General features: G+C 70.9%; 76 protein-coding genes, 1 tRNA gene and 3 rRNA genes (2 of these 80 running past the window's edge). 61 read left to right on the top strand and 19 right to left on the bottom strand.

What is annotated here, in order from left to right:
- A protein-coding gene (locus OHS82_RS13375) for an NAD(P)/FAD-dependent oxidoreductase (protein WP_057580559.1) crosses the window boundary here: on the top strand, window positions 1–882 show its 3' portion. Its footprint begins 537 nt before the window's first position; 882 of the gene's 1419 nt are visible here — the last part of the coding sequence; the start codon falls outside the window, past its left edge; the stop codon is at window positions 880–882.
- Between the two features lie 208 nt (window positions 883–1090).
- Window positions 1091–1543, top strand: a complete 453-nt coding sequence (locus OHS82_RS13370) for a hypothetical protein (RefSeq protein ID WP_057580560.1) — start codon at window positions 1091–1093, stop codon at window positions 1541–1543.
- A 215-nt stretch (window positions 1544–1758) separates the two neighbouring features.
- Here the strand turns inward: OHS82_RS13370 and OHS82_RS13365 are convergent, their stop codons facing one another.
- On the bottom strand, window positions 1759–3435 hold the full coding sequence (locus OHS82_RS13365) for a PucR family transcriptional regulator (RefSeq protein WP_057580561.1): 1677 nt from the start codon (window positions 3433–3435) through the stop codon (window positions 1759–1761).
- A gap of 154 nt (window positions 3436–3589) precedes the next feature.
- Complete coding sequence (locus OHS82_RS13360) at window positions 3590–5971, bottom strand: hypothetical protein (RefSeq protein ID WP_057580562.1); 2382 nt, start codon at window positions 5969–5971, stop codon at window positions 3590–3592.
- A 237-nt stretch (window positions 5972–6208) separates the two neighbouring features.
- Between OHS82_RS13360 and gabT the strand changes: the two genes are divergently transcribed.
- From gabT to OHS82_RS13340, 3 genes are all read left to right on the top strand, one after another.
- Window positions 6209–7543, top strand: a complete 1335-nt coding sequence (gene gabT / locus OHS82_RS13355) for a 4-aminobutyrate--2-oxoglutarate transaminase (protein ID WP_057580563.1) — start codon at window positions 6209–6211, stop codon at window positions 7541–7543.
- 450 nt (window positions 7544–7993) lie between these two features.
- The gene (locus OHS82_RS13345) at window positions 7994–8800 is read left to right on the top strand and encodes a phosphatase PAP2 family protein (protein WP_079041373.1); all 807 of its coding nucleotides are present in this window, start codon (window positions 7994–7996) and stop codon (window positions 8798–8800) included.
- 40 nt (window positions 8801–8840) lie between these two features.
- On the top strand, window positions 8841–10286 hold the full coding sequence (locus tag OHS82_RS13340; RefSeq protein ID WP_057580564.1) for an aldehyde dehydrogenase family protein: 1446 nt from the start codon (window positions 8841–8843) through the stop codon (window positions 10284–10286).
- 166 nt (window positions 10287–10452) lie between these two features.
- Here OHS82_RS13340 and OHS82_RS13335 read toward each other — a convergent pair whose 3' ends face one another.
- Window positions 10453–13323, bottom strand: coding sequence for a glycoside hydrolase family 3 C-terminal domain-containing protein (locus tag OHS82_RS13335; RefSeq protein ID WP_328433916.1), 2871 nt, complete (start codon window positions 13321–13323; stop codon window positions 10453–10455).
- Window positions 13324–13651: 328 nt separating this feature from the next.
- Between OHS82_RS13335 and OHS82_RS13330 the strand changes: the two genes are divergently transcribed.
- From OHS82_RS13330 to OHS82_RS13300, 7 genes are all read left to right on the top strand, one after another.
- Complete coding sequence (locus OHS82_RS13330) at window positions 13652–15346, top strand: extracellular solute-binding protein (RefSeq protein ID WP_328433915.1); 1695 nt, start codon at window positions 13652–13654, stop codon at window positions 15344–15346.
- Window positions 15347–15372: 26 nt separating this feature from the next.
- Entirely contained in the window at window positions 15373–16407 is a 1035-nt protein-coding gene (locus tag OHS82_RS13325; RefSeq protein ID WP_328433914.1) for an ABC transporter permease, read from the top strand.
- Window positions 16404–17339, top strand: a complete 936-nt coding sequence (locus tag OHS82_RS13320; protein WP_328433913.1) for a carbohydrate ABC transporter permease — start codon at window positions 16404–16406, stop codon at window positions 17337–17339. The genes OHS82_RS13325 and OHS82_RS13320 overlap by 4 nt, the downstream gene beginning before the upstream one ends.
- A 298-nt stretch (window positions 17340–17637) precedes the next feature.
- Window positions 17638–19833 carry a 1,4-beta-glucanase gene (locus tag OHS82_RS13315; RefSeq protein ID WP_328433912.1) on the top strand — a complete coding sequence of 732 codons (2196 nt, stop codon included), beginning with the start codon at window positions 17638–17640 and terminating at the stop codon, window positions 19831–19833.
- Entirely contained in the window at window positions 19833–21800 is a 1968-nt protein-coding gene (locus OHS82_RS13310) for a beta-galactosidase (protein ID WP_057580569.1), read from the top strand. Before OHS82_RS13315 ends, OHS82_RS13310 begins: the two co-directional genes overlap by 1 nt.
- Window positions 21797–24043 (top strand): glycosyl hydrolase family 95 catalytic domain-containing protein, encoded by a 2247-nt coding sequence (locus OHS82_RS13305; protein WP_328433911.1) that lies wholly within the window; start codon window positions 21797–21799, stop codon window positions 24041–24043. The genes OHS82_RS13310 and OHS82_RS13305 overlap by 4 nt, the downstream gene beginning before the upstream one ends.
- A 46-nt stretch (window positions 24044–24089) precedes the next feature.
- Window positions 24090–24809 carry a glycoside hydrolase family 12 protein gene (locus OHS82_RS13300; protein WP_057580571.1) on the top strand — a complete coding sequence of 240 codons (720 nt, stop codon included), beginning with the start codon at window positions 24090–24092 and terminating at the stop codon, window positions 24807–24809.
- A 54-nt stretch (window positions 24810–24863) separates the two neighbouring features.
- On the opposite strand, the gene OHS82_RS13295 is transcribed toward OHS82_RS13300, so the two are convergent.
- The 3 genes from OHS82_RS13295 to OHS82_RS13285 all read right to left on the bottom strand — a co-directional run bounded on the left by OHS82_RS13295 (window position 24864) and on the right by OHS82_RS13285 (window position 29355).
- Window positions 24864–26051: a sulfotransferase family protein gene (locus OHS82_RS13295; protein WP_057580572.1), complete on the bottom strand. Its 1188-nt coding sequence runs from the start codon at window positions 26049–26051 to the stop codon at window positions 24864–24866.
- Between the two features lie 108 nt (window positions 26052–26159).
- Entirely contained in the window at window positions 26160–28202 is a 2043-nt protein-coding gene (locus tag OHS82_RS13290; RefSeq protein ID WP_057580573.1) for a glycoside hydrolase family 31 protein, read from the bottom strand.
- A 139-nt stretch (window positions 28203–28341) separates the two neighbouring features.
- Window positions 28342–29355 carry a LacI family DNA-binding transcriptional regulator gene (locus tag OHS82_RS13285; protein WP_057580574.1) on the bottom strand — a complete coding sequence of 338 codons (1014 nt, stop codon included), beginning with the start codon at window positions 29353–29355 and terminating at the stop codon, window positions 28342–28344.
- 433 nt (window positions 29356–29788) lie between these two features.
- Between OHS82_RS13285 and OHS82_RS13280 the strand changes: the two genes are divergently transcribed.
- The 8 genes from OHS82_RS13280 to OHS82_RS13245 all read left to right on the top strand — a co-directional run bounded on the left by OHS82_RS13280 (window position 29789) and on the right by OHS82_RS13245 (window position 39754).
- A complete protein-coding gene (locus OHS82_RS13280) occupies window positions 29789–31729 on the top strand; it encodes an acyl-CoA dehydrogenase family protein (RefSeq protein ID WP_057580584.1) in 1941 nt (646 codons plus the stop codon).
- An 83-nt stretch (window positions 31730–31812) separates the two neighbouring features.
- Entirely contained in the window at window positions 31813–33066 is a 1254-nt protein-coding gene (gene dxr, locus OHS82_RS13275) for a 1-deoxy-D-xylulose-5-phosphate reductoisomerase (RefSeq protein WP_328433910.1), read from the top strand.
- On the top strand, window positions 33063–34367 hold the full coding sequence (locus OHS82_RS13270) for a M50 family metallopeptidase (protein WP_057580576.1): 1305 nt from the start codon (window positions 33063–33065) through the stop codon (window positions 34365–34367). The genes dxr and OHS82_RS13270 overlap by 4 nt, the downstream gene beginning before the upstream one ends.
- 182 nt (window positions 34368–34549) lie before the next feature.
- Entirely contained in the window at window positions 34550–35707 is a 1158-nt protein-coding gene (gene ispG, locus OHS82_RS13265) for a flavodoxin-dependent (E)-4-hydroxy-3-methylbut-2-enyl-diphosphate synthase (RefSeq protein ID WP_328433909.1), read from the top strand.
- 259 nt (window positions 35708–35966) lie between these two features.
- Window positions 35967–36815, top strand: coding sequence for a GNAT family N-acetyltransferase (locus OHS82_RS13260; protein WP_057579526.1), 849 nt, complete (start codon window positions 35967–35969; stop codon window positions 36813–36815).
- 21 nt (window positions 36816–36836) lie between these two features.
- Window positions 36837–37370, top strand: a complete 534-nt coding sequence (locus OHS82_RS13255) for a GNAT family N-acetyltransferase (RefSeq protein ID WP_266725966.1) — start codon at window positions 36837–36839, stop codon at window positions 37368–37370.
- Window positions 37371–37480: 110 nt separating this feature from the next.
- On the top strand, window positions 37481–39184 hold the full coding sequence (locus tag OHS82_RS13250; protein WP_266725967.1) for a proline--tRNA ligase: 1704 nt from the start codon (window positions 37481–37483) through the stop codon (window positions 39182–39184).
- Between the two features lie 144 nt (window positions 39185–39328).
- Window positions 39329–39754 carry a hypothetical protein gene (locus OHS82_RS13245; RefSeq protein WP_328433908.1) on the top strand — a complete coding sequence of 142 codons (426 nt, stop codon included), beginning with the start codon at window positions 39329–39331 and terminating at the stop codon, window positions 39752–39754.
- Between the two features lie 76 nt (window positions 39755–39830).
- Here the strand turns inward: OHS82_RS13245 and OHS82_RS13240 are convergent, their stop codons facing one another.
- From OHS82_RS13240 to OHS82_RS13230, 3 genes are all read right to left on the bottom strand, one after another.
- Window positions 39831–40730, bottom strand: a complete 900-nt coding sequence (locus OHS82_RS13240) for an aminoglycoside phosphotransferase family protein (protein WP_057579519.1) — start codon at window positions 40728–40730, stop codon at window positions 39831–39833.
- Window positions 40731–40850: 120 nt separating this feature from the next.
- Complete coding sequence (locus OHS82_RS13235; protein ID WP_057579517.1) at window positions 40851–41351, bottom strand: ferritin-like domain-containing protein; 501 nt, start codon at window positions 41349–41351, stop codon at window positions 40851–40853.
- Window positions 41348–41959 (bottom strand): hypothetical protein, encoded by a 612-nt coding sequence (locus OHS82_RS13230; RefSeq protein WP_057579514.1) that lies wholly within the window; start codon window positions 41957–41959, stop codon window positions 41348–41350. The genes OHS82_RS13235 and OHS82_RS13230 overlap by 4 nt, the downstream gene beginning before the upstream one ends.
- 241 nt (window positions 41960–42200) lie before the next feature.
- On the opposite strand from OHS82_RS13230, the gene rimP reads away from it, so the two are divergent.
- The 9 genes from rimP to OHS82_RS13185 all read left to right on the top strand — a co-directional run bounded on the left by rimP (window position 42201) and on the right by OHS82_RS13185 (window position 54814).
- On the top strand, window positions 42201–42725 hold the full coding sequence (rimP, locus tag OHS82_RS13225; RefSeq protein ID WP_057579511.1) for a ribosome maturation factor RimP: 525 nt from the start codon (window positions 42201–42203) through the stop codon (window positions 42723–42725).
- A gap of 2 nt (window positions 42726–42727) precedes the next feature.
- A complete protein-coding gene (nusA, locus tag OHS82_RS13220) occupies window positions 42728–43714 on the top strand; it encodes a transcription termination factor NusA (protein WP_057579509.1) in 987 nt (328 codons plus the stop codon).
- A gap of 102 nt (window positions 43715–43816) precedes the next feature.
- Window positions 43817–44113 carry a YlxR family protein gene (locus tag OHS82_RS13215; RefSeq protein WP_079041309.1) on the top strand — a complete coding sequence of 99 codons (297 nt, stop codon included), beginning with the start codon at window positions 43817–43819 and terminating at the stop codon, window positions 44111–44113.
- A gap of 147 nt (window positions 44114–44260) precedes the next feature.
- Window positions 44261–47386 carry a translation initiation factor IF-2 gene (gene infB, locus OHS82_RS13210; protein ID WP_328433907.1) on the top strand — a complete coding sequence of 1042 codons (3126 nt, stop codon included), beginning with the start codon at window positions 44261–44263 and terminating at the stop codon, window positions 47384–47386.
- A 182-nt stretch (window positions 47387–47568) separates the two neighbouring features.
- Window positions 47569–47862 carry a DUF503 domain-containing protein gene (locus OHS82_RS13205; RefSeq protein WP_057579505.1) on the top strand — a complete coding sequence of 98 codons (294 nt, stop codon included), beginning with the start codon at window positions 47569–47571 and terminating at the stop codon, window positions 47860–47862.
- A 52-nt stretch (window positions 47863–47914) separates the two neighbouring features.
- Complete coding sequence (rbfA, locus tag OHS82_RS13200) at window positions 47915–48364, top strand: 30S ribosome-binding factor RbfA (RefSeq protein ID WP_057579503.1); 450 nt, start codon at window positions 47915–47917, stop codon at window positions 48362–48364.
- Entirely contained in the window at window positions 48364–49269 is a 906-nt protein-coding gene (gene truB / locus OHS82_RS13195; protein WP_057579501.1) for a tRNA pseudouridine(55) synthase TruB, read from the top strand. The genes rbfA and truB overlap by 1 nt, the downstream gene beginning before the upstream one ends.
- A 246-nt stretch (window positions 49270–49515) precedes the next feature.
- Complete coding sequence (locus OHS82_RS13190; protein WP_328433906.1) at window positions 49516–53691, top strand: serine protease; 4176 nt, start codon at window positions 49516–49518, stop codon at window positions 53689–53691.
- 166 nt (window positions 53692–53857) lie between these two features.
- The gene (locus OHS82_RS13185; protein ID WP_328433905.1) at window positions 53858–54814 is read left to right on the top strand and encodes a bifunctional riboflavin kinase/FAD synthetase; all 957 of its coding nucleotides are present in this window, start codon (window positions 53858–53860) and stop codon (window positions 54812–54814) included.
- Window positions 54815–54944: 130 nt separating this feature from the next.
- Here the strand turns inward: OHS82_RS13185 and OHS82_RS13180 are convergent, their stop codons facing one another.
- The 3 genes from OHS82_RS13180 to eccE form a co-directional block, all read right to left on the bottom strand.
- Window positions 54945–58670, bottom strand: a complete 3726-nt coding sequence (locus OHS82_RS13180; protein ID WP_443061780.1) for an SCO5717 family growth-regulating ATPase — start codon at window positions 58668–58670, stop codon at window positions 54945–54947.
- Window positions 58671–58957: 287 nt separating this feature from the next.
- Window positions 58958–59764 carry a hypothetical protein gene (locus tag OHS82_RS13175; RefSeq protein ID WP_328433903.1) on the bottom strand — a complete coding sequence of 269 codons (807 nt, stop codon included), beginning with the start codon at window positions 59762–59764 and terminating at the stop codon, window positions 58958–58960.
- Window positions 59761–61083, bottom strand: coding sequence for a type VII secretion protein EccE (eccE, locus tag OHS82_RS13170; RefSeq protein WP_079041308.1), 1323 nt, complete (start codon window positions 61081–61083; stop codon window positions 59761–59763). The genes OHS82_RS13175 and eccE overlap by 4 nt, the downstream gene beginning before the upstream one ends.
- Window positions 61084–61290: 207 nt before the next feature.
- Here eccE and eccB point away from each other — a divergent pair, with 207 nt between their 5' ends.
- From eccB to OHS82_RS13140, 6 genes are all read left to right on the top strand, one after another.
- Entirely contained in the window at window positions 61291–62817 is a 1527-nt protein-coding gene (gene eccB, locus OHS82_RS13165; protein WP_057579495.1) for a type VII secretion protein EccB, read from the top strand.
- 19 nt (window positions 62818–62836) lie between these two features.
- On the top strand, window positions 62837–64120 hold the full coding sequence (gene mycP / locus OHS82_RS13160; protein ID WP_057579493.1) for a type VII secretion-associated serine protease mycosin: 1284 nt from the start codon (window positions 62837–62839) through the stop codon (window positions 64118–64120).
- 236 nt (window positions 64121–64356) lie between these two features.
- Window positions 64357–64926, top strand: coding sequence for a hypothetical protein (locus OHS82_RS13155; RefSeq protein WP_328433902.1), 570 nt, complete (start codon window positions 64357–64359; stop codon window positions 64924–64926).
- Window positions 64926–65228 (top strand): DUF6317 family protein, encoded by a 303-nt coding sequence (locus OHS82_RS13150; RefSeq protein ID WP_328433901.1) that lies wholly within the window; start codon window positions 64926–64928, stop codon window positions 65226–65228. Before OHS82_RS13155 ends, OHS82_RS13150 begins: the two co-directional genes overlap by 1 nt.
- Window positions 65228–66517 (top strand): WXG100 family type VII secretion target, encoded by a 1290-nt coding sequence (locus tag OHS82_RS13145; RefSeq protein WP_057579489.1) that lies wholly within the window; start codon window positions 65228–65230, stop codon window positions 66515–66517. The genes OHS82_RS13150 and OHS82_RS13145 overlap by 1 nt, the downstream gene beginning before the upstream one ends.
- Entirely contained in the window at window positions 66495–67022 is a 528-nt protein-coding gene (locus OHS82_RS13140) for a hypothetical protein (RefSeq protein ID WP_057579487.1), read from the top strand. Before OHS82_RS13145 ends, OHS82_RS13140 begins: the two co-directional genes overlap by 23 nt.
- A 35-nt stretch (window positions 67023–67057) precedes the next feature.
- Here the strand turns inward: OHS82_RS13140 and OHS82_RS13135 are convergent, their stop codons facing one another.
- The gene (locus OHS82_RS13135; protein WP_057579485.1) at window positions 67058–68278 is read right to left on the bottom strand and encodes an RNA-guided endonuclease InsQ/TnpB family protein; all 1221 of its coding nucleotides are present in this window, start codon (window positions 68276–68278) and stop codon (window positions 67058–67060) included.
- A gap of 444 nt (window positions 68279–68722) precedes the next feature.
- Here OHS82_RS13135 and OHS82_RS13130 point away from each other — a divergent pair, with 444 nt between their 5' ends.
- From OHS82_RS13130 to OHS82_RS13110, 5 genes are all read left to right on the top strand, one after another.
- Window positions 68723–69154: a hypothetical protein gene (locus OHS82_RS13130; RefSeq protein WP_242433182.1), complete on the top strand. Its 432-nt coding sequence runs from the start codon at window positions 68723–68725 to the stop codon at window positions 69152–69154.
- Window positions 69154–70884, top strand: a complete 1731-nt coding sequence (locus tag OHS82_RS13125; RefSeq protein ID WP_328433900.1) for a hypothetical protein — start codon at window positions 69154–69156, stop codon at window positions 70882–70884. The genes OHS82_RS13130 and OHS82_RS13125 overlap by 1 nt, the downstream gene beginning before the upstream one ends.
- Window positions 70885–71086: 202 nt before the next feature.
- Entirely contained in the window at window positions 71087–72205 is a 1119-nt protein-coding gene (locus OHS82_RS13120) for a S8 family serine peptidase (protein WP_328433899.1), read from the top strand.
- An 87-nt stretch (window positions 72206–72292) separates the two neighbouring features.
- Window positions 72293–72631 (top strand): WXG100 family type VII secretion target, encoded by a 339-nt coding sequence (locus OHS82_RS13115; protein ID WP_057579479.1) that lies wholly within the window; start codon window positions 72293–72295, stop codon window positions 72629–72631.
- Between the two features lie 86 nt (window positions 72632–72717).
- Entirely contained in the window at window positions 72718–73020 is a 303-nt protein-coding gene (locus OHS82_RS13110) for a WXG100 family type VII secretion target (RefSeq protein WP_057579477.1), read from the top strand.
- Window positions 73021–73113: 93 nt separating this feature from the next.
- Here OHS82_RS13110 and OHS82_RS13105 read toward each other — a convergent pair whose 3' ends face one another.
- Window positions 73114–73392: a GntR family transcriptional regulator gene (locus tag OHS82_RS13105; RefSeq protein ID WP_057579475.1), complete on the bottom strand. Its 279-nt coding sequence runs from the start codon at window positions 73390–73392 to the stop codon at window positions 73114–73116.
- Between the two features lie 1324 nt (window positions 73393–74716).
- Here OHS82_RS13105 and OHS82_RS13100 point away from each other — a divergent pair.
- The 5 genes from OHS82_RS13100 (at window position 74717) to OHS82_RS13080 (ending at window position 80020) form a co-directional block, all read left to right on the top strand.
- Window positions 74717–75403 carry a LysE family translocator gene (locus OHS82_RS13100; RefSeq protein WP_328433898.1) on the top strand — a complete coding sequence of 229 codons (687 nt, stop codon included), beginning with the start codon at window positions 74717–74719 and terminating at the stop codon, window positions 75401–75403.
- A 258-nt stretch (window positions 75404–75661) separates the two neighbouring features.
- Window positions 75662–76264 carry a hypothetical protein gene (locus tag OHS82_RS13095; RefSeq protein WP_057579469.1) on the top strand — a complete coding sequence of 201 codons (603 nt, stop codon included), beginning with the start codon at window positions 75662–75664 and terminating at the stop codon, window positions 76262–76264.
- Window positions 76265–76499: 235 nt separating this feature from the next.
- Window positions 76500–76931: a hypothetical protein gene (locus OHS82_RS13090; RefSeq protein ID WP_057579538.1), complete on the top strand. Its 432-nt coding sequence runs from the start codon at window positions 76500–76502 to the stop codon at window positions 76929–76931.
- 22 nt (window positions 76932–76953) lie between these two features.
- Entirely contained in the window at window positions 76954–79317 is a 2364-nt protein-coding gene (locus OHS82_RS13085; RefSeq protein WP_328433897.1) for a hypothetical protein, read from the top strand.
- Window positions 79318–79342: 25 nt separating this feature from the next.
- Window positions 79343–80020 carry a hypothetical protein gene (locus OHS82_RS13080; RefSeq protein WP_079041304.1) on the top strand — a complete coding sequence of 226 codons (678 nt, stop codon included), beginning with the start codon at window positions 79343–79345 and terminating at the stop codon, window positions 80018–80020.
- A 180-nt stretch (window positions 80021–80200) separates the two neighbouring features.
- On the opposite strand, the gene eccCa is transcribed toward OHS82_RS13080, so the two are convergent.
- Window positions 80201–84187, bottom strand: a complete 3987-nt coding sequence (gene eccCa, locus OHS82_RS13075; RefSeq protein ID WP_328433896.1) for a type VII secretion protein EccCa — start codon at window positions 84185–84187, stop codon at window positions 80201–80203.
- Between the two features lie 220 nt (window positions 84188–84407).
- Here eccCa and eccD point away from each other — a divergent pair, with 220 nt between their 5' ends.
- A complete protein-coding gene (eccD, locus tag OHS82_RS13070) occupies window positions 84408–85919 on the top strand; it encodes a type VII secretion integral membrane protein EccD (protein ID WP_199863810.1) in 1512 nt (503 codons plus the stop codon).
- Between the two features lie 124 nt (window positions 85920–86043).
- Here eccD and OHS82_RS13065 read toward each other — a convergent pair whose 3' ends face one another.
- Complete coding sequence (locus tag OHS82_RS13065; protein WP_057579466.1) at window positions 86044–86352, bottom strand: DUF397 domain-containing protein; 309 nt, start codon at window positions 86350–86352, stop codon at window positions 86044–86046.
- 370 nt (window positions 86353–86722) lie between these two features.
- Between OHS82_RS13065 and rpsO the strand changes: the two genes are divergently transcribed.
- The 5 genes from rpsO to OHS82_RS13040 all read left to right on the top strand — a co-directional run bounded on the left by rpsO (window position 86723) and on the right by OHS82_RS13040 (window position 92282).
- Entirely contained in the window at window positions 86723–87010 is a 288-nt protein-coding gene (rpsO, locus tag OHS82_RS13060; protein WP_057579463.1) for a 30S ribosomal protein S15, read from the top strand.
- A gap of 409 nt (window positions 87011–87419) precedes the next feature.
- Window positions 87420–89639, top strand: coding sequence for a polyribonucleotide nucleotidyltransferase (locus OHS82_RS13055; protein WP_057579461.1), 2220 nt, complete (start codon window positions 87420–87422; stop codon window positions 89637–89639).
- A complete protein-coding gene (locus OHS82_RS13050) occupies window positions 89636–91015 on the top strand; it encodes a M16 family metallopeptidase (RefSeq protein ID WP_057579459.1) in 1380 nt (459 codons plus the stop codon). Before OHS82_RS13055 ends, OHS82_RS13050 begins: the two co-directional genes overlap by 4 nt.
- Window positions 91016–91061: 46 nt before the next feature.
- Complete coding sequence (gene dapB / locus OHS82_RS13045) at window positions 91062–91814, top strand: 4-hydroxy-tetrahydrodipicolinate reductase (protein WP_057579458.1); 753 nt, start codon at window positions 91062–91064, stop codon at window positions 91812–91814.
- 12 nt (window positions 91815–91826) lie between these two features.
- On the top strand, window positions 91827–92282 hold the full coding sequence (locus OHS82_RS13040; protein WP_057579457.1) for a hypothetical protein: 456 nt from the start codon (window positions 91827–91829) through the stop codon (window positions 92280–92282).
- A gap of 87 nt (window positions 92283–92369) precedes the next feature.
- On the opposite strand, the gene OHS82_RS13035 is transcribed toward OHS82_RS13040, so the two are convergent.
- Window positions 92370–92921, bottom strand: coding sequence for a hypothetical protein (locus OHS82_RS13035; RefSeq protein ID WP_057579456.1), 552 nt, complete (start codon window positions 92919–92921; stop codon window positions 92370–92372).
- Window positions 92922–93026: 105 nt separating this feature from the next.
- Window positions 93027–93263 carry a hypothetical protein gene (locus OHS82_RS13030; RefSeq protein WP_057579455.1) on the bottom strand — a complete coding sequence of 79 codons (237 nt, stop codon included), beginning with the start codon at window positions 93261–93263 and terminating at the stop codon, window positions 93027–93029.
- 185 nt (window positions 93264–93448) lie between these two features.
- Between OHS82_RS13030 and thyX the strand changes: the two genes are divergently transcribed.
- From thyX to OHS82_RS12995, 7 genes are all read left to right on the top strand, one after another.
- Entirely contained in the window at window positions 93449–94189 is a 741-nt protein-coding gene (thyX, locus tag OHS82_RS13025; RefSeq protein ID WP_057579454.1) for an FAD-dependent thymidylate synthase, read from the top strand.
- A gap of 205 nt (window positions 94190–94394) precedes the next feature.
- Window positions 94395–95294 (top strand): 4-hydroxy-tetrahydrodipicolinate synthase, encoded by a 900-nt coding sequence (gene dapA / locus OHS82_RS13020; protein WP_057579453.1) that lies wholly within the window; start codon window positions 94395–94397, stop codon window positions 95292–95294.
- Between the two features lie 128 nt (window positions 95295–95422).
- On the top strand, window positions 95423–97108 hold the full coding sequence (locus OHS82_RS13015) for a ribonuclease J (protein ID WP_107105235.1): 1686 nt from the start codon (window positions 95423–95425) through the stop codon (window positions 97106–97108).
- Between the two features lie 512 nt (window positions 97109–97620).
- Window positions 97621–99146, top strand: a 16S ribosomal RNA gene (locus tag OHS82_RS13010).
- 314 nt (window positions 99147–99460) lie between these two features.
- Window positions 99461–102584, top strand: a 23S ribosomal RNA gene (locus tag OHS82_RS13005).
- Between the two features lie 91 nt (window positions 102585–102675).
- Window positions 102676–102792: ribosomal RNA gene (rrf, locus tag OHS82_RS13000) — 5S ribosomal RNA — on the top strand.
- Together the 16S, 23S and 5S rRNA genes with 1 tRNA gene alongside form the textbook arrangement of a ribosomal RNA operon.
- Before the next feature lie 250 nt (window positions 102793–103042).
- Window positions 103043–103118 (top strand) — tRNA-Thr (locus tag OHS82_RS12995).
- A gap of 53 nt (window positions 103119–103171) precedes the next feature.
- Here OHS82_RS12995 and OHS82_RS12990 read toward each other — a convergent pair.
- Complete coding sequence (locus OHS82_RS12990; protein ID WP_057575281.1) at window positions 103172–105913, bottom strand: SpoIIE family protein phosphatase; 2742 nt, start codon at window positions 105911–105913, stop codon at window positions 103172–103174.
- A 376-nt stretch (window positions 105914–106289) separates the two neighbouring features.
- Here OHS82_RS12990 and OHS82_RS12985 point away from each other — a divergent pair, with 376 nt between their 5' ends.
- The 3 genes from OHS82_RS12985 to OHS82_RS12975 all read left to right on the top strand — a co-directional run.
- Window positions 106290–111752 carry a HAMP domain-containing protein gene (locus tag OHS82_RS12985; RefSeq protein ID WP_079041003.1) on the top strand — a complete coding sequence of 1821 codons (5463 nt, stop codon included), beginning with the start codon at window positions 106290–106292 and terminating at the stop codon, window positions 111750–111752.
- 280 nt (window positions 111753–112032) lie between these two features.
- A complete protein-coding gene (locus tag OHS82_RS12980) occupies window positions 112033–112716 on the top strand; it encodes a response regulator (RefSeq protein ID WP_057575285.1) in 684 nt (227 codons plus the stop codon).
- A gap of 164 nt (window positions 112717–112880) precedes the next feature.
- A protein-coding gene (locus OHS82_RS12975; protein ID WP_199863690.1) for a DNA translocase FtsK crosses the window boundary here: on the top strand, window positions 112881–115343 show its 5' portion. Its footprint extends 297 nt past the window's final position; 2463 of the gene's 2760 nt are visible here — the first part of the coding sequence; the start codon lies at window positions 112881–112883; its stop codon lies beyond the right edge, outside the window.

Below are 115343 nucleotides of genomic sequence, written 5' to 3'. Positions count from 1 at the left end.
GTCGCCTCGCCCACCTTCCGGGCGGGCCTGCACGACCGCCGGGGCGTGGCCATGCTCCACCCCGCCAAGCTCGTCTGGGGACTGAAGCGGGCGTGCGTCCGTCTCGGGGTGCGGGTGTACGAGCACACGCCCGCGCTGGACCTGAAGCCGTACGGCGCGGGGACGGCCGTCCGCACGCCCTACGGGCAGGTTCGCGCCCGGCAGGTGGCCCTCGGTACGAACATCTTCCCGAACCTGGTCAAGCGGGTGCGGGCGTACACCGTCCCGGTCTACGACTACGCGCTGATGACCGAACCGCTCACCTCGGCACAGCTCGACTCGATCGGCTGGAAGAACCGGCAGGGCCTCGGCGACAGCGCCAACCAGTTCCACTACTTCCGGCTGTCCGCCGACAACCGGATCCTGTGGGGCGGGTACGACGCCGTCTACCCCTACGGGGGCCGGGTGCGCGCGGAGTACGACGACCGTCCGGAGACCTACGCCAAGCTCGCCGGCCACTTCTTCACCTGCTTCCCGCAGCTGGAGGGCGTCCGCTTCACGCACGCGTGGGGCGGGGCGATCGACACCTGCTCGCGCTTCTCGGCGTTCTTCGGCACCGCGCACCAGGGGAAGGTCGCCTACGCCGCCGGGTACACCGGTCTGGGCGTCGGGGCGACCCGCTTCGGCGCCGAGGTGATGCTCGACCTGCTGGCGGGGGAGAACACCGAGCGGACACGGCTGGAGATGGTCCGCAGGAAGCCGCTGCCCTTCCCGCCCGAGCCCTTCGCCTGGACCGGCATCGCCCTCACCAAGTGGTCCCTGGCCCGCGCCGACGCGCACGGCGGCCGGCGCAACCTGTGGCTGAAGGCCATGGACAGGCTGGGGCTCGGCTTCGACAGCTGAGCCCGGCGGACCGCGCCCCCGCGGACCGTGACCCGCGGAGTGCGACCTCGCGGAGCCCGGTCCGTGGAGCGGTGTCCCGGGAGCCCGGTCCGCGGAGTGTGAGCCGGTTCACCCTTACGGGTGGTCCGAACCCGCGTAATGCTCGCCGCCGACCTCCCTCTCCCTCGTGGACGCGACCGCGTCCCACGAGCGAAAGGGAGGTCCTCACATGGCTGGGGCGAAGACGGCGGTCGACTGGCTGGCATCCGTCGCACCGGATCCCGAGGCATGCCGCCGGGAGTGGGAGCGCAACCCGCTCGGCGTGGCGCTGCTGCCCGCGGGCCGGGCCTGGGACGTGCTCATCCTGCCGGGCACGCTCGGCTATCCCACTCTCGACGTGCTCACCCGGATCCTCGACCGGCCGGGCCCGGTGCTCGTCGACTTCGGCGACGACCGCATGGGGTTCTTCGTGGCGCCGGGGACGGCGGCCCGCTGGCTCGGCACCGGCATCCGCACCGCGGGGGCCGGCACCTGGATCGTCGTGCCCTATCCGGGCCGCTCGACCAGGGAAGTCCGCTGGCTGGTGACGCCGGACGGCTCCGGCACGCTGACCGACGCGGCGCTCCTCGAACTGGCGATGCACGAGGCGGCGGCGGGGCTGGCCGTCGGAGAGGACGGCTGACCGACCGGAGAACCCCCCGCCGCCGTCCCGCCCGTGCCGACGAGCCTCCACGTCCCCCGACCCGGAGGCGCGTCGACCGTTCTCGGGCCGGCCGCCCGTGCGGCCGGCACGGCACCGGTACGGCCGCGTGCTCATGTGCCCCCTGGCCCGGTCGAGGGCGGGGCGGCCGTGCCGCGCGCCGCGGGGCCGGGCGCGACGTCGTCGCGGTGGCGCGCTCAGTCCGCCGACGTCGCCTTGAGGGCCAGCCACAGCTCCATGCGGACGTCCGGGTCGTCCAGGGAGCGGCCGAGGATCTCCTCCACCCGGCGCATGCGGTAGCGCAAGGTGTGGCGGTGGACGCCCAGGTCGGCCGCGGCCGCGTCCCACTGCCCGTGCCGGGAGAGCCAGGCCCGCAGGGAGGCCACCAGATCGCCGCGGCCGGTCGCGTCGTGCTCGTGCAGGGCGCGCAGCAGGCTGTCCGCGAACGCCTTCACCGCGTCGTCCGCCAGCAGCGGCAGCACCGAACCCGCCGCCATCCGCTCGTGCTCCACGAACATCCGGCCCCGGCGCCGCGCCACGGACAGGGCCTGCTCCGACTGCTTGTAGGCGGCCGCCGCCGCGATCGGCCCGGCCGGCGCGGACAGGCCCACCACGAGCTCGTCCCCCGGGTCGGCCTCGGCCCCGCCGCCCCCGTTCGCCCGGGAGGCCTCCAGCGCCGTCGCGTACCGGGCGCACGCCGACACGGCCGCGCCGCCGTCCGTGACCAGCGCCACCAGCCGCTCGCCCTCGGGCACCACCAGCACCGCCTCGCCGGCCCGGGCGGCCGCCGACTCGAGAGCCTCGACGAGACCGTCGAACGGGTCGCCGGCCGTGTCGGACGGAGCCGGCGACCGGGCCGCCTGCCCCTGCCCCTCCGGGTGCGCCCGCGCGGTCGAGGCCGGCACCGACTCGGCGACGATCACCCGGAAGGGGACGTCGAGCAGATCGCCGTACAGGTGCCCGGCGACGGCCCGCGCATGGTCCGGTTCGCCCGCCAGCAGCATCCGCAGCACCGCCGCGCCGATCCGCTGCTGCGCCGCGTACAGCGAGCGCGAGCGTTCCGTGGTGAGGGTGAGCAGGGCGATGGCCGAGTGGACGGCGTACCGCTCGGCGGTGCCCGGAGCCGCGGCGGTGCCGACGGCGAGCGCCGCGCGAGGACGCCGTCCGGCGCCGAGCGAGTGCAGTTCGACCCGGTCGTCGAGGCGGTCCCCGGACGCGGCGTGCTCCGGCCCGCCGCCGCCCCCGACCACCGCCGAGGCCGGGGCCGGCCGTTCCCGCAGCCGCTCCACGTCCGCCGTGAGCCGGGCGGCCCGCCGGGCGGCCCACTCGGGTGCGGCCGCCACCACGGCGCCCGACGCGTCGTACAGCGCCGCCCACCCGTCGACCTGGGCGGCGAGTGCGCGGAGCAGTCCCTCGGCGCCGTCCGTGAGGGCCTGCTTCGTCAGCTCGCGCTGAGCCGCGAACCCCGCGGTCACCGCCCGGTACTGGTCGGCCGCGATCGCCGCCGACACCGCCTTGCTGATCGCGAGGAAGGGCGTGCGGCGCGGCACCTCCAGCAGGGGCAGGTTCTCCTCCTCCGCCGCGTCCACGAGCGCCTGCGGGATCTCGTCGTAGTTGACGCCGACGGCGAAGCCGAGCCCGACCACGCCGGCCTTCGACAGCCGCCGCACATAGCGCCCCATCGCCTCCGGGTCCTCCGCGTCCAGCTTGAGCGCGGTGATCAGCAGCAGCTCCCCGCCCTCCATGTACGGCACGGGGTCCGCGAGCTCGCTGACGTGCGCCCAGCGCACCGGCACGTCCAGACGGTCTCCGCCGGCCCGCACGGTGAGCTTCAGCGCGGAGTGGTGGACGAGCGACGCGAGGGTGGGAGGCATGGGGCCTTCAGGTCGGGGGAGGGTGCGGAGCCGTCTGGGTGTGGAGCTGTCAGGGTGCGGAACACGTCTGCTCCACCGACGCGTGATCCTTTGGCCGCTTCGTATGAACAGCCTGTCTCGATTCTGCCTCACCGTACGGTCCCGGGCCGCCGCTTCAGCCCCGCAGGTCCACCAGCAGCGGCGGCGCGTGCTCGCCGCCCGTGCTCGTCAGGGACAGCACCGCGTGGCCGGGCGGGATCTCGTGCGCCAGCTGGGACGCCGACCACCGCTCCCGCTCCACCTGCCGCACGGTCACCGCGTCGGTGGTCACCGCCCTGCCGGTCACCAGCTTGCGCAGCGCGTGGATGGCACGGGTCATCGGCTGGTCGGCGAAGACGGTGTGCTTGGCGACCTCCGTGGTCTCCACCCACTCGGTGCCCCAGGTCTGCGCGAACCGGTTGCCGTCCCAGGTGGTGATGCCCGAGAACGCCATCCGGCAGCCGACCGCGCCGTACAGCGGCCCGTGCAGCGACTCGGGGACGTCGCCGACGCTGCGCAGGGCGAGCACCACGCCCGCGTTCTGCGAGCGCAGCCGTTGCAGTCGGCGCACCGACCCCTCGGTGACGGTGCCCGTGGCGTCGTCGAGGACGAGGCACGCGAAGTGGTCGCGCCGCTCCCGCACGACCGTCTGGAACTGGGCGAGGACCAGCCGGGTGATCAGCCGGCCCGCCTCCTCGTGTCCCCGGTCGGGCAGGTCGACACGGACCCGCAGCGGATGGTGGGCGACGGCGCGCAGCGAGAACGCCCGGTGCGCGTCGCTCCCGCCGCCGAAGAACTCCGCGAACACCGGACGGTTCAGCAGCGCCAGCCGGTCGGCGAGGGCACGGCCCGCGTCGCCCGGCGTGCCGGTCTGGCGGACGCGGGCCTCCAGCTCGCGGCGCATCACCTCGTCGCCGGCCACCGCCTCGCGCAGCGCGGACACCGCCTGCGGCTCGCCCTCCAGCAGCGCGAGCAGTTCGGGGAGGGTGGGGAAGCACCCGTGTGCGGCCCGGTAGGGGCCGAGCACCTGGGCCAGGGCCGTCGCCGCGCTCTGGCCGCTCACCGCGTCGAGGTCGCCGGACAGCGCCTCGGCGAGGATCGCGGCCGCCTCGTCCGGGTCCTCGGAGCCCGCGTACGGGTCCAGGTCGTGCACGGACGACGGATCGCCGATCCGGACGATCACGTCGAACGCCGCGTCCGGGCCGAGCGGTCCGCTCCCCGGCGACGACACGGCGACCACGGCGCACGTCCCGGTGAGCGCCTGCAGGGCCAGCGCCTCGGTCAGCGGTTCGAGCAGGGTCCGCGTCTTGCCCGACCCGGACGGGCCGACGGCGAGCAGCGAGGTGCCCAGCACGTCGGGGCCGAGCGCGGCGCCCGCCTCCCGGTAGACGACGGGCGTGCGCTCGCCGCCCGCCCAGCGGCCGATGCGCACCTGCCCGGCGAGCAGGTCGTGGCGTGCGGCGCGCCGGGGCAGGTCGCGGGCGCCGGAGGGGTGGGTCCAGGCGGCCCCGCCCTGGCGCAGCACGGTCTCCCGGAAGTCCCCGAATCCGGCGGTCCACGCCCGTCGCACACGCACGCAGTCCACGTCGTTCATCCGGCCCGCGGCGACCTCGCCGGTCAGCAGGTCGGCCGCCTCGTACTGCCCGGCGTCGCGCAGCTCGGGCCACTGGGAGCGGGGCCGCTCGGCCGCGGGGGCGGTCTGGCCCGGCCCCGCACGACGGGCGGCGAGCAGCCCCTTCGCGTACGGCCACCAGTCGCCGAGCCGGGCGAACGGCCACGCGACCAGCAGGGTGATGGCGGCGTACAGCGCGTTCGTGAACAGGGGGGAGGCGAACAGCTCGTAACCGCCGGAGATCAGCACGATGAGCGAGAACAGCGGGTCGACGACCGGCAGTGCGTCCCAGCCGACGCCGAAGGCGCCGGGGAAGACGAAGCTCAGCGCGGCGAGCGCGCCGAGCAGGGCGATCAGGGCCCGCGCGGGCTGGGGCCGGCCGCCGACGAAGTGCCGTACCGCGTGCGGCCAGCTGCCCAGCCGTCCCATGGCGTAGAGGAGGACGGCGAAGAAGACGCCGTCGTAGACGACACGCGCCTCGGCGCCGTCCATGTTCTTCGGGGAGGCGATCGTGCCGCCCCACCACCAGTCGTCCGGGGTGAACAGCCGCAGCAGGGTGAACTGGTAGGGCATGGCGCCCCGCCGCCACAGCGACCACAGGACCAGCGCGATCACCAGCGGCACGAGCATGCCGACGACGGTCACCGGCGCGAGCCGTTCCGCCGTGCGCGCCGCCCTCGGCGGCCGGTAGCCGTGCCGCCAGACGCCCGGCCGGGTCGTGGGGCGCGCCTCGTCGAGCCAGTCGGCCACGGCGGACGCGGCCCGCGGGGAGTGCTCGAAGGCGGGCGGGACGCCCGGCGCCCGCTCCGGCCGCGGCGGCACGGCGGACGGCCGCGGCGGCCCCGCCGGGCGCGGTACAGGATTCGCCTGCGCACGCCGTGCGTCCTGCGTCCCGTCGCTGTCCATCGCCCCTGCCCCCTGACCAGCCGTTCCGTCTGCCCTCAGCGAGTCAATCTAACGCGCCGGCAAGGGGAGTTCACCGCTTACGCGGCCGGGCCTCGGACGATCGCCGCCCGTGCGCACTGTCCAGGACGGACAAGCCGCCTCGCCGACACCGCCCACATGGAGCATGCCGACCCCCCACTCCCCGTCCTAGCCTGCGAGAAGAGAACGAAAGCGTCCGCAGAACCCCAGGAGCCCCTCATGACCGCCCTTCCGCAGGAGCGCCGCGTCGTCACCGCCATCCCCGGCCCCAAGTCGCAGGAACTCCAGGCCCGCCGGACCGCCGCGGTCGCGGCCGGCGTGGGCTCGGTGCTGCCCGTGTTCACCGCGCGTGCGGGCGGCGGGATCATCGAGGACGTCGACGGCAACCGCCTGATCGACTTCGGCTCCGGCATCGCGGTCACCTCCGTCGGCGCGTCCGCCGAGGCCGTGGTGCGCCGGGCCGCCGCTCAGCTGGCCGACTTCACCCACACCTGTTTCATGGTCACGCCCTACGAGGGCTACGTGGAGGTCGCCGAGGCGCTGGCCGAGCTGACCCCGGGAGACCACGCCAAGAAGTCGGCACTGTTCAACTCCGGCGCCGAGGCCGTCGAGAACGCCGTGAAGATCGCGCGGGCGTACACCAAGCGCCAGGCCGTCGTCGTCTTCGACCACGGGTACCACGGCCGTACCAACCTCACGATGGCGCTGACCGCGAAGAACATGCCGTACAAGCACGGCTTCGGCCCGTTCGCGCCCGAGGTCTACCGGGTGCCGGTCGCCTACGGCTACCGCTGGCCGACCGGCGCCGAGAACGCCGGCCCCGAGGCCGCCGCGCAGGCCATCGACCAGATCAGCAAGCAGGTCGGCGCCGACAACGTCGCCGCGATCATCATCGAGCCGGTGCTCGGCGAGGGCGGCTTCATCGAGCCCGCCAAGGGCTTCCTGCCGGCCATCAGCAAGTTCGCGTCCGACAACGGCATCGTCTTCGTCGCCGACGAGATCCAGTCCGGCTTCTGCCGCACCGGCCAGTGGTTCGCCTGCGAGGACGAGGGGATCGTCCCCGACCTGATCACCACCGCCAAGGGCATCGCCGGCGGTCTGCCGCTGGCCGCCGTCACCGGCCGCGCCGAGATCATGGACGCGGCGCACGCGGGCGGCCTGGGCGGCACCTACGGCGGCAACCCGGTCGCCTGCGCGGGCGCGCTCGGCTCCATCGAGACGATGAAGGAGCTGGACCTCAACGCCCGGGCCAAGAACATCGAGGCGATCATGAAGGGCCGCCTCGCCTCCATGGCCGAGAAGTTCGACGTCATCGGCGACGTCCGCGGACGCGGTGCGATGATCGCCATCGAGCTGGTCAAGGACCGCACGACGAAGGAGCCGAACGCCGAGGCGACCGCCGCGCTCGCCAAGGCCTGCCACCAGGAGGGCCTGCTGGTGCTCACCTGCGGCACCTATGGCAACGTGCTGCGCTTCCTGCCCCCGCTGGTCATCGGAGAGGACCTGCTCAACGAGGGTCTCGACATCATCGAGCAGGCGTTCGCGCGCATCTGAAGCGGTCGCCGCACAGCTGATCCCCTTCGGCCGCACAGCGTGTGAAGAAGGTGTGCGAGGAGGATGGCGGGACGGCAGACGGCCTGTCGCAGCGTCCGGCCCTGCCGTAGGTTCTACCCGGATGAGAGATACACCCCGCCCCCGGGAGACCGTGGGCGGAATCCAGGCCGGGGCCTCCCCAGCTTCGACCTGGTCGTGCCCTCGCGCACACAACCGGAGCCTCCGGCTTCGAATCTCCACCGATCGGACGGTCGCCCGCCCCAAACCCCCCGGGGCGGCCGGCGGCTCCGGTCCGGACGGCCACCCCGGAACAATCCCCCCTGTTCCGGGGCGGCCGACCTCCTTCTTCAGGCGCCGACCACGCGGAGAAGACCCCGGACGCGCTCCGGGGTCTTTTTTCGGTCCTTCTCCGTCGTACGGCCGCTCCGACAAGCTGACAAGCTGTGGACCATGTCGTCCCGTCCGAGCCGCCCGACACTCGGCCCCCCTCCCGGCCCCGACTGCGGTCCCCCGCTCGGCCCCCGTCCCGGCCCTCCGTCCGGCGCCCTTCTCGGCCTGCTCGTCGGCCTGCCCGCCGTTCTCTTCGCGGTGATCACCTGGCAGGTCGCCGTCGCCGGACCGCTGCTGCGCGTGGACGAGCGACTCAGCCGTGCCCTGGTCCACCCCGACCGGGTCTCCGAGCTGCTGGCCGACCTCGGCGAGGTGCAGATCGCGGTGCCCGTGCTGGTGCTGGCCGCCGGGTACGCGGCCTGGCGGGGGAGAGCGGCGGGCGGGGCGCGGTGGTGGGCGCCGCCGGGCGCGGCGCTCGGCCTGATGCTGCTCGTGCCGCTGATCGTCGTGCCCCTCAAGGAGTGGACCGACCGGCCCGGAACGCCCGCCGTGCCGCCCGCCACCGGGTACTACCCCTCCGGGCACACGGCGACGGCGGCCGTCGCCTACGGCTCCGCGGTGCTGGTCCTGCTGCCGTGGCTGCGGACCGCGCTCGCCCGCCGGGCGGCCGCGTCCACGAGCGCGCTCCTCGTCCTCGCCGTCTCCTGCGGGCTGGTCCGGCGCGGCTACCACTGGCCGCTCGACGTGGTGGCCAGCTGGTGCCTGTGCACCGTGCTGCTCGGGGCGCTGTGGCTCCTCCTGGAACGGGAACGCGGCCGACCACGCCAAACCGTCGCACCCGAGCCGCCCACCCGTACGACTCGGACAAGCGCCCCCTCGGCCGCGCGCCCCTACCGTGGACCACGAAAGCCACAGGACACCCCCTAAGCGGAAGGGCCGGGACTCGACCATGCCCCAGGAAACGATCGTGGGGGCCACCCACGCCTTCTGGCTCGCCGGACGCCAGGTCACCGGCGAGGACAGCTTCGACGTCACCTCCCCGTGGGACGGCCGGCTCGTCGGCCGGGTCGGCGTGCCGACGGACGTGCAGGTCGAGGAGGCCGTCGCCGCCGCCTACGCCGTGCGGGACGAGTTCGCCGCCACTCCGGCGCATGTGCGCGCCGCCGCTCTCGACCACGTCAGCAAGCGGCTCGTCGAGCGCACCGAGGAGATCGCGCAGCTGATCTCCGCCGAGAACGGCAAGCCCGTCAAGTGGGCGCGCGGCGAGGTCGGCCGGGCCGTCTCCGTGTTCCGTTTCGCGGCCGAGGAGGCCCGGCGGTTCAACGGCGGCGAGGCCCAGCGGCTCGACACCGACGCCGGCGGTCAGGGGCGCCTCGCGCTCACCCGGCGCTTCCCGAAGGGCGTGGTGCTCGGCATCGCGCCGTTCAACTTCCCGCTGAACCTGTGCGCGCACAAGATCGCCCCGGCGATCGCGGCCGGCGCGCCCATCATCCTGAAGCCCGCCCCGGCGACCCCGCTGTCCGCCCTGGTCATCGGCGAGCTGCTCGCCGAGACCGAGCTGCCCGCCGGCTCCTGGTCGATCCTGCCGGTCTCCAACGACCGCATGCCGGCCCTCGTCCAGGACGAGCGGCTGCCCGTGATCTCCTTCACCGGCTCCGAGAAGGTCGGCTACGCGATCATGGACTCGGTGCCGCGCAAGCACTGCACCCTGGAGCTGGGCGGCAACGGCGCCGCCGTCGTCCTCGGCGACTTCGCGAGCGACGCCGACCTCGACTGGGCCGCCACCCGCATCGCGACCTTCTCCAACTATCAGGGCGGTCAGTCCTGCATCTCCGTGCAGCGGGTCATCGCGGACGCCTCCGTGTACGACCGGCTGCTGCCGCGCATCGTCGCCGCCGTCGAGGCGCAGGTCACCGGCGATCCGTCGGACGCCGCGACCGACGTCGGCCCGCTGGTCAGCGAGGACGCCGCCCGACGGGTCGAGACATGGGTGGACGAGGCGGTCGCGGCCGGGGCCAAGCTCCTGACCGGCGGTGAGCGCGACGGCGCCACCTACGCGCCGACCGTGCTGGTCGATGTGCCGGCCGACACCAAGGTCGCCTGCGAGGAGATCTTCGGACCGGTGCTCACCGTGCAGCGCACCGACGGTGAGGCCGAGGCCTTCGCGGCCGTCAACTCCTCCAAGTACGGCCTCCAGGCGGGCGTGTTCACCCACGACGTCCAGGCGGCCTTCCGGGCCCACCGCGCGCTCGAGGTCGGCGGCGTCGTCATCGGCGACGTGCCCTCCTACCGCGCGGACCAGATGCCGTACGGCGGAGCCAAGCAGTCCGGCGTGGGCCGCGAGGGCGTGCGGTTCGCGATGGAGGACTACACCTACGAGCGGGTCCTGGTGCTGACCGGGCTCGCGCTCTGAGCCGGCAGGTCCCGACCGGTCGGCCCCCCGACCGGTCGGCCTCTAGCTAATGGGAACCATTTTCAGATAATCTTCGGGTCGGCGCTCACACGCCGTCCCCGAAGGGGCCCGGCGCCGATGCCTTCCGGCGCCGGGCCCCTTCTTCGTGCCGGCCTCTTCCGGACCCTCAACCGGAGAAGCCGACGTGCGCGAGCCGCAACGGGCCGCGCAGTCCGAGGCGCAGGTCGTGGACGCCGTCCGCGACGAAGGGCGCGTCCAGGGTGACGTAGGCGTACGGGCCCGGCGTGGGCGTCCCGAGGGACACCGTGGCCAGCACCGGACCGCCGTCCAGCGAGAACTCCACCGTGCCCCGACCGGACGCCGTCACCGTCACGGCCGTCACCCCCGGTGTGTCCGGGCGCGTGCCGAAGTCGCAGGCGCGGTAGAGCAGTTCGCCCCTCCCGCCGCCGACCGGCGTCACCGCGTCGCCCGACTCCTTGGTGCGGTCGACGATCTCGGTCCCGCCCTGCTCGTCGAAGTCGGCCGCCGCGAGTCCGTCCGCGCGCACCGCGCGTGGCGCCGACGGCTCGCCGTCGAGGACGGCGGTCGCCCGCAGGCGGACGTCCTCGCTGGAGGCGCCGACCAGGAGTTCGTACGGGCCCGGCTCCAGGCGCCGTCCGCCCCGCGCCACGTCCCAGAACGCGAAGGCGGACAGCGGCACGTCGAAGGCGACGTCCGCGCACGCGCCGGGGGCCAGGGTGATCCGGCGGCAGTCGAGCAGCTCACGGCGCGGGCGGACGACCGACGGGTCCACGGCGCGGGTGTACAGCTGGACGACCTCGTCGGCCGTCGTGTCGCCGGTGTTGGTCACCGTGCAGGCGACGTGCGCCCTCCCGTCCGTCACCCGCACCGTGAGACCGGCGTAGGCGAACGAGGAGTACGACAGGCCGTGCCCGAACGGGAACAGCGCGGCGCCCTCGAAGTAGAGGTAGGTCTGCCGGGCGCCGATCACGTCGTAGTCCAGCAGGTCGGGCAGGTCCGCGTCGTCGGCGTACCAGGTCTGCGGCAGGCGACCGGCGGGGGAGACGTCGCCGGCCAGGACACGCGCCAGAGCGGAGCCCGCGGCCTGACCGCCGTGCGCCGTCCACAGCGCCGCGGACAGCGGGCCCGGCTCGAACGCGTACGGGTACGCCGACACCAGCACCAGCACCGTGCGCGCCCCCGCCGCCCGGCCGGCCGCCAGCAACCGCTCCTGGTGGGCCGGCAGGCGCAGCGTGGTGCGGTCCTCGGTCTCCCGGCCGTTGATGTGCGGATCGTTGCCGGCCACCACCACGACCACGTCGGCCCCGGCAGTGACCCGGGTCACTGCGCTCTCGCCGGATTCGACGACGATGAGCTCGAAGACCTCGGGGCTCCCCCCGGTCTCCGCGTCCGGCCCGGCAACCCGCACACCGTCGGCGGCGACACGCACGTGACGACCCGTGCCCAGGTGCAGCAGGAGGTGACCGTTCCCGTGGGGTTCGAGGCGGAACGTCTCCTGCACGACCCAGCCGCCCGGCTGGTCGGCGGAGGCGCGCAGCAGGCCGTCCTCGGCGACCGAGAGGTAGCGGCCGTCGGGAGCGCGCAGGGTCAGGACGTCCTCGCCCCAGTCCACCAGCGCCAGCTCCGTGCCGTCGGCATCCACGGTCAGCGGCGGCAGGTCGGTGCGGCCGGCCAGCAGCGCCGGGTCGAGAGCGCCCTCGGCGCCGCGTGCCTCGTCGCAGGCCTCGGGCGCGGCGGGGACCTTCAGGAACCTTCCGGCCGAGGTCTTCAGCAGGACCCGGTCCACCCCCTCGGCGAACTCGACCCGCTCGGCGCCGAACCGCTCGTACAGCCCTTCCAGCGGGGTCGAGCGGTGGATCGGCGTGCCGCTGTACCAGTCGACCTTGCACTCGTCGGCGAGCAGTCCGACCACCGCGATCCGGGTCTCGGCGGCCAGCGGCAGCACACCGTCGTTGCGCAGCAGCACGACCGCCTGCTCGGCGGCCTCGGCGGCGAGCGCGCGGTGCGCCGGGGTGTCGAACTCGCCGGTCCTCGCGTGCGGGTCGTCGTGCGGGTCGAACTCGCCGAGCCGGAAGCGGACCGAGAGCTGCCGGCGGACCGCCGCGTCCACGTCGGCCTCGGTCAGCAGGCCCTGCTCCAGGGCGCCCCGGACCCGGGCGACGATCTTCGAGCCGTCGGTGCCGTGGTCGGTGAAGCTGTCCACGCCGGCGAGCAGCGAGGCCGCCGTCGCCTCCTCGTGGGTGTCGAAGTAGTGCTCGGAGTCGACCAGGTTGGAGGGCGCGCCCGCGTCCGAGCAGACCAGCAGGTCCTCGTCGGTCCAGGTCCGCAAGTGCTCGCGCAGCGAGGGCGAGACGTGGTTGGGGCGGCCGTTGACCAGGTTGTACGCGGGCATCACGCCCGCCACCGCGCCCGCCTCGACGGTGTCGCGGAAGGCGCGCAGATCGTATTCGTGCAGCACCCGGGGGCGGACCGAGGACGAGGTGACGGCCCGGTCCGTCTCGTTGTTGTGCGCCAGCCAGTGCTTGAGGACGGGGGCCGTGCGCCAGTACGTCGGATGGTCGCCGCGCAGGCCGTGGGTATAGGCGGTGGCGATGGCGGAGGTCAGCTTCGGATCCTCCGAGTAGCCTTCCTCGTTGCGGCCCCACAGCGGGTGGCGCAGCAGGTTGACGGTGGGGGCCCAGACGTTCAGGCCGACGCGCTCGTCGAGGGTGCGCATCGCCCGGACCTCCTTGGACACCGCCTCGCCCACCCGGCGCACCAGGTCGGTGTTCCAGGTCGCGCCCAGTCCCACGGCCTGCGGGAACACCGTCGCCGGGCCCATCCATGCGACGCCGTGCAGCGCCTCCTGGCCGGTGCGGAACGCATCGACGCCGAGCCGCTCGACGGCGGGGGCGAACTGGTGCAGGAAGGAGACCTTCTCGTCCAGGGACAGCCGGGACAGCAGGTCGTCGATGCGCTTCGCGAACGGCAGCTGCGGATCGCGGAAAGGTGGCGTGTGCGGCGTAAGTGCGGTCACGTGGGGTTCCCTTTGCGGTGGAGCGAGCCAGCTCTTTCGAAGCGCTTCGATGCTGATTCGACACACAGGTGGGTGTCAAGGGGACCTCGCGCTTATTTCAAGCGGTGCATGCGAACAGGTCACCCGCTGTGCCTCGGAGGAAACTTGGGGACGACCCTTGTGCACCCCCGGGTGTTCACTTAACCTCGCAGCAACATCGAAGCGCTTCGACTGGAAAGCTCCAGCGCATGGGGCCACAGGGACCGCTTCCGCTCAGCCAGTTCCACTCGAGACACCGCAGCCGACGGCCACCGCCGGGTGTCCTGGTGCGCCACGAAGGGTTGACGCAATGACGCCGAACGCCGCTTCCGCCTCCTCCGGGCCGAGCCGGAGAAGCTTCCTCGCCTCCACGGCGGTCGCCACCGCAGCGGTGGCCGGCGGGATGCCGCTGCTCGCCGCCTGCGGCGGGTCGGACGGCGACTCACGCGAGGGGACCACGTCGGGCAAGGCCGCGAAGAAGATCCTGCCCGCCTTCGTGGCCGGCAGCGTGGTGACGCCGGACATCCCCTCCAAGAACGGTTCCGCCGTCGGTTTCACCGGCAAGCTCGACCTCGCCGGCCTGAAGACCTCGGTGCCGAAGAAGCTCGGCAAGGGCGGCAGGATCACCGTCATGTCGCCGTTCTGGGGCTCCCCGCCGAAGGCGGGCAACCCCTATTACACGGGGATGAACAGCCTCATCGGCGTCGACGTCGTCTGGCAGAACCAGGACGGCAACACCTACGACCAGAAGCTCGGCGCGGTCCTCGCGTCCAGTGAGGTCCCGGACGTGGTGGTCGTCCCCGGCTGGAACATGGGCGGCAAGATACCCAGCGCCATTCTCAGCAAGTTCGCCGACCTGGGCCCCTACCTGTCCGGCGACAAGGTCAAGGAGTACCCCAACCTTGCGGCCATCCCGACGGACGCCTGGCAGCGCTCGATCTTCGGCGGCGAACTGCGCGCTCTGCCGATGCCGTCGTCGTACGTGCCGAACATCGTCCCCCTCTACCGCAAGGACCTCTTCGACAAGCACGGCTACGAGGTCCCGAAGACGACCGACGAGTTCATGGCGCTGGCCAAGGAGATCACCGACGCCAAGGCCAAGGTGTGGGCCTGCGGCGACATGAAGTGGACCGCGTTCAACAGCTTCGGGGTGCCCTCCGGCGCGGAGAAGCCGCTCGGCTGGATCCTCGTCGACGGCAAGCTCGTCAACCGCATCGAGATGGACGTCTACCTCGAGGCGCTGGAGTGGTCCCGCAAGCTGTTCGCCGCCGGTTACGTGCACCCCGACTTCAAGCTGGGCAAGAGCCAGGCCGTCGACCCGAGCACCAAGTTCGCGGCCGGCGAGTTCCTGATCTACAACAACGACATCTCCAGCTGGTACGGGCAGCAGGCCTCGCAGGCCACGCAGAACCCCGACTTCCGGATCTGGGGCATGGACATCTTCGGCCACGGCGGCGCCGACCCGGTCATCTACGCCACCCAGCCGGCCAACATCTTCGCCTTCGTCAACAAGAAGGCCTCCGAGTCGGTCATCCGTGACGTGCTGGCGGTCGCCAACGTCACCGCCGCCCCGTACGGCACCAAGGAGTACATGCTCACCAACTACGGGGTCGAGGGCACGCACTACACCGTCAAGGACGGGGTGCCCGTCAAGAACGACAAGGGCAATCAGGAGGTCTCCAACGCCTTCGTGATGATCGCGAGCCCGGCCGCGACCATCGCCCACCCCGACTTCCCGGACATCGCCAAGGGCCAGGTCGAGTGGCAGCAGCGGATGGGCGCCTTCACCAAGAAGTCGGCCTTCTACGGCATGCAGATCACCGAGCCCACCCGCTGGACCAACCTCACCAACGACTTCGAGCAGCTGGAGGACGACATCGTCCGCGGCCGCAAGAAGATCGGCGACATGCAGCAGGCGGTCGCGGACTGGAAGAAGAAGGGCGGCGACCAGCTGCGCGACTGGTACCAGAAGCTGCTCGACGACAACGGTTCGGCGGCGAGCTGACCAGGACCGGGGCAAGGAGAGCTGCCGTGTCGAACAGCACGGTGCCTCGGAGCAGGGCCGAGGCCGACCAGGCGCAGAAGACCCCGGCGGCGTCCGGCGACGCCGCCGGGCCGGGGACCGCGTGGACCTCCGGCAAGCTGAGTCTGCGGATCAGATTCAGGCGCGACCGCGTCCTGCTTCTGATGACCCTGCCCGCGGTGCTGCTGGTCCTGCTCTTCAACTACGTGCCGATCCTCGGCAACGTGGTCGCCTTCCAGGACTACGACCCCTACGTCAGCGACAACGGCGTCGTCTCCATCCTCCACAGTCCCTGGGTGGGCCTGGAGAACTTCCAGCGGCTCTTCGAGGACTCCGCCTTCTGGAGCGCCGTCCAGAACACGCTGGTGCTGTTCTTCCTCCAGCTCGTCCTGTACTTCCCGATCCCGATCCTGCTCGCGCTGCTCATCAACAGCGTGGTCCGGCCCCGGGTGCGGGCGGTGTCGCAGGCGATCCTCTACCTGCCGCACTTCTTCTCGTGGGTGCTGGTCATCGCCGTCTTCCAGCAGCTGTTCGGCGGCGCGGGAATCCTCTCGCAGCTGCTGCGGCAGCACGGGTACGACGGCATCGACATCATGACCGACCCGGACACCTTCAAGTTCCTCATCACGGCGCAGAGCGTCTGGAAGGACGCCGGCTGGGGCATCATCGTCTTCCTCGCCGCGCTGGCCTCGGTCAACCCCGACCTCTACGAGGCCGCCGCGATGGACGGCGCCAACCGCTGGCGCCGCATGTGGCACGTGACGCTGCCCGCCCTGCGGCCGGTGATCGCGCTGCTCCTGGTGCTGCGGGTGGGCGACGCCCTGACGGTGGGCTTCGAGCAGATCCTGTTGCAGCGCGACGCGGTGGGGCCAGGGGCGTCGGAAGTGCTCGACACCTTCGTCTGGTGGAACGGCGTCCGCAACCAGGACTTCGGGTATGCGGCCGCCGCCGGTCTGATCAAGGGCGTCATCAGCCTCGGCCTGGTGCTCGTCGCGAACAAGGTGGCCCACCTGATGGGCGAGCAGGGGGTGTACAAGAAATGACCGTCGTCATCGACAAGCCGGCGCGCACGCCCGGCAGGTGGGCCGCGCCCCCGCGGCCCGTCTGGGAGGAGCAGCCCAGCAGGGCCGGCCTCGCGGGCAAGGGCGTCGCCCTGTCCTTCGCCTGCCTGGCCATCCTCTTCCCGCTGTGGATCGTCCTCGTCACCAGCCTCTCCTCACGCAAGACCATCGACGAGGCGGGCGGTCTGGTGATGGTGCCCAAGGGCATCACCTTCGTCGCCTACCGGGAGCTGCTCAGCGGAGGTCAGGTCACCCGGGCCGCGGTCATCAGCGTCCTGATCACCCTCGTCGGCACGGTCTTCTCGATGAGCGTGTCCGTGCTGTGCGCCTACGGGCTCTCCCGCTCGGGCTCGCTCGGACACCGCTGGATCCTGATGATCCTGCTGGCGACGATGTTCTTCAGCGCCGGCCTGATCCCGACCTATCTGCTGGTGCAGTCCCTGGGCCTGACGGACACCTACCTCGCGCTGATCCTGCCGAGCGCGATCAGCGTGTTCAACATCCTGGTCCTGCGCGGGTTCTTCACGGGCATCTCGCAGGAGCTCATCGACAGCGCCCGCATCGACGGCGCAGGCGAGTTCCGCATCCTGTGGCAGATCGTCATGCCGCTCTCGCGGGCGGTGCTGGCCGTCATCACGCTCTTCTACGCCGTCGGCTACTGGAGCGCCTGGTTCAACGCGTCGCTGTACCTCAACGACCAGGACATGATGCCGCTGCAGAACGTCATGATCCAGCTGGTGCAGAAGCAGGAGGCGCCGGTCGGGATGGGGCAGGCCATCAAGACGGGTCAACTGTCGGCCCTCGCCGTGCAGATGGCGGTCATGGTGATGGCGCTGCTGCCGGTAGCCGTGCTCTCCCCGTTCGTCCAGAAGCACTTCAAGAAGGGCATGCTCACCGGCGCGGTGAAGGGCTAGCGCCGTGCCGGGCGTCGCGTGCCGGTGAACCTCTCCGGCCACGGCCACGGCCACGGCCACGGCCACGGCCACGGCGGCTCCGGCGGCCCGGCCGAGGTCGCCGGGCCGTGTGGCACCGCGACGGTCCTCCGCCGGTCCTCCGCCGCTCGCGCCGACGCGGCGGAGCCGCACACCGCCACAGCCCCGCACCCGGGGCGCCCCCCCACCCACGCACACCGCCACAGCCCCCGCACATCCCGCGGCGCGGCGCCGCCGTCGGCACCCCCCGAACCGAGAACCCCACCCTGCGAGGTACCCCATGCATGCCGCCCCGCTCAGTCGCCGCACCGTCCTCGCCGGCACCGCTGCCGCCGCCGCGCTCACCGCACTCCCGTCGGTGCAGGGGCGCGCCGACGCGGCCGAGGGCGCCGCCGCCCCCGCCTACCGCTGGCGCAACGCCGTCATCGGCGGGACCGGATTCGTCTCCGGCGTCCTCTTCCACCCCGCCGTGCGCGGTCTCGCCTACGCCCGCACGGACATCGGCGGCGCCTACCGCTGGGACGACCGGACCGGCCGCTGGACGCCCCTCACCGACCACCTCGGCTGGGACGACTGGAACCTGCTCGGCGTGGAGGCCCTCGCCGTCGACCCCGCGCACCCCGACCGCCTCTACCTGGCCCTCGGCACCTACACCCAGTCCTGGGCCGGCAACGGCGCGATCCTGCGCTCTGAGGACCGCGGCGCGACCTGGGCCCGCACCGACCTGACCGTGAAACTCGGCGGCAACGAGGACGGCCGGGGCACGGGCGAGCGGCTGCTGGTCGATCCGCGCGACAGCGACACCCTGTGGCTGGGCACCCGCCACGACGGCCTGCTGAAGTCGGCGGACCGGGGCGCGACCTGGTCGGCCGCGGCCGGATTCCCCGCGACGCCGTCCGCCACCGGGCAGGGCGTCACGCTCCTCGTCGCCGCCGGCCGCGCCCTCTACGCCGGCTGGGGCGACTCCGACGGCACGGCGGCCAACCTCTACCGCACCACCGACGGCAGCACCTGGCAGGCCGTCCCCGGTCAGCCCTCCGGGGCCGCAGCCAAGGTCCCGGTACGGGCCGCGTACGACTGCCACACCCGCGAGCTGTACGTGACGTACGCCGACGCGCCCGGACCCAACGGGCAGTCCGACGGCAGCGTGCACAAGCTGGCGACCGCGAGCGGCAGATGGACCGACGTCACGCCGGTCCGCCCCGCGAGCGGCGACGCCTTCGGCTACGGCGGGGCCGCCGTGGACGCCCGGCGGCCCGGCACCGTCGTCGTCTCCACGAACGACCGCTGGTCGGCCGTCGACACCCTGTACCGGACCACGAACGGTGGCCGTACCTGGACGTCCCTCAAGGACTCCGCGGTCCTGGACGTGTCCGAGACGCCGTTCCTCGCCTTCGGCGCCGACGCGCCCAAGTTCGGCTGGTGGATACAGGCCGTCGCCGTCGACCCGTACGACTCGAAGCACGTCGTGTACGGCACCGGCGCCACCCTCTACGGCACCCGGGACCTGAAGCACTGGGCGCCGCAGATCCGGGGCCTGGAGGAGACGTCCGTGCGCCTGCTGATATCACCCCCGACCGGTGAGGCCCACCTGCTGAGCGGCCTCGGGGACGTCGGGGTGATGTACCACGAGCGGCTCACGGCCTCGCCGTCCCGGGGCATGGCGGCCGACCCGGTGTTCGGGACGGCGACCGGGCTCGCCCAGGCCGCCGCCCGGCCCTCGTACGTCGTGCGCACCGGCTTCGGCGACCACGGCAACGGCGCGTACTCGAACGACGGCGGGAGGACCTGGGCGCCCTTCGCCGCCCAGCCCGCGATCGCCGAGGACGCGCCGGGGCCGATCGCGACCAACGGCGACGGCAGCGTGCTGCTGTGGTCCTTCGTGCACTGGGACGGCACCAAGTACCCCGCGCAGCGCTCCACCGACAACGGCGCGACCTGGTCCGAGGTCGCCTCCTTCCCCAAGGGCGCCACCCCGCTCGCCGACCCGGCCGACCCGACGCGCTTCTACGCCTACGACACCGACACCGGCACCCTGTTCGCCAGCACGGACCGCGGCCTCACCTTCACCGGGCGCGCGAGCGGACTGCCGTCCGGAGACAGCCAGTTCCAGCTGACGGCGGCCCCGGGCCGGTCCGGCGACCTGTGGCTGAGCACCAAGTGGAACGGGCTCTACCGGTCCACCGACGGCGGGGCCGCCTTCACCAAGCTGACCAGCTGCTGGGCCTCCTACACCCTCGCCTTCGGCAAGGCCGCCGCCGGCGCCGACTACCCGGCGGTCTACCAGGTCGGCTCCACGGATACGATCACCGCCGTGTACCGCTCGGACGACGCCGCCCGGACCTGGACCCGGATCAACGACGACCGGCACCAGTGGGGCTGGACGGGCGCGACCATCGCCGCCGACCCGCGCCGGTACGGCCGTGTCTACATCGCCACCAACGGCCGCGGCATCCAGTACGGGGAGCCCGTCTGATGCCGCACCTGGGCGACGCCACCCGCGGGCGGATCCTCTTCGGCGGCGACTACAACCCCGAACAGTGGCCCGAGAAGACCTGGCACGAGGACGTCCGGCTCATGCGGGACGCCGGCGTCAACTCCGTCACCCTCGGCGTCTTCTCCTGGTCGCGACTCGAACCCGAGCCGGGGGCACGGGAGTTCGGCTGGCTCGACACCCTGATGGACCTGCTGCACGAGGGCGGCGTCGGCGTCGTCCTGGCGACCCCCACCTCCTCGCCCCCGCCCTGGATGGGCCGGCTGCACCCGGAGACCCTGCCCCGCACCGAGGACGGCCGCGTCGAGTGGTGGGGCGGGCGTCAGCACTTCTCGCACTCCAGCGCCGCCTACCGCCGCTACGCCGCCGCCATCACCGAGGACCTGGCCGCCCGATACGGCGGCCACCCCGCCCTCACCATGTGGCACATCAACAACGAGTACTGCACCTTCGACCACGGCGACGAGGCCGCCGCCGCCTTCCGGCGCTGGCTGCGCGAGAGGTACCGCACCCTCGACGCCCTCAACACCGCCTGGGGCACGGCGTTCTGGTCCCAGGGCTACGACACCTGGGACGGCATCCTGCCCCCGCGCACCCCGCACTACCTGAAGAACCCGGCCCAGGTGCTGGACTTCCGGCGCTTCACCTCCGACATGCTCCTGGAGTGCTACCGCGCCGAACGCGACATCGTCGCCCGGCACACCCCGCACCTGCCGGTCACCACCAACTTCATGCCGCTGTGGATCGGCCAGGACGCATGGCGCTGGGCCGAGGAGGAGGACGTCGTCTCCGTCGACCTCTACCCCGACCCCCGCGATCCCTTCGGCGCCCAGTACGCCGCCATGGTCCAGGACCTGACCCGCTCCCAGGCGCGCGGACCCTGGATGCTGATGGAGCAGGCGGCCGGACCGGTCAACTGGCGCGGCGTCAACCACCCCAAGCCGCGCGGCATGAACCGCCTGTGGTCCCTGCAGGCGGTCGCCCGGGGCGCGGACGCCGTCTGCTACTTCCAGTGGCGGCAGTCCCGGCAGGGCGCGGAGAAGTTCCACTCCGGCATGGTCAGCCACGCGGGAGAGGAGGGCCGCACCTTCCAGGAGGTCAAGCGGCTCGGCGCCGACCTCGCGGCACTGGGCCCGCACGCGGCGGACCGGCACATCACCGCCGACGTCGCCGTCCTGCACGACTGGCACGCCTGGTGGGCCGGCGCCCAGGACGCCCGTCCGTCCACCGAGGTCGACCTGCCGGCCGTCCTCACCGCCTGGCACCGCGCCCTGTGGGAGAACAACCTCACCACCGACTTCGCCCACCCCGAGCACGACCTGTCCGGCTACCGGATGATCCTCGTCCCGCAGCTGTACGCCCTCACGGACGCGGCGATCGACAACCTCCTCGGATACGTCCGCGGCGGCGGAGTCCTCGTCTGCGGGTTCCTGACCGGCGTCGCCGACGAGGACGACCGGGTACGGGACGGCGGCATGGACGCCCGGCTGCGCGAGCTGTTCGGCATCCGCGTCCTGCACGAGTGGTGGCCGCTGGACCCGGGGGAGACCGTGGCCGCCGACGGCTTCCGCGGCACCCTGTGGTCCGAGGAACTGGAGCCGGCCGCGGACGCCCGCGTCGAGACCGTCTACCGGCAGGGCGAGCTCGACGGGATGCCCGCCGTCCTGCGCCGGGACCGCGCCTGGTACCTGTCCACCCTCCCCGAGCCCGACGCCTTCCGCACGCTGCTCGCCCGGATCGCCGCCGAGGCGGGCGTCCGGCCCGTCCTCGAAGGCCTCCCGCCCGGCGTCGAGGCCGTGCGCCGCGGCGACCTGCTCTTCCTGCTCCACCACGGCCGCGAACCCGTGACCGTCGCCCTCGCGGGCACCCACCACGATCTGCTGACCGGCACGACCGTCACGGACGAGGTCCGACTGGACCGCTATGGTGTGGCGGTGCTGCGCCCATGACCGCCCCACCTGCCCCGCCCGCCCCGCCCGCTCCCGGCGGCGCCGACGGCCCCGTGCACGGGACGTGGGAGCGCCGGGCCGCGGCCCGCTGGGAGGACGCCTTCCTCAGCGGCAACGGCCGGCACGGCGTCCTCGTGTTCGGCGACCCCTGTGACGAGCGGGTCGTCGTCACCCATCACAGCCTGGTCCGTCCCAACGGCTCCGAACACGCCGGGCCGCCCGAACTGGCCGACGAACTCGCCGCGCTGCAGGACAGGTTGCTCGCCGGTGAGACGACGGCCGCCGAGGACTTCACCGACCACCGCCCTCTGCAGTGGGTCCAGCCCTTCCACCCGGCCTTCCGGATGAGTGTGCGCCGCACACCCGCCGACGAGCCACGCCGCGACCGCGGACTCCTGCGGTCCGTCGACTTCACCACCGGCGAGACCGTCGCGACCCGTGCGGACGCCGTCGGCCGGGTGTTCGTCTCCCGCGCCGACGACGTGATCGTCCAGCAGGTCACCGGCCTCGACCTGGACATTGCGCTGGACCACCGGCTCCCCGGCGCCCCCGCCGGCCTCGCCGTCGGTCACGGCGCCGTCCGCACGACGACCGGGGCCCTGCTCACGCTGCGCGCCCGCTACCCGGACAGCGACCGCGCGTACACCGGCGTGACCCTCGTCGTGGCCGCCGGCGGCCGCACCGAGCTCACCCTTCCCGGAGTGCGGGTCACCGGAGCCGCGTCGGTGCTGCTGCTGACCCGGGTGCGCCGGCACACCGGCGAACTGGACGTCCTCGCGGAGCAGCGCGCCCTGAGCCGGCTGCCGCACTCCTACGACGACCTGCTCGAGCGCCACCTCGCCCTGCACCGCACCGCCTACCGCCGCGTCACCCTCGACCTGCACGCCGACCCCGCCGAGCGCGCGCTGACCGGCTCCGAGCTGCTCCGGCGCCCCCGCAGCGCAGCCCTCCTCGAACGTCTCTTCGCCGCGGGCCGCTACCACCTCCTGTCCTCCTCCGGTCAGAACCCGCCGCGCCTGCCGGGCCTGTGGACCGGTGACTGGGACACCGCATGGTCCGGGGCGTTCACCAACGACGCCAACGTCAACCTCCAGACCGCCTCGGCCGCGGCCGCCGCCCTGCCCGAAGTCACGGAGGCACTGGCCTCACTGATCCACCGTCAGCTCGACGACTGGCGGGCGAACGCCCGCGCGGTGTTCGGCGCGCGGGGCGCGGTCGCGCCCGCGCACACCGACGGAGAGTCCGGGCTGTCGTACCACTTCAGCCGCGAGTACCCGCTCCACCTGTGGACCGCCGGCGCCGACTGGCTGCTCAAGCCCCTCGTCGACCACGACGAGACCCGCGGCGCACGCGACCCGCGCACGGCCGCCGCCCTCGCCGAGGTCGCCCGGTTCTACGAGGACTTCCTCACCCGCACCGACCCGGACGGCCGGCTCGTCGTCGTCCCCTCGTACTCGCCGGAGAACCGGCCCGCGGGCGGCAGCTGGGGCGCGCTGAACGCGGCAATGGACCTCTCCGCCGCCCGGCACGCACTGCTCACCGCGGCCGAGTACCACCCGCAGGCCCCCGAGGAGGCCGGCCGCTGGCGGGCCCTCGCCGACCGCCTCCCGCCCCACCGCACCAACGCCGACGGCGCCCTCGCCGAATGGGCCTGGCCCGGCCTCGACGACTCCTACGACCACCGCCACCTCAGCCATCTGTACGGCGTCTGGCCCCTCGACGAGATCAACCCCTACGACACCCCGGGGCGGGCCGCCGCCGCCCACCGAGCCCTGGAGCTGCGCGGCGCCGAGAACGACTCCGCGCACGGCCACCTGCACCACGCGCTGATCGCCGCCCGCCTCCGGGACGGCGGGCGGGTCGCGAACGCCCTGGGTGCGGTCCTCGACGGCGACTTCTTCCACGACTCCCTGATGAGCGCCCACTACCCCCGCCGCGACGTCTACAACGCCGACGCCGCGCACACCCTGCCCGCCGTGCTGATCGAGGCGCTCGTCCAGTCCACCCCCGACCGGCTGGTGCTGCTGCCCGCGGTGCCCCCGGAGCTCCCCGCGGGCGCACTGCGCGGGGTGCGCACCCGGTTCGGCGCCGACATCGACCTGACCTGGGGCCCCGAGGGCGCCCGGGCGGTCGTCACACCGCACCGCACGCACCGCGTCGAAGTCCGGACTTCCTCCGGCGGCCCCCGCGTGCTCGACCTGGTCGCCGGGGAAGACCACGTCCTCACCCTGAGGACGTGGTGACTCCCCCCAGAAAAGCGCAGTTCCCCCCACCCATGGAAGGGACACCATGGCAACACGGAACCGAACCCCCCGCAGGATCGTCAAGGCCCTCCTCGCCCCCGCCCTCGCGCTCGGCGCCACCGTGGGCCTCGCCTCCGCCCCCGCCTCGGCCGCCGTCTGGAACAGCTGCGAGCAGTACGGCAACACGAGCCTGAACGGCTACACGCTCTACAACAACATCTGGGGCTCCGGCTCCGGCAGCCAGTGCTTCTGGGCCAACTCCGGCACCAACTGGGGCGTCTGGGCCAACCACCCCAACACCGGCGGCATCAAGTCCTACCCCGACTCCAAGAAGGTGATCAACAAGTCGATCACCTCGCTGAGCTCGCTCACCGGCAGCTACAACGTCACCGTCCCGTCCGCCGGCTCGTACAACACGTCGTACGACATCTGGGACACCGACTACGACTACGAGGTCATGCTCTGGGTCAACAAGACCGGCGCCGTCGGCCCCCTCGGCACCTCGCAGGGCACCGTCACCCTCGGCGGCCACACCTGGGCCGTCTACAAGGGCAACAACACCGCCAACGACGTGTTCTCCTTCGTGCGCACCTCGAACTCGACGTCCGGCACCGTCGACATCCTGCCGATCCTGAAGTGGATCAAGGACACCAAGCACTGGTTCGGCAACGAGACCATCGGGGACGTGCAGTTCGGCTTCGAGATCACCTCGTCGGCCGGCGGACTCGACTTCCGGGCCAACAGCGCGACGGTCAGCAGCAGCTGACCGGCTTCCGGGGCCGGCTCCGCACACCCCGCGGGGCCGGCCCCCCGCCGTGCGTCAGGCCCGGTCGACCTCGGCGCGCAACACGTCGTAGTCGGCGAACGCGGCGTCGACGTCCGCCCGGGTCAGGCCGTAACGGGCCAGGTCGTAGCTGTGCGGCCGGCTGCCCTTGGGGCGGGCGGCGATCCGGGGGAGCCGTGCCGCGTCGGCGTCGGTCCAGCGGGCGCCCACGGCGTCGTAGAGCTTCGGGGCTCCGGCGGCCGGGTCCGATCCCAGCCAGGAGTAGGGGACGTCCACCAGCGCCTCGCGCGGCACGCAGGCACGGGCCGCGAGGCCGCGCTGCACGGAACGGCTCAGCAGGGCGAGCCAGGTGGCGCCCAGCTCGTGCAGGTCGAGCGGGCGCAGGGTGATCGCCATGCCGTGCTCGATCAGGCTGCAGAACGAGGCCACGACGGCGGCCGGATCCCGGTGCGTCCACACCAGCGTGGCGTCGGGGAAGACGGCGAGCAGCGCGTCGAGGTTGCCGGTGTGCAGCGGCGACTTCAGCACCCAGCGGCGGCGGGGGCGGCCGTACTGGAGCACCTGGTAGACCTGCTTGAGGTAGGCGTAGTCCGGGACGAAGTCCCGCTCCTCCAGCGCCGCCCGGTAGGCGGGGATGCGGGCCTGGGACAGCGGCATGACGGTGTGCGGGAGGGCGAAGGTGCACTCCTCGGGCCCCTCGGCGACCAGTGGATGGATGTCGCGGTAGCGCGGCGCGAACAGATCGATGGCGCCGACCATGAGGCGCGCCGCGGTGACCGCCCTGCGGCGCTGCTCGGGGGAGCCCTCCAGGTCCGGTGCCAGCAGCTCCCACAGCAGGGGACATCGGTGCTGCTCGGACAGCGAGAGCACACCGTGGGTGAGTGTCGTCGCGGTGCGCGGCAGGCCCACCACGAACACCGGCCGCTCGATCGGCTCCCGTGCGATCCCGGGATGCTCGGCGATCAGCCGCCGGACCCGGGCGCGGTTGGCCAGATGCCGCCGGACGTGCCCCTGCGCCGACCACCAGCCGACCGGCGTGAGGTTCTCGTCCCGGGCCCAGTCGCGCAGCAGACGCCGGAACTCCTCGGTGCACTCCTCGTCCCCGTCCGCCGGGCGGGCCGTGGCCGAGAGCCGGTCGAAGACGCGGTCGGGCGTGCGACGGGAGGCGAAGCCGGGCCGCAGCAACAGGTCGGCCACAGTGAGGGCGAGCGGGGATGAGGACACGGGAGAACACCCTTTCGCGGGGCAGCGGGGGACGGAGGGGGCAGCGGGACGCCAGCCCCCTACCCCACCAACCGCCTTTTGCCACAAGGGAGTTCGGCTGTACCGGCGTTACTCGGCCACCGGCAGCCGGGCCCCGTCCCGCAGGAACAGCGGGAGGCGGTCCAGCGGGGCGTCGACCGTCACGCTCGCCCCGCCCTCGTAGGTCTCGCCGGTCCACGCGTCCGTCCAGACCGCGCCCGCCGGGAGGTGGGCCGTACGGGTCGTCGCGCCCGCCGTCAGCACCGGCGCGACGAGCAGGTCCCGGCCGAAGAGGTAGGAATCGTCCACCGACCAGGCCGCCGGGTCGTCCGGGAACTCCAGGAACAGCGGCCGCATGGGCGGCAGGCCCTCCTCGTGCGCCTCCCGCATGACCTGAAGGACGTACGGCTTGAGCCGCTCGCGCAGCCGCAGATAGGCCTCCAGGATCGTGCCCGCCTCCTCGCCGTACGACCACACCTCGTTCGGACCGCCGGTCATGTCGGGGCCGAGCGGCATGCCCGGGTCGCGGAAGCCGTGCAGACGCATCAGCGGGGACACCGCGCCGAACTGGAACCAGCGGACCATCACCTCCCGGTACGCCGGGTCGTCCGGGTCGCCGCCGTGGAAGCCGCCGATGTCGGTGTTCCACCACGGGATGCCCGACAGCGCGGTGTTGAGGCCGGCCGCGATCTGCCGGCGCAGCGTCGGGAAGTCGGTCCCGATGTCACCGGACCACAGGGCGGCGCCGTAGCGCTGACTGCCCGCCCACGCCGAGCGGTTGAGGCTGACGATCTCCTCCTCGCCGGCCGCGCGCAGCCCTTCGTAGAACGTGCGGGAGTTCTCGGCCGGGTACATGTTGCCGACCTCCAGACCCGGACCCGCCCAGTAGCGCAGGTTCTCCGGGAAGCCGGGCTTCAGCTCCGGCTCGCAGGCGTCCAGCCAGAAGGCCGTGATGCCGTACGGGGCGAGGTAGTTGTCGCGGATCTTCGACCACAGGAAGTCCCGGGCCTCGGGGTTGGTCGCGTCGTAGAACGCCACCTGGACCGTCGACGCGACCCCCTTGTCGGGCCAGTCGGCGTGCGCCATCGGACCGTACTGGGTGCCGATGAACCAGCCGCGCTGCTCCAGCACCTGATGGTTCTCGCTCAGCGGCGACACCGACGGCCACACGCTCACCACCAGCTTGACGCCCAGCTCCTCGAGCTCGCGGACCATCGCCGCCGGGTCGGGCCACTCGGCCGGGTCGAACTTCCAGTCGCCCAGGTGCGTCCAGTGGAAGAAGTCGCAGACGATGGCGTCGAGCGGCAGTCCCCGGCGCTTGTACTCCCGTGCCACCTCGAGGAGTTCGTCCTGCGTGCGATAGCGCAGCTTGCACTGCCAGAAGCCCGCCGCCCACTCCGGCAGCATCGGCGTACGGCCGGTGACCGCGCTGTAGCGGCGCTGACCGTCGGCCGGGGCGCCGGCCGTGATCCAGTAGTCGATCTGCCGAGCCGAGTCCGCGACCCAGCGGGTGCCGTTGCCGGCCAGTTCGACGCGGCCGATCGCCGGGTTGTTCCACAGCAGCGTGTAGCCGCGGTTCGAGCTGAGCACCGGGATGCCGACCTCGGCGTTGCGCTGGACCAGGTCCAGGACCAGGCCCTTCTGGTCGAGGCGGCCGTGCTGGTGCTGGCCGAGGCCGTACAGCCGCTCGTCGTCGTAGGCGGCGAACCGCTGCTCCAGACGGTGGTGGCCGTTGCCGACGGCGGTGTAGAGGCGTGAGCCGGGCCACCAGAAGTGGGCGCGGTCCTCGGCCAGGATCTCGGTGCGGTCGTCGGTGCGCAGGAAGCGGACCAGGCCCTCGGCGCTCACCTCGACGGTGAGCGCGCCGACCGTCAGCAGTCCTTCCGCGTCGCCGGTCTTGACGCTGCTCTCGGTGGCGGGCGGCTCGTCGAGCAGGGCGCCCGGCAGTCCTTCGAGGATCGGTCCGCCGAGCCGGGCGCGTACCCGGACGGCGTCCGGGCCCCACGGTTCGACCCGCAGGGTCTCCTGACGGCCCCTCCACTCCAGCGCGCCGTCGCGCTCCCGGAAGGTGCCGACCGTGGGCGACGACTGCGCGAGGCTGACCTGGGGCTGGTTTTCGGCAGACTGGTTCACGTGGAGTGCTCCTTGAAGGAGTGCAGACAGGAGTGAAACAGAGGACGCGGGCATGGGGGCGCCCCGGCAGGGCGCGAGGGGTGTGGAGCGAGGGGGCGAGGCGGGCGGGGAGCGAAGGGCGGGGGCGCGAGGATGCGCGTCAGGCCCCGGAGGGCGCCGGTCCCGTGCTCGCCCGGACCGTCAGCTCGGGCGCGATGAGCACGACCTCGTCGCCGCCGCGCCCCTCCAGCTTGGCGACGAGGCGTTCCACGGCGTGCCGGCCCATCTCCTGCGCGGGGATGGCGACCGAGGTCAGCCGCACGGACGCCTGGACGGCGACCTGATCGGGGCAGATCGCCACCACCGACACGTCCTCCGGGACGGCCCGGCCCTGCTGGCGCAGCAGCGCGAGCAGCGGCTCGACCGCCGACTCGTTCTGCACGACGAAGCCGGTGGTGCCCGGCCGCTCGTCGAGGACCCGGGCCAGCGTCACGGCCATCGCGTCGTATCCGCCCTCGCACGGGCGGTGCAGCAGCCGCAGGCCCAGCTCCCCGGCCCGGCGCCGGAGACCGTCGAGGGTGCGTTCGGCGAACCCGGTGTGCCGTTCGTAGACCGCGGGCGCCTCGCCGATGACGGCGATGTCGCGGTGTCCCAGCGTCGCCAGGTGCTCCACGCACAGTGCGCCGGTCGCCGCGAAGTCCAGGTCGACGCAGGTCAGGCCGGAGGTGTCGGCGGGCAGCCCGATCAGCACGGAGGGCTGGTCGGTGGAGCGCAGCAGGGGCAGCCGCTCGTCGTCCAGTTCGACGTCCATGAGGATCATCGCGTCGGCGAGGCCGCTGCCGGTGACGCGGCGGACGGCGTCGGGCCCCTCCTCGCCGGTCAGCAGCAGGACGTCGTATCCGTACGCGCGCGCCGTGGTGGCAACCGCGATGGCGATCTCCATCATCACCGGCACGTAGATGTCGGTGCGCAGCGGAATCATCAGCGCGATGATGTTGGACCGGCTGCTGGCCAGTGCGCGGGCGCCCGCGTTCGGGTGGTAGCCGAGTTCCCGGATGCTCTGCTCGACGCGCTGCCGGGTCGTCGTCGAGATGGACCGCTTGCCACTGAGGACATAGCTCACCGTGCTCGCCGAGACTCCGGCGTGCTGGGCGACCTCGGCGAGGGTGACCATCCAGCTCTCCAAGCTTTGTGAAGCGCTTCGACAGTGCGCATTACGAACAAGGGCGGGTGAGGGTGGTTCGACAGTAGCCCCAGAGGGGGTGGGTGTCCATAGGTTGTCGAAGCGCTTCGACACGGAGTTATGGGGGAATGGTGGAGAAGGGTACGGGAACCCCTCGCGGGAGTCGCGCACACCTCGCGCACACCCGTTCGGCGCAGGCCGCCCGACCGGCGGAAGCGGTGCTTCCGGGCGACCCGGCGCGCACCCGCGTGCCGTGCTCCGCCGGGGCGCGCGGCGCTCGCGGCCGGAGCGCGCCGGGGGGTCGGGTGGCCGAACGCGCGCACGCGGGGTGGCCACCTCGGCCCGGATCGGGTACCAACGATCGGGTAGCACCGATCGGTAACCAATGTGGTCCGAGATCCCGATTCGCGGCGAGGTGAGCCTCATGTCCGCACCACCCCTCAAGAAACCCACCGTCACCGAACGTGAGGCCCGCCAGGTCGCCGAGGCCGCCCGGGAACAGGACTGGCGCAAGCCCAGCTTCGCCAAGGAACTGTTCCTGGGCCGCTTCCGGCTCGACCTCATCCACCCTCACCCGGTCCCCTCCGCCGAGGCCGTCCGGCGCGGCGAGGCGTTCCTGGCCAAGCTCCGCGCCTTCTGCGACACGCAGGTGGACGCGGCCCGCATCGAGCGCGAGGCCCGGATCCCCGACGAGGTGATCACCGGGCTCAAGGAGCTCGGCGCCCTCGGCATGAAGATCGACCCCAAGTACGGCGGCCTCGGCCTGACCCAGGTCTACTACAACAAGGCGCTGGCCCTGGTCGGCTCGGCCAGTCCCGCGATCGGCGTGCTGCTGTCGGCGCACCAGTCGATCGGCGTGCCGCAGCCGCTGAAGATGTTCGGCACCCCCGAGCAGAAGCAGAAGTTCCTGCCCCGCTGCGCCACCACCGACATCAGCGCCTTCCTCCTCACGGAGCCGGACGTCGGCTCCGACCCGGCCCGCCTCGCCACCAGCGCGGTGCCCGACGACGGGGGAGACTACGTCCTCGACGGCGTGAAGCTGTGGACGACCAACGGCGTCGTCGCCGACCTGCTGGTCGTGATGGCCCGGGTGCCGAAGAGCGAGGGCCACAAGGGCGGCATCACCGCCTTCGTCGTGGAGAGCGACTCGCCCGGCATCACCGTCGAGAACCGCAACGCCTTCATGGGCCTGCGCGGCATCGAGAACGGCGTCACCCGCTTCCACCAGGTCCGCGTCCCGGCCGCGAACCGCATCGGACCCGAGGGCGCGGGCCTCAAGATCGCCCTGACCACCCTCAACACCGGCCGCCTCTCGCTGCCCGCGTCCTGTGTGGCCGCCGGCAAGTGGAGCCTGAAGATCGCCCGTGAGTGGTCGGCCGCGCGCGAGCAGTGGGGCAAGCCGATCGCCCACCACGAGGCGGTCGGCGCGAAGATCAGCTTCATCGCGGCGACGACCTTCGCCCTGGAGGCCGTCCTCGACCTGTCCTCGCAGATGGCCGACGAGGACCGCAACGACATCCGCATCGAGGGCGCGCTGGCCAAGCTCATCGCCTCCGAGATGGGCTGGCGGATGGCCGACGAGCTGGTCCAGATCCGCGGCGGCCGCGGTTTCGAGACGGCCGCGTCCCTCGCCGCCCGCGGCGAGCGGGCGGTCCCCGCCGAACAGGTCCTGCGCGACCTGCGGATCAACCGCATCTTCGAGGGCTCGACGGAGATCATGCATCTCCTCATCGCCCGCGAGGCCGTCGACGCCCACCTCACGGTCGCCGGCGACCTCATCGACCCCGACAAGTCCCTCCAGGACAAGGCGAAGGCGGGCGTGGGCGCCGGTGTCTTCTACGCCAAGTGGCTGCCGAAGCTGGTCGCGGGACCGGGGCAGCTGCCGTCCTCGTACAGCGAGTTCAAGCACGCGGGCGTCGACCTCGCCCCGCATCTGCGCCACGTGGAGCGGCACGCCCGCAAGCTCGCCCGCTCCACGTTCTACGCCATGTCCCGCTGGCAGGGCCGGATGGAGACCAAGCAGGGCTTCCTCGGCCGGATCGTGGACATCGGCGCGGAGCTCTTCGCGATGAGCGCGGCCTGCGTGCGCGCCGAACTGCTGCGCTCGCGCGGTGAGCACGGCCGCGAGGCCTACCAGCTCGCCGACGCCTTCTGCCGCCAGTCCCGGCTGCGCGTCGACGAGCTCTTCGGCCGCCTGTGGAGCAACACCGACGACCTGGACCGCAAGGTCGTCAAGGGCGTCATGGCGGGCGCCTACGAGTGGCTGGAGCAGGGCATCGTCGACCCGTCCGGGGACGGCCCGTGGATCGCCGAGGCGGCCCCGGGACCCAGCGAGCGGGAGAACGTCCACCGCTCGATCGGGTGAGCCGTCGCACACCGGTGCGCAGGGTGTCCTCCTTGGGGGGACACCCTGTCCTGGCGCGCACGCGGTGCGGCGACAATGGGGGGATGAGCGACAGTCCAAGCCCTCTCGCCGACCCGCACCTCGTCTACGACCCCGTCGTGGGCGACGGTCCCAAGGACGTGGTGGTCCTCGGCTCCACCGGCTCGATCGGCACCCAGGCCATCGACCTCGTGCTGCGCAACCCGGACCGGTTCCGGGTGAGCGGCCTGTCCGCCAACGGCGGCCGGGTCGCCCTCCTCGCCGAACAGGCACGGCTGCTGCGGGTGCGGACCGTCGCGGTGGCCCGCGAGGACGTCGTGCCGGCCCTGCGCGAGGCGCTCGCCGCCGAGTACGGCGCGGCGGAGCCGCTGCCCGAGATCCTGGCCGGACCGGACGCGGCCACCCGGCTCGCCGCCTCCGACTGCCACACCGTCCTCAACGGCATCACGGGCTCCATCGGTCTCGCGCCCACCCTCGCCGCCCTGGAGGCGGGCCGCACCCTCGCGCTCGCCAACAAGGAGTCGCTCATCGTCGGCGGCCCGCTGGTGAAGGCGCTCGCGAAGCCCGGTCAGATCATCCCGGTGGACTCCGAGCACGCCGCCCTCTTCCAGGCACTGGCCGGCGGCGCCCGGGCCGACGTCCGCAAGCTGGTCGTCACCGCCTCCGGCGGCCCCTTCCGCGGCCGCACCAAGGCCCAGCTGGCGAACGTCACGGTCGAGGACGCCCTCGCCCACCCCACCTGGTCCATGGGCCCGGTGATCACGATCAACTCCGCGACCCTCGTCAACAAGGGCCTGGAAGTCATCGAGGCGCACCTCCTCTACGACATTCCCTTCTCCCGGATTGAGGTGGTCGTGCATCCGCAGTCGTATGTCCACTCGATGGTTGAGTTCACGGACGGATCGACACTGGCGCAGGCGACGCCCCCCGACATGCGCGGCCCCATCGCCATCGGCCTCGGCTGGCCGCAGCGCGTCCCGGACGCGGCGCCCGCCTTCGACTGGAGCACCGCGTCGACCTGGGAGTTCTTCCCGCTCGACGAGGAGGCGTTCCCCTCGGTGAACCTCGCCCGGCACGTGGGCGAGCTCGCGGGCACGGCTCCGGCGGTGTTCAATGCCGCAAACGAGGAGTGCGTGGAGGCGTTCCGCAAGGGCGCGCTCCCGTTCAACGGGATCATGGAGACCGTCACCCGGGTCGTGGAGGAGCACGGCACGCCGGCGACGGGAACTTCGCTCACCGTGTCGGACGTCCTCGAGGCGGAGACCTGGGCCCGGGCCCGGACACAAGAACTGACGGCTACCGCGGAGGCGCGTGCATGACAGCCCTGATGATGATCCTCGGCATAGTCGTCTTCGCGGTCGGCCTGCTGTTCTCGATCGCCTGGCACGAGCTGGGCCACCTGTCCACGGCCAAACTCTTCGGCATCAGGGTGCCGCAGTACATGGTCGGCTTCGGCCCGACCCTGTTCTCCCGCAGGAAGGGCGAGACCGAGTACGGCTTCAAGGCCATCCCGTTCGGCGGCTACATCCGCATGATCGGCATGTTCCCGCCCGGCGAGGACGGCCGCGTGACGGCCCGCTCCACCTCCCCCTGGCGCGGCATGATCGAGGACGCCCGCTCGGCCGCCTACGAGGAGCTCCAGCCGGGCGACGAGACGCGCATGTTCTACACGCGCAAGCCCTGGAAACGCGTCATCGTGATGTTCGCGGGCCCCTTCATGAACCTGGTGCTCGCGGTGGGCCTCTTCCTCACCGTCCTGATGGGCTTCGGCATCCAGCAGCAGACCACCACCGTCAGCTCGGTCTCCCCCTGCGTCATCTCGCAGAGCCAGAACCGCGACGCGTGCAAGTCGACCGACCCGGCCTCCCCGGCCGCGGCCGCCGGCATGAAGCCGGGCGACAAGATCGTCTCCTTCGCCGGGCAGAAGACGGACGACTGGAACACGCTGTCCGACCTCATCCGGGTCAGCGCCGGCAAGGAGGTGGCCATCGTCGTCGACCGCAAGGGCCAGGAGCTGACCCTGCACACGACGATCGCCACCAACCAGGTCGCCAAGAAGGACTCCAGCGGGGCGTACGTCCAGGGCGAGTACGTCAAGGCCGGCTTCCTCGGCTTCAGCGCGGCCACCGGCGTCGTCCAGCAGGACTTCGGCGACTCGGTGTCCTGGATGACCGACCGCGTGGGCGAGGCCGTCGACTCCATCGCCGCCCTCCCCGGCAAGATCCCGGCCCTGTGGAACGCCGCCTTCGACGGCGCGCCCCGCGAGCCCGACTCGCCCATGGGCGTGGTCGGCGCGGCCCGCGTCGGCGGTGAGATCTTCACCCTCGACATCCCGGCCTCGCAGCAGCTCGCGATGGCCGTGATGCTGGTCGCCGGCTTCAACCTCTCCCTGTTCCTGTTCAACATGCTCCCGCTGCTGCCCCTGGACGGCGGCCACATCGCGGGGGCCCTGTGGGAGTCGCTGCGCCGCAACCTGGCGAAGCTGCTGCGCAGGCCGGACCCGGGCCCGTTCGACGTGGCGAAGCTGATGCCGGTGGCCTACGTGGTGGCGGGCGTCTTCATCTGCTTCACGATCTTGGTATTGATCGCAGATGTGGTGAACCCGGTCAAAATCTCGTAGGCGAGCCCTCGTCATCCGTGGACGGAGACGGCCCGGCACCTCCTCGGTGCCGGGCCGCCTCCATTGAGTGTGTTTGACGGCAGCGATGTGCTCCTGTCGGGGGCAGTGCCGTAATCTCGAAGCCTGGAACCCGCCTCCGACGGGACCTGAGCCTTGATCCACGACTTGGGGTTGCACAGCAGATGACTGCGATTTCTCTCGGCATGCCGTCCGTCCCGACCAAGATCGCCGAGCGCCGCAGGAGCCGGCAGATCCAGGTCGGCTCCGTGGCGGTGGGTGGAGACGCCCCGGTGTCGGTGCAGTCGATGACGACGACGCGTACGTCGGACATCGGGGCGACGTTGCAGCAGATCGCGGAGCTGACGGCGTCGGGGTGTCAGATCGTGCGGGTGGCGTGTCCGACGCAGGACGACGCGGACGCGTTGTCGACGATCGCGCGCAAGTCGCAGATCCCGGTGATCGCGGACATCCACTTCCAGCCGAAGTACGTGTTCGCGGCGATCGAGGCGGGCTGTGCGGCGGTGCGGGTGAACCCGGGCAACATCAAGCAGTTCGACGACAAGGTGCGGGAGATCGCGAAGGCGGCGAAGGAGCACGGCACGCCGATCCGCATCGGTGTGAACGCGGGCTCGCTGGACCGTCGGCTGCTGCAGAAGTACGGCAGGGCGACGCCGGAGGCGCTGGTGGAGTCGGCGCTGTGGGAGGCGTCGCTGTTCGAGGAGCACGACTTCCGTGACATCAAGATCTCGGTGAAGCACAACGACCCGGTCGTGATGATCGAGGCGTACCGGCAGCTCGCCGCGCAGTGCGACTATCCCCTCCACCTCGGTGTCACGGAGGCGGGCCCGGCGTTCCAGGGCACGATCAAGTCGGCGGTCGCCTTCGGGGCGCTGCTCTGCGAGGGCATCGGCGACACCATCCGGGTCTCGTTGTCGGCTCCTCCGGTGGAGGAGGTCAAGGTCGGCAACCAGATCCTGGAGTCCCTGAACCTCAAGCAGCGCGGGCTGGAGATCGTCTCCTGCCCGTCCTGCGGCCGCGCCCAGGTCGACGTGTACAAGCTCGCCGAGGAAGTGACGGCGGGGCTCGAGGGCATGGAGGTCCCGCTGCGGGTCGCCGTCATGGGCTGCGTCGTCAACGGCCCCGGCGAGGCCCGCGAGGCCGACCTCGGCGTCGCCTCCGGCAACGGCAAGGGCCAGATCTTCGTGAAGGGCGAGGTCATCAAGACCGTCCCCGAGTCGAAGATCGTGGAGACCCTCATCGAGGAGGCCATGAAGCTGGCCGAACAGATGGAGGCAGCGGGCATCGCCTCCGGCGAACCGTCGGTATCGGTAGCAGGCTGACCCCCGCCCGGACATGCCCCGGCGGGAAATCCGGCCGGTGCGGCGCCTGAAAGACGGGCCGGGGAAATCCAGCCCGTCCGGCGTTCGAGGACGAGGCCCGTTCAGGGCCGAACGGGGGGTCCGGGGGCGCAGCCCCCAGGGGACGGCACGACAGGCACGGTCACGGCGGACGAACGCCGACTGAACGCAGGGCGGCACGGCAAAGCTTCCGCAGGTACAGTGCGGGGACCAGCCAGACCCGAGTGTGAGGCCCCCGCGCGTGTTGACCCAGACGACCTCCCGGGTCCTCGAACCGAGGGACCTGGACGCCGCGCTCGCCGTCCTCGACCGCGAGCCGGTAGCCAACGCCTTCGTGACGTCCCGCGTCCAGGTCGCGGGCCTCGACCCGTGGCGGCTCGGCGGCGAGATGTGGGGCTGGTACGAGGACGGCATGCTGACGTCCCTGTGCTACGCGGGGGCCAACCTCGTCCCGATCTGCGCCACCCCCCGCGCCGTGCGCGCCTTCGCCGACCGGGCCCGTCGCGCCGGCCGCCGCTGCTCCTCGATCGTCGGCCCCACCGAGGCGACGACCCGCCTCTGGCGCCTCCTCGAACCCCACTGGGGCCCGGCCCGCGAGGTCCGCACCCGGCAGCCCCTCATGGTCACCGACCGCATGCCCGCCGACATCGCCCCGGATCCCCACGTCCGCCGCATCCGCAAGGACGAGATGGACACGATCATGCCGGCGTGCGTGGCGATGTTCACCGAAGAGGTCGGCGTCTCCCCGATGGCCGGCGACGGCGGCCTCCTCTACCAGGCCCGTGTCGCCGAACTCGTCGGCTCCGGCCGCTCGTTCGCCCGTCTCGACGACCGGGGCAAGGTCGTCTTCAAGGCCGAGATCGGCGCCGCGACCGCCCAGGCCTGCCAGATCCAGGGCGTGTGGGTGGCCCCCGAGTACCGCGGCCGGGGACTGGCCGCCCCCGGCATGGCCGCGATCCTGCGCTACGCACTGGCGGACGTCGCCCCGGTGGCGAGCCTGTACGTCAACGACTTCAACACGGCGGCGCGGCGCACGTACACGAAGGTGGGCTTCCAGGAGGTCGGCGCCTTCACGAGCGTGCTCTTCTGACGCCCCTGTAGGCTCCCCGCCATGGACCTCGCCATCGGCCCCCTGGACCTTTCCGCCCACGTGGACGAGGCCCTGGCCGTCCAGGCGGTCGCCTTCGGGCTGGGTCCGGACGAAGTGGCCGTCAGACGGCAGATCGTCCTGCGCCACATGACCAGCCCGGGCGCACGGGCCTTCGGCGCGACGACCCCCGAGGGCAGGCTGATCGGGTTCGTCTACGGCATGCCGAACGACCGCACCCACTGGTGGTCCACCGTCGTCCAGCCCTACCTGCGGGCCCAGAACAACGAGTACTGGCTGGACGACTCCTTCGTGATCACGGAGCTGCACGTCCACCCCGCCTTCCAGAACCGCGGCGCGGGCCGGGCCCTGATCACCACGATCACCGACACCGCGACCGAGCCCCGCTCGATCCTCTCCGCGATCGACACGGAGAGCCCCGCCCGCGCCCTCTACCGCTCGCTCGGGTACCACGACCTGGCCCGGCGCGTCCTGTTCCCGAGCGCCCCCCGCCCGTACGCGGTGATGGGCGCCCCACTGCCTCTCCTGCGCCGGTAAACGGATTTCCGGGCACACCGCGCTCCCGGCTAACCTCCTAGCCACCACCTTCCCCCGCTCCCGGTCTCGCCCGGGGACGGCGGACCCCCATCGGCAGGAGTACGAGAACCATGGCCAACGCACCGGTCCAGCGCATGTCCCAGTTGATGGCGAAGACGCTGCGCGACGACCCGGCGGACGCCGAAGTCCTCAGCCACAAGCTCCTCGTGCGGGCGGGCTACGTCCGCCGTACCGCCGCCGGCATCTGGTCCTGGCTGCCGCTCGGCAAGAAGGTCCTCGCGAACGTGGAGCGCATCGTCCGGGAGGAGATGGACGCCATCGGCGCCCAGGAGGTCAGCCTCCCCGCGCTGCTGCCCCGCGAGCCCTACGAGGCGACCGGCCGCTGGGACGAGTACGGTCCCGAGCTGTTCCGCCTCCAGGACCGCAAGGGCGGCGACTACCTCCTCGGCCCGACCCACGAGGAGATCTTCACGCTGATCGTGAAGGACCAGGCGTCCTCCTACAAGGACCTGCCGGTCATCCTCTACCAGATCCAGACGAAGTTCCGTGACGAGGCCCGTCCCCGGGCCGGCATCCTGCGCGGTCGCGAGTTCCTCATGAAGGACTCGTACTCCTTCGACACCGAGGACGAGGGCCTGGCCCGGTCGTACGCCCTGCACCGCCAGGCCTACCAGAAGGTGTTCGAGCGCCTCGGCCTCGACTACCGCATCTGCGCCGCCACCGCCGGTGCCATGGGCGGTTCGAAGTCGGAGGAGTTCCTGGCCCCGGCCGGCGCCGGCGAGGACACCTTCGCCGACTGCCCGAACTGCGACTTCGCCGCCAACACCGAGGCGATCACCTACGAGCTGAAGCCGGTGGACGCCGACGGCGTGCCCGCGCTCGAGGAGATCCCCACCCCGGACACCCCCACCATCGAGACCCTCGCCGCCCACCTCGGCGTCCCGGCCTCCGCGACCCTGAAGAACCTCCTGGTGAAGGTGGACGGCGAGATCGTCGCCGTCGGAGTGCCCGGCGACCGCGAGGTCGACCTCGGCAAGGTCGAGGCGCACTTCGCGCCGGCACCCGTCGAACTCGTCACCGCCGAGGACTTCGTGGGCCGCCCCGACCTGGTCCGCGGCTACGTCGGTCCGCAGGGGCTGGGTGAGAAGGTCACGTACATCGCCGACCCGCGGGTGGCCCCCGGCACCTCCTGGATCACCGGCGCCAACAAGGAGCACACGCACGCGAAGAACGTCGTCGCGGGCCGTGACTTCGAGGTCGGCGACTACGTCGACGTCGTCGTCGTCCAGGAGGGCGACCCCTGCCCGAAGTGCGGCACCGGCCTCCACCTGGACCGTGCCATCGAGATCGGCCACATCTTCCAGCTGGGCCGCAAGTACGCCGACGCCCTCAAGCTCGACGTCCTCGGCCAGAACGGCAAGCCGGTCCGGGTGACCATGGGCTCGTACGGCATCGGCGTCTCCCGCGCGGTCGCCGCCCTCGCCGAGCAGACCGCCGACGACAAGGGACTGTGCTGGCCCGCCGAGGTCGCCCCGGCCGACGTCCACGTCGTCGCCGCGGGCAAGGCGCTGCAGACCGAGCTGGCGCTCGACGTGTCCGAGAAGCTGCGCGCGGCCGGTCTGCGCGTCCTCGTCGACGACCGGGCCGGCGTCTCCCCGGGCGTGAAGTTCACCGACTCCGAGCTGATGGGCGTGCCGCAGATCCTGGTGGCGGGCCGCCGCTCCGCCGAGGGCGTCCTGGAGCTGAAGGACCGCAGGACCGGCGAGCGCGAGGAGCTCACGGTGGACGAGGCGATCGCCCGCCTCACCGCGTGATCCCCTCACCCGACCCGAGGGTCCGCGTGATGTAAGGGTCGTCCCGGAGAGTTCCGGTGAGGCGTACGGCTGCCTCGCAGGATTCTCTCAGGCCGTTCCCCGACCGCAGGGTGTGACAGAACGTCACCACGGAGGGGAACGGTCATGACGACCAGGGAACAGGAACGGGGGCCGCGGCCGCGGTCCGCAGAGGCGCACGACGGACGGCGGCGCACCGGTCGGCCGGCCGTGGTCGTGGCCAACGGCGCGGAGGGCGAACCGGCCGGCCGCAAGGACACGACCCTGCTGCGGCTGTCGCCCCATCCCGTCCTGGACGCGCTGCAGTCGGCGGCCCACGCGGTGGGCGCGGCGGAGGTCCGTCTCGCCGTTGAGGACGGCGCGGCCTGGCTGGAATCCGCCCTCGCCCAGCGCACCGCGGACCCGCTGCCGGTCAGGGTCGTCCGGCTGCCCACGTCCTCCCTGTCCGGCGCCCTCGGACGAGCCGGCGCCCTCGGACGAGCCCGCCGGGCGGCGGCGTCCGACTGCCCGGTGCTCGCGTCGAGACCGACGGCCGACGCCCCGTCCCGATGACCTGCCGGGACCGGCCCAGCCTGCCCCGGGCATCGCACGCCGGCAACGCACGCCGGGTGGGACTGCGCGGACCCGGCTAGAGCCAGCCGGCGAACTCCAGCAGCAGCTCCGCGTCCTTGCGGCGCCCCACCCGCAGCGCGCGCACGCCCGACTCCACCGCCCGGAACAGGGTCCAGCCCCGCACCCGCTCCTGGTCCAGTTCCAGCGACTCCGCGAGCCGCTTCACCCGCCGGCGGCTGGTCGTCGCCCCGGACGGCGAGGCGATCAGGTCCTCCACCCGGTCCCGCACCAGCCGAGCGAGATCGAACGCGCGCTCGCCGGCCACCGGGTCGGGCCCCACCGCGAGCCACGGCATCCGCTCACCCGCCAGCACCTTGCTCTGCCGGAACGTGCCGTGCAGCAGCAGATGCTCGGGCGGCGCGGCCAGCAGCCCCTCGCGCGCGGCGAGCGCCGCGTCCACCAGGGCGGCCACGTCGGGCTCGGCCGAGGCGCTCGCCCGCATGGCGTCCGCCTGCCGTCCGGTGCGTTCGGCGACGCTCTCGAAGGGATGGCCGGCCGGGGGCTCCACCCACAGCCGCCGCAGCGTCCCGGCCGCCTCCAGCAGCGCTTTCGTCTCCGGCAGGGACCGCACCGACACATCGGGGTGCAGCCGCTCCAGAAGGAGCGCCCCGGGCGTCGTCGGCCCCTCCAGCAGCTGGACGGCGCCCAGGCCGTCCCAGTGCGTGAGCGCGGCCCGCTCGGCCTCCGGCCGGAACCGGGGCGGGGCCAGCTTCAGCACGGCCGGCGCCCCGTCCGCCCGCCGCACGAGCACGACGAGGCTGGACCGGCCGCCCGGCGCCTGCACCCGGTCGACGGTCAACTCGCGTAGCGCGACGGCCTGTCGGGCCGTCTCCGGCAGCGTCTCCAACCAGCCGTCACCGTCCGGTGCCGTCTCACCGAGCGCTCGGACCAGACGCTGCGGCGGTTCGAAAGCCATGCGCGAGTCGTTCCCTTCCGTCTCCCGGTCAAGCCGTGGGCGTCCCCGCAGCCGCAGTCGCCGCAGCCGTCGTCGCCGAACCCGAACCCGTCGTCTCCGGAGCCGTCGTCCGGCCCTCGCCTACCGCGCGGGCGCTCCCGCCGCCGCGTCCGGAGCCGCTGCGGACGCCGAGCCCGTGGCCGGATCCGCACCGTTGCGCTCGGCGAGCCCAGGGAAGGCTACGCTCCCGCCCCGCCAGCGCGCCGCGCGGACCGCCGCCTCCCGCAGTGCGCCCGCGGCGTCCCGCCGCCGTGCTCCCGCGGTTGCCCGCACCAGGTCGGAGTACACCCCGGCCACGCGATCCTCCAGGTCGGCGGCGAGCCGGACCGCCGTCGCGGAGTCCGCCACCGGGAACGGCAGCGCGTACCCGGCGCTCGCGGCGACCGGCTCGGCGCCCAGGCCGCGCACCTCGCGCGCCAGCGCGTCCCGCCGCGCCCGGTGCGCGTCGTAGGCCGCCCGCGCCTCGGTGCTCCGGCCCTCGCCGACGCGGCCGCCGACCACCCCGTACCCGTACACGGCGGCATGCTCGGCGGCCAGCACCGCCTGCAGCGCCGTCAGCTCCGCGCCCGTCTCCCCGCTCATCGCGCCACCTCCGTCAGCAGAAAGGCGTGCGCCGCGCCGGCCGCCGCCACCGAGGCGAGCAGCCGGGCCAGCTCGCCCGGAACGTCCAGCAGCTCCGTGGCCCTGCGGTCGGCGAGCGCCCGTTCGGCGGCCGCGAGCCCGACGAGGGCGTCACGCTCGGTCGCCGGTGCGGCGGCGGACGGCGGGGCCGCGGACGGCGGGGCCGAGACGTCGGCCGGCCCGGTCGCGGCGGGGGCGGAGGGAGAGGCCGCAGGACCGCCGGTGGCGGTGGCGGTGCGGTCGCCGGTGGCTGTGGGGGAGGGAGACGCCTTGCCGACGCCCCCGAACGCCGCCACATGCCGGACGACCTCCGCCCGCAGCGGAGCCAGCCGCGCCGCCAGTGCCGGATGGACGGCGAGCGCGGCGTCGTACCGCGCGACCAGGCCGTTGCTCTCCAGAGCCGCACGCGCGCGTACCCGCTCGGTGGCCGAGGGGGTGCCGCTCGCGCTCTTCGCGGTCTCCTCGGGCCCGGCGGAGCAGCCGGCCAGCAGAGCGGCCCCGGCGGCCGAGGCGAGCAGGGTTCTTCTGCGCGGCCCGGAGGGGGTGCGCGAGGGGTGGGGGAACGGCACGTCAGACGTCCTCGGCGAACTCGTACGGAACCAGGACCGGTACCGGGACCTGTCCTGGTGGGCGGCGAACCCGTGATCACCGTACCCGCGCGCCCGCCGCGCACCACTCAGCGGCACCGCGCGCGGGAGCCCCGCCACCCTCCGTGCACAGGTGGACGGCAACACTCCCTGCGACCGGATACCCTTTGACCAGACACGAGCCCCCACCCACAACAGCACACGCGGCCGAGGAGTCACCCGGATGAGCACCACCCAGAGCGAGAGGCTGCGAGAGCTCCTGGAACCGCTCGTCGCCTCCCAGGGTCTGGATCTCGAAGAGATCACCGTGGACTCGGTAGGCCGCAGAAGAGTGCTGAGCGTCGTCGTGGACTCCGACACCGGAGCGGACCTGGACCGGATCGCCGATGTGAGCCGCGTGCTCTCGGCGAAGCTCGACGAGAGCGACGCGATGGGCGAGGGCGAGTACACCCTCGAGGTCGGCACCCCGGGCGCGGAGCGCGCCCTCACCGAACACCGGCACTACGTGCGCGCCACCGGCCGGCTGGTCCGGTTCCAGCTCGGCGAGGGCGGCGACCTCGTCGCCCGGATCCTGACGGTCGACGACGAGGGGCTCGACGTCGAGGTGCCCGGCGTGAAGGGCCGCAAGGCCACCGCCCGCCGAATCGCCTTCGGCGACGTCGACAAGGCGCGCGTACAGGTCGAGTTCAACCGCAAGGACGGCCCGGCCGACCAGAGCGACAGCAACGAGAAGGAAGAGGAGGCGTAGCCGTGGACATCGACATGAGCGCCCTGCGGGGCTTGGTGCGGGAGAAGGAGATCTCCTTCGACCTGCTGGTCGAGGCGATCGAGTCGGCCCTCCTCATCGCCTACCACCGCACCGAGGGAAGCCGCCGTCACGCGCGCGTGGAGCTCGACCGGCAATCGGGGCACGTGACCGTGTGGGCGAAGGAGGACCCCGAGGACCTCGAGGAGGGGCAGGAGCCCCGCACGTTCGACGACACCCCGTCCGACTTCGGCCGTATCGCCGCCACCACGGCCAAGCAGGTCATCCTGCAGCGCCTGCGCGACGCCGAGGACGACGCGACGCTCGGCGAGTACGCCGGCCGTGAGGGCGACATCGTCACCGGCGTGGTCCAGCAGGGCCGCGACCCGAAGAACGTGCTCGTGGACATCGGCAAGCTGGAGGCCATCCTGCCGGTGCAGGAGCAGGTGCCCGGCGAGACGTACCCGCACGGCCTGCGACTGCGGTCCTATGTCGTCCGGGTGGCGAAGGGCGTGCGCGGCCCGTCCGTGACCCTCTCCCGGACGCACCCCAACCTGGTGAAGAAGCTCTTCGCGCTGGAGGTGCCGGAGATCGCCGACGGGTCCGTCGAGATCGCCGCCATCGCCCGCGAGGCCGGTCACCGCACGAAGATCGCCGTCAGGTCCACCCGTTCGGGCCTGAACGCCAAGGGCGCCTGCATCGGCCCCATGGGCGGCCGGGTGCGCAACGTCATGGGCGAGCTCAACGGCGAGAAGATCGACATCGTGGACTGGTCGGACGACCCGGCCGAGATGGTGGCGAACGCCCTGTCCCCGGCCCGTGTCTCCAAGGTGGAGGTCGTGGACCTCGGGGCCCGTTCCGCGCGCGTGACCGTGCCGGACTACCAGCTGTCCCTGGCGATCGGCAAGGAAGGGCAGAACGCCCGTCTCGCCGCCCGTCTGACCGGCTGGCGGATCGACATCCGTCCGGACACCGAACAGGCTGAGGAATAGATCTCGGCCTGAGTGGGCTGAGATCACGTCAGAGTTCTGTGCGGCAAGCGTTCGACTGCGGCCCCGAAGGGGTGAGGTCGGCGCGGGGAGGTAGACTTAGCTGTGTCTGGCCGGACGCACGCCGGAGCATGCCCTGAACGCACCTGTGTGGGGTGCCGGGAGCGAGCGGCCAAGACGGAGCTGCTGCGCATCGTGGCGATCAAGGACGCATGCGTCCCCGATCCACGCGGTACGCTGCCCGGCCGGGGTGCGTATCTGCATCCCGCCCCGTTCTGTCTCGATCAGGCGGTACGCCGGCGGGCGTTCACGAGGGCGTTGCGAGCCCCGGGAGCGCTCGACACAAAGGTGTTGCGCCAGTACGTCGAGCAGACGACCGTTGCCGAGCAGGCAACACCGTAAGAAGGCGTCGCACGGAACCTCCGTGCGGCTCTGGTACCCCGCGAGTTGGAAGTAGGTCGAGATTGCGATGAGCACTCGATGAGCACGCGATGAGTACGCCCATGAAGTAGCGACGGTCCGGACACACCCGGACCTAAAAGGAGCGAAGTGGCTAAGGTCCGGGTATACGAACTCGCCAAGGAGTTCGGGGTGGAGAGCAAGGTCGTCATGGCCAAGCTCCAAGAACTCGGTGAATTCGTCCGTTCGGCGTCCTCGACGATCGAGGCGCCCGTTGTCCGCAAACTGACAGACGCCTTCCAGGGCGGCGGCAAGCCCGCCCCGCGCAAGGCTGCCCCCAGGCCCGGTGCGCCCTCTCCGGCGCAGTCGGCCCGTCCGGGCCCGGCCGCTCCGCGGCCGGCCGCCCCCAAGCCTCCGACGGCTCAGCAGCCCGCGGCTCCCGCCGCCCCTGCCGCCTCGTCGGCCCCGTCGGCCCCCGCGCCGACGACTCCCGGCCCGCGTCCGGGCCCCAAGCCCGCCCCGCGTCCGGCCCCCGCCGCGCCGGAGTTCACCGCTCCGCCGTCGGCCCCCGCCGCACCGGCGGCTCAGGCCCAGCCCGCGGCTCCGGCCCAGTCCGCCCCGCGTCCGGCCTCGCAGGGTCCGCGCCCCGGCGCGCCCCGTCCCGCCGGCCGCCCCGGCGCCGGTCAGGGCCAGGACCGCGGTGACCGAGGCGACCGCGGTGACCGCGGTCAGCGTCCGGCCGCCGCGCAGGGTCCGCGTCCCGGTGGCGCGCCCCGTCCGGGCGGCGCCCGTCCGGCCGGTCCGCGTCCGGGCAACAACCCCTTCACGTCCGGCGGCAACGCCGGCATGGCGCGTCCGCAGGCGCCCCGTCCGCAGGGCGCACCGCGTCCCGGCGGCCCGGGTGCTCCCGGCGCCGGTCCCCGTCCCCAGGCCCCCGGCGGCCAGGGTGGCGGTCCCCGTCCGCAGTCCCCGGGCGGCGCCCGTCCGAGCCCGGGCGGCATGCCTCGCCCGCAGGGTGCAGGCCCCGGCGGTCCGCGTCCCGGCGGCGGTCCGCGTCCGAACCCCGGCATGATGCCGCAGCGTCCCGCTGCCGGCCCGCGTCCCGGCGGCGGCCCCGGTGGCCGTGGTCCGGGTGGCGGCGGCGGTGCGGGTCGTCCCGGCGGCGGCGGTCGTCCCGGCGGCGGCGGCTTCGCGGGTCGTCCGGCCGGTCCCGGCGGCGGCGCCCGTCCCGGTGGCGGCGGCGGCTTCGCCGGTCGTCCCGGCGGCGGCGGTCCCGGTGGCGGCGGCGGCTTCGGCGGCGGTCGTCCCGGCTTCGGCGGACGTCCCGGCGGCCCCGGTGGCCGTGGTGGCACGCAGGGCGCCTTCGGTCGTCCCGGCGGTCCCGCGCGTCGCGGTCGCAAGTCGAAGCGGCAGAGGCGCCAGGAGTACGAGGCCATGCAGGCCCCGTCGGTCGGCGGCGTGATGCTGCCTCGCGGCAACGGCGAGACCATTCGCCTGTCGCGCGGTGCCTCCCTCACCGACTTCGCCGAGAAGATCAACGCCAACCCGGCGTCGCTCGTCGCGGTGATGATGAACCTCGGCGAGATGGTCACGGCCACGCAGTCCGTCTCCGACGCGACCCTCGAGGTCCTCGCCGGCGAGATGAACTACACGATCCAGATCGTCAGCCCCGAGGAGGAGGACCGCGAGCTGCTCGAGTCCTTCGACATCGAGTTCGGCGAGGACGAGGGCGACGAGGAGGACCTGGTGGTCCGTCCGCCGGTCGTCACCGTCATGGGTCACGTCGACCACGGTAAGACCCGACTGCTCGACGCCATCCGCAAGACGAACGTCATCGCGGGCGAGGCCGGCGGCATCACCCAGCACATCGGTGCCTACCAGGTCTCGACCCAGGTCAACGAAGAGGACCGCGCGATCACCTTCATCGACACCCCGGGTCACGAGGCGTTCACCGCCATGCGTGCCCGTGGTGCCCGGTCGACGGACATCGCGATCCTGGTCGTCGCGGCCAACGACGGCGTCATGCCGCAGACGGTCGAGGCGCTCAACCACGCCAAGGCGGCCGAGGTCCCGATCGTCGTCGCGGTCAACAAGATCGACGTCGAAGGCGCCGACCCGACCAAGGTGCGCGGTCAGCTCACCGAGTTCGGTCTGGTGGCCGAGGAGTACGGCGGCGACACGATGTTCGTCGACATCTCCGCCAAGCAGGGTCTGAACATCGACTCGCTGCTCGAGGCCGTGATCCTCACGGCCGACGCCTCGCTCGACCTGCGGGCGAACCCGAGCCAGGACGCGCAGGGCATCTCGATCGAGTCCCGTCTCGACCGCGGCCGCGGCGCCGTGGCGACGGTCCTCGTGCAGCGAGGCACCCTGCGGGTCGGCGACACGATGGTCGTGGGCGACGCCTACGGTCGTGTGCGCGCCATGCTCGACGACAACGGCAACAACGTCGCCGAGGCCGGCCCGTCGACGCCGGTCCAGGTCCTGGGCCTGACCAACGTCCCGGGTGCGGGCGACAACTTCCTCGTCGTCGACGAGGACCGCACCGCCCGCCAGATCGCCGAGAAGCGTGCCGCCCGCGAGCGGAACGCCGCCTTCGCCAAGCGCACGCGCAGGTTCTCCCTGGAGAACCTGGACGCCGCCCTGAAGGCCGGCGAGGTCCAGCAGCTGAACCTGATCATCAAGGGTGACGCTTCCGGTTCGGTGGAGGCTCTCGAGTCCTCGCTGCTCCAGCTGGACGTCGGCGAAGAGGTCGACATCCGCGTCCTGCACCGCGGCGTCGGTGCGGTCACGGAGTCGGACATCGACCTGGCCATGGGCTCGGACGCCATCGTCATCGGCTTCAACGTCCGCGCGGCGGGCCGCGCGGCGCAGATGGCCGAGCGCGAGGGCGTCGACGTCCGGTACTACTCGGTCATCTACCAGGCGATCGAGGAGATCGAGGCGGCCCTGAAGGGCATGCTGAAGCCGGAGTACGAGGAGGTCGAGCTCGGCACGGCGGAGATCCGCGAGATCTTCAAGTCGTCCAAGCTGGGCAACATCGCCGGTGTCCTGGTCCGCTCGGGCGAGGTCAAGCGCAACACCAAGGCGCGCCTCATCCGCGACGGCAAGGTCATCGCGGAGAACCTCAACATCGAGGGCCTGCGCCGCTTCAAGGACGATGTCACCGAGATCCGCGAAGGCTACGAGGGCGGTATCAACCTCGGAAACTTCAACGACATCAAGATCGACGACGTCATCGCGACGTACGAGATGCGGGAGAAGCCGCGGGTGTGACCACCCGTGGTGCGCGCCGGCCGGCGGGGGATCGTTCCCCGCCGGCCGGTGCGGCGTCCGGCGCACGTGTGAGCGGGCGAAACCCCGTCGAGTCACGGCCGTGAACGCTGTACCGTTCTTGATGTCCCTGCCCCCTGGCGGCAGGGCCGTCGATCCCGTACCGGCGGGTGAACCGGTTACACATGTACGTGGGGACACTGTCCTTCGACCTCCTCCTCGGCGACGTGCACTCGCTGAAGGAGAAGCGCTCCGTCATCCGTCCGATCGTCGCCGAGCTCCAGCGCAAGTACGCGGTGAGCGCGGCCGAGGTGGACAATCAGAACCTCCATCGCAGGGCCGAGATCGGCCTCGCCGTGGTCTCCGGTGACGCGGAGCACCTGACCGACGTCCTGGACCGGTGCGAACGGCTGGTGGCCGCCCGTCCCGAAGTGGAGCTGCTGTCGGTCAGACGCCGCTTCCACGGCGAGGACGACTGACACCGACCGACCACGTGAAGAACGCAACAAGGAAAGAACGGGAGACGGACCAGTGGCCGACAACGCGCGCGCCAAGAGGCTGGCGGACCTCATCCAGCAGGTGGTGGCCCAGAAGCTGCAGCGCGGGATCAAGGACCCGCGGCTCGGCTCCCACGTCACCATCACGGACACCCGCGTCACGGGTGACCTCAGGGAGGCGACCGTCTTCTACACCGTGTACGGGGACGACGAGGAGCGGGCGGCCGCGGCGGCCGGCCTGGAGAGCGCCAAGGGCGTCCTGCGCTCCGAGGTGGGCCGCGCGGCCGGCGTGAAGTTCACGCCGACGCTGGCCTTCGTCGCCGATGCCCTGCCGGACAACGCCCGCACCATCGACGACCTCCTCGACAGGGCGCGCGCCGCCGACGAGAAGGTCCGCGAGGTGTCCGCGGGCGCCGGGTACGCCGGCGAGGCGGACCCGTACCGGAAGCCCGGCGACGAGGACGAGACGGACGACTCCGCCTGATGAACGGCAAGCAGAACACGCCCGACGGCCTTGTCATCGTCGACAAGCCGTCGGGCTTCACCTCGCACGACGTCGTGGCCAAGATGCGGGGGATCGCCCGGACCCGCCGCGTCGGCCACGCCGGCACGCTCGACCCGATGGCGACGGGAGTCCTCGTCCTCGGCGTCGAGAAGGCGACGAAGCTCCTCGGGCACCTCGCGCTGACCGAGAAGGAGTACCTGGGCACGATCCGGCTCGGCCAGACGACCCTGACGGACGACGCGGAGGGCGAGATCACGGGGTCCACGGACGCCTCGAAGGTCACCCGGGACGCGATCGACGCGGGCATCGCCAAGCTGAGCGGCGACATCATGCAGGTGCCGTCCAAGGTCAGCGCCATCAAGATCAACGGGGTGCGCTCCTACAAGCGCGCCCGGGACGGCGAGGAATTCGAGATCCCGGCCCGCCCGGTCACCGTCTCCGCCTTCTCGGTGTACGACGTCCGCGACGCCGTCGCCGAGGACGGCACCCCGGTGACGGACCTGGTGGTGTCGGTCGTCTGCTCCTCCGGCACCTACATCCGCGCCCTCGCCCGGGACCTGGGCGCGGACGTCGGAGTCGGGGGCCACCTCACCGCCCTGCGCCGCACCCGCGTCGGCCCCTACAAGCTGGACGCGGCGAAGACGCTCGACCAGCTGCAGCAGGAGCTGAGCGTGCTGCCGATCGCCGACGCGGCGGCCGCCGCGTTCCCCCGCTGGAACGTGGACGCACGGCGCGCCCGGCTGCTCATGAACGGCGTACGCCTGGAGATGCCCGACGAGTACGCGGGCGCGGGCGCGGTCGCCGTGTTCGACCCCGAGGGCCGTTTCCTGGCCCTGGTGGAGGAGCAGAAGGGCAAGGCGAAGAGCCTTGCCGTGCTCGGCTGAGCCGGTCTTCCTTCCGGTCTGCCCGTGGAGCGGCGAAACACGGGGTGCTGCGCCGCTCCACGGTCCCCCTCGATTCCCCCACCCCTAGGCTGTGTCCGGCGCCGGGTGTTCATTCACCCGTCCGGGCAGGCGCTCGGAGTGAACCGAGGGAGTGCAGGGGGGCGCTTTCGCCCTGCGATCCGTCCCACTGATCATTCGCGCCTACCGTCGTCCTGAGGACACGCGGGCGCGGTGGGAGGTACGGCGATGGCGGGACGGGGCCCGCGGACACCGCGGCACGACTCCCTGCGGGGCACGTCGCGGGACGGCCGGACGGATTCTCGCGGCGCCGCCGACGACGCTCCGGGCGTCCCCCTCGGCGCCGACGCCTCCCTGGTCCGCATCCGCGACCTGGCCGGCCGGCCGCGCGGGGCCGGCTTCGTCGCAGACCACCACGGCACCGTGCTCACCAGCCACGAGACCGTCGACGGCCTCTCCCGGCTCGTGGTGTACGCCGCGGGCGACCGCAGCTGCGTCGTGAGCGCCGACGCGGTCACCCCGCTGCCCGAGCTCGACCTGGCGCTCGTCCGCACCGAAGGCCTCGGCGCGGAGCCGTTGCCGGTGACCGTCCGGCAGGGCGTCGAGCCCGGCCGGTACGTCCGGCTGGCCGCCGGCTGCTGGCGCGAGGCGCGGGTGCTGGCCGAGGCGTCCGTGACGTACACGGCCACGGACCGTCTCCACCTGCTCGACGGGGCCCTCGAGCTGGCGATCGGCACGGCGGGCCGGGACGCACTGCGGCTCGGCGGCGGCGCGGCCGGAGGGCCGGTCCTCGACGCCGCCACCGGCGCGGTCGTCGCCGTCCTCGGCACGGCACTGCGCTCCGGCCCCCGCGACACGGGCTTCGCCGTCGCTCTGCGTCCCTCACCTCCGTCGCCGCCCGGTGACGCCCCGGCGGGCGAGGCGGCCGAGGCGGGCCCGGCCGGCGCCACCGGGCCGGCGGTCGCGGACGGAGTCGGTCCGGCGCGAGGTACGGGTCGGGGCGGCGGAGGCGGCGCTGCGGGCGGTGTGACGACGGGCGCCGGCACGGCCGCGCGGTCGGGGGAGACCGGCCATGGGTACGGGATCGGGTTCGGGTCGGGTTTCGCGTATCCGTGCGCGGACGTGCGCGGGGCTGCGGTCGCCGGGTCGCTCCACGCGCCGTCGACCGGGGTTCCGGGCGGCTGTCCGCCGCCCGGGGAGGACCATCCGCAGGCTGTTCCGCCTGCGGTCGCCGGGCCCCTGGCCGAACTGCTCGCCCGCAACGCGGCGACCGTGCCCGCCTACGGCGCGGACCTCAATCTTGCGGGCGTCCTGGAACTGACGGCCACCTCCGTCGCTTCGGACGGCCCGCCCGGGGCGCTGTCGGGCTGCCTCGGAGGCATCGCCGGCGGTTCACGTCCCGCCGCGACGGCCCCCGTCGAACGCGCGCACCCCGCACGGGAGTTCGCGGCCTTCGCGGTGAGTCCGGCAGCCGTTCTCGGTCTCGTCGGCGCACCGGGCAGCGGCCGTACGACGGAACTCGCGGCGCTCGCCGCCCGCCGCCACCAGGCGTCCGACCAGGCGCCCACCCTGTGGCTGCGCGGCGCCGACCTGCGGGCCGAGGACGATTCCCTGGCCGACGCGGTCCGCCGCACCCTGGCCCGGGCGGCGCGCATCGTGGCCGCGGGGCGGAGCACGCCGCAGGCGGCCTTCCCCGACTCGTCGCACCCGCCGGCGACCTCGCAGACACCAGGGATGGCGGGCCCCTCGGGTGCCGCGGGACCCCCGGATACGGCGGCCCCGGCAGGTGCCTCCGGCGCGCCGGGCGGTGCCGGTCCCGCCGACGTCACCCCCGAGCGGCTGGCCCGCCTCGCCCGCGCCGCCGGCCGCCCCCTGCTGCTGCTCCTCGACGGACCCGAGGAGATGTCCCCGGTTCTCGCCCACCGGCTCGCCGACTGGACCGAGGGCACCGCCGACTGGCTGCGGGAGACGGGCGCCCGACTGGTGGTCGCGTGCCGGGCGGAGTACTGGGAGCGGGCGGGCGCGCAGTTCCCGCCGAAGACGCTGTACGGGACCGCGGCTGCGTCGGACCCCCTCCCGCCCTGCGTCCGCCTCGGCGACCTGACCCCCGAGGAGGCGCGCGAGGCACGCGCCCGCTACGCCGTCCCCGAGACCGCGCTCGCGGCCCCCGACGGCCGTCACCCCCTCACCCTCCGCCTCCTCTCCGAGGTCCGGGCCGCACTGCCCGGCCCCGCGGACCGGGCCCCCGGCGACCGGACCCCCCTGGACCGGACCCCCGTCGACCGGGACGACGTCTTCGCCGCCCATCTCGACCTGATGTGCCTGCGCATCGCCGTCCGCATCGCCGTCGACAGCGGACTGCGCGGCGCAGCCGTGCGCCGTCTCGCGGCGAAGGTCTCCGGACAGGTCCACGAGGCCGCCCGCCGCAGCCTGGGACCGGGACAGGGCCAGCTGGACCGGGCCTCGTTCGAGGCGGTGTTCCCCTGGGGACCGGCGCCCGCCCGGCTCGGCGGCAGCGGCTGGGCGTCCGCCGTCCTCGCCGAGGGCCTCCTCGTGCCCGCGGGCAGCGGCTACCGCTTCGCCCACGAGGAACTCGCCGACTGGCTCCAGGGCCTCCACCTCGATCTGGACGAGGCGTTGCGCGCCCTGGTCCACCGCTCCGACGCGTCCGGCGGCCACCGCCACCGTCCCGACGCGCCGGCCGGCGACCGCCCGCTGCCCGTGCCGCATCACCGCATCGGCCCCGTGATCGAGGCCCTGCTGCTCCTGGGCCGGCACCAGGGCCCTCACCGGCTCGCCGCGCGACTGCGGGAGCTGATCCACTCCCTGGAGGCCGACCCCGGCTCCTGGTGGGCCGCCCGGCTGCTCGCCCGAACCCTGCTGCGCGTGCCGGACGCGACGCCGTACACGGGCGTCCTGCGCCTGCTGGCGGACCGTATCGGCTCCGGCGCCGCCGACAGCGGCGCCCCCTTCGCGGACTTCGGCCCCGGATTCTGGACGGAACTGGCCCTGCCCTGCGACGCCCGACTCGACCTCCTGCGCCGTCTCGTCCTCGCCGACGGCGCCCCCCACGACGCGGACGCGCCCCGCTACCTGGACGTCGTGGCCGGTCTCCTCGCGGCCGACCCGGTCACCGTGCAGCCGCACCTCACCCACTGGTTCGACGACGAGCGGCCGCTGCCCGCGACCCCGCACGCCACGGTGGCGACGGCAGCGCAGGCCCTGCTGCACACCCATCGGCGCCGGGCCCTCGGCGACCTCGTCGAGGTGCTCGTCGACTGCGCCCACCACCGTGCCGCCGAACTGCTCGCCGTGCTGGCCGAGGAGGAGCCGGCCGCGCTGTGCCGGGCCGTCGACCGCTGGGCGCACGACGAGCGTCCGGTCCGTCGGGTCGCGGCGCTCGCGCATGCCCTGCGCGTCGCGCCGCACGTCGGCACGGAGGCGGACCGCCGACTGCTGCGCCACGCCGCCCTCGCCCTGCTCGCCCGTCCCGGCGACGGCGCCCTGCACGGCGGTGCGCTCGCGCTTCTCGTCCGCGACCCGGAGACCCGGCCCGGCTACCTGCCGCGGGCCCTGGAGCGGTTCGCGGCGGGCGACGACCCGTACCTCCCGCCGGGTGCGCTGCTGCCCGCCCTGTCCACCGACCCCGAGCCGGTGCTGGACACGTTCCGGGCGCGGCTGCTCGGCGCCGACCGCGCCGACGCGGGCAGGATCCTGTGGACGCTCGCCGAGGTCACCGTCCCACCCGCTCCGGCCCGCCGGATCGCCGTCCTGGTCCAGGAGGCCGCCGAACGCCGGCCGGAGTGCGCAGGACATGTGGCCGCGTACGTCGACCGGCGTCTCGATCACGGGCCCGACGCTCGCGCCCTGCTCATCCCGCTGGTCACGGACCTGCTGGCCGCCGGGAGCCCGGAACCGGTCCGAGCCGCGCTGGCCGGGGTGCTGGCCGCCCCCGGCGGGCCCGACTCCCGCCCGTTGCGGGACGAACTCCTGGAACATCTCCTCGCCCGCGAGCAGGCGCCCGCCGTCCTGGCCGCCGTCCTGTACGCGGCCGCGGGCCGTGGCGGCGACGACCTGCGCGACCTCGTCCACCGCACCGGCCGCCTCCTGGTCCGCACCCCGGAGGGCGCGACCTGCTTCGACCGCGGTCTCGTCGACCTGGGCCGGCATGTGCCGGGTTTCGCCGCGCAGGTGGTGCAGTGGCTCACTCAGGCGCCGGGGGAGTGGGCCGCCGTGGTCGGCCCGAGCGCCCGCCGCACCGTGGAGAACCTGGCCGGGGCCGCGGCCGCGGCCGGAGCCGGAGCAGGAGCCGGAGCCGGAGCAGGGGCAGGGGCAGGGGCAGGGGCAGGGATCGAGGCGGCAGGTGCGGCGGCGAGTGGGGCGGGACCGCGGGTGACGGTGTGACGCCGCGGTGCGCCGGCCGGCCGTGGAGCCCGCTCACGTGGGCCGTCTCACGTGGGCCGGGTCACAGCCTCCATGCCGATGCGGGCCGGAAGCACCCGGCATGGCACCCTTAGTCCTGCGTAAGAGGCAAGAGCAGACACGGACAAGGGTTCGAGGAGCGGTCACAGTGCAGCGCTGGCGTGGCTTGGCAGACATCCCCGAGGACTGGGGACGCAGCGTCGTCACCATCGGCTCCTACGACGGTGTCCACCGGGGACACCAGCTGATCATCCGGCACGCCGTGGACCGGGCCCGCGAGCTGGGCGTTCCGGCCGTCGTCGTCACCTTCGACCCGCACCCCAGCGAGGTCGTCCGTCCCGGCAGCCACCCGCCCCTGCTCGCCCCGCACCACCGCCGTGCCGAGCTGATGGCCGACCTGGGGGTCGACGCGCTTCTCATCCTGCCGTTCACCACCGAGTTCTCGAAGCTCTCACCTGCTGATTTCGTCGTGAAGGTGCTGGTCGACAGGCTGCACGCCAAGGCGGTCGTCGAGGGACCGAACTTCCGCTTCGGCCACAAGGCGGCGGGCAACGTCGAGTTCCTCATCGAGCAGGGCAAGGTGTACGACTTCGAGGTGGAGGTCGTCGACCTGTACGTGCGCGGCGAGGCCGGCGGCGGCGAACCGTTCTCCTCGACCCTGACCCGGCGTCTGGTCGCCGAGGGCGACCTCGCGGGCGCGGCGGAGATCCTCGGCCGTCCGCACCGGGTGGAGGGCGTCGTGGTGCGCGGGGCCCAGCGCGGGCGCGAGCTCGGCTTCCCGACCGCCAACGTCGAGACCCTGCCCCACACGGCGATCCCGGCGGACGGTGTCTACGCGGGCTGGCTGCACGTGGCAGGCGAGGCGATGCCGGCCGCGATCTCCGTCGGCACCAACCCACAGTTCGACGGCACCGAACGCACGGTGGAGGCGTACGCCATCGACCGCGTCGGCCTCGACCTCTACGGTCTGCACGTCGCCGTCGACTTCCTGGCATTCGTGCGCGGCCAGGCGAAGTTCGACTCCCTGGACGGGCTGTTGGAGCAGATGGCGGAGGACGTGAAGCGCTGCCGGGAACTGGTGGCGGCGCAGGCGCAGGGGCAGTAGCAGGAAGCAACAGCGGTGACCGATGGGCCGGTTCGGCCCGTCCGGTCCGGCGAACGGCCGAGGGGCGGCCGGTGTCCTGGACACCGGCCGCCCCTCGGCCCGTTTCTGCGGCTGCTCGGTACTTCTCCCGCTACTGCTGTGGCGGCTGAGGCGCGTCGGGAGCCTGGGGGTACTGCGGCTGCTCGGACTGCTCCGGCTGCTGCGGGTAGCCGTAACCGGCCGGGGGATACCCGGGCTGCGGCTGCGGCTGCTGGTGTTGCGGCTGGCCGTAGAGCTCCTGACCCGGGTGCGGTTGCTGCTGCGGCGGATACGGCTGCCCCGGCTGCTGCGGGTACGGCTGGGCCGGCGGTTGCCCCTGGGGCAGACCCTGGTGCGGGTATGGCTGACCGGGCTGGGGCGCCTGCGGCGGATAGGGATAGCCCGCCTGGGACGGATAGGGCTGCCCCGGCATGGGCTGCCCCGGCATCGGCTGTCCGGGCATCGGCTGTCCGGGCATGGGCGGGGCGGCCACCGGGGGCGGGTTGCCGTCGTTGGTCCACAGTCCCTGACGCTGCTGGTGGCGGATGAAGTCCTCCGCGACCAACGCCGTGAGGTTGAAGTAGGCCTCGCGCACCTTCGGCCGCATCATGTCGAGGTCCACCTCCGCGCCCGCGGCGAGGTGCTCGTCGAACGGCACCACGACGACACCGCGGCAACGGGTCTCGAAGTGCGACACGATGTCGTCCACCTTGATCATCTTGCCGGTCTCGCGCACCCCGGAGATCACGGTGAGGGACCGCGAGACGAGCTCGGCGTACCCGTGCGCGGACAGCCAGTCCAGCGTCGTGCTGGCGCTGCTCGCGCCGTCCACGGACGGTGTGGAGATGATGATGAGCTGGTCGGCGAGGTCGAGCACGCCGCGCATCGCGCTGTAGAGCAGACCGGTGCCGGAGTCGGTGAGGATGATCGGGTACTGGTTGCCCAGCACCTCGATCGCGCGCCGGTAGTCCTCGTCGTTGAAGGCCGTGGACACCGCCGGGTCGACGTCGTTGGCGATGATCTCCAGGCCGGACGGCGCCTGCGAGGTGAACCGCCGGATGTCCATGTACGAGTTGAGGTACGGGATCGCCTGGACGAGGTCCCGGATCGTCGCCCCGGTCTCCCGACGCACCCTTCGGCCGAGCGTGCCGGCGTCCGGGTTGGCGTCGATCGCCAGGATCTTGTCCTGGCGTTCGGTGGCCAGGGTGGCGCCGAGCGCGGTGGTGGTCGTGGTCTTGCCCACGCCGCCCTTGAGGCTGATGACGGCGATCCGGTAGCACGACAGCACCGGCGTGCGGATCAGCTCCAGCTTGCGCTGCCGCTCCGCCTCCTCCTTCTTGCCGCCGAGCTTGAAGCGGGAGGACGCGGCGGTCGGCCGGCCGCTCTTCGCCTTCTGCTTCTTGTTGTTGAGCAGTCGGTCGGACGACAGCTCCACGGCGGCCGTGTAACCCAGCGGCGCGGCACCGGGGTTGACCGGTTGCCGCTGGTCGTGCTGGATCGGCTGCGGCCAGGCGGCCCCGGCCCGGGGGTCCACCGGCTGCTGGGGAGGCTGCGGGGCCTGCGGCTGCTCGGCGTGCGGCGGAGCCTGCGGGGTCTGCTGCGCGGGCGGCTGGGGGAAGCCGTAGGCACCGGGCGCTCCGGGTGCGCCTGGCGCGGCAGGCGGGGGCGGCTGAGGCGCCGGGGTCGGCTGCGGTCCGGGGAGGCCAGGACCGCCGGGGGCCTGGGGCGCGGGCGGTTGGGGGAAGTCCTGCGGCCCCGCCGGCGGGAAGTCCTGACCACCTGCTGCCGGGGGCTGGCCGTCGCCGAACTGCGGAGTCCCGGGCTGCGGGAATCCGGCCTGCGCCTGGGGGGCCTGGGAGGCGACCTGCGGCTGCGGGAAGCCGTAGCCGCCAGGGGCGGCGGGCGGCGTCGGGTACGGGTGCGGCTGCGGTGCGGCTGCGGCGTGAGGCGCCGCCGGGTCCGCGTTGTGCTGCGGGAAGCCGTAACCGCCGGGTGCCACGGGCGGCTGGGTGGCCGAGGGCGCCGGCTGGGGGCCCGGAACCGGAGCGTGAGCGGGAGCGGCGGGAGGCATCGCGGGGCCGGCGTTGTGCTGCGGGAAGCCGTAACCGCCGGGGACGCCGGGCCGGTTCGGGGCAGGGGCGACGCCGGGCGGCGGAAAGCCGTAACCCGGCTGCGGGGCTTGGGGCTGCTGCGGGGCCGGGGCCTGAGCCTGGGGCTGCGGGGCCTGGGGAGTCGGGGGGTGAGGGAAGCCGTAACCGGGCTGCGGTCCCGCCGGAGCGGGCTGCTGGGCCGCCGGGTTCCAGCCGGCCGGCGCCTGGGCCGCGGCGTCGGCGGGCTGCGGCTGTGCCGGCCACTGGGCCGCGGCCGCGGGCGCCGCGGGCTCGTACGACGGCGGCAGCGGCGGCAGTTCGCCGTGAGGTGCCGGCGGGGGAGTCCAGGCGGCAGGGACGGCGGGAACGGCCTGCTGGGGAGCGGGAGCGTCGTTCTGAGCAACGCTGCCCTGCGGCTCGGCCGCGGCTTCCGGGGCGGTGGCCCCGACGGCGGCGGCGCTGTCGGGCGTCGGCTCCTGCCCGCCATCGGCTTCCGGGCCGTCGGGCTGGGCCTGGGGTCCGGTTCCGGGATCGATTCCCTCGGGCGCGGGCGCGGGCGCGGGCGCGGGCGCGGGCTCGGTCGAAGGCTGGGCTCCGGCCGCGGCGTCCGCCTCGGCCGCGGCGTCCGCCTCGGCCTCGGCCTCGGGCTCCGGCTGCGCGGCCGCAGGGGCTTCCGCGTCGGCGGAGGTGTCACCGCCCGCGTCGGCGGCCACGGCAGGAACGGGGCCCGACGCATCCGTGGCGGCGGATGTCTCAGCGCCCTCGGACACCGGGGAGACCTCCGGGGACGTCTCCGTGTACGGCTCGGGGGACTCCGCCGGTTCGTCGGTCCGGATGGGCTCCACGGGCGCCGCGCCGGCATCGACGGGATTCGTGGCGTCGACGGGCGCTTCGTTCTCGGCGGCCGAGGGAGAGGCAGCGGGGGCGTCGTCCGTCTCCGCGGGCTTCTCGTGTTCCGCCTGCACTGTGGCGGCGTGTTCCGCGATGTCACGACGGAGAGCGGCTGAGGAGAAGCGCATGGTGGCACCGCTCTCGAGGTCGCCGTTGCCGGCGTCGCCCTCCTCGGCGACCGCGTCGGCGCCCGCGCCCGCAGCGCCCCAAGGCGCTCCCGGCTGTCCCTGGGACTGCGGCTGAAAATGGGCCTGGGGCTGGGCCTGGCCCGGGGGTTTCGGTCGGGCCTGCGGCTCGAAACCGCCGCCCGGCGGAACGCCGGGCCCGGGTGCCGGTTCCGCGGCGAAGGTCGCGGCAGGAGGCACGGCAGGATTCACAGGACCGGCAGGAGCCACCTGGCCGACAGGATTCATGGGGACGGCAGAATTCACTGGACCGCCCGGAGCCACCGGACCGCCGGGCGCCACCGGACCTGTGGGACCGGCCGGCGCAGCAGGGGCCGTCGGCGCGCCGGGCGGCGGAGGCGCGGCAACGCCCGCCACGTACGGCATCCCCGGAGCAGGCGGCGTGACCGGGCCTCCGGGACCGCCCGGGGCGCCGGGCGCCGGCTGCGCAGGAGGAGCGGCAGGCACGCCCGGCGCGGGCGTCGCCCCCGGTGCGGGCGTCGCACCCGATGCCGAACCGCCGCCCGCGTTCTGCGTGTACCAAGCCGGCGGCGCGTAGTCGATGGTGAACTCGCCCGTCGCCTCGACGGCGGATTCCGCGTCGGGCTGGTCATCGCCGGGTGTGGCCCAGCCCCCGCGGATGCCGTCCCGATCGCTGCTCACAGTTCCTCCTGGTTGGTCGAGCACCCTCATGCCGTGCCGTAGCGACCATGTCTGTCGTCCGATGTGGGTTCGCGGCCGTCTGACGTCGTCGGATGTGCGGGCCCTCCCCCGGGGGCGCCGACGTCCACCCCACGGTTTCCGGCCCTGCGCCCCGTACCAGCCTAATCACCGAACGGCCCGCCCCGGCAGGCCCGCCCACCACTCGGCACCGGTCCGTCACGTGACGGACCACCCGAGGGGCCGCGCGGGCGTGTCGGGGCGCTCGGCAAAACGGCCATATGGCCTGAAGTGCCGCGCAGTCGGACGGATGAGCGGCGTCAGTCGATCCGTCTCGGCATGCCCAGCAGCCCGATCTCCGCGTCGGTGGGCTGGGTCATCACGTACTGCCGGTCACGGTCGCCGCACCACAGCGTGAAGCCGTCGGCGAGGGCGGGCAGGGCCTCCACGTCACGTGCCGGCAGGGTGAGGGCGCGCCCCAGTTCCGTCGCCTCGTCCGGCGAGATCCGCTGCACGCCCACCAGACGGGCCTGCCGGATCAGCCGGGGAGCGACCGGGCTCAGGTACGGCAGAAGGGTCAGCACGGACTGCCAGGGACCGGAGGCCACCCGTCCGCGCGGCGGGCGCATGCCGCAGTCCCGCACCACCAACGCGGGCGTGCCGGCCGAGGCGCCCTGCGGAGGCACCCGTCCGACCTCGTACACCGCGAGCCCGTTCTGCCCGCCGCCCATCGCGTGCACCATCTGCACCCAGGCCTGCGGCCGTCCCGTCTCCACGGCGACCCGGGCTCCGGTGGCGGCCGCCCTCAACGCCAGCACCTGGGCCGTCCACAGACCGCCGATGAGGACGATGTCGTACGGCGACGGCCGGTTGACCCCCAGGACGGCCGGCCGTCCCTCGGCGTCCACGCCGATCACGACTCCGTCGTCCCCGATGGGCAGGGCGAGCGCGCCCAGTTGCTCCAGGGACGCCGAGTGGCGGCCGTGCCGTGGCCCGAGGAGGCCGAAGCCGCTGCGCGGCGAGCGGCGTGCGGGCCGGCCGGCGGGCGGCGACACCGGTTCGTTGGAGTTGGAGTTGGAGTTGGAAGGGATGGAAGGGGTGGTTCCGTGTGCTGCCGTCGCCGTCATCGAGCTCCTCCGAGGGGCAGCGTCGCGAGCATGCCGGGCACCTGTTCCCGGTCGAGGCGGGCGAGCCCCGCGCCGGTGTGCCGGGCCGCGCCCTGCACCGCGCGCCGGGCCGCCACGAGTTCGTCGTCGCTGCGCCCGGTCACCCGGATGTGCCCCGAAAGGGATATCTCCTGCCGGTCACCGCGCGCGAGCGTGACACTGAACGTGGTGGCGAGCGCGGGAACGGCGGTGACCAGGGCGACGAACTGCGGCAGCGAGGGGCCGGCGCCGCCGAGCGCGGGCCAGCGGCGCAACCAGTACGTGGTGTGGCGGCGGTTGTCGCACCGCCAGCTCCGGCCGGTCTCCTCGGTCCGCCGCTCCAGCTGCCCCGTCCGGCCGGCCTCCGCCGTGACCAGCGGGTTGGCGCAGGCCGACGTGGCGACGGCGGCGGTCAGCTCCTCCTCGTCGAGGACGGTCGCCCGGAACCCGGCGCCGGTCAGCCGGCTCGCGAGATGGTCCGCCGCCCGCACGACGCATTTCTGAGCGCCGGTCAGGCCGCCCCCGCGGACCGCGACGGCCTCCGGGCACAGCTCCGGATCCAGTTTCAGCGCGATCCAGGTGATCCGCACCGCCGGCGCCCCGGTCTGCTCCTGCAACGGCGCGTAGTTGGCCACCGCCACCGACTGCCGGGGCAGGTGCAGGGCGGGCGCCGGCTGGGTGTGCAGCACGATCTGCGCGGACTCCAGGACGATGCCGTCGACTTCGAGGGCGTCCGCCACCAGTGCGAGGGGCAGCGGCTGCCGGTCCCGCTCGGCCCGCAACGCGGTCGCGTCCGCCTGCACCTGCAGGACGGCGGTGACGAACGTGCCGTCCCCGACGAGTCCGACCGGCCGCCGGTCGCGTCCGCCGTACGTGTAGGTGCGCAGGCCGGGGTCGCACTCCACGGCCGGTCCGAACCCCGGTTCCGTCCCGGCCGGTATCCCGACCCGGTCGGCCCGGCGTCGACGGGCCTTCAACGCCCGTGCGGTGGCCAGCCATTCCGGCAGCGAGCGGCCGCGGCGACGGGCGAAGGCGAGGACCACCAGCGCCACGGCGACGACCCCCGCCGCGATCAGCGCCATGGGCCCGGCCACCCAGCCGACGACCACCGCCGCAGCCGCGATCTCCAGCAGGACGAGGCGTTGCAACCGGAATGCCCCGCCTTGCGCGGTGCGCGCCCTGAGGTGCGGCGCCCCGGACGCCGAGGGGTTCCGGCCCCGCTCGGGCGGCTGCGGACCGGTGGGCGCGGAGCCCCGGTTCCGCGACCGGCCGGCGGAGCGCACGCCCGTTCCCGAAGCCATCACTCCATCTCCCCGTTCCGTTCACGAATCGCCCGTGTTCCAGCACCGCACACGGCACTCGACGGCCCAGGAACCCTACCCGCTCCCCGAGTCCCCAGGGTTACCGGGCATAGTAGGTGGCCGCTCTGACATCGGAGACGGGGAACCGGGCCCGCCCGCGCAGCAGATCACGCGGATCGGCCGGAAAACGGGGAGTGACGAGCACAGATGGCATCTCGGCGGGACCAGCTCAACGCCTACACCTTCGCGAAGCGCAGGATGCTCGCGGCCTTCCTCCAGTCGTCGCCCGACGGCTCGGAGGAGGGGGCGCCGCGTCCGCTGCGCGGAATCCTGCCCGGCATCGTGGTCGGGGTGATCGTCATGGCCGTCTTCGGGGCGTGGGGCATGTTCAAGCCGACCGCCCCCAAGGGCTGGGACGAGCCCAACGCCAAGGTGATCGTCGCGAGCAAGTCGACCACCCGCTATGTCGTCCTGCGGACCGGCAAGGAGGTCCAGCTGCACCCGGTCCTCAACATGGCCTCCGCGAAACTGCTCCTCGAGGAGGGGCAGGGCGACGTCGTGACGGTCTCTGAGTCCGTCCTCGACAGCGGCAAGGTTCCGCACGGCGTGACCGTCGGCATCCCGTACGCCCCCGACCGGCTGCCTTCGGCGTCCGAGGCGGGCACCTCCAAGCGCTGGGCGGTCTGCGAGCGCCCGGGGGCGGGAGGCGGGGCCTCGGTCCAGAAGGCCGCGCTGGTGCTGGCGTCCCGTGAGAAGGAGGCCACCGAGGGCTCGGAGCGGCTGCACGGCGGCCAACTGCTCTACGTGGCGGGCCCGGACGGCAAGCGCTTCGTCGTGGACGCGGCCGGCACGGCGTATCCGGTGGGCGGCGGCGACGAGTTGCTGCTGCGCGCGGTGGTCGGCTCCGGCCGGGAGCCGCAGCGGGTCTCCGCGGAATGGCTGGCGACCCTGCACCAGGGCGACCCGATCGCCTTCCCGGACGTCCCCGGACAGCCCGGCTCCGCGGCCGGCGCGCCCGGCCAGCTGGGCGAGGACGAGAACAAGATCGGCATGGTGCTCAAGGCGTCCGACAACCACAAGGACCAGTACTACGTGGTGTTGCAGGGCCGGGTCGCTCCCGTGTCCGCGTTCGTCGCCCAGCTGCTGCTGTTCAGCAAGGAACTCGCCCCGCTGGGGCAGGCCGGTCACGCCCGCGAGATGAGCCCCGGCGCGATCGTGCCGGGCGGCCCGTTCGGCACTGAGCACCGCTGGCCGGCGGGGAGTCCCGTGCCGGTCAACGAGGCGTCGTCGGCCGCCGGGAGCCGCAGCACGATCTGCACCGTCCTGCGGGGTGTGAACGCAGGGTCGGGCGCCACGACCCTGAGCACCTGGGCCGGCGACGACTTCCCGGCCAAGCTGCCCACGGGCTCCTCCAGCGCCTACGTCACCCCCGGCTCCGGCCAGCTCTACCGCCAGTTCCAGGGCGAGGAGACCAAGGCCGGGCCGGTCTTCCTCGTCACCGACACGGGACTGCGCTACGTCCTGCAGTCCAACGGCGACAGCGCGACGGACGACGCGGGCATCGGCACCACCCCCGAGCAGCGCGAGAAGCAGCAGCAGGAGGCCAAGCAGGCCCAGACCCTGCTGGGTTACAAGGACGTCGACCCGGCGCCGATCCCGGCCGCCTGGTCGGAGTTCCTTCCCACCGGCCCCCGCCTGTCGACGGCGGCGGCCCGCCAGCCCCAGGGCTCGTGAGATGAGAAGGGAGACGGCCATGTCGCCGCGCACGACGACCGACCGGCCGGCGACGCGGACTCTGCGGACGACGCTCGCGACGGCCGCCCTCCTCGCGACCGCCACCGTCCTCGCGCCCCCTGCGGCGGCCGCGCCGGCGGCGGGCAAGCTGCCCTACTCCGACCAGTGCGCGTTCCCCAACGGCGACTACCCCGGCCGCCCCTGGTCCCTGCAGCGGGTCCTGCTGGACGAACTGTGGAGCCGCTCCAAGGGCAAGGGCGTCCGGGTGGCCGTCATCGACACGGGCGTGGACGTCAAGAACCCGCAGCTCGCCCGCGCGGTGGACGTGAAGGCCGGCCGCAACCTCCTGCCGAAGAACCTCAAGGACGAGGACGGCGACCCGATCGAGCGCGGCAACGAGAACGGCACGACGGACACCGTCGGCCACGGCACCAAGGTCGCCGGCATCATCGCGGCCCGCCCCCTCGACGGCACCGGCTTCGTGGGCCTGGCCCCCGAGGCCACGATCATCCCGATCCAGCAGAACGACGCGGAGGGGCACGGAGACACCAAGTCCCTCGCCCAGGCGATCCGGTACGCCGCCCAGGCCGGGGCCGGCGTCATCAACATCTCGCAGGACACCTCCAACGCGCTGAAGCCGTCCCCCGACCTGGAGAAGGCGATCGACGAGGCGCTGGCCCGCAAGATCGTCGTCGTGGCGTCGGCGGGCAACGACGGCCTCGGCGGCAACGTCAAGGAGACCTACCCCGCCTCCTACGAGGGCGTCCTCGCCGTGGCCGCCTCGGACCGCAACAACGAGCGGGCCTCCTTCTCCCAGTCCGGCGACTTCGTCGGCGTCGCGGCCCCCGGCGTCGACATGATCTCCACGGTGCCCCAGGGCGGCCACTGCTCCGACAACGGGACGAGCTTCTCCGCGCCGTACGTGGCGGGCGTGGCCGCGCTGCTCAAGGCGCGGCACCCGGACTGGACCGCACGCGAGATCGTCGCCCAGATCGAGCAGACCGCGGAGCGCACCATCGCGGGCCACGACCGCCTGGTCGGCTGGGGCGTCGTCGACCCGGTACGCGCCCTGACGGAGGACGACCGCCCCATCGAGTCGCCGCGCCCCGAAGGCGGCCTGGGCAAGGCCGAGGCCCCGTCCCCCGCCAAGTTCCAGATCGGCGAGACCCCCGACGAACGCAACACCCGCCTCGCCACCTACGTCACCGTCGCCGCGGCCGTCCTCGTAGCCGGCCTCACCGGCACAGCGGTGGCCATCCGAGACGCCCGCCGACGATCCCGCAGGCTCGCGGGGGCGGAGTAGCCCACGCATCTGGCCTGCGGACGCTACCCGATAAGCCCCACGCGCCGACGTACGGGTCCTGACGGGCGACCAGGTCATTTCGCGGTCAAGCGCTGATCTGGCCGCGGCCAAACACCCGTATGCGTTCCGCATGCTCCGACCTCGCCAACCTGACATAGCCGGACTTGCCCGAAAGTGACCTGGCTACGGTGGTGCCGCCACATCATCCGCAGGTTCACGGGGAACAGGAGACGGCGGTGGGCACACCCATGCGTTCACGCCTGCTCGACTACATCGAGGCAGATCCGCCCGCAACGCCGCCCACGGGGGCGGTCCCGGCCTCTCCGCCGACGCTGGAGCCGAGTAGATCGCGCCTTCTCGAATACGCCGGGGCCGCAGAGCCCGGAGCAGCCCGGCCCGCATCCCAGGGCGGCCCCAAGCCCGGCGTCCCCGCCTATCACACCCCCGTGTTCGTGCCGGCCCACCCTCGGTACGCCGACGTCACGGACGCGGACGGTCGTCCGGTCCGTGTGCCCTTCATCGCGTACGAACTCTTCGAGCACCCGAAGGCCGGAACCGGAACCCGCACTGGAACCGAAGACGCGACCGGAGCCGGTACCGAGGCCGTGGTGTTCGCCTTCACCACCCGCGACCGGCTCGTCGCCGCGCTCGGCGAGGCCCAGCCGTGGGTCGCCACCTCGATCGGCCTCCTGGCCGAGGCCGTCGGCGCGTACGACGCGACGGTCCTCCTCGACCCACGGGTCGCCCCCGGCAGGCACAACTGGCAGCCGGACGACCTGGCCGCCTACGCCCGGGAGACGCGCTGATGCCGCCCGACTTCAAGGCCGTCCTCGGCGACCTCACCGCGATGTCCAGGACCTTCCACGACGAGGCCGTCAACTACCGCAAGCTGCACGCCGACGTCGCCCCGCCCTTGGCCGGCGGCGGCGACGCCGGCCTGGACCACGCGCTCAAAGAGGTCGCCGACCTCATCGTCGCCCTGCACATCGGCTTCGCCGACCGCCTCGACGACCACGGCGACAAGGTGACGTACGCCCGCGACTCCTTCCGACGACACGACATCGACGTCCACGGACTGTTCGAGGACCTGATGACGGAGGACGGCTGATGACCGACAGCTGGGTGGGCGGCGACATCGGCGGACTGCGCACAATGGCCGAGACGTACAAGAACGCCAAGGACAAGCTCGACGACGTCATCACCCCCGTCAGCCGCGCGGTCGAGGCCCTGGTGGGCGACGCCGCCTGGAAGGGCGAGGCGGCCGAGACCTTCCGCGCCACCTGGAGCGAGGACGCCCTGACGGCCGGGGCCTTCGCCAACCTCGTCCACGACGCGGGGGACATCCTCTCCGACCTCGCCGACGCCCTGACCGCCTGTGAGACGGCCCTGCAGAACGCCGAACACGTGGCGACCGGCAAGGGCGTACGCATGGCCGCGAAGGGCGTCCCCCAGGCCATCGTCACCGCGAACCCCCCGAGCGCGGAGGACCAGAAGACGATCGCCGCGATGGGCGAGTACGACACGGTGCGCCAGGAGGTGCTGCACACGGCGCAGCACGCCCGGTTGGTGGCGGCGGACAAGCTGCGGGGGCTGTACGCCCAGGTGACCGCGCCTGCGTCCACCGGTGACAAGATCACCGTCGCGGACTACCTGCGTGGGCTGTACGCCTACGACGCCGAGGACGCCCGGGCCGGCGGAGCGAAGGCCCGCACCAGGATCGACGACGCGAAGGCCGAAGAGCGCGCCGCCAAGAAGGAACTCCGTGCGGAGCGCAAGGCCTACCAGAAGGCGGGTCGTGCCCTGCCCGAGGACCTTCCGGCCAAGGGCGCGTACCGCGACGCGGTCATGAAGGTGGACTCGATCGAGGAAGCCATGGCCCGCGCCGACCACGGCAGCACCAAACTGCCGTACGACCGGGCACTCAACGTCAAGCTGGCCGACGCGGCGGACGCGCTCCGCGCAGGCAAGAGCCTGGAGAAGCTGCCGGACTTCCTGAAGGAGATCCCGGTCCTGGACGTCGCCGCGGCAGGCGCCTGCGGAATCCTCGAAGCCTCCGACGACCACGACAAGGGCTGGTCCTGGCAGAAGTCGGTCGCCGTCGACGGAGGCGCGAACGTCGCCGGTCTGGTGGCCGGTACGGCTGTCACGGCGGGTGTTGTCGCCGCCTTGCCCTTCGAGGTACCCGTCGCCGCTGTCGCCGTGGGCGGGGGCCTGGTGGTGATCGGTGCCACGGGCATCATCGACCATTCCTTCCACGAGCACTGGAGCGAGGACATCCACGACCGCGGCGTGGTCGGCGGCGTGCTGCACGGCACCGGGGACGTCCTGTCGGAGACGGGACACGACTACGCGCGACTCGCGAAGGATGTGTGGCATGGCGTCACGAGCATTTTCTGAGCATGCCGCTCCGACGGCGTCCGTCCGGATCCCAGCCCTTCCGGGACTCGGCACCACCTGGTACCAGCGCGGCGCACGCTACTGGCTGCGTCGGTTCTGGACAGCCGTTCTTCTGCTCGCTGTCCTCGCCTTCCTGTGCTTCGCCTCGATCAGTCTCTACCGGGGATTTCGCACCGTGTTGCCGCCGACCGCGCGCACGGTGTGGGACTGGGCGCAGATTGCCGCTTCCTGCGTGGCCGTGGTCTGGGGATGGCTGGTGCAGCGACGGCGACACCGCAAGGACCTCCAGGATCCCCCCGACCTCGACGAGTTCCGCGCGCGCAAACGCGACGAGACCCGCCGTTCCACGGGACTGGCCTTCGTCGGCCGCGCTCTCGTGGTGATCGCTGCTCCCGTCATGCCGGCGCTCGCCGCGTTCTCCGTCGGCTGGAGCGTGGGGATGCTCACGGTCCGCGAGTACCCCAGCGAGGTCGGCGCCCGGCGCTGGATGGCGCAGAGGATTTGAATCCTCCCCTCCCTGAAGGGAAGGGGATTCCTGGCTCAGGCCGCCTCCTGGAGCAGTGCTCCAGGAGGTCTTGCGCCATCGGCACCAGCCGGGTTGAGACCAGCCCGGACGAGCATGACGTGTGCGGAGTTCTTGTCCCGTGGGGACGTGTTCCCGCACGTGGTGCAGGTGTAGGTGCGCTCACCCAGCGGCAGGCGATGTTTGGCTCTCGCATCGCAGTGCGCGCAGTCCATCGTGGTGTGCGCGGGGTGGACGAGACGGATGTCCCGCCCGTGTTTGCGGCCCATCTCGATTAGCGCGGCCTTGGTGGCGCCGATGGCGGCGTCAGCGGCCTTGCGGGCCATGGTGCTCTTGGCGAGGAACTTGGGACGGAAGTCCTCGACGGCGATGGCGTCGTGGTCGCGGACGACCTTCTTGGCCCACTTGCGGCCGGTGTCCTCACGCTGCCTGGCAACCTTCTTGTGTGCCTTCGCCCGCAGATTCTTTGCCTCGCGGTAGCCCTTCGATGCGGGCCGGCCCTTCTTCGGTCTACGGCGGGCCATCATCCGGTCGTACCGCGTCAGCTTCGTCTGGGCCTTCCTGCCATGCCCGGGATGGGGGAGGTCGTCGGCATCGGACGTGGTGGTCGCGGTCTCCTTCACACCCCAGTCGACGCCGAGTACGCGGCCGGTCTTCGGCAGGGCCTGGACCTGGGCGGGGACGACGAACGAGCAGTACCAGTGCCCGAGACTGTCCTGGTAGACGCGTACCGAGGACGGCTCGGCCGGCAGTTCCCGCGACCACACCACCGTCAGGACGATGCCGCCCGCCAGGTGCAGACGGCCGTCCTTCAACCGGAATCCGCGCCGGGTGTAGTTGAGGGTCGCCAGCCCCTCGTGCTTCTTCTTGTACGCGGGCATACCCGCCCGGCGTGCCATGGGCAGGCGCTCTTCGATGTCCCTGAGCGCCTTGGCGCGGGAGCGGCCGAAGTCGCGGATGACCTGCTGCTGGACAACCGACGAGCCCTCACGCAGCCACGGCGTACAAGCGCGGGCTTCGGTCAGCATCCTGTCGAGCTGGGCGGGGCCGCAGGTGGCCTTCTGGCCGGTGGCCTTGTTGTGCAGGTGGACGGCCCTGGACTTGGCAGCGCATTCGTTCCACACCCAGCGGCAGCGGCCCCACTCTGCCGCCAGAGCGGCGCCGGCAGCGCACGACACGCGCAGCCGGTAGGTGTAGCGGGCACGCCCAGCCTCCACAGCCGCCCCGACCTGCGCCATCTCGCCCCCTCACGATCCCCGGACGGGACACCGTGCCGTCCCGAACCCACCGAAAGACCATACGTACGACAGCCGCACAAACGCCCCCGATTCCCCAGCCATCACCCCGACCAGTGATCACGGGTACACGCGTTCGCATCACCTTGGCGATAGCTACGACGGCACGGGCGCTCCGCGCACGGGACCGGATACGGCGACGCTCCGCGTCACGACACCCGGATGCGATTCCTCCCCGGCGTGAACGCCGGGCCTCCTCGCAGGAAAAAGGTGACGTTCTGCGAAGAATAGGTGGTGTGCCCAAGGAGCGGTAGCAGGGTTGTTGCATATGGCAGTTGGGACTGTCAGACGAGGTCGTTAGAGTGGTCGTGTTGCGGTCATGAACACGTGAGAGGCGCGCAGTGAGCTGCTCAGGACGGGCAGCGGAAAACGGGGAGATGGGCTGTCGTGATTCCTGCGGACATGGGTGGGAGCGCCGACGTACGGCGCGGCTACATGGCGCTCTCGACGTTCAAGAAGCGGGTGGACGACCTGCTCACGGCCTTCGAGAAATCTGCGGGCGGCTCCGCGAAGGTGGCCGGCCACAGCCTGTCGGCGGCCACGTTCGGAGCGGGTGAGTTCCCGGAGGCAAAGACCCTCCACCTGCAGTACGAGCGCGTCCACGAGCGCATCACCGCGCTCTCCAAGTCGCTCGGCCTCCAGCTGGAGGCGATGCAGATCGCCGTGCACGGCGTGGACGTCACCTTCGACAACCTGGAAGACGAGCTGCGGTACCGGTTCCACGAGATCCGGACCGAGGTCAACAGGGACCGGGACGAGGCGCTCAACCCGCAGATCAAGCGGACCAACGACGCCGACCACACGGACGCGGGGTACTGATGAGCGGCGACAAGAAGCCGGACCACTACCAGGCGGAACGCCAGGACGCGACCCAGCAGAACAGCGGCGTGGACGACGCCGTGAACAAGGCTGTGAACATCAGCCCCGGGATGCTCAGCAGTCCCGGCGGATTCGGCAACACCAGCTTCGAGGGCTACGACCTCAACGCCATGATCGACATCGTCGAGGGGGCGAGCCCGGAGACGCTGGAGAGCGCCGCCACGGCCCTCGTCGACGCGCGGGACGCCATCAACGACGCCGCCGACGAGCTGAGCCGCAACCTGGGCAACGTCGACTGGGAGGGCGAGGCCCACACCGCCTTCTACACCTGGGGCATGAACCTGACCACCACGGCGCTGGAGTTGGCGAGTTACACCGACGAGGTGGGCACCCAGGTCCTGGCGGCAAGCTCCGGCCTCGCCTCCGTACGCAAGTCGATGCCCCCGCGTGACAGCCGCATCGTCCCCAAGAAGGTCGACGACATCCCGACGCCTCAACGCGTCGAGGGCAACGCGGAGTACACGGCGGCGGTCAAGGCCGAGAAGGACCGCCAAGAGGCGATCAACCAGATGTACCGACTGGCGTCGTTCTACACGGTGTCGAGCGGCATGATGGAAATGGCCAAGGAGCCGGTCTTCCCGGAAATGCCGAGCGTGGGGGTGCCGGAGCCGCCGCAGGGCTTTGACCCTCCGAAGACGCCGATGTCGACGCACGAGTCGCTCTCTCCATTGACTGATTCACGTGCGGAGTCGCGGGACTCGGTGGATTCCGGGGCAGGGCGGTCCCGTTCGGACGAGACGCTGTCGTCCCACAAGAGCGTGGACGAGCCGATCCGAACTCCTGAACGGCACGTGGGCACGGAGATCGACAGCGTTGGTACGCTGCCGCCCCCGGAGACGATGCAGCCGGCACCCACTTCGCCGACATCGACGGGTCCCACCGTCACCCCTGTCGGAACAACGCCTCCGCTCACGCCCGTCGGAGTTCCCGCCGCTCTGCGAGGGCCCGCTGGGCGTACGTCCATGTTCGGCGGTGGGTCCGGAACGAAGGCCCAGGCCTCGGCACAGGGCCGAGTCGGCGGTGCCACGGGCCGCACGGGAACCGGGCCGATGGGGCCGATGGGACGGGCTGGTGGGCCTGCTCAGGCAGTCGGCCGTACTGCTGGCCCGATGGGCCGGGCCGGTGGGCCCGCTCAGGCAGTCGGCCGTACAGCCGGCCCCATGGGACGAGGTGTGGTCGGTGGCATGCCCAGGAGTGGCGGACCGACAGCGAGCCAAGCCAGCGGTGTGCCCCGCGGTCCCGTGAATGGCATGGGTGCCGGGAATCCCGGCCGTACCGGCGCTGGTCGTGCCGCGAACGGGGTTGTCGGTGGAAAGCCGATTACGGGAGCCGTCTCTGGAGCCAACGGTGCAAAGGTGCCACGTGGCACGGTAGTCGGCGGTCAGGTTGCGCCCACCCGCCCCGGCACAGGTGAAAAGCCCGGTCAACGGGGGGTGATCGGGGCCCCGGGCTCAACGACGGGAGCGGGGCAGGCAGCGCGTCGCCCTGTCGCAAGTCCTGACGGGGTGGTCGGAACGCCGAAGGGGCGAACCCCGGGGTCCAGGAACGGCAGATCCGCGCCGGGCGGCATGGGCGGTATGGGCGGCACGCGAGGCTCCAGGGGCAACCAGCGTTCCGAAGAGTCGCGTTCACGCCGTGATGAGCGGCGTGACGGATCTTCGACCGACTGACCGGACAAGAGCGAGGACAGGCAGGGGCATGGTGTCAGGGATCAGTCGACGTGGTGGGTGGAGTACGCCCTTCGCGGGACGAAACAGGAGACGGGTTTCCGCCGTCTGTTCAGCGCTCGGTGCCTTTGCCGTCCTGTCGGCAGGTCTGGCTCCCAGTGCGACAGCAGCCGACGCTCAGTCCCAGCAGTGGTACCTGTCTGCCATGAAGGCCGATGAGATGTGGAAGGTGAGCACCGGCAAGGGCGTGAAGGTGGCCGTCGTCGACACGGGAGTCAACCCGGCCACCCCCTCGCTTAAGGGGCAGGTGCTCGTTGGCGATGTGTCGAAGGGCGTCGGCTACAAGGCCACCGATGACTACACGGGTCATGGGACGACTATGGCCGAACTCATCGCCGGTACTGGAGCGGGCGGTGGGCTGAAGGGCCTTGCCCCGGGGGCGAAGATCGTCCCCTATCGGATCTCGCTCAAGGGCCTGGACAACAAGGCCGAACGGGAAAAGGCGCCTACCGAAGAAGCGGTCATCAGGGCCATTGCTGACACTGATGTCCAAATCATCAACATGTCCTATGGTGGTCAAGTTGCCTACCCGGCCATGGATGCGGCGATCAAATACGCCCAGTCCAAGGGGAAGTTGATGATTGCCGGCACAGGGAACGACGCTGAGAAGGATAACTCGATAGGATACCCGGCTGCTTTCCCGTACGTCGTTGGTATGGCCGCGTCGGATGAATCCGGAAAAGTCGGAAAGTTCTCGGAGTACGGGAACTATGTTGACCTGGCGGCTCCTGGGCTGCGTGTCCCTACGTGGTGTGACAAGACATTTCGCTCGTACTGCCTCAGCGGGGGAACGAGTATGTCCACAGCCATCGCCTCCGCCTCCGCCGCCCTCATCTGGTCGGCCCACCCCAAGTGGACGGCAAACCAGGTCCTCGCCAGCCTGATCGACACCGCCGGGCGTGACTGGGCGAAGGACGATCCGAGCACGTATCTCGGATACGGCCTGATCCGGCCCCGCAAGGTGTTGGAGAACCCGAACTTCAACCCCGGCCCCGCCGGCACCGACCCCCTCGCGAAGGAAAACGTCACGGGCGTGACGGACGTGGCGGGCAACGCGCCTTCCGCCAAGGCTTCCGCGTCGGCCTCTCCGCAGCCCTCCAAGGACTCGGCGGACGATCAGGCCCCCGCAGCGGCGACCGCCGACGCTTCCGGCAACACCACGATGTGGATCGTGCTGGGAGCCGCAGCGGCCGTTCTGGTGATCGGAGGCGGCGCCTTCGCCGTGATCCGCTCACGGCGAGGCGCCGGATCGACCCACGCATGACGAAGAACCGTCACACGCAACGGTTCTGACCCACAGACCACCGCGCAGTCAGCAGCGAATCGAAGCTCACACAGAAGGAGTGTCGCAATGGTCGACCGCAAGCTCAATGACGGCGATGTACACAAGCTCCAGAAGGAAGTCATCGACCGGTACGACAACATCCGGAGCTCCCTGGCGAAGCTGCAGGGCACGATCGACATGATCGAGAAGGCGTGGACGGGCCAGGGCGCCAACGCGTTCAACGCAAAGCAGACGGAGATCAACACCCACATGGTGGGGATCGGCAAGATGCTCGAGGACTTCCTCGAGGGCATCCACATGACGAAGACCGACAAGCAGAACCTCGAAGACCAGATCACGGCGGACCTCACCAAGATCTCGGTCGACGACCTCGGTGGAAAGACCTCGGCGCTCAGCAGCTACTGACGAGCCCGAGCCACGGATCGCACTGAACCACACTGTTCGCCCGGACTGACGATTCCGGCTGACAACCGCAAAGAGACGAGGGAAACATGTCCGGAGCCCATTACGACGAACTTGCCGTCACCTACGGCACCATGGACGCGCTCGCCACCGAGCTCGGCGACCAGGCCAAGAAGCTCGAAGACGACCTCGAGGCGCTGCGGCAGGCCGTGCTCAACGTGTCGGCCGGCTGGGGCGGCGAGGCGTTCCAGGCGTTCCAGGGCAAGAGCGAAGAGTGGAACAAGCACGCACGGGGCATCCACACCGCGCTGATGCAGATCTCGCACAAGGTGCACGGCGCCGGCGGTGACTACCGCGGCGGCGACCTGAAGGGCGCCAGCTACTTCATGTAAGCGCAGGCAGGCCGCATTTCGCAGCACAGGGTGGGCACGCACGGGAGGTGCCCACCCTGTGCTGCGTCGCAGTTGGGCATCGTTGCCCGACCGTCAGCCGTTGCTCTCGCCGTTCTCGGACGCGCCGGTGGGCACGGCGATGACGAACACGCCCTTGCCCTGGACTCCCTGAACGGTTCCCTCGGCCTGTAGTACCTCGATGGCGGACTTGATGGTCCGGCGGCTCACTGCTCCGCCCGTCTCCTGCTCCAGCTCGTGGTGCGAAGGGATGCGCCGACCAACCGGAATCTCGCCGCGTCGAATGCGCTCACGCAAGGCGGAAGCAAGCTGCACATACATCGGGACGATGCTCTCCCGGTCGATTTCTATCACACCTTAGAGCGTAAAAGGCCAGCTCAAGACAGCATAGGGCGGCCCAGCACGTGAAGGGACGTACCAAGACGTACCAAGTTGCCGTACAGTCGATGACAGCAGAACCCCCCGCGACGGTAGGCGCCGTCCGGGGGCATGGCCGCCAACCCGATGGAGGTTGATGACAGTGAGCATTATCCACGCGTTGCTGCGCTGGATCCTGGGCGTGTGCGCGCCCGGCACCGGCAGGCGGAGGGCGGGTGCACACCCCGCCGTACCGGCCACCCGCGTTGCGCAGAAGCCTGAAGTGCGGGCCGTACACCGGCGACTCCCCGCAGCCCGTTCCCCATACGGGCTCGCAGAGCCCCTCGACGAAGCCGCCACGATCCCGGTCCGACCGTACGTATTGGCGGCCGAGCGAACTCACCACGGCAGCGAACAGCAACAGCAGCGGACGCGGCAGGCACAGTCACGACGTCGGGTGGCTCTGGTGCTCGCGGCGGACTTCGGAATCGACCTCGACCAGCATGTCGTCGGCGCGGAGAGGGCGGCGTGACGGGGACCGGGGAGAGGACGCCCCGCCCGCCGGTGCGGATGTGCGTGCGCTGCGAGGTGACCACGGAGACACCCGTCGTGGTCGGAATCGTCCACCAGAACTCGGGGCCGGGCTTCGTCGTCTACGCGTGCCAGGCGTGCGCCGCCACACACTACCCGCCGCAACCGGACGTCCTCACGGTCATGTCCCCGCCCCGCCGGGCCGGAAGCACGCAGTGAGCCGGCGCTCAGCCGAAAGGGCAGGCGAGGCAGGGGAGCTGTCGCCGGAATGCGCCCTGGCACACCGACCGGGCTACGCGGACGTCCACCTCGCGTGCCGCCGCCTGCGAGACATCCCACTCCCACACGGCGGCGGCCTGCTGCTGGTACACCGCTGCGCCTGCCACCACCCGTCGCCGGAGGGAGCCCAGGCGGGTGCTGGCACCCCGGCCCAGGCAGCGCCGGGCACCCGTACCTGAGGCGCTTACCCTCGTGACCGCCCACAGGCCTGGATCGGTCCGGCACGTTCGGCCGATCCAGGCCCTGCCCAATGACGTTCAGGTCGATGTGGGGGGCTTCGAGTGAGAGGATCGATGGCCGACGACGCCGAGCCTCATCCCACGTGCCCGCGCCCTGTGGTGCTCGACTGCTGACGCGCTGACGCTGATGGCAGCGCTGTCCTCGTTCCGCATCCGGCCGCGGCGACCTCGGGGCTGCGATGCGTGAATCTGGAGACGAGTACCGCGATTCCTGCCCGATGTCGGGCAGGAATCGCGGACGCGGCACGGCTCCCGACCTAGGCTGATCGCTCATGATCACCCCAGACGCGCTGGGCGCGTTCGCCCTTATAGTAGGACTTCTCACTCTTACTCCCGGCCTGGATACCACCCTCATCCTGCACACCGCGGCGCTTGGACACCGCCGTCGCGCCTGGGGCGTGGTCCTCGGCATCCAGAGCGGCACGCTGGTCTGGGGCGTGCTCACCTCGCTCAGTGTGACCGCACTGCTGACCGCGTCTCACCTCGCCTACGAGGCTCTCCGCTGGGCCGGTGCCGCGTACCTGGTGTGGATGGGCGGCAGACTGCTGTGGGCCACCCGGCACCACTCATCGAGGAAGAGTCCGAAGGCAGAGCCGACAGCGCCGACAGAGCCGACAGCCGGGGCTCGGGACGAAGACAAGACCAGGACCGGCGCCGACGACACCCCGCTCGGCGGATGGCGGCAAGGGTTCGTGACCAATGTCCTCAACCCGAAGGTAGGCGCCTTCTATGTCGCGGTGCTCCCGCAGTTCATCCCCGCAGGCTCCTCGCGCCTCACTTCAGGCGTGCTCCTGGCCGGTGTGCACATCCTCCTGGCTGTCACCTGGTCCTGCGCGCTGATCGCCTTCGCGCACGTTCTCCGAGACCGCTTGCAACGGCCCTCGGCCCGCCGCTACCTCGACCGCATCACCGGCACGGTCATCGCCACCTTCGGCATCCGGCTCGCGCTCGGAGAGTAGGTCACCGGGCGACGCAGCCACAGGCGATCCCACAACCGCCGAACGCGCACCAGCGCATCCCTCGAAGCGAAAGGACATACATACCGAGTCTCTGGAGTGCGCGCGGGCTATCGCCGCCCAGACCAAGTGATCGACGGTTTCCTTGTCAGCCGTCGGCAGAAGGCTGGGGCAGGCGACGACGGTGACGGGCGTAACCGGGAGGCACCTCTGGTCGATCCCGGATCGGACGATGTCACTGGCTGGTGACACGATCGAGGGATGCTGATTGAGGGATACGGCATCGGTCCGTTGGTGCCGGGCGAGCCGCTGCTGGCCCGCCAGGGCTTCTGGTCAAACCATCTCTTGGCGATGTGCAGTGACGGGGGGTGCGCCGAGCGCCCGGTGCCGGAGTGGTTCGGTGAGGACGGCGCCGATGTCGATGCCCTGTCTGAGGTCCTCTTCGATCCTGAACGCTGGCCGGTGTTCCGGGTGCCGGCCGAAGGCGGCCCCGGAGCCGTGGTGATCTACCGCAACCTCGATGGCGACTACGGCACCGAATACCTCCTCACCCATCCAGGCGGAAGCCGCATCGAACAGATCGTCGGCACGGGCCTGACATGGCATGAACTGATCCGCATCGCTGAAAGCCCGTCCCCTGCGGCGGGAGGCGTCCAGGACCCGCCCGCCCGATTCCTGCTGCTGCTTCCACTCCTCGCCGACCCGGACGTGTCGGATACGGCATCGGCAAGGCTTGTCACCGCCCTGGTCGGAGTCGGCGCGCCGCAAGACACTGCGTCCGTCGCGGCAGAGCATCTCCTCGCCCACCTCATGAGGAGGTCCCGACACGACCCCAAGTGGGCGTCTCCGCTGAGCGGCGGCTGAGCCGAAATCCTCCCGGACGGCACGGTTCTCCCGGCGGAGCCCCCGGGTCTTCCGGAAGCTGGTGACGGTTCTGCGACGCACGGCCCTGCCGGGATTCGCGCGTTGTTGTGCGGGTTTCGAGCAATCGGCTACCGGTCGCCCGTGAGCGGATGATGATGCGAAAGACGGGTGATCGAGGCGACAGCCGTGCGTGTGTACGGTGGAGAAGCCTGACCGGATGGACTTGGGGGAATTCATGACGTTCGAGCAAGAGTGGGCCGAATTACGTGCAGCGTCCGCCGCACGGACCGGCATGCAGATCGACAGCATTCCGGCGGACGGCGGCAAGAGCGGCGGCGGCGAGAGAGACCTGGTCGTCAATCGGGACGACCTCGGCGCCATCGGCAATGACGCGTATGACCTGTTGGGTCGGCTGGGGAAGGACGGCGACATCGCCCGTTCCTCCACGTTCGACGCGGCGACGGCGCTGACCAACGGGAACTTCGTGAGCGGCTTGGCCGTAATGAAGGTGCACGACTTCTGGCAGACCCATATGCGGACGCTGCTGGACGCCTGCGCGCAGATCTCGAATCACCTCGACTACAGCAAGGCCCAGCACGCCAAGGACGAGGCGAAGGTCGAGGGCGATCTGGCCCGGATTTCCGTCCTCACGGAATACATGAAATAGGGGGCTCGGGGGAGTGGCCGACATGCTGAAGTACGAGGACGTGATCGACGCGCCGCTGGCGAAGTTACAGGCCGCCGTCGACGACTGGTCGGAGATGGTGGGAAAGCTGGACAAGCTCGCCACGGACGCCGCCGACGGAATGAAGGCGAAGGCGGACAAGGCGGCCTGGGAGGGTGTCAACGCAGGGGTCACCAAGCCGTTCATCGCCAAGACGGCCAAGGAGTTCGCGGACGCCGCGGCCGAGGCCAAGGGCGTCAAGCTGATCCTGGAAGAGGGTCACGCGGCCATCAAGAAGGCCGGGGACGACCTGATCAACATCCGGGACCACGAGGGGCCCGCGGCCGGCATCCACGTGGACGGCAAAGGCAAGGTCACCGCGCGCAACCCGCTCTCCGAGTCCTCCGCGGCGCGACACGACCCCGACTACGGCAAGCTTCTGCGAGAGGAGAAGCAGAACATCGAGTCGTGGCAGAAGAGGATCGACCTCATCGTCGACAACTGCAACGACACCGACGTCGCCCTCAAGAACAGCCTCGAAACCAACGTCACCGACCGCCAGGACTTCGGCGCTCCGACGTACACGAAGCTGGACCAGGAGGAGGCCGCCCGCGCCGCCACTCTGGCAGGCAAGGGCCGGGACATCACTCACAAGGAACTGCAGCAGCTCAACGAACTCCTGCAGGACAACAGCTCGTCGAAGGAGTTCGCCAAGGGCTTCTACGAGAAGCTCGGGCCCGAGAAGTCGCTCGCGTTCTTCGGCCAGCTCTCGACGGACACGTACGACTTCACCAAGGTCGACCCAGAGCGCCTCAAGGACGTCCAGGCGCTCCAGAAGAACCTGGGTCTCAACCTGGCCACTGCCTCCCACGACAAGGAATTCACCGACAAGTGGGGCCCGGAGCTCCGCAAGTTGGGTACGCAGCGCATTCCGCTCGACAAGTCCGACTACGGCGGGCCGTTCGGATACCAGCTGCTCGGCGGGATCATGCGGAACGGGAACTACGACGCGAAGTTCCTCAACCCGATCGCCGAACACGTGGCACAGCTGCACGCGAAAAACCCCTACATGTTCGCCGAGAACAAGACGGTGAACAGCGCCTTCAAGAACCCGTTCAACCCCTCCGGAGTGAACGGAGCCGGCTACGACCCGGCCACCGCCATGCTCGAAGCGCTCGGCAACAGCCCGGAAGCGGCGAAGAAGTTCTTCACCGACGCCCCGACCGTGTACAACGAGGACGGCACGGTCAACCGCGGGGCCGCCACGATCGACCTCGGCAAGAACAAGGACGGCGAGGCGATCGACAACTACCTCGACTTCTTCGCCGACGAGAAGTGGGAGTCCTTCCCCGACGTCAACTCGACTGACGAGAAGGAGCTCAAGGCGTCGCTCGACCAGATGCCCGACGCCCTCGGCCACGCCCTGGAGGCAGCGACCCTCGGCTACCCGACCGGGGACCCGAACCCGAACGTGGTGCGGGACGAGGGCAACGTCGCGGTCATGCAGAAGGTCATGGAGAAGTACGCCGCGGACCCGGGTCTGCTCAAGGAACACCACGAGGCGATGGCGGACAGCCTGGGCGTCATGGGCGCCGGCTACATCGACGACATCAACTGGGCACTGACCAAGAACGATCCGGACAGCGTGTTCGCGCCGGGCAAGAATCCTAAGGGACACCTCGACTTCGCGGACACCTCGGATGGAAACGGGCGGAGTGTCGCCCGCGGTTTCCTCAGCACCCTGGGCCAGCACCCGGACGCGTACGCGACGGTCTCGACCGCAGAGCAGGTCTACACCCGCAGCGTGCTGGAAGGGGCAGTGGGCCCCGACGGGAAGATCACCGATGAGGTCGCTGCCAGGGCCAGGGCGACCGTGCGCGTGGGTGCAGAGGTGCAGGGCATGCTCGACCAGTCCCGGGCCGACCAGGTGGAGGCGACGAACCTCAAGACTCACGAGGACTACGAGAAGGCGGTCGCGAAGCGGTCGGGCTGGGTCGAGTTCGGGGCCACGGCGGGCGTCGCGGCGGGCGTCGCCTTCCTGCCCGCGACCGCAGCCGTGGGCACGGCAGCGGTACTCATCCCACTGGCGACCGACACCGCCAGCGGCGCTGCCGAACAGGTCATCGGCCAGATGATCGGTGACATCTCCGACAAGTCGGTGGATGAACACAAGGAGAAGCTGGAGGAGCTTTCCGACGAGGAGAAAATAGCGGTCTTCTCTGCCGGTGAAACCATGGCCGAGGCACCGATGGAGGACTTTCTGGCGCGGTACGTCCCGGACCCCGAGGGCAGCCGGTTCGCGCAGGACCTTCGCGAATCGATGCAGATCGGCTACGGGGTCGGCAACGATCGGGAGAACCAGCAGGGCAATGGCCCGGAGACCGGCTGAGACCGGCGGCCGAGGACACGTAAGGATGCGGATAGTGATCGATCGTAGGCAGGTGCGTGTTGGACTCCTTGCCACGGCCGTGGCGGGTTCGTTGCTTCTCGGGGCCACTGGTTGTGGTGGGGACGGAGACGAGGAGGCGGCCGACAACGTTCTGGCGGGGACGCAACTGTGCGGTGGCGACGCCGTGTCCGCCCAGGCGTCCAAGGCGCTGAAGGTGATCACAGGATCGTCGCGGTTCGGGACGACGGCAGAGAAGTCCACTGTCCCGCGGGCCGCGAAGAAGCTCATCGGGGCTTTTCCGGTCGCCACCGGGGGGCGCGACGACGTTTGCCGCATCTACACGGCCGACGGTACGCCGAATTTCGCGATCCGAGTCACCTGGGGGCTGAATGACGGCCCCCCGATGGGAACTCCGGACCCGGAATTCACCGTGCTGCATATGGGGGAGCGCACCCTGTCGGCGGCGAACAGGGCGTCGATCAGGTTTGCGTGTCGGAGCGACAGGTTCCCTAACTCGACGAATGCGGCTCACGTTGCCATCGGCGTGGAGCGGTGGGGCATGCCGAAGGAACCCGAAGACAATGTCAAGGCCCTGAAAGACGCCTACGCGACCGTGGCCCACTCCTTTTCCTTGGCCATGGCCAAGGAGCTGCGCTGCGAGAAGAACGGAGGGCTCCCCGAGCGGCCCGTACTCGATCCCTGACAGCCCTGCTGGGATCGCCGTGCCGCTCAGGTCGTGTGGCCGCCGGGGGACGCTCCTACGACCGATCCGGAGCGTCGGCCGGCGGCCCACGAAAGGCAGTGGCCCACGAGCGGGGTTCGGTCGCTGCCCGCCGCACGCCGCCCTCCGCTGATGCCGCCCCGGGCTCACTCCGTCCCCGGCTCACTCCGCCCCCGCCGCCCCCTCGATGTCCTCCTCCATCAACCCCACCTGCACCAGCGGCTTCCCGCGCCGTCGGGAGACGAAGATGCCCCGGCCCGCGGGCATCGGACGGGGTCGCACGCCGCCCAGGAGGTCGCCCTCTCCGGGGTCGCCGGCCAGGACCACGCCCTGGGCCCCGAGTTCCTTGACGCGCTGCATGAACGCCTCGTACGAGGCACGTCCCGCGCCCGCCGTCGACCGCGCGATGATGAACCGCACCCCCACGTCCCGGGCGAACGGCAGCAGTTCGGTCAGTCCCGCGAGGGGGTTGCCGCTCGACGTGGCGACGAGGTCGTAGTCGTCGACGACGACGAAGACCGTCGGGCCCCGCCACCAGCTCCGGTCCCGGAGTTGCTGCGCCGTCACGTCGGCCGTCGGCGTCCGGCGCTTCATGAGGTCGGCGAGCGCGGCCATGTGATGGTCCATCGCGTTGGACATCGGGATGTACTCGGCGAGATGCGACGCCGGCGTCACGTCCAGCAGGGAACGCCGGTTGTCGACCACGAACAGCTTGCACTCGTCGCCCGAATACCGCTGGGTGAGCTGCTTGATCAGCAGCCGCAGCAGGTTCGACTTGCCGGACTCGCTCTCACCGAGGACGAGGAAGAACGGATCCTGCTCGAAGTCGACGAAGACCGGCTCGAGACGGTCCTCGTCGAGGCCGAACGCGACCCCGCGGCGCGGGAAGCGGTCGCCCGGCGGCAGCGACTCGGCCGGGAACTCCCGCGGCAGCAGCCGTACTTCCGGCGCGGGCGCGGCCTGCCAGTGCCGGGAGACCTCCGCGGCCAGGGCCTGCGTGGCGTCGGAGAGCTCGGTGTCGGAGGCGAGGCCGTCGATCCGCGGCACCGCGGCCATGAAATGCAGCTTCTGGGGCGACTGCCCCCGGCCGGGAACGCCCGACGGGACGTTCGCGGCGAGCTTCCGGTCGATCTCGGAGTCCATCGTGTCGCCGAGCCGCAGCTCCAGCCGGTTCATCAGGTGGTCCTTGAGGGCGGCCCTGACCTCCATCGACCGCGACGCCGTCAGCACCAGGTGGATGCCGTAGCCGAGGCCGCGGGCCGCGATCTCGTGGACGATCTGGTCGAGGGCCTCGTAGTCCGCGCGGAAGTTGCCCCATCCGTCGATGACCAGGAAGACGTCGCCCCACGGCTGGTCCGTGACCGAGATCTCGCCCCGGGCCCGCCTGGCCCGGAAGTCGGCGATCGAGGAGATCCCCGACGCGCGGAAGTACTCCTCGCGCCGGGTCAGGACGCCGTACACCTCCGCCACCGTCCGCCGCACCCGCTCGGGGTCCAGCCGGGAGGCGACCCCGCCCACGTGCGGCAGGCCGGCCACCGAGGCCATCCCGCCGCCGCCGAAGTCGAGGCCGTAGAACTGCACCTCGTGCGGGGTGTGGGTGAGGGCGAACGCCGAGATCAGCGTGCGCAGCAGCGTCGACTTGCCGGACTGCGGGCCACCCACGATCTGCATATGGCCGGCCGCGCCGGAGAAGTCGACCCAGAGCGAGTCACGGCGCTGCTCGAACGGCTTGTCGACCAGGCCGACCGGTACGACCAGCCGTCCCGCGCCCTCGTAGCCGGGCTGGGTGAGCCCGCGGCCCTCCACCGCCGTGAGACCCGGCAGCAGCGCGTCCAGCGACGGCGGGCTGTCCAGCGGCGGCAGCCACACCTGGTGCGCCGCAGGGCCCTGCGCCTCCAGGCGGCGCACGATCACGTCGAGCACGGTGTCCGCCAGCGCGTCGTCGACCTCGGCATCACCGGCCGTGCGGGCCTGCGGAACGGCCGCGTACCGCACCGGCACCTCGGAGGAGGTGAAGAGCACCGGCCGCCGGTCCAGGGGCAGCGGGCCGCCCCCCGGCGCGGTGCGCTGACCGCCCGAGCGGTAGACGCCGGACACGTACGCCGCCTTGAACCGCACCATTTCGTCGGTCCCGAACTTCAGGAACCCCGAACCCGGCACATTGGGCAGTGAGTACGCGTCGGGCACGCCCAGCGCGGCTCGCGACTCCGCGGCGGAGAAGGTGCGCAGACCGACGCGGTACGACAGATACGTCTCCAGTCCGCGCAGCCGCCCCTCCTCCAGGCGCTGCGAGGCCAGCAGCAGATGCACGCCGAGCGAGCGCCCGATCCGGCCGATCTGCACGAACATCTCGATGAAGTCCGGCTTGGCGGTGAGCAGTTCGCTGAACTCGTCGATCACCAGCACCAGCGAGGGGATCGGCTGCAGGGCGGCTCCGGCGGCCCGCGCCTTCTCGTAGTCGTGGATGTTGGCGTAGTTGCCCGCGTTGCGGAGCAGCTCCTGACGGCGGTTGAGCTCGCCCCTGATGGAGTCGCCCATCCGGTCGACCAGCGTCAGATCGTCCGCCAGGTTGGTGATCACTGCCGCGACGTGCGGCATCTGCGCCATCCCCGCGAACGTGGCGCCGCCCTTGAAGTCGGCGAGCACGAAGTTCAGGGTCTCCGACGAGTGCGTCACCGCCAGCCCCAGCACCAGCGTGCGCAGCAGCTCGGACTTGCCGGAACCGGTCGCGCCCACGCACAGACCGTGCGGGCCCATACCCTCCTGCGCCGCCTCCTTCAGGTCGAGCATCACCGGACGGCCGTCCTCGCCCACCCCGATCGGCACCCGCAGCCGCTCGGCCAGCGAACGCGGCCGCCAGGTGCGCTGGGTGTCCACCGACGCGGCGTCGCCGAGGTTCAGCAGCTCGGTGAACTCCAGGTTGGCCAGCAGCGGCTCGTCGTCGTCGCCGCCGGAGGCCATCCGCAGCGGCGCGAGCTGCCGGGCGAGCGCCTCCGCGGACTCCGGCGACAGCCCGTCCGGCGTCCCCTCGTAGACGGCCCCGTGCCCCGACTCCAGCCGCAGCGCCCCGGGCTGTACGACGATGTCGAGTTCGCCGCCCGCTCCCGTCAGCTCACCGGGGACGATCTCGAGGACCGTCACGCCCTGCAGTCCCTCGGAGTTGGCCAGGACCGAGTCCTGGGGGAGCGACACACCGTCCAGGATCACGACCACGTGCGGCTCGTCGACCAGCGGCGTCGCGTTCGGGTGGAACCGCGGCCGCCCGGTCAGCCGGGAACCGAGCAGGCTCTCCAGCTCACGCGTGTTCGAGCCGATCAGCCGGCGGCTGCCCGCCCCGTCCACGGCGCCGGGCGCCTGGACGTGCGGCAGCCACTTCGCCCACTCCCAGCCCGGCAGTTCGTCGCGGCCCGCCGCGACCACGAGCACCAGGTCCTCGGACGAGTGCAGCGCGGCCAGCGAACCGGCCAGGGCCCGTGTGCAGGAGCGGACCGAGTCCGCGTCGCCGCTGATCGTCACGTGGTAGAAGGCACGCAGGGAGACCGCCATCGGCAGGTCGTCCAGACTGTCGTGCACGGCGAGGAAACGCTGCAGCGCGCCGGCCGTCAGCGGCTCCAGCTGCTCCACCGGGGCGGTCTCCGGGGCGACCAGCGGGGTGGCGAGCGCCTGCGCGCCGAGGCCCACCCGGACCTGCCCGAAGTCCTCGTCCCCGGGCCGCCGTTCCCACACCCGGCTGCCCTCGGCGACCAGGGCCCACAGCTGCTCGGGGGAGGGGTGCAGGTAGTACTGGGCGTCACGCTGGGCCCGCGCGGTGTCGAGCGCGGTACGCCGGGTCTGCGCCAGGTAGCTGAGGTAGTCCCGGCGCAGATCCGCCAACTGACCCTGGGAACCGCGCCGGAAACGCACGACCATCGCGATCGACATGGCCACCGTCGAGGCGATCATGACCATGCCCATGATGCGCATGAACGGCTGCCCGCTCGTGAAGAAGAAGACCACCGAACCGCCCATGCCGAGCGTCGGCAGCAGTTGCATCAGCACGCTCTCCTGATGCCCCCGAGGCAACTCGGGCGGAGGCTGCAGAACGACCTCGCCCATGGGCACCTCGGACGGCAGCGCCCTGGGCGGACGCTTCACGACGATGTGGCTCACTGCTCACCAATCCCCTTGCGAGGCCCCCGGGAAGTACCGTCCGCCACCCCGTGTCAGGCGGACGCAGGCCGCCGCGTGATCCTACTGACTGCTGGTACCACCGCGGGGCGGTAGGGTGCCGGATGTTCGCGTGAGCACACCGCGGGCCGCGCGGCCGCACCGACCTGCGCGGGACCTTCACACAGCCGACGCGAGACCATCACTGAGGGGGAGCAGCAGGGTGAGCATCACGACCTCCGCGGCAGCCACCGGCGAAGGACGCGGCGCCGCAGCCGCGCCCGCGGCGGGGACGGGGCTCGGCTTCTGCCGGGTCACCATCGTCGCCCCCGACAGCCGGATCGACGTGGCGCTGCCCGACGACATCCCGGTCGCCGACCTCTACCCGGAGATCCTCCGGCTCGCCCGGCAGAGTCCCGCCGAGGGCGCGCCGGTCGGTTACACCCTCGTCCGCAGGGACGGTTCGGTCCTCGACAGCTCGCGTTCGTTCGCCGCCCAGCACATCCTCGACGGCGAACTCCTCACGCTGCGCCCGTTCTCCGAGTCGCTGCCGCCCGCCGTCTTCGACGACGTGTCGGAGGCGGTCGCCTCGGCCGTCACACGAGAGCACACCCTGTGGAGCGGCGAACTGACCCGCACCGCGGGCCTCGTCGGCGGAAGCGTGCTGCCGGCCCTGCTCGCCTTCGTCGCCTGGACCGGCGACCCGCACCACGACATGCACGGCCTGGCCGGCGTCCTCGCCGCCGTCGTCGGCGTGCTCCTGGTCGCCCTCGCCGGCGTCCGGGCCCGCGTCTACGACGACCGCGGCTCGGCGATCGCCCTCGGCCTCGGCGCCCTGCCCAACGTGGCGGTGGCGGGCTCCGGACTCCTTCCGCTCGCCGACGGCCAGGGCATCGGCAAGCTGCAGTTCCTGCTGGCCTGCGCGGCGGTTCTGCTGGCGTCGGTGCTGCTCACCCTGTGCTCCCCGCGCGGCGACGGCCCCTTCGTCGCGTTCGTGGTCGCGTCGGGCGCGGGCCTCGCGGCGGTGTTCGCGGCGATGCTCGCGCACTGGAGCCCGGCCGAGACCGCCGCCCTGTGCGCCCCCGTCGGGGTGGGCGCCCTGGCGTTCCTGCCGGGCCTGTCCATGCGCTTCGCCCGCCTGCCGATCGGCTTCGACGCCCCGGACTCCGCCTCGCGCCGCGCCTACGGCGCCGATCCCGCACCCCGGGAACCGGTCGACGCCGAGCGGATCGCCGCGCAGGCCCGCCGCGGCCACGAACTCCTGGTCGGCCTGGTCGGCGGCTGCGCGGCGATCACGGTCGGCGCCTGCGCGGTCCTCGGATTCTCGGACGGTGTCTGGGCCCAGCTGCTCGCGCTCGCCACGGGCACCGCGCTGCTGATGCGCGCCCACCTCTTCCGCTACACCGCGCAGGTCGCCCCGGTGCTGGCCGCGGGCCTCGGCTCGCTCGTCCTGCTCGGACTCGGCCTGGCGCTCAACCCGCCCCACTCGGTGATCCGCGACGCCCTCACCGGTGACCGCACCGACCTGGACATCCGCACGGTCTGGCTGGTCGCCGCCGTCGCCGCGGCCGCCGCGATCGTCACCTCGATCGGCCTGATCACCTCCCGGGGCGGCCTCACCCCGTTCTGGGGCCGCTTCATGGAGATCGCCGAGGGCTTCGTCCTGCTGACGCTGGTGCCGCTGGCCCTGGCCGTCTTCGACGTGTACGCGGCCGTCCGCTCGATGACCGGCTGACCTTCGAGGCAGGAAGGCCCCGAAGCGCACCCCCAGGGCGCCTGCACCGAGGCCTCGTCGCCGTCCTCGCCGTGGCGTGGCGCTTGCACCGAGGCCTCGTCGCCGTCCCGCCGTGGCGTGGCGCCTACTCCGAGGCCGCCTCCGCCGCCGTCCCACCGCTGTGCGGCGCCGGCTCCAGGTCGAACTCGCCGTCCCGGGCGCCCAGCACGAAGGCACGCCACTCCGCCTCGGTGTAGCGCAGCACCGTCTCCGGGTCGAGCGAGGACCGCATCGCCATGGCCCCCTCGGGCAGACAGGCGATCTCGACGCGCTCCTCGTGCTCCTCCGTGCCGGGCGCGCTCTGCCACTCGACACCGGAGATGTCGAGCGCGTACAGCTCGTCCCGCTCCCGCTCCTTGCGCGCTTTGACTGCCCTGTCCTCGGCATCGGCCATGTCGGCTCCGACCCTTTCCTCTGAGTTCACGCTGTTCCAACGAGCTGCAGCGTCACCCTACTTGCCGACGTTCGCCCAGCTCAGAGGTTCTTCCGTTACGTTCCGGTCAGCCGGCGTCGCCCGTACACTGCCCCCGCGCACCCGACTGCCGCCGGGCCGTCCGCCGCGATATCCGGGCAGGTCGGGCGCACCGGCCTGATACCCTGGCTCTCGGCCGTTTGTGTACGCACCCCCGGAAGCACCCTCAGGCAGCGCCTGGAGGTTCTGGAGGTCGCGCCCAGCGGATCCCCGCCTCCCGAGTAACGGAAGCTCCCCCGAGACCAAGACCGGGGGCACTCGGTGGCCACTGAAAAGACTACGAGGAGTACGCGTGCCGCTCGACGCCGCTACGAAGAAGCAGCTCATCAGCGAGTTCGGTCAGAAGGAGGGCGACACCGGCTCTCCCGAGGTCCAGGTCGCCATGCTGTCCCGCCGGATCTCGGACCTGACCGAGCACCTCAAGACGCACAAGCACGACCACCACTCCCGTCGTGGTCTGCTGATCCTGGTCGGCCAGCGTCGCCGCCTGCTGCAGTACCTCGCCAAGAAGGACATCCAGCGCTTCCGTGCGCTGGTCGACCGCCTCGGCATCCGCCGCGGTGCGGCGGGCGCCAAGTAGGACGCCGTGAGGGGAGCGGTTCCCGGAGACCGGGACCGCTCCCTTTGCTGTACACCTCGATGCGCACCACTGCGGTACGCATCGGCACGCACCACCGACAGGGCCCGTCGTACGCCCGACCGTGGAGCGGAAACGTGCGGAGTGTCACCGACGCTTTGTAGTGTGGTAGCACAACGCCATACGTACGACACGGCGTGATGACGTGTACTCGCTGCGGGTAGACGTCACCACGCACACGAACGAGGAGAAGCGCGCCCAGCCGCCGCCGGTCCTCGGTAGTGGCCCCCGGGCGAGAGAACCCCGGGTGCTTCGATCGAAGACCGGCCCGCACCGAGCGCTTCTCCGCCACCGTCCCCCTGCCACACGGGCAGCGAGGGACGAAAGACGACAAGTAACGGAGAAAATGCTAGTGGAGAACGAGACCCACTACGCCGAGGCCGTCATCGACAACGGTTCCTTCGGCACCCGCACCATCCGCTTCGAGACGGGCCGCCTGGCCAAGCAGGCCGCCGGCTCCGCCGTGGCGTACCTGGACGACGACACCATGGTGCTGTCGGCCACCACCGCCTCCAAGAACCCCAAGGACCAGCTCGACTTCTTCCCCCTCACGGTGGACGTCGAGGAGCGGATGTACGCCGCCGGCAAGATCCCCGGCAGCTTCTTCCGCCGTGAGGGCCGTCCCTCCGAGGACGCCATCCTCACCTGCCGCCTGATCGACCGCCCGCTGCGCCCGTCCTTCCGCAAGGGCCTGCGCAACGAGATCCAGGTCGTCGCCACCATCATGGCGCTCAACCCCGACCACCTGTACGACGTCGTGGCGATCAACGCCGCCTCCGCGTCCACCCAGCTGGCCGGCCTGCCCTTCTCCGGCCCGATCGGCGGCGTCCGCGTCGCGCTGATCAACGGCCAGTGGGTCGCGTTCCCGACGCACACCGAGCTCGAGGACGCCGTCTTCGACATGGTGGTCGCCGGCCGCGTCCTGGAGGACGGCGACGTCGCGATCATGATGGTCGAGGCCGAGGCCACCGAGAAGACCATCCAGCTGGTCGCGGGCGGCGCCGAGGCGCCGACCGAGGAGGTCGTCGCCGCCGGTCTGGACGCCGCGAAGCCCTTCATCAAGGTGCTCTGCAAGGCCCAGGCCGACCTCGCCGCCAAGGCCGCGAAGCCGACCGGTGACTTCCCGGTCTTCCTCGACTACCAGGACGACATCCTGGAGGCCCTGTCGGCCGCCGTCCGCCCGGAGCTCGCCTCCGCGCTGACCATCGCCGGCAAGCAGGACCGCGAGGCCGAGCTCGACCGCGTCAAGGCGCTCGCCGCCGAGAAGCTCCTCCCGGAGTTCGAGGGCCGCGAGAAGGAGATCTCCGCCGCGTACCGCTCGCTCACCAAGCAGCTGGTCCGCGAGCGCGTGATCAAGGAGAAGACCCGCATCGACGGCCGCGGCGTCACGGACATCCGTACGCTCGCCGCCGAGGTCGAGGCCATCCCGCGCGTGCACGGCTCGGCGCTGTTCGAGCGTGGCGAGACCCAGATCCTGGGCGTCACCACCCTCAACATGCTCCGCATGGAGCAGCAGCTGGACACCCTTTCCCCGGTGACCCGCAAGCGCTACATGCACAACTACAACTTCCCGCCGTACTCCGTCGGCGAGACCGGCCGCGTGGGCTCCCCCAAGCGCCGCGAGATCGGCCACGGCGCCCTCGCCGAGCGCGCCATCGTGCCGGTCCTGCCGACGCGCGAGGAGTTCCCCTACGCGATCCGCCAGGTGTCCGAGGCCCTCGGCTCCAACGGCTCGACGTCCATGGGCTCGGTCTGCGCCTCCACCATGTCGCTGCTGAACGCCGGTGTGCCCCTCAAGGCCCCCGTCGCCGGCATCGCCATGGGCCTGATCTCCCAGGAGATCAACGGCGAGACGCACTACGTCGCCCTCACCGACATCCTCGGTGCGGAGGACGCCTTCGGCGACATGGACTTCAAGGTCGCCGGCACCAAGGAGTTCGTCACCGCCCTCCAGCTCGACACCAAGCTGGACGGCATCCCGGCCTCCGTCCTGGCCGCGGCCCTCAAGCAGGCCCGCGACGCCCGCCTCCACATCCTCGACGTGATGATGGAAGCGATCGACACGCCGGACGAGATGTCCCCCAACGCCCCGCGGATCATCACCGTCAAGATCCCCGTGGACAAGATCGGTGAGGTCATCGGCCCGAAGGGCAAGATGATCAACCAGATCCAGGAGGACACCGGCGCCGAGATCACGATCGAGGACGACGGCACCATCTACATCGGTGCCCAGGTCGGCTCGCAGGCCGAGGCCGCCCGCGCCACGATCAACGGCATCGCCAACCCGACCATGCCGGAGGTCGGCGAGCGCTACCTGGGCACGGTCGTCAAGACCACGACCTTCGGTGCGTTCGTGTCGCTGCTCCCGGGCAAGGACGGTCTGCTGCACATCTCGCAGATCCGCAAGCTCGCCGGCGGCAAGCGCGTGGAGAACGTCGAGGACGTGCTCGGTGTGGGCTCCAAGGTCCAGGTCGAGATCGCCGAGATCGACTCCCGCGGCAAGCTCTCCCTGATCCCCGTGATCGAGGGCGAGGAAGCTGCCGAGGACGCGAAGGACGACTCCGACAAGTGACGTCGAGTAGCTCCCAGGCGACGGCCCGCACCTCTTCGGAGGCGCGGGCCGTCGCCCGTACCCAAACCCTGATCAAAGGCACGGCCGGCATCGGCGTCGTCCGCAAGACCACCCTGCCGGGCGGCCTGCGCATCGTCACCGAGACCCTCCCGTCGGTCCGCTCCGCCACCTTCGGCATCTGGGCCCACGTCGGCTCCCGTGACGAGACGCCGTCCCTGAACGGCGCCACGCACTACCTGGAGCACCTCCTCTTCAAGGGGACGAGCCGCAGGTCCGCGCTCGACATCTCCTCCGCGATAGACGCGGTGGGCGGCGAGATGAACGCGTTCACGGCGAAGGAGTACACGTGCTACTACGCGCGCGTGCTCGACACCGACCTGCCGCTCGCCATCGACGTCGTCTGCGACATGCTGACCGGCTCCCTCATCCGTGAGGAGGACGTCAACGTCGAGCGCGGCGCGATCCTCGAAGAGATCGCCATGACCGAGGACGACCCCGGCGACTGCGTGCACGACCTGTTCGCGCAGACGATGTTCGGGGACAACCCCCTCGGCCGGCCGGTCCTCGGCACCGTCGACACGGTCAATGCCCTCACCGCCGACCGCATCCGCCGCTTCTACAAGAAGCACTACGACCCGACCCACCTCGTGGTCGCCGCCGCCGGCAACATCGACCACAACAAGGTCGTCCGCCAGGTCCGCGCGGCCTTCGAGAAGGCGGGCTCCCTCAGGAACACGGACGCGGCGCCCATCGCCCCGCGTGACGGCCGGCGCGCGATCCGCGCCCTGGGCCGGGTCGAGCTGATCGGCCGCAAGACCGAGCAGGCGCACGTCGTGCTCGGCATGCCCGGTCTCGCCCGCACGGACGACCGGCGCTGGGCGCTCGGCGTGCTGAACACGGCGCTCGGCGGCGGCATGTCCTCCCGCCTCTTCCAGGAGGTCCGCGAGAAGCGCGGCCTGGCCTACAGCGTGTACTCGTACACCTCGGGCTTCGCCGACTGCGGCCTCTTCGGCGTGTACGCGGGCTGCCGCCCGAGTCAGGTGCACGACGTGCTGAAGATCTGCCGGGACGAACTCGACCAGGTCGCCCAGCACGGCCTGTCCGACGAGGAGATCGTCCGCGCCATCGGCCAGCTCCGCGGCTCCACGGTCCTCGGCCTCGAGGACACCGGCGCGCTCATGAACCGCATCGGCAAGAGCGAGCTGTGCTGGGGCGACCAGATGTCCGTCGACGACATGCTGGCCCGGATAGCGGCCGTCACCCCGGACGAGGTCCGCTCCGTGGCCCGCGACATCCTGGGACAGCGCCCGTCGCTGTCGGTCATCGGCCCGCTCAAGGACAAGCAGGCCGCCCGGCTGCACGACGCGGTCGCCTGACCCCCTTCGCCAGGCCTTCGGCTACTTCGGTAAGGAAGCACAAGAGATGAGCAAGCTGCGCGTGGCGGTCCTCGGCGCCAACGGCCGGATCGGCTCCGAGGCGGTACGGGCGGTCGAGGCCGCCGAGGACATGGAGCTCGTGGCCGCCCTCGGCCGCGGCGACGACCTGGAGACGCTGGCGAAGACCGGCGCCCAGGTCGCGGTCGAACTGACCACCCCCGCCTCGGTCATGGACAACCTCGACTTCTGCGTACGGCACGGCATCCACGCCGTGGTCGGCACCACCGGCTGGACGGACGAACGCCTCGCGCGGCTGAACGACTGGCTGGCCGCGTCCCCCGCCACGGGCGTGCTCATCGCACCCAACTTCTCCATCGGGGCCGTCCTGACCATGAAGTTCGCGCAGATCGCCGCGCCGTACTTCGAGTCCGTCGAGGTCGTGGAACTGCACCACCCCAACAAGGTGGACGCCCCCTCCGGCACCGCCACCCGCACCGCCCAGCTCATCGCGCAGGCCCGCCGCGAGGCCGGCTCGGCCCCGGCCCCGGACGCCACGGCGACGGCGCTCGACGGGGCGCGGGGAGCCAGCGTCGACGGCGTCCCGGTCCACGCGATCAGGTTGCGGGGCCTCCTGGCCCATCAGGAGGTCCTGCTGGGCGGCGAGGGCGAGACCCTGACCGTCCGCCACGACTCGCTCCACCACAGCAGCTTCATGCCGGGCATCCTGCTGGGAGCCCGCCGGGTGGTGTCGACGCCCGGCCTCACCTTCGGCCTGGAACACTTCCTGGACCTGAACTGAGCCTCTGACGTCATGCGCGCGAAGATCTCCTACGCCCTCACGGCCGCCGTCCTGGTCTTCTACTTCGTCCTGGTCGGCAGCCGCGGCGTCATGCTCATCCAGTCCGGCACACTGCTGACCGTCACCTTCGGCGTGGCGGTGCTGATCCTCCCGGTCATCGGCGTCTGGTTCCTGTGGAAGAACACCCAGTTCGTCCGCCGGGCCAACGCCCTCGCCGCGGAACTCGACGCCGAGGGCGGTCTGCCCGTCGACGAGCTGAAGCGGACCCCGAGCGGCCGGGTCGACCGCGACTCGGCCGACGAGGTGTTCGCCGTGCGCAAGGCCGAGACGGAGGCTGCCCCCGAGGACTGGCGCAGCTGGTTCCGTCTCGCCGTCGCCTACCACGACGCCCGGGACACCCCCCGAGCCCGCAAGGCCATGCAGCGGGCGATCAGTCTGCACGACGGCAAGCCCGTCGAGGCCGCCTGACCTTCACCCATCCCCGCCCGTCCTGCCCGTACGCGGAAGGGGCCGGCCCGCGCTCTCGGCGGACCGGCCCCTTCGTGCGTTCGGCGATCAGCCGTGCCGGTTCTCCGCGGCCCACGCCTCGACCGCGTCAGCCGCCCGGTCGAAGGCCTCGCCGCGTGCCAGGAAGTCCGCCCCGTGCGTGGTCAGCAGGGGCGTGCTCTCGGCGGGCCGGTCCCGTCGCGAGACCGTCAGGGCCTGCCCCTGGACGGTCCGCGGCAGCCCCAGCCAGCGCACCGGCTGCTGCACGGTGTGCACCGCTCCGACCCGCTCCCACGGCAGCGTGCGCGTGACGAGGAAGCCGACATGGCGCAGCCCGCGCGCGCTCACCCACACGCCCATGCGCAGCAGCCGCAGGGCGGCGGCGATCACCAGCAGCGAGCCGCCGAAGACCACGGCGGCCTCGGACACGGAGCCGGTCAGGGCGATGACGACGGCCGCGAACAGCACGAACGAGGCGAGCAGCAGCGCCAGCGCCGCGATCCCGACCCGCCAGGGGCCGGGGCGGTAGGGGCGCCGCCAGCGCTCATGGTCCTCGAAGGGCAGGGCGACGTCGTCCGCCGCGTCGAACGGTCGGTCGGCCGTCAGAAAGGGCAGGGGCACGACTGGTCCTCACTCGTCCATGCGTGGGCTGTGCCCGGTGAGGCTATCCGCCTGTGTCCCTGCTCACCACCATCGGGGGTTCGTGGCGGCGGTGCCGGCCCCGCGTCAGCGGCTCTGGGACGCCTGTGACTGCTGGGCCGGCGAGGAGTGGTCGACGCTCAGCGCCGGCGTCCCGATGACCAGCGCGCCCACGAGCCCGGCCACGATGGTGAGCCCCAGCAGCCAGCGCCCGGCTATCCGGCTCACGGAGGACCGCTCGGGGGGCGGGGGAGTGACATTGCTTCGGAACCTGTCGGCCTCGGCGAGGAAGGCGAAGGGAACGGGCTCGCGCCGACGGAGCATGGTGGGTACTTCCTCCTGGAACGTGGGGGACATCGTCTACCGATACAGACGAGCGAGTGCCCGAAAACGTGCCCCATATAGGCAGACGTCCTGGAGGAATCCGCGGCATGCCCGTGCCCGTCCGGCCCAACGGCCCCCGTAGAGTTGGCGCCGCTCCGAAGACGCGATGGAAGGACCTCCGCACCGTGACCGACAGCCCCGCCGACGACCTCAAACCCGGCTTCCGCAGCGACGTCACCGTCGAGCTGGTCAAGCACACCGCGTCCGACGCCGACGTGCTCTTCGCCGCCCGTGTCTCGACCGTCGGCGAGCAGTCCCTCGACGAGCTGGGCAAGGACCCCGAACGCTCGAAGGGCCTGATCAACTATCTGATGCGGGACCGGCACGGCAGCCCCTTCGAGCACAACTCGATGACCTTCTTCATCAGTGCCCCGATCTTCGTCTTCCGCGAGTTCATGCGGCACCGCGTGGGCTGGTCCTACAACGAGGAGAGCGGCCGCTACCGGGAGCTCCAGCCGGTCTTCTACGTCCCCGGCGAGTCCCGCAAGCTGGTACAGCAGGGCCGCCCCGGCAAGTACGTCTTCGTCGAGGGCACCCAGGCCCAGCAGGAGCTCGTGGGCCGCACCATGGAGGACTCCTACCTCCGGGCGTACGAGGCCTACCAGGAGATGCTCGCCGCCGGCGTCGCCCGCGAGGTCGCCCGCGCGGTCCTCCCGGTCGGCCTGTTCTCCTCGATGTACGCCACCTGCAACGCCCGCTCGCTGATGCACTTCCTGGGCCTGCGCACCCAGCACGAGCTGGCGAAGGTCCCCTCCTTCCCGCAGCGGGAGATCGAGATGGTGGGCGAGAAGATGGAGGCCGAGTGGGCCGCGCTCATGCCCCTCACCTACGCGGCCTTCAACGCGAACGGGCGTGTCGCCCCCTGACGAGGACGGGCTACGGAGACGTATGTACGGATCATCCGCCCGAAGTGTCCGTATTGCGGCATTTGGAGAAGTTCATCTAGCCTGATCAAACGGACCCGGCACTGCTTGAACCCCCGAGCAGGCAGTGCCGGGTTCCATCTTTGTCATGACTTTTCGCGCCCCCCGAGGGCAGACCCCGCCGTGAGCAACGAGTAGCGTGTCACCCATGGCTCCGACCTCCACTCCGCAGACCCCCTTCGGGAGGGTCCTCACCGCCATGGTCACGCCCTTCACGGCGGACGGCGCGATCGACCTCGACGGCGCACAGCGGCTCGCCACCCACCTGGTGGACGCAGGCAACGACGGCCTGATCGTCAACGGCACCACCGGCGAGTCGCCCACCACCAGCGACGCGGAGAAATCGGATCTGGTACGAGCCGTCGTGGAGGCCGTCGGAGACCGCGCCCACGTGGTCGCCGGAGTCGGCACCAACGACACCCACCACAGCGTCGAACTGGCGAGGACGGCGGAGACGACGGGCGCACACGGCCTCCTGGTCGTCACCCCGTACTACAACAAGCCCCCGCAGGAGGGCCTGTACCGCCATTTCACGGCCGTCGCCGACGCCACCGGACTGCCGGTCATGCTCTACGACATCCCCGGCCGCAGCGGAGTCCCGATCAGCACCGAGACGCTGGTCCGCCTCGCCGCGCACCCGCGGATCGTCGCCAACAAGGACGCCAAGGGCGACCTCGGCCGGGCGAGCTGGGCCATCGCGCGCTCCGGCCTCGCCTGGTACTCCGGCGACGACATGCTGAACCTGCCGCTGCTCTCCGTGGGCGCGGTCGGCTTCGTCTCGGTGGTCGGCCACCTGGTCACCCCGGAGCTGCGCGCCCTGGTCGAGGCGTTCACCGCCGGCGAAGTCCAGAAGGCCACGGAGATCCACCAGAAGCTGCTCCCCGTCTATACGGGCATGTTCCGCACCCAGGGCGTCATGACGACGAAGGCGGCGCTCGCCCTGCAGGGCCTGCCCGCCGGACCGCTGCGCCCGCCCATGGTCGAGTGCTCGCCCGAAGAGATCGAACAGCTCAAGATCGATCTTGCCGCGGGCGGGGTACAGCTCTGACAACAGACTTCACAACTGAATAGGCAGGCCACCGGTGCCTGCAATCCACAACGACAACTGCTTCTGCACGAACGTCATGCGCGCCACGTGCCCACCGGTACGTGGCGCGCGTGTTTGAGGAGAGTCTTTTGAGTCATCCGCATCCGCAACTCGCTCCGCCCCCGCAGCTCGTCGCAGGCGGCCTCCGGGTCACCCCGCTCGGCGGGCTCGGTGAAATCGGCCGGAACATGACGGTCTTCGAGTACGGCGGCCGCCTGCTGATCGTCGACTGCGGGGTGCTGTTCCCCGAGGAGGAGCAGCCCGGCATCGACCTGATCCTGCCGGACTTCTCGTCCATCCGGGACCGCCTCGACGACATCGAGGGCATCGTCCTCACCCATGGTCACGAGGACCACATCGGCGCCGTCCCCTATCTCCTCCGCGAGAAGCCGGACATCCCGCTCATCGGCTCCAAGCTGACCCTCGCGCTGATCGAGGCCAAGCTCCAGGAGCACCGCATCCGCCCGTACACCCTCGAGGTGGCGGAGGGACACCGTGAGCGCATCGGCCCGTTCGACTGCGAGTTCATCGCCGTCAACCACTCGATCCCGGACGCGCTCGCCGTCGCGATCCGTACGCCCGCCGGCATGGTGGTCCACACGGGCGACTTCAAGATGGACCAGCTCCCGCTGGACGGCCGGCTCACCGACCTGCACGCGTTCGCACGCCTGAGCGAGGAGGGCATCGACCTCCTTCTCTCCGACTCGACGAACGCCGAGGTCCCGGGTTTCGTGCCGCCCGAGCGGGACATCTCCAACGTCCTGCGCACGGTCTTCGCCGGAGCCCGCAAGCGGATCATCGTGGCCAGCTTCGCCAGCCACGTCCACCGCATCCAGCAGATCCTCGACGCGGCGCACGAGTACGGCCGCCGCGTCGCCTTCGTGGGCCGCTCGATGGTCCGCAACATGGGCATCGCGCGCGACCTGGGCTACCTGAAGGTCCCGCCGGGCCTCGTCGTGGACGTCAAGACCCTCGACGACCTTCCGGACCACGAGGTCGTGCTGGTGTGCACGGGGTCCCAGGGCGAACCGATGGCCGCCCTGTCCCGCATGGCCAACCGCGACCACCAGATCCGCATCGTCCCCGGCGACACGGTGATCCTGGCGTCGTCGCTCATCCCGGGCAACGAGAACGCGGTCTACCGGGTGATCAACGGTCTGACCCGCTGGGGCGCGAACGTCATCCACAAAGGCAACGCCAAGGTGCACGTCTCGGGCCACGCGTCCGCCGGCGAGCTCCTGTACTTCTACAACATCTGCCGCCCGAAGAACCTGATGCCGGTCCACGGCGAATGGCGGCACCTGCGCGCCAACGCCGAGCTGGGCGCACTGACCGGCGTCCCGCACGACCGCATCGTGATCGCGGAGGACGGCGTGGTCGTCGACCTGGTCGAGGGCAAGGCGAAGATCGCGGGCAAGGTCCAGGCGGGCTACGTGTACGTCGACGGCCTCTCGGTCGGCGACGTCGGCGAGCCGGCCCTCAAGGACCGGAAGATCCTGGGAGACGAAGGCATCATCTCGGTCTTCGTCGTCGTGGACTCGTCCACCGGCAAGATCACGGGCGGTCCCCACATCCAGGCCCGCGGCTCGGGCATCGAGGACTCGGCCTTCTCGGCCGTCACCCCGAAGATCGCCGAGGTCCTGGAACGCTCCGCGCAGGACGGCGTCGTGGAGCCCCACCAGCTGCAGCAGCTCATCCGCCGCACCTTGGGCAAGTGGGTCTCCGACACCTATCGCCGCAGGCCGATGATCCTCCCGGTCGTGGTCGAGGTCTGAGCGACGTACGTCCCCTCGTACGCGTGAACCCGGAGCGGGGCTCCCCGATTTGCATCGGGGAGCCCCGCTCCAGTACGTTTACGGCTCCGCCTGAACGGGAACCCCCACGCCTCGTGCGTAGGGAACCAGTCCCCGGGAGGGCCGGGAAAACCGACTCAGAACTTCTGATAAAGTCGGAACCGCCGGAAAGGGAAACCGCGAGATAAGCGGGAAACCTGGAAAGCACCGAGGAAATCGGATCGGGAAACGGTCTGATAGAGTCGGAAACGCAAGACCGAAGGGAAACTGCCCGGAGGAAAGCCCGAGAGGGTGAGTACGAAGGAAGCGTCCGTTCCTTGAGAACTCAACAGCGTGCCAAAAATCAACGCCAGATATGTTGATACCCCGTCCCCGGCAGTGATAGCCGAGGATGAGGTTCCTTTGAAACAAACACAGCGAGGACGTTGTGAACGCCGGGCTTATTCCGCTCGACGTTCCGCTCTCGTGTGTGCGATCCCGATCACGGGAAAACATTCACGGAGAGTTTGATCCTGGCTCAGGACGAACGCTGGCGGCGTGCTTAACACATGCAAGTCGAACGATGAACCACTTCGGTGGGGATTAGTGGCGAACGGGTGAGTAACACGTGGGCAATCTGCCCTTCACTCTGGGACAAGCCCTGGAAACGGGGTCTAATACCGGATATCACTTCCACTCGCATGGGTGGGGGTTGAAAGCTCCGGCGGTGAAGGATGAGCCCGCGGCCTATCAGCTTGTTGGTGAGGTAATGGCTCACCAAGGCGACGACGGGTAGCCGGCCTGAGAGGGCGACCGGCCACACTGGGACTGAGACACGGCCCAGACTCCTACGGGAGGCAGCAGTGGGGAATATTGCACAATGGGCGAAAGCCTGATGCAGCGACGCCGCGTGAGGGATGACGGCCTTCGGGTTGTAAACCTCTTTCAGCAGGGAAGAAGCGAAAGTGACGGTACCTGCAGAAGAAGCGCCGGCTAACTACGTGCCAGCAGCCGCGGTAATACGTAGGGCGCAAGCGTTGTCCGGAATTATTGGGCGTAAAGAGCTCGTAGGCGGTCTGTCACGTCGGATGTGAAAGCCCGGGGCTTAACCCCGGGTCTGCATTCGATACGGGCAGACTAGAGTGTGGTAGGGGAGATCGGAATTCCTGGTGTAGCGGTGAAATGCGCAGATATCAGGAGGAACACCGGTGGCGAAGGCGGATCTCTGGGCCATTACTGACGCTGAGGAGCGAAAGCGTGGGGAGCGAACAGGATTAGATACCCTGGTAGTCCACGCCGTAAACGGTGGGAACTAGGTGTTGGCGACATTCCACGTCGTCGGTGCCGCAGCTAACGCATTAAGTTCCCCGCCTGGGGAGTACGGCCGCAAGGCTAAAACTCAAAGGAATTGACGGGGGCCCGCACAAGCAGCGGAGCATGTGGCTTAATTCGACGCAACGCGAAGAACCTTACCAAGGCTTGACATACACCGGAAACGGCCAGAGATGGTCGCCCCCTTGTGGTCGGTGTACAGGTGGTGCATGGCTGTCGTCAGCTCGTGTCGTGAGATGTTGGGTTAAGTCCCGCAACGAGCGCAACCCTTGTTCTGTGTTGCCAGCATGCCCTTCGGGGTGATGGGGACTCACAGGAGACTGCCGGGGTCAACTCGGAGGAAGGTGGGGACGACGTCAAGTCATCATGCCCCTTATGTCTTGGGCTGCACACGTGCTACAATGGCCGGTACAAAGAGCTGCGAAACCGTGAGGTGGAGCGAATCTCAAAAAGCCGGTCTCAGTTCGGATTGGGGTCTGCAACTCGACCCCATGAAGTCGGAGTTGCTAGTAATCGCAGATCAGCATTGCTGCGGTGAATACGTTCCCGGGCCTTGTACACACCGCCCGTCACGTCACGAAAGTCGGTAACACCCGAAGCCGGTGGCCCAACCCCTTGTGGGAGGGAGCTGTCGAAGGTGGGACTGGCGATTGGGACGAAGTCGTAACAAGGTAGCCGTACCGGAAGGTGCGGCTGGATCACCTCCTTTCTAAGGAGCACTTCTAGGCAGCCGCAAGGTTGTCCAGGGGCCAGTTCATCGGCGAACGTCCGATGCTGGTTGCTCATGGGTGGAACGTTGATTATTCGGTCCGGTTTCCGGGTCGGAGGCTTGCGAGTACTGCTCTTCGGAGCGTGGAAAGCATGATCTCCGGGCGGGATCGGGTCGGGCACGCTGTTGGGTGTCTGAGGGTATGGCCGTGAGGTCGTCCTTCTGATGCCGGCCCCAGTGAACTCCAGCTCAGGTTGGGGGTGATGGGTGGCTGGTCGTTGTTTGAGAACTGCACAGTGGACGCGAGCATCTGTGGCCAAGTTTTTAAGGGCGCACGGTGGATGCCTTGGCACCAGGAACCGATGAAGGACGTGGGAGGCCACGATAGTCCCCGGGGAGCCGTCAACCAGGCTTTGATCCGGGGGTTTCCGAATGGGGAAACCCGGCAGTCGTCATGGGCTGTCACCCATACCTGAACACATAGGGTATGTGGAGGGAACGCGGGGAAGTGAAACATCTCAGTACCCGCAGGAAGAGAAAACAACCGTGATTCCGGGAGTAGTGGCGAGCGAAACCGGATGAGGCCAAACCGTATACGTGTGAGACCCGGCAGGGGTTGCGTGTACGGGGTTGTGGGATCTCTCTTTCACAGTCTGCCGGCTGTGAGGCGAGTCAGAAACCGTTGATGTAGGCGAAGGACATGCGAAAGGTCCGGCGTAGAGGGTAAGACCCCCGTAGTCGAAACATCAACGGCTCGTTTGAGAGACACCCAAGTAGCACGGGGCCCGAGAAATCCCGTGTGAATCTGGCGGGACCACCCGCTAAGCCTAAATATTCCCTGGTGACCGATAGCGGATAGTACCGTGAGGGAATGGTGAAAAGTACCGCGGGAGCGGAGTGAAATAGTACCTGAAACCGTGTGCCTACAAGCCGTGGGAGCGTCGGACGTCAAGCTTGCTTGGCGTCTCGTGACTGCGTGCCTTTTGAAGAATGAGCCTGCGAGTTTGCGGTGTGTTGCGAGGTTAACCCGAGTGGGGTAGCCGTAGCGAAAGCGAGTCCGAACAGGGCGTTTCAGTAGCACGCTCAAGACCCGAAGCGGAGTGATCTAGCCATGGGCAGGTTGAAGCGGAGGTAAGACTTCGTGGAGGACCGAACCCACCAGGGTTGAAAACCTGGGGGATGACCTGTGGTTAGGGGTGAAAGGCCAATCAAACTCCGTGATAGCTGGTTCTCCCCGAAATGCATTTAGGTGCAGCGTCGTGTGTTTCTTGCCGGAGGTAGAGCACTGGATAGGCGATGGGCCCTACCGGGTTACTGACCTTAGCCAAACTCCGAATGCCGGTAAGTGAGAGCGCGGCAGTGAGACTGTGGGGGATAAGCTCCATGGTCGAGAGGGAAACAGCCCAGAGCATCGACTAAGGCCCCTAAGCGTACGCTAAGTGGGAAAGGATGTGGAGTCGCAGAGACAACCAGGAGGTTGGCTTAGAAGCAGCCACCCTTGAAAGAGTGCGTAATAGCTCACTGGTCTAGTGATTCCGCGCCGACAATGTAGCGGGGCTCAAGCGTACCGCCGAAGTCGTGTCATTGCGATATATACCCCCAACGGGGATCGTGATGGGTAGGGGAGCGTCGTGTGCCGGGTGAAGCAGCACCGGAAGGTAGTTGTGGACGGTTCACGAGTGAGAATGCAGGCATGAGTAGCGATTCACACGTGAGAAACGTGTGCGCCGATTGACTAAGGGTTCCTGGGTCAAGCTGATCTGCCCAGGGTAAGTCGGGACCTAAGGCGAGGCCGACAGGCGTAGTCGATGGATAACCGGTTGATATTCCGGTACCCGCTGTGAAGCGTCAAACATCGAACCAGGCGATGCTAAGTCCGTGAAGCCGTTCCGGACCCTTCGGGGAATGGAAAGTGGTGGAGCCGACGGACCAGACTTGTAGTAGGTGAGTGATGGGGTGACGCAGGAAGGTAGTCCATCCCGGGCGGTGGTTGTCCCGGGGTAAGGGTGTAGGACGGTGTGTAGGCAAATCCGCACACCACATAGTCTGAGACCTGATGCCGAGCCGATTGTGGCGAAGTGGATGATCCTATGCTGTCGAGAAAAGCCTCTAGCGAGTTTCATGGCGGCCCGTACCCTAAACCGACTCAGGTGGTCAGGTAGAGAATACCGAGGCGTTCGGGTGAACTATGGTTAAGGAACTCGGCAAAATGCCCCCGTAACTTCGGGAGAAGGGGGGCCATCACTGGTGATTGGATTTACTCCATGAGCTGGGGGTGGCCGCAGAGACCAGCGAGAAGCGACTGTTTACTAAAAACACAGGTCCGTGCGAAGCCGTAAGGCGATGTATACGGACTGACGCCTGCCCGGTGCTGGAACGTTAAGGGGACCGGTTAGTCACATTTCGGTGTGGCGAAGCTGAGAACTTAAGCGCCAGTAAACGGCGGTGGTAACTATAACCATCCTAAGGTAGCGAAATTCCTTGTCGGGTAAGTTCCGACCTGCACGAATGGCGTAACGACTTCTCGACTGTCTCAACCATAGGCCCGGTGAAATTGCACTACGAGTAAAGATGCTCGTTTCGCGCAGCAGGACGGAAAGACCCCGGGACCTTTACTACAGTTTGATATTGGTGTTCGGTTCGGCTTGTGTAGGATAGCTGGGAGACTGTGAAGCTTGGACGCCAGTTCAGGTGGAGTCGTCGTTGAAATACCAGTCTGGTCGTGCTGGATGTCTAACCTGGGTCCGTGATCCGGATCAGGGACAGTGTCTGATGGGTAGTTTAACTGGGGCGGTTGCCTCCTAAAGAGTAACGGAGGCGCCCAAAGGTTCCCTCAGCCTGGTTGGCAATCAGGTGTTGAGTGTAAGTGCACAAGGGAGCTTGACTGTGAGACCGACGGGTCGAGCAGGGACGAAAGTCGGGACTAGTGATCCGGCGGTGGCTTGTGGAAGCGCCGTCGCTCAACGGATAAAAGGTACCCCGGGGATAACAGGCTGATCTTCCCCAAGAGTCCATATCGACGGGATGGTTTGGCACCTCGATGTCGGCTCGTCGCATCCTGGGGCTGGAGTCGGTCCCAAGGGTTGGGCTGTTCGCCCATTAAAGCGGTACGCGAGCTGGGTTTAGAACGTCGTGAGACAGTTCGGTCCCTATCCGCTGCGCGCGCAGGAATATTGAGAAGGGCTGTCCCTAGTACGAGAGGACCGGGACGGACGAACCTCTGGTGTGCCAGTTGTTCTGCCAAGGGCATGGCTGGTTGGCTACGTTCGGGAGGGATAACCGCTGAAAGCATCTAAGCGGGAAGCCTGCTTCGAGATGAGTATTCCCACCCACTTGATGGGGTAAGGCTCCCAGTAGACGACTGGGTTGATAGGCCGGATGTGGAAGCCCAGTAATGGGTGAAGCTGACTGGTACTAATAGGCCGAGGGCTTGTCCTCAGTTGCTCGCGTCCACTGTGTTGGTTCTGAAACCACGAACAGCCCCATGCCATGGTCACGGTGTGGTGCGGCTGAAACAGTTTCATAGTGTTTCGGTGGTCATAGCGTGAGGGAAACGCCCGGTTACATTCCGAACCCGGAAGCTAAGCCTCACAGCGCCGATGGTACTGCAGGGGGGACCCTGTGGGAGAGTAGGACACCGCCGAACAATCATTGCGAAAACCCCCGTGCCATTCGGCACGGGGGTTTTCTGCGTTCACAGCATGACAAACCGGTCGGCGGCCGGCGTTTCGGTGCCTGGCGGTGTCCGACCAAGGCGGAAGACGCAGCCGAACGGGCCCGCCCGGTGACGCTCGGCGGATCGCTTCAGAGTCGGCCTGTGCGCGAGTTTGAGAACACCGGGTCGTTCGGGGTATGCTCTATTTCGTTGCCGCGAGGGAAACCTCGACAAGTGACCAGCCCCCTTAGCTCAGTCGGCAGAGCGTCTCCATGGTAAGGAGAAGGTCAACGGTTCGATTCCGTTAGGGGGCTCCACAAAGAGAAAGCCTCCACCCTTTCGGGTGGAGGCTTTCTCTTTGCCGTCTTGTCTATGCCACGCGCATGGCCAGGATCGCCATGTCGTCCGACGGGGCGTCGGAAGCGAAGCGTTCCACCGCGCGCATGATGCGGGCGGCGACCGCGCCGGCGGTGAGACCCGTGCAGGTGGTGAGGACGTCGGCGAGGCCGTCGTCCCCCAGCATGCGGGTGCCCTCGCGGCGCTCGGTGACTCCGTCGGTGACGCAGAGCAGGACGTCGCCCGGGTCGAGGGTGACGGTCTGCTCGTAGAGCTCCAGGTCCTCCATGACGCCCAGCAGCGGCTGGGGTTCGGCGGCCGGCTCTACCGTGCCGTCCTGACGCAGCCGGAGGGGAAGCGGGTGGCCCGCGCAGACGACCTTCAGCTCCGCGCTGCCGTCCTCGTGCGGGCGCATCTCGCCGTAGAGGAGGGTCAGGAAGCGGCTGCGGGCGCCCTCGTCGAGGATGGCGGAGTTGAGACGCTCGAGGACCGCCGGTCCGCTGAGGCCTTCCCTGGCCAGCAGGCGAAGGGCATGCCGGGCGAGGCCGGTGACCGCCGCCGCGTTAGGGCCCGTGCCGCAGACGTCGCCGATGGCGAAGCCGTAGACGCCCTCACTGATGGGGAAGACGTCGTAGAAGTCGCCTCCCACCTCGTTGCCCTCTCCGGCGGCCCGGTAGATGACCTCGACCTCGACGCCGTCGATCTTGGGGGTCTCCGGAGGGAGCAGGCTGCGCTGGAGGGCCTGGCTGATGGCCGTGCGCTCCGAGTACAGGCGGGCGTTGTCGAGGGCGAGGGCCGCTCGGCGGCTCAGGTCCTCGGCCAGTTCCAGGATCTCCTGGCGGAAGTGCTCGTCCGTGGGCTTGCCGAGGGTCAGCATGCCGATGACGCGGTTGCGGGCTACCAGGGGGAGGACGACGGTCTCGCCGCCGACGGCGGACGCCGTGGCCAGGGTGGGGCCGATGCCCGAGGCCACCTGATGGGTCGGGCCGCCGGTGAGACCGAGGCTGCGCATGGAACTGCGCAGTGCCGCGTCGTGCGCGGCCGCGGCGGGGGCCGCCCACACCCGGGCGCCGGGCGTGGGGACCGGGTCGGGCGGGGTGATCTTCGAGAGCAGCGACTTGATGCCGTCGATCAGTTCCTCGTCCTCGTGCAGGACGTAGGAGAGGTACGGGTCGGAGGCCTGGTCGGCGATCGTGTAGACCGCGCACCAGGTCGCCAGCGTCGGCACGGTCATCTGGGCCATCAGGGCGAGGGTCTGGTCGCGGTCCAGAGTGCCGGCGAGGAGGTCGGAGGCTTCGACGAGGAAGCTGAGGGAGCCCCGGCGCAGGCGCTCCAGCTCGCCGAGACGAGCCGACTCGACGGCCAGCGCGATGCGGTCGGCCGCGAACTGGAGGCGTAGGGCCTCCTCGTTGGAGTAGCGGCCCTGAGCCTCGGCGGCCACGCCGAGAGAGCCGGTCAGGCGGCCCTCGACCTTCAGCGGGACCGTGACGACCGAACGCATGCCCGTGCCGTTCAGCAGGGGGACCGCGCCGGGGACGGCCAGGAGGTCCTCGTGGACGGCCGGCATCCGGGCCGAGCCGTAGCGGCCCGGGCCGGCCTCGACGGGCACGCGCGCGAAGCGCTGGCGTGCGGAGGGCAGACCCGTGGAGGCGCGGACCTCCAGCTCGGTCTCGTCGTCGGTGGCCAGGAGGAGGAACGCGGAGTCGCCGTCGAGCATGTCACGGGCGCGTTCGACCGTGCGCTGGAGGAGACCGTCGAGGTCGTCGGGGGCCGGCGAGCCGATGAACACCTCGAACGGGTCGGTGCTCTGGCCGTCGGCTGAGGTGGTGCTGTCCGCGGACGGGACGCGCGAAGGGGTCTGCAGGACGGCGCGTTCGTGGTCGCGGACGAGGAGGCAGACCGTGGAGGGCTCGCCGTCGGTGTCGCGAACGCGCAGGTGGGAGGCGTAGACCGGGGTGACCCGGCCGTCCGCACCTCGGATGCCGTAACTGCCCTCCCAGCGGGAGAGCTGGAGTGCTTCGGCGAGGCCGGTGCTGGTTCCCGGGGTGTGCGGCCAGGCGGCGAGGTCGGTGAGGGGCTTGCCGGTGACCTGGTCCGCGGGGTAGCCGAAGAGTTCCTCGGCGTCCTCGTTCCAGGCGGAGACGGCTCCCACGCGGTCGATCTGGACGACGGCGACACGTACCCGGCTGTCGGCGAGCGGCAGGAGATCGGCGGGGAGCGACGGGCCGGCGGCGCGGGTGCCCACCGGGCGGTCGGGGAGGTCGAGTTGGAACCAGACCTGTTTGTGGGTGGGGGTGTACTCGACGCCCCAGCGGGCGGCGATGGCCGCGCACAGCTGGAGGCCGCGGCCGCCCTCGCGGTCGGGGCTGCCCATGGTCGCGGGGGAGCCCTGGAGGGGGATCTCGCGCTCCGGATACCGGTCGGCCACCTCGATGCGGACACCGCCGTCGCTGCGCAGACACAGCACGTCGGCGTGGGTGCCGGCGTGGACGACCGCGTTGGTCACCAGTTCGCTGGTGAGGACCACCGCGTCGTCAATGATGTCGGCGAAGCCCCACCCCTGGAGGGTGTCGCGGACGAAGGCGCGGGCGGTCGCCACGGATCGCCCCACGGGCTCGAAGCTGGCAGCCGCGCGCGCGGTGATCACAGAACTCCTCGGCCGGTCGTCGACGTGCAGGGCTTCCCGGCCGGACAGGTCGCCTCGCTGGTGGGGCGGACGCGTGCCTGAGGACCCGGGGTCCGGGGTCTGTCCCCCCGGGATCAGTCCGGTGGTCATGTGTGCGGCCGCCCCTCCGATGCCCGCTCGTGCTCGTGCCACCGCCCAGGCCGGTGGGACCGGCGTGGCTGGGAGGCCGCATGCAAGGTTACTTACCTTCCCGGTCCGCGCGGATGCCGGTCGGCTGTGTTTCCGCCCTGGGGTGTGCGGACGATGTGCGAAGCTGCCGAACTGTTATGGCCTGGTTCGGCAAGGGTGAAACACTGGGCAGGCTTCTTGTGAAGGTCCGGGCAGACTGGGTGTCTTCTGAGCACAGGGGGCAGTAGCTCTCGGGCCCCGCCTGGTTTGATCGGGCGTGGATACCCAGTAGTAACGGGCATGGCGAAAAGTAGCACCCAGGCACAGTGGTAACGGTCGACCCCTGCGGGAGGGACAAGTGGAGTCTGGCGCAGCGACGCGGGGCACTAAGACGCGCGCGAAAGGCGGACAGTCTCTGAGCAGGCCGCGTACACCACGTGGCGGGACCACTGTCGTGGACACGGCAGCTCTGAACCGCTTGCTCGTCGCTCTGGTGTCCATGAGGGAGGGGAACTTCCGCAAGCGGCTCACGGTCTCCGGCGACGGCGTGATGTCGGAGATCGCCGCCGTGTTCAACGAGGTGGCGGACCGCAATCTGCATCTCACGGGTGAGCTGTCGCGGGTGCGACGCATGGTGGGACGTGAGGGGAAGCTCACCGAGCGGCTGGAGACGGGCGCCTGTGAGGGGTCCTGGGCGACGGCCGTCGACAACTCGAACGCGCTGGTCGACGACCTGGTCCGCCCGGTCTCCGAGGTCGGGCGGGTGCTGTCGGCGGTCGCCGAGGGCGATCTGTCGCCGCGTATGGAGCTCAGGACGCAGACGCCGGACGGGGCGGCCGGGCAGCCGTTGCGCGGGGAGTTCCTGAAGGTCGGGCGGACCGTCAACAACCTCGTCGACCAGCTGTCGACGTTCACCGACGAGGTCACGCGCGTGGCCAGCGAGGTGGGCACCGAGGGCAAGCTGGGCGGTCAGGCCCAGGTGCGCGGTATGTCGGGTTCGTGGAAGGACCTCACGGAGTCCGTCAACACCATGGCGTACCGGCTGACGGCGCAGGTGCGGGACATCGCGCTGGTGACGACGGCGGTGGCCAAGGGTGATCTGTCACGGAAGGTGACGGTTCACGTCGAGGGCGAGATGCTCGAGCTGAAGAACACCGTCAACACGATGGTGGACCAGCTCTCCGCGTTCTCGGTCGAGGTGACGCGGGTCGCCCGCGAGGTGGGCACCGAGGGCATCCTCGGCGGCCAGGCGCAGGTGTCCGGTGTCGACGGTGTGTGGAAGGAACTCACCGATTCGGTGAACACCATGGCCGGGAACCTGACGGCCCAGGTGCGCGGGATCGCGGAGGTGACGACGGCGGTCGCCAACGGTGACCTGTCGCAGAAGGTGACGGTGTCGGCGCGCGGCGAGGTCGCACAGCTCGCCGACACGATCAACCAGATGACCGAGACGCTGCGGACCTTCGCCGACGAGGTCACGCGTGTCGCCAACGAGGTGGGTGCCGCGGGGCAGCTGGGCGGCCAGGCGAACGTGCCGGGCGCGGCCGGCACCTGGAAGGATCTGACGGACTCCGTCAACACCGTCTTCAGGAACCTCACCACCCAGGTGCGGGACATCGCGGCCGTGACGACGGCCGTGGCCAGCGGTGATCTGTCGCAGAAGGTCACGGTGGACGTGGCCGGCGAGATGCTGGAGCTGAAGAACACCGTCAACGGGATGGTCGACCAGCTGTCGGCGTTCGGCGCAGAGGTCACGCGTGTGGCGCGCGAGATCGGCGTCGAGGGCGAGCTCGGCGGTCAGGCGCAGGTGTCGGGCGCGGCCGGCACCTGGAAGGACCTGACGGACTCCGTCAACACGGCGTTCAGGAATCTCACCGGACAGGTGAGGAACATCGCGCAGGTCACCACGGCGGTGGCCAACGGAGACCTGTCGCAGAAGGTCACCGTGGACGTGTCCGGCGAGATGGCGCAGCTGAAGAACACCGTGAACACGATGGTGGACCAGCTGTCGTCGTTCGCCGACCAGGTGACGCGGATGGCCCGGGACGTGGGCACCGAGGGCCGGCTCGGCGGTCAGGCGCGGGTGGACGGCGTGTCGGGCACCTGGAAGGAGCTCACCGACTCCGTCAACTCCATGGCGGGGAACCTGACCTCGCAGGTGCGCAACATCGCGCAGGTGACGACGGCGGTGGCGCGGGGCGACCTGTCGCAGAAGATCGACGTGGACGCGCGCGGGGAGATCCTCGAGCTGAAGAACACCATCAACACGATGGTCGACCAGCTCTCCGCGTTCGCCGATCAGGTGACCCGGGTCGCGCGTGACGTGGGCACCGAGGGCCGGCTGGGCGGTCAGGCGCAGGTGCCGGGCGTGGCGGGCGTGTGGCGGGACCTGACGGACTCGGTGAACGGCATGGCCGGGAACCTCACCGCCCAGGTGCGCAACATCGCCCAGGTGGCCACGGCGGTGGCCCGCGGTGACCTCTCCCAGAAGATCACCGTGGACGCGCGCGGGGAGATCCTCGAGCTGAAGAACACCCTGAACACGATGGTCGACCAGCTGTCGTCGTTCGCCCAGGAGGTCACACGGGTGGCCCGTGAGGTGGGTACGGAGGGGCAGCTCGGCGGACAGGCCGAGGTGCAGGGCGTCTCCGGTACCTGGAAGGACCTCACGCAGTCGGTGAACTTCATGGCGAACAACCTGACCATTCAGGTGCGCCAGATCGCCGACGTCACGACCGCCGTCGCCAAGGGCGATCTGTCGAAGAAGATCACCGTCGACGCCAAGGGCGAGATCCTCGAGCTCGTCACCACCGTGAACACGATGGTCGATCAGCTGTCCTCCTTCGCGGAGCAGGTGACCCGGGTGGCCCGCGAGGTGGGCACCGAGGGAATCCTGGGCGGCCAGGCGTACGCGTCGGGCGTCACGGGCATCTGGAAGGACCTCACCGACAACGTCAACCTGATGGCCAAGAACCTGACCATGCAGGTGCGCAACATCTCCCAGGTGGCGGCGGCCGTCGCCAACGGAGACCTGACCCGTACGGTGACGATCGAGGCGCGCGGCGAGGTCCAGCAGCTCGCCGACACCTTCAACACGATGGTGAAGACGCTGAGTTCGTTCGCCGAGCAGGTCACCAAGGTGGCTCGTGAGGTGGGCACGGACGGCATCCTGGGCGGGCAGGCGCATGTGCCGGGCGTGGCGGGCACGTGGAAGGACCTCACCGACTCGGTGAACGGCATGGCGTCCAACCTGACGGGTCAGGTGCGCAACATCGCCATGGTCACGACGGCCATCGCCAAGGGTGACCTGACGAAGAAGATCGACATCGACGCGCGCGGGGAGATCCTCGAGCTGAAGACCACGATCAACACGATGGTCGACCAGCTGTCGTCGTTCGCCGAGGAGGTCACCCGCGTCGCCCGCGAGGTGGGCACCGAGGGGCAGCTGGGCGGTCAGGCACGCGTGCGTGACGTGGACGGCACCTGGCGCGACCTGACCGAGTCGGTGAACGAGATGGCCGGGAACCTGACCCGTCAGGTGCGGGCCATCGCGCGCGTGGCGACGGCGGTGACGCGCGGCGACCTGAACCTGAAGATCGACGTGGACGCGTCCGGGGAGATCCAGGAGCTCCAGGACTACATCAACAAGATGATCGCCAACCTCCGCGACACCACGATCGCCAACAAGGAGCAGGACTGGCTCAAGGGCAACCTCGCGCGCGTGTCCGCCCTGATGCAGGGCCGGCGCGACCTGCAGGACGTGGCCTCGCTGATCATGAGCGAGCTGCCGCCCCTGGTGGCCGCGCAGCACGGCGCGTTCTTCCTGGCGATGCCGCCGGCCGACGGTGACGCGGATCTGTACGAGCTGCGGATGCTGGGCTCGTACGGCTACTCGATGGGATCGATGCCGTCGTCGTTCCGGCCGGGCGAGGCGCTGGTGGGGACGGCGGCCGAGGAGAAGCGCACGATCCTCGTCGCGAACGCCCCGAGCGGCTATCTGAAGATCTCCTCGGGGCTCGGCGAGGCGCCGCCCGCGCAGGTGATCGTGCTGCCGGTGCTGTTCGAGGGTCAGGTGCTCGGCGTGATCGAACTGGCGTCGTTCACGCCGTTCACACAGATCCAGAAGGACTTCCTCAACCAGCTCGCCGAGATGATCGCGACCAGCGTCAACACGATCTCCGTCAACACCAAGACGGAGCAGCTGCTGAAGCAGTCGCAGGAGCTGACCGAGCAACTGCGGGAGCGGTCGGCCGAGTTGGAACAGCGGCAGAAGGCGCTGCAGGCGTCCAACGCCGAACTGGAGGAGAAGGCCGAGCTGCTGGCCCAGCAGAACCGCGACATCGAGGTGAAGAACACCGAGATCGAGGAGGCGCGGCAGGTGCTGGAGGAGCGGGCCGAGCAGCTCGCGGTGTCGATGCGCTACAAGAGCGAGTTCCTGGCGAACATGTCGCACGAGCTGCGGACGCCGCTGAACTCGCTGCTGATCCTCGCCAAGCTGCTCGCCGACAACGCGGACACCAACCTCACGCCGAAGCAGGTCGAGTTCGCCGAGACGATCCACGGGGCGGGATCCGACCTGCTGCAGCTGATCAACGACATCCTCGACCTGTCGAAGGTCGAGGCGGGCAAGATGGACGTGTCGCCGACGCGGATCGCGCTCGTGCAGCTCGTGGACTACGTGGAGGCCACCTTCCGTCCGCTGACCGCGGAGAAGGGGCTCGACCTGTCGGTGCGGGTGTCGCCGGAGCTGCCGGCCACGCTGCACACCGACGAGCAGCGGCTTCTGCAGGTGCTGCGCAACCTGCTGTCCAACGCGGTGAAGTTCACCGACTCCGGGTCGGTGGAGCTGGTCATCCGGCCGGCCGGGGCGGAGGTGCCGGTGGCGATCCGCGAGCAGCTGCTCGAGGCGGGGTCGCTGACCGACGCGGATGCGCCGCTGATCGCGTTCTCGGTGACCGACACCGGCATCGGGATCGCGGCCAGCAAGATGCGGGTGATCTTCGAGGCGTTCAAGCAGGCGGACGGCACCACCAGCCGTAAGTACGGCGGTACCGGCCTCGGGCTGTCGATCTCGCGGGAGATCGCGCAGTTGCTCGGCGGTGAGATCCACGCGCAGAGCGAGACGGGTCGTGGGTCGACGTTCACGCTGTACCTGCCACTGCACCCGAGCGAGCTGCCGCCGCAGGGCTACCAGCAGATCGTGCCCGCTCTGGAGGCCGGTGACCTGGTGGCCTCCGAGAACGGGGCGGTGGAGCCGTCGGAGCTGTCCGAGACGGAGATCCGGATGCCGGCCGAGGTGAAGTCGTACCAGGACGCGCAGAACGGCCCGGCGGCTCTGTTCCGGCGGCGTCGCCGACTGGTGAGCGGTGAGCAGGTCGGCAGGCCTGAGCAGTGGCCGTCCCGCGGACAGCAGACGGGGACGCAGGCGCGCCCGGGCATCCGGTTCGGCGGGGAGAAGGTGCTGATCGTCGACGACGACATCCGCAACGTGTTCGCGCTGACCAGTGTCCTGGAGCAGCACGGTCTGTCGGTGCTGTACGCGGAGAACGGCCGGGAGGGCATCGAGGTCCTGGAGCAGCACGACGACGTGGCGGTCGTCCTGATGGACATCATGATGCCCGAGATGGACGGGTATGCGACGACGAGTGCGATCCGTCGGATGCCCCAGTTCTCCGGTCTGCCGATCATCGCGCTGACCGCGAAGGCGATGAAGGGGGACCGGGAGAAGGCGATCGAGTCGGGCGCCTCCGACTATGTGACCAAGCCCGTCGACCCCGATCACCTGCTGACCGTGATGCAGCAGTGGATGCGGGGCGAGTGACGAGGGTCCTCGGCGTGACCGACGCCTCCTGCGCGACGGGAACTCGCGAAGGCCGCCGGGAGTTGTTGACTCAGGGTGGCCGGTTCCGTGTAGCGGGGCGGAATTCGGGGAACCTTCTGGTCTTCTGCTGCGTTCCTGCTACGTGCACAGTGACATCACGGTGACAGGGTGTGGCGACGGTCGGGGTGCGGCTACCATGACCGGCACAAGGAAGGGCGGCGTACAGGAGTCGTCCCCAGGGGCGGCGCCCGGTGCACTGCCGGGGCGAGGAGGGCGGGCCATGGTGCAGAAGGCCAAGATCCTCCTGGTCGATGACCGGCCGGAGAATCTGCTGGCGCTGGAGGCGATCCTCTCGGCGCTCGATCAGACGCTGGTGCGGGCATCGTCCGGGGAAGAGGCGCTCAAGGCACTGCTGACGGACGACTTCGCGGTCATTCTGCTGGACGTCCAGATGCCGGGAATGGACGGCTTCGAAACGGCCGCGCACATCAAGCGGCGGGAGCGGACCCGGGACATCCCGATCATCTTCCTCACCGCGATCAACCACGGGCCGCACCACACCTTCCGCGGTTACGCGGCGGGCGCGGTGGACTACATCTCCAAGCCGTTCGATCCGTGGGTGCTGCGCGCGAAGGTCTCGGTGTTCGTCGAGCTGTACATGAAGAACTGCCAGCTCCGCGAGCAGGCGGCGCTGTTGCGGCTGCAGTTGGAGGGCGGCGGCAAGGCCGCCACAGGCGGCGCCAAGGAGGCGGCCGGTCTGCTGGCCGAGCTCTCCGCGCGGCTCGCGGCCGTCGAGGAGCAGGCGGAGGCACTGTCCAAGCAGCTCGACGACGAGTCGGCGGACGCGGCCGCGGTGGCTACGGCCGCGCATCTGGAGCGCAAACTCACGGGTCTGCGCCGGGCGCTGGACGCCCTGGAGCCGGGCGCCGGCAGCGGCACGGCCTCCGTGTCGTCGCAGAACTGAACAGAACTGGCGCGTGCGGCGCACGGAGTTGCGCATGACAACGCGTCAGTTCTTTTGTCCCGCACCGCGGACACGTCACTTCACGGTGTCCGCGAGGGCGACACGAACGGGTGAAGCAGTGGGCACACGTGTCCCTTGCGGTCTCCACCGGTAACCTCACCTCCATGGCCTCACGTCCTTCCGCAGCCAAGAAGCAGCCCGCCAAGAAGGCGGCGGCTCCCGCGAAGGCTGTGGCGAAGCAGGCCGCCGCCAGGAAGGCCGTCCCGAAGAAGGCGCCGGCGAAGAAGGCGCCTGCCAGGAAGGCCGCGGCGAGGAAGCCCGCGCCGGCGCCGGCGCCCAGTCCCACCGGGGGCGTCTACCGCCTCGTCCGCGCCGTCTGGCTAGGGCTGGCGCACGCCGTCGGCGCGGTGTTCCGCGGCATAGGGAACGGCGCGAAGAACCTCGACCCGGCCCACCGCAAGGACGGTGTCGCACTGCTGCTGCTGGGCCTCGCCCTGATCGTCGCCGCGGGCACCTGGGCCGACCTGCGCGGCCCCGTCGGCGACCTCGTCGAGATCCTGGTGACCGGCTCGTTCGGTCGGCTCGACCTGCTCGTGCCGATACTGCTGGCGGTCATCGCCGTGCGCTTCATCCGGCACCCGGAGAAGCCCGAGGCCAACGGCCGCATCGTGATCGGTCTGTCCGCGCTCGTCATCGGCGTGCTCGGGCAGGTCCACATCGCCTGCGGCGCGCCCGCGCGCAGCGCCGGCATGCAGGCCATAAGGGACGCCGGCGGTCTCATCGGCTGGGGCGCGGCGACGCCGCTGACCTACGCCATGGGCGAGGTGCTCGCCGTGCCGCTGCTGGTGCTGCTCACGGTCTTCGGGCTGCTCGTCGTCACCGCGACCCCCGTCAACGCGATCCCGCAGCGGCTGCGGCAGCTCGGGGTGCGGCTGGGCGTGCTGCACGATCCCGAGACGTACGAGTACGACGAGTTCTCGGACGACGAGCGTTATGACGAGCAGTGGCGCGAGGCGCTGCCAGGCCGCCCCCGACGGCGCTCGGGCGCGCCCGGGGCGTACGACCCCGACAGCGCCGAGCAGGACGCGCTCTCGCAGCGGCGCGGCCGGCCCCGGCGCTCGGCGGTGCCGCAACCGGCCATGGACCGGCAGCCGGACGCCGTGGACATCGCGGCGGCCGCCGCGGCCGACCTCGACGGCGCCGTCCTGCACGGGATGCCGCCCTCGCGGATCGTCGCCGACCTCACCCAGGGCGTCAGCGTGGGCGACCGGGAGCCGACGACGCCGACACCCGTGCCGGCACCGGCCGCGGCGGCCGTCCCCGCACCGTCGGCGCGCCCCAGGCAGGACAAGCTCAGGACCGACGGAGCCGTGCCGGACCTGACCAAGTCGGCCCCCGAACACTCGCGCGAGCTGCCGCCGCGCGCCGAGCAGCTCCAGCTCTCCGGTGACATCACCTATGCGCTGCCCTCGCTCGACCTTCTGGAGCGCGGCGGCCCCGGCAAGGCGCGCAGCGCGGCCAACGACGTCGTGGTCGCGTCGCTGACGAACGTCTTCACCGAGTTCAAGGTCGACGCCGCCGTCACCGGCTTCACCCGTGGGCCGACGGTCACCCGCTACGAGGTCGAGCTCGGTCCCGCCGTGAAGGTCGAGCGGATCACCGCCCTCGCCAAGAACATCGCCTACGCCGTGGCCAGCCCCGACGTGCGGATCATCAGCCCCATCCCCGGCAAGTCCGCGGTCGGCATCGAGATCCCGAACACCGACCGCGAGATGGTCAACCTCGGCGACGTGCTGCGACTGGCCGAGTCCGCCGAGGACGACGACCCGATGCTGGTCGCCTTCGGCAAGGACGTCGAAGGCGGTTACGTCATGCACTCGCTGGCGAAGATGCCGCACATCCTGGTCGCCGGCGCCACCGGCTCCGGCAAGTCGTCCTGCATCAACTGTCTGATCACCTCGGTCATGATGCGGGCGACCCCCGAGGACGTCCGGATGATCCTGGTCGACCCCAAGCGGGTGGAGCTGACGGCCTACGAAGGCATCCCGCACCTGATCACGCCGATCATCACCAACCCGAAGCGGGCGGCCGAGGCGCTCCAGTGGGTCGTGCGCGAGATGGACCTGCGCTACGACGACCTCGCCGCCTACGGCTACCGGCACATCGACGACTTCAACCGCGCCGTGCGCGAGGGGAACGTCAAGTCGCCCGAGGGCAGCGAGCGCGAGCTCCAGCCGTACCCCTATCTGCTGGTGATCGTCGACGAGCTCGCGGACCTGATGATGGTGGCGCCACGGGACGTGGAGGACTCCATCGTGCGCATCACGCAGCTCGCGCGCGCGGCGGGAATCCACCTGGTGCTGGCCACACAGCGCCCGTCCGTCGACGTCGTCACCGGTCTGATCAAGGCGAACGTGCCCTCGCGGCTCGCTTTCGCCACCTCCTCGCTCGCCGACTCGCGGGTCATCCTCGACCAGCCGGGCGCCGAGAAGCTGATCGGCAAGGGCGACGGACTGTTCCTGCCGATGGGCGCGAACAAGCCCACCCGTATGCAGGGCGCCTTCGTGACCGAGGCCGAGGTCGCGGCCGTCGTCCAGCACTGCAAGGACCAGATGGCCCCGGTCTTC

Source organism: Streptomyces sp. NBC_00425 (genome assembly GCF_036030735.1).
In the GTDB taxonomy this organism is placed as follows: Bacteria; Actinomycetota; Actinomycetes; order Streptomycetales; family Streptomycetaceae; genus Streptomyces.
This window is presented reverse-complemented; position numbering and strand designations above follow the sequence as displayed.

What these genes read in the sequence shown, in the direction of transcription:
- OHS82_RS13370 (WP_057580560.1), top strand. Translation starts at nt 1,091, where the DNA reads ATGGCTGGGGCGAAGACGGCGGTCGACTGGCTGGCATCCGTCGCACCG.
- OHS82_RS13365 (WP_057580561.1), bottom strand. Translation starts at nt 3,435, where the DNA reads ATGCCTCCCACCCTCGCGTCGCTCGTCCACCACTCCGCGCTGAAGCTC.
- OHS82_RS13360 (WP_057580562.1), bottom strand. Translation starts at nt 5,971, where the DNA reads ATGGACAGCGACGGGACGCAGGACGCACGGCGTGCGCAGGCGAATCCT.
- gabT (WP_057580563.1), top strand. Translation starts at nt 6,209, where the DNA reads ATGACCGCCCTTCCGCAGGAGCGCCGCGTCGTCACCGCCATCCCCGGC.
- OHS82_RS13345 (WP_079041373.1), top strand. Translation starts at nt 7,994, where the DNA reads ATGTCGTCCCGTCCGAGCCGCCCGACACTCGGCCCCCCTCCCGGCCCC.
- OHS82_RS13330 (WP_328433915.1), top strand. Translation starts at nt 13,652, where the DNA reads ATGACGCCGAACGCCGCTTCCGCCTCCTCCGGGCCGAGCCGGAGAAGC.
- OHS82_RS13320 (WP_328433913.1), top strand. Translation starts at nt 16,404, where the DNA reads ATGACCGTCGTCATCGACAAGCCGGCGCGCACGCCCGGCAGGTGGGCC.
- OHS82_RS13315 (WP_328433912.1), top strand. Translation starts at nt 17,638, where the DNA reads ATGCATGCCGCCCCGCTCAGTCGCCGCACCGTCCTCGCCGGCACCGCT.
- OHS82_RS13310 (WP_057580569.1), top strand. Translation starts at nt 19,833, where the DNA reads ATGCCGCACCTGGGCGACGCCACCCGCGGGCGGATCCTCTTCGGCGGC.
- OHS82_RS13305 (WP_328433911.1), top strand. Translation starts at nt 21,797, where the DNA reads ATGACCGCCCCACCTGCCCCGCCCGCCCCGCCCGCTCCCGGCGGCGCC.
- OHS82_RS13300 (WP_057580571.1), top strand. Translation starts at nt 24,090, where the DNA reads ATGGCAACACGGAACCGAACCCCCCGCAGGATCGTCAAGGCCCTCCTC.
- OHS82_RS13285 (WP_057580574.1), bottom strand. Translation starts at nt 29,355, where the DNA reads ATGGTCACCCTCGCCGAGGTCGCCCAGCACGCCGGAGTCTCGGCGAGC.
- OHS82_RS13280 (WP_057580584.1), top strand. Translation starts at nt 29,789, where the DNA reads ATGTCCGCACCACCCCTCAAGAAACCCACCGTCACCGAACGTGAGGCC.
- dxr (WP_328433910.1), top strand. Translation starts at nt 31,813, where the DNA reads ATGAGCGACAGTCCAAGCCCTCTCGCCGACCCGCACCTCGTCTACGAC.
- OHS82_RS13270 (WP_057580576.1), top strand. Translation starts at nt 33,063, where the DNA reads ATGACAGCCCTGATGATGATCCTCGGCATAGTCGTCTTCGCGGTCGGC.
- ispG (WP_328433909.1), top strand. Translation starts at nt 34,550, where the DNA reads ATGACTGCGATTTCTCTCGGCATGCCGTCCGTCCCGACCAAGATCGCC.
- OHS82_RS13255 (WP_266725966.1), top strand. Translation starts at nt 36,837, where the DNA reads ATGGACCTCGCCATCGGCCCCCTGGACCTTTCCGCCCACGTGGACGAG.
- OHS82_RS13250 (WP_266725967.1), top strand. Translation starts at nt 37,481, where the DNA reads ATGGCCAACGCACCGGTCCAGCGCATGTCCCAGTTGATGGCGAAGACG.
- OHS82_RS13245 (WP_328433908.1), top strand. Translation starts at nt 39,329, where the DNA reads ATGACGACCAGGGAACAGGAACGGGGGCCGCGGCCGCGGTCCGCAGAG.
- OHS82_RS13240 (WP_057579519.1), bottom strand. Translation starts at nt 40,730, where the DNA reads ATGGCTTTCGAACCGCCGCAGCGTCTGGTCCGAGCGCTCGGTGAGACG.
- OHS82_RS13235 (WP_057579517.1), bottom strand. Translation starts at nt 41,351, where the DNA reads ATGAGCGGGGAGACGGGCGCGGAGCTGACGGCGCTGCAGGCGGTGCTG.
- rimP (WP_057579511.1), top strand. Translation starts at nt 42,201, where the DNA reads ATGAGCACCACCCAGAGCGAGAGGCTGCGAGAGCTCCTGGAACCGCTC.
- OHS82_RS13205 (WP_057579505.1), top strand. Translation starts at nt 47,569, where the DNA reads ATGTACGTGGGGACACTGTCCTTCGACCTCCTCCTCGGCGACGTGCAC.
- truB (WP_057579501.1), top strand. Translation starts at nt 48,364, where the DNA reads ATGAACGGCAAGCAGAACACGCCCGACGGCCTTGTCATCGTCGACAAG.
- OHS82_RS13190 (WP_328433906.1), top strand. Translation starts at nt 49,516, where the DNA reads ATGGCGGGACGGGGCCCGCGGACACCGCGGCACGACTCCCTGCGGGGC.
- OHS82_RS13180 (WP_443061780.1), bottom strand. Translation starts at nt 58,670, where the DNA reads ATGAGGGTGCTCGACCAACCAGGAGGAACTGTGAGCAGCGATCGGGAC.
- OHS82_RS13175 (WP_328433903.1), bottom strand. Translation starts at nt 59,764, where the DNA reads ATGACGGCGACGGCAGCACACGGAACCACCCCTTCCATCCCTTCCAAC.
- eccE (WP_079041308.1), bottom strand. Translation starts at nt 61,083, where the DNA reads ATGGCTTCGGGAACGGGCGTGCGCTCCGCCGGCCGGTCGCGGAACCGG.
- eccB (WP_057579495.1), top strand. Translation starts at nt 61,291, where the DNA reads ATGGCATCTCGGCGGGACCAGCTCAACGCCTACACCTTCGCGAAGCGC.
- mycP (WP_057579493.1), top strand. Translation starts at nt 62,837, where the DNA reads ATGTCGCCGCGCACGACGACCGACCGGCCGGCGACGCGGACTCTGCGG.
- OHS82_RS13150 (WP_328433901.1), top strand. Translation starts at nt 64,926, where the DNA reads ATGCCGCCCGACTTCAAGGCCGTCCTCGGCGACCTCACCGCGATGTCC.
- OHS82_RS13145 (WP_057579489.1), top strand. Translation starts at nt 65,228, where the DNA reads ATGACCGACAGCTGGGTGGGCGGCGACATCGGCGGACTGCGCACAATG.
- OHS82_RS13140 (WP_057579487.1), top strand. Translation starts at nt 66,495, where the DNA reads ATGGCGTCACGAGCATTTTCTGAGCATGCCGCTCCGACGGCGTCCGTC.
- OHS82_RS13135 (WP_057579485.1), bottom strand. Translation starts at nt 68,278, where the DNA reads ATGGCGCAGGTCGGGGCGGCTGTGGAGGCTGGGCGTGCCCGCTACACC.
- OHS82_RS13125 (WP_328433900.1), top strand. Translation starts at nt 69,154, where the DNA reads ATGAGCGGCGACAAGAAGCCGGACCACTACCAGGCGGAACGCCAGGAC.
- OHS82_RS13120 (WP_328433899.1), top strand. Translation starts at nt 71,087, where the DNA reads ATGAAGGCCGATGAGATGTGGAAGGTGAGCACCGGCAAGGGCGTGAAG.
- OHS82_RS13115 (WP_057579479.1), top strand. Translation starts at nt 72,293, where the DNA reads ATGGTCGACCGCAAGCTCAATGACGGCGATGTACACAAGCTCCAGAAG.
- OHS82_RS13110 (WP_057579477.1), top strand. Translation starts at nt 72,718, where the DNA reads ATGTCCGGAGCCCATTACGACGAACTTGCCGTCACCTACGGCACCATG.
- OHS82_RS13100 (WP_328433898.1), top strand. Translation starts at nt 74,717, where the DNA reads ATGATCACCCCAGACGCGCTGGGCGCGTTCGCCCTTATAGTAGGACTT.
- OHS82_RS13095 (WP_057579469.1), top strand. Translation starts at nt 75,662, where the DNA reads ATGCTGATTGAGGGATACGGCATCGGTCCGTTGGTGCCGGGCGAGCCG.
- OHS82_RS13090 (WP_057579538.1), top strand. Translation starts at nt 76,500, where the DNA reads ATGACGTTCGAGCAAGAGTGGGCCGAATTACGTGCAGCGTCCGCCGCA.
- OHS82_RS13085 (WP_328433897.1), top strand. Translation starts at nt 76,954, where the DNA reads ATGCTGAAGTACGAGGACGTGATCGACGCGCCGCTGGCGAAGTTACAG.
- OHS82_RS13080 (WP_079041304.1), top strand. Translation starts at nt 79,343, where the DNA reads ATGCGGATAGTGATCGATCGTAGGCAGGTGCGTGTTGGACTCCTTGCC.
- OHS82_RS13065 (WP_057579466.1), bottom strand. Translation starts at nt 86,352, where the DNA reads ATGGCCGATGCCGAGGACAGGGCAGTCAAAGCGCGCAAGGAGCGGGAG.
- dapB (WP_057579458.1), top strand. Translation starts at nt 91,062, where the DNA reads ATGAGCAAGCTGCGCGTGGCGGTCCTCGGCGCCAACGGCCGGATCGGC.
- OHS82_RS13040 (WP_057579457.1), top strand. Translation starts at nt 91,827, where the DNA reads ATGCGCGCGAAGATCTCCTACGCCCTCACGGCCGCCGTCCTGGTCTTC.
- OHS82_RS13030 (WP_057579455.1), bottom strand. Translation starts at nt 93,263, where the DNA reads ATGCTCCGTCGGCGCGAGCCCGTTCCCTTCGCCTTCCTCGCCGAGGCC.
- dapA (WP_057579453.1), top strand. Translation starts at nt 94,395, where the DNA reads ATGGCTCCGACCTCCACTCCGCAGACCCCCTTCGGGAGGGTCCTCACC.
- OHS82_RS12990 (WP_057575281.1), bottom strand. Translation starts at nt 105,913, where the DNA reads ATGACCACCGGACTGATCCCGGGGGGACAGACCCCGGACCCCGGGTCC.
- OHS82_RS12980 (WP_057575285.1), top strand. Translation starts at nt 112,033, where the DNA reads ATGGTGCAGAAGGCCAAGATCCTCCTGGTCGATGACCGGCCGGAGAAT.